Source organism: Pseudomonas sp. SMSB3, assembly GCF_052041965.1.
Classification (GTDB): domain Bacteria; phylum Pseudomonadota; class Gammaproteobacteria; order Pseudomonadales; family Pseudomonadaceae; genus Aquipseudomonas.
Map to the genome: position 1 here is coordinate 1 of NZ_JBKGGV010000006.1, position 112489 is coordinate 112489.

General features: G+C 62.8%; 106 protein-coding genes, 4 pseudogenes and 2 riboswitches (1 of these 112 cut by a window edge). Of the genes and pseudogenes, 54 read left to right on the forward strand and 56 right to left on the reverse strand.

Translation table 11 applies throughout. The features are described from left to right. Nucleotides 1-322 precede the first annotated feature (322 nt). Nucleotides 323-530, forward strand: a riboswitch (cobalamin riboswitch). A 99-nt stretch (nt 531-629) separates the two neighbouring features. Genes cobW through ACLEJW_RS11765 form a run of 4 tightly spaced genes read left to right on the forward strand, consistent with a single transcriptional unit; the run spans nt 630 to nt 7136 of the window. After that, a complete protein-coding gene (gene cobW, locus ACLEJW_RS11750) occupies nt 630-1697 on the forward strand; it encodes a cobalamin biosynthesis protein CobW (RefSeq protein ID WP_145193026.1) in 1068 nt (355 codons plus the stop codon). Between the two features lie 3 nt (nt 1698-1700). After that, a complete protein-coding gene (cobN, locus tag ACLEJW_RS11755) occupies nt 1701-5462 on the forward strand; it encodes a cobaltochelatase subunit CobN (protein WP_440777581.1) in 3762 nt (1253 codons plus the stop codon). 1 nt (nt 5463) lies between these two features. Further along, entirely contained in the window at nt 5464-6468 is a 1005-nt protein-coding gene (locus ACLEJW_RS11760; protein ID WP_145193021.1) for an ATP-binding protein, read from the forward strand. A gap of 35 nt (nt 6469-6503) precedes the next feature. Continuing rightward, nucleotides 6504-7136 carry a vWA domain-containing protein gene (locus ACLEJW_RS11765; protein WP_145193019.1) on the forward strand — a complete coding sequence of 211 codons (633 nt, stop codon included), beginning with the start codon at nt 6504-6506 and terminating at the stop codon, nt 7134-7136. Between the two features lie 109 nt (nt 7137-7245). On the opposite strand, the gene ACLEJW_RS11770 is transcribed toward ACLEJW_RS11765, so the two are convergent. Then, nucleotides 7246-7512, reverse strand: a complete 267-nt coding sequence (locus tag ACLEJW_RS11770; protein ID WP_145193017.1) for a hypothetical protein — start codon at nt 7510-7512, stop codon at nt 7246-7248. 346 nt (nt 7513-7858) lie between these two features. Between ACLEJW_RS11770 and ACLEJW_RS11775 the strand changes: the two genes are divergently transcribed. Further along, a complete protein-coding gene (locus ACLEJW_RS11775) occupies nt 7859-9184 on the forward strand; it encodes a sigma 54-interacting transcriptional regulator (RefSeq protein ID WP_440777582.1) in 1326 nt (441 codons plus the stop codon). Here the strand turns inward: ACLEJW_RS11775 and ACLEJW_RS11780 are convergent, their stop codons facing one another. The 11 genes and pseudogenes from ACLEJW_RS11780 to ACLEJW_RS11830 form a co-directional block, all read right to left on the reverse strand. Further along, nucleotides 9185-11386, reverse strand: a complete 2202-nt coding sequence (locus tag ACLEJW_RS11780) for an LTA synthase family protein (protein WP_440777583.1) — start codon at nt 11384-11386, stop codon at nt 9185-9187. A 123-nt stretch (nt 11387-11509) separates the two neighbouring features. After that, entirely contained in the window at nt 11510-12808 is a 1299-nt protein-coding gene (locus tag ACLEJW_RS11785; RefSeq protein ID WP_440777584.1) for a hypothetical protein, read from the reverse strand. A 47-nt stretch (nt 12809-12855) separates the two neighbouring features. Then, complete coding sequence (locus tag ACLEJW_RS11790) at nt 12856-13605, reverse strand: hypothetical protein (RefSeq protein ID WP_440777585.1); 750 nt, start codon at nt 13603-13605, stop codon at nt 12856-12858. Between the two features lie 32 nt (nt 13606-13637). Beyond that, entirely contained in the window at nt 13638-14318 is a 681-nt protein-coding gene (locus ACLEJW_RS11795; protein ID WP_145193008.1) for a C39 family peptidase, read from the reverse strand. A 69-nt stretch (nt 14319-14387) separates the two neighbouring features. Further along, nucleotides 14388-15869 carry a heme utilization protein gene (locus ACLEJW_RS11800; protein ID WP_145193006.1) on the reverse strand — a complete coding sequence of 494 codons (1482 nt, stop codon included), beginning with the start codon at nt 15867-15869 and terminating at the stop codon, nt 14388-14390. Between the two features lie 47 nt (nt 15870-15916). Then, nucleotides 15917-16495 (reverse strand): adhesin, encoded by a 579-nt coding sequence (locus ACLEJW_RS11805; RefSeq protein WP_440777586.1) that lies wholly within the window; start codon nt 16493-16495, stop codon nt 15917-15919. Between the two features lies 1 nt (nt 16496). Continuing rightward, on the reverse strand, nt 16497-16928 hold the full coding sequence (locus ACLEJW_RS11810; protein ID WP_145193002.1) for a hypothetical protein: 432 nt from the start codon (nt 16926-16928) through the stop codon (nt 16497-16499). Between the two features lie 296 nt (nt 16929-17224). Then, on the reverse strand, nt 17225-17776 hold the full coding sequence (locus ACLEJW_RS11815; protein WP_313646061.1) for an AAA family ATPase: 552 nt from the start codon (nt 17774-17776) through the stop codon (nt 17225-17227). Then, nucleotides 17773-18339: a nicotinamide riboside transporter PnuC gene (gene pnuC / locus ACLEJW_RS11820; RefSeq protein ID WP_145192999.1), complete on the reverse strand. Its 567-nt coding sequence runs from the start codon at nt 18337-18339 to the stop codon at nt 17773-17775. Before pnuC ends, ACLEJW_RS11815 begins: the two co-directional genes overlap by 4 nt. A 119-nt stretch (nt 18340-18458) precedes the next feature. Further along, nucleotides 18459-19193 (reverse strand): methyl-accepting chemotaxis protein, encoded by a 735-nt coding sequence (locus ACLEJW_RS11825; RefSeq protein WP_440777695.1) that lies wholly within the window; start codon nt 19191-19193, stop codon nt 18459-18461. 138 nt (nt 19194-19331) lie between these two features. Beyond that, nucleotides 19332-20132: pseudogene (locus tag ACLEJW_RS11830) on the reverse strand (cache domain-containing protein); the annotation flags it as partial. Nucleotides 20133-20392: 260 nt separating this feature from the next. Between ACLEJW_RS11830 and ACLEJW_RS11835 the strand changes: the two are divergent. From ACLEJW_RS11835 to ACLEJW_RS11855, 5 genes are all read left to right on the forward strand, one after another. Beyond that, entirely contained in the window at nt 20393-21223 is an 831-nt protein-coding gene (locus tag ACLEJW_RS11835) for an undecaprenyl-diphosphate phosphatase (RefSeq protein ID WP_145192994.1), read from the forward strand. A gap of 1 nt (nt 21224) precedes the next feature. After that, nucleotides 21225-21662, forward strand: coding sequence for a DUF1294 domain-containing protein (locus ACLEJW_RS11840; RefSeq protein WP_440777587.1), 438 nt, complete (start codon nt 21225-21227; stop codon nt 21660-21662). A gap of 114 nt (nt 21663-21776) precedes the next feature. Beyond that, nucleotides 21777-22730, forward strand: coding sequence for a LysR substrate-binding domain-containing protein (locus tag ACLEJW_RS11845; RefSeq protein ID WP_313301660.1), 954 nt, complete (start codon nt 21777-21779; stop codon nt 22728-22730). Between the two features lie 134 nt (nt 22731-22864). Beyond that, the gene (locus tag ACLEJW_RS11850) at nt 22865-23476 is read left to right on the forward strand and encodes an FMN-dependent NADH-azoreductase (RefSeq protein ID WP_313301658.1); all 612 of its coding nucleotides are present in this window, start codon (nt 22865-22867) and stop codon (nt 23474-23476) included. A 132-nt stretch (nt 23477-23608) separates the two neighbouring features. Then, nucleotides 23609-24652 (forward strand): alpha/beta hydrolase family protein, encoded by a 1044-nt coding sequence (locus ACLEJW_RS11855; protein ID WP_313301655.1) that lies wholly within the window; start codon nt 23609-23611, stop codon nt 24650-24652. Here ACLEJW_RS11855 and ACLEJW_RS11860 read toward each other — a convergent pair. Together ACLEJW_RS11860 and ACLEJW_RS11865 are read right to left on the reverse strand one after the other, a co-directional pair. Beyond that, entirely contained in the window at nt 24614-25807 is a 1194-nt protein-coding gene (locus tag ACLEJW_RS11860) for an MFS transporter (RefSeq protein ID WP_145192984.1), read from the reverse strand. The two genes, ACLEJW_RS11855 and ACLEJW_RS11860, sit on opposite strands and share 39 nt — an antisense overlap. Nucleotides 25808-25969: 162 nt before the next feature. Further along, on the reverse strand, nt 25970-27556 hold the full coding sequence (locus ACLEJW_RS11865; protein WP_145192982.1) for an ABC-F family ATPase: 1587 nt from the start codon (nt 27554-27556) through the stop codon (nt 25970-25972). A 370-nt stretch (nt 27557-27926) separates the two neighbouring features. Between ACLEJW_RS11865 and ACLEJW_RS11870 the strand changes: the two genes are divergently transcribed. Further along, complete coding sequence (locus tag ACLEJW_RS11870) at nt 27927-28208, forward strand: hypothetical protein (RefSeq protein ID WP_440777588.1); 282 nt, start codon at nt 27927-27929, stop codon at nt 28206-28208. A gap of 41 nt (nt 28209-28249) precedes the next feature. On the opposite strand, the gene ACLEJW_RS11875 is transcribed toward ACLEJW_RS11870, so the two are convergent. Then, nucleotides 28250-28873 (reverse strand): nucleotidyltransferase family protein, encoded by a 624-nt coding sequence (locus tag ACLEJW_RS11875; RefSeq protein WP_440777589.1) that lies wholly within the window; start codon nt 28871-28873, stop codon nt 28250-28252. Between the two features lie 240 nt (nt 28874-29113). Then, nucleotides 29114-29635 (reverse strand): GrpB family protein, encoded by a 522-nt coding sequence (locus tag ACLEJW_RS11880; RefSeq protein WP_145192980.1) that lies wholly within the window; start codon nt 29633-29635, stop codon nt 29114-29116. A gap of 393 nt (nt 29636-30028) precedes the next feature. Here ACLEJW_RS11880 and ACLEJW_RS11885 point away from each other — a divergent pair, with 393 nt between their 5' ends. After that, entirely contained in the window at nt 30029-31021 is a 993-nt protein-coding gene (locus ACLEJW_RS11885; protein WP_440777590.1) for a hypothetical protein, read from the forward strand. A gap of 266 nt (nt 31022-31287) precedes the next feature. Here ACLEJW_RS11885 and ACLEJW_RS11890 read toward each other — a convergent pair whose 3' ends face one another. Both ACLEJW_RS11890 and ACLEJW_RS11895 read right to left on the reverse strand, forming a co-directional pair. Further along, nucleotides 31288-31644, reverse strand: coding sequence for a cupin domain-containing protein (locus ACLEJW_RS11890; protein WP_440777591.1), 357 nt, complete (start codon nt 31642-31644; stop codon nt 31288-31290). A 9-nt stretch (nt 31645-31653) separates the two neighbouring features. Beyond that, nucleotides 31654-32235, reverse strand: a complete 582-nt coding sequence (locus ACLEJW_RS11895) for an N-acetyltransferase family protein (RefSeq protein ID WP_440777592.1) — start codon at nt 32233-32235, stop codon at nt 31654-31656. A 214-nt stretch (nt 32236-32449) separates the two neighbouring features. Between ACLEJW_RS11895 and ACLEJW_RS11900 the strand changes: the two genes are divergently transcribed. From ACLEJW_RS11900 to ACLEJW_RS11920, 5 genes are all read left to right on the forward strand, one after another. Next, nucleotides 32450-32965 carry a sigma-70 family RNA polymerase sigma factor gene (locus ACLEJW_RS11900; protein WP_145192970.1) on the forward strand — a complete coding sequence of 172 codons (516 nt, stop codon included), beginning with the start codon at nt 32450-32452 and terminating at the stop codon, nt 32963-32965. Continuing rightward, nucleotides 32962-33885, forward strand: coding sequence for a FecR domain-containing protein (locus ACLEJW_RS11905; protein ID WP_313457263.1), 924 nt, complete (start codon nt 32962-32964; stop codon nt 33883-33885). Before ACLEJW_RS11900 ends, ACLEJW_RS11905 begins: the two co-directional genes overlap by 4 nt. A 105-nt stretch (nt 33886-33990) precedes the next feature. Beyond that, nucleotides 33991-36414, forward strand: a complete 2424-nt coding sequence (locus ACLEJW_RS11910; RefSeq protein ID WP_440777593.1) for a TonB-dependent siderophore receptor — start codon at nt 33991-33993, stop codon at nt 36412-36414. 114 nt (nt 36415-36528) lie between these two features. Next, entirely contained in the window at nt 36529-37101 is a 573-nt protein-coding gene (locus ACLEJW_RS11915) for a TetR/AcrR family transcriptional regulator (RefSeq protein ID WP_440777594.1), read from the forward strand. 72 nt (nt 37102-37173) lie between these two features. After that, nucleotides 37174-37650, forward strand: a complete 477-nt coding sequence (locus ACLEJW_RS11920; protein ID WP_145192962.1) for a nuclear transport factor 2 family protein — start codon at nt 37174-37176, stop codon at nt 37648-37650. A gap of 104 nt (nt 37651-37754) precedes the next feature. Here ACLEJW_RS11920 and ACLEJW_RS11925 read toward each other — a convergent pair whose 3' ends face one another. The 3 genes from ACLEJW_RS11925 to ACLEJW_RS11935 form a co-directional block, all read right to left on the reverse strand. Continuing rightward, on the reverse strand, nt 37755-38372 hold the full coding sequence (locus ACLEJW_RS11925) for a polysaccharide lyase family 7 protein (protein ID WP_440777595.1): 618 nt from the start codon (nt 38370-38372) through the stop codon (nt 37755-37757). Nucleotides 38373-38463: 91 nt separating this feature from the next. Beyond that, nucleotides 38464-38784, reverse strand: a complete 321-nt coding sequence (locus ACLEJW_RS11930) for a hypothetical protein (protein WP_145192957.1) — start codon at nt 38782-38784, stop codon at nt 38464-38466. Nucleotides 38785-38812: 28 nt separating this feature from the next. Then, nucleotides 38813-39532 carry an SOS response-associated peptidase gene (locus tag ACLEJW_RS11935; protein ID WP_145192955.1) on the reverse strand — a complete coding sequence of 240 codons (720 nt, stop codon included), beginning with the start codon at nt 39530-39532 and terminating at the stop codon, nt 38813-38815. 102 nt (nt 39533-39634) lie between these two features. Between ACLEJW_RS11935 and ACLEJW_RS11940 the strand changes: the two genes are divergently transcribed. Together ACLEJW_RS11940 and umuC are read left to right on the forward strand one after the other, a co-directional pair. After that, on the forward strand, nt 39635-40063 hold the full coding sequence (locus ACLEJW_RS11940; protein ID WP_145192952.1) for a LexA family protein: 429 nt from the start codon (nt 39635-39637) through the stop codon (nt 40061-40063). After that, nucleotides 40053-41327 carry a translesion error-prone DNA polymerase V subunit UmuC gene (gene umuC / locus ACLEJW_RS11945; RefSeq protein ID WP_313302333.1) on the forward strand — a complete coding sequence of 425 codons (1275 nt, stop codon included), beginning with the start codon at nt 40053-40055 and terminating at the stop codon, nt 41325-41327. Before ACLEJW_RS11940 ends, umuC begins: the two co-directional genes overlap by 11 nt. Nucleotides 41328-41334: 7 nt before the next feature. Here the strand turns inward: umuC and ACLEJW_RS11950 are convergent, their stop codons facing one another. Beyond that, on the reverse strand, nt 41335-41571 hold the full coding sequence (locus ACLEJW_RS11950; protein ID WP_145192948.1) for a hypothetical protein: 237 nt from the start codon (nt 41569-41571) through the stop codon (nt 41335-41337). Nucleotides 41572-41843: 272 nt separating this feature from the next. Next, nucleotides 41844-42191, reverse strand: a complete 348-nt coding sequence (locus ACLEJW_RS11955) for a hypothetical protein (protein ID WP_313645667.1) — start codon at nt 42189-42191, stop codon at nt 41844-41846. 147 nt (nt 42192-42338) lie between these two features. Here ACLEJW_RS11955 and ACLEJW_RS11960 point away from each other — a divergent pair, with 147 nt between their 5' ends. Next, the gene (locus ACLEJW_RS11960; RefSeq protein ID WP_313302335.1) at nt 42339-42668 is read left to right on the forward strand and encodes a hypothetical protein; all 330 of its coding nucleotides are present in this window, start codon (nt 42339-42341) and stop codon (nt 42666-42668) included. A 60-nt stretch (nt 42669-42728) separates the two neighbouring features. On the opposite strand, the gene ACLEJW_RS11965 is transcribed toward ACLEJW_RS11960, so the two are convergent. Next, entirely contained in the window at nt 42729-42881 is a 153-nt protein-coding gene (locus ACLEJW_RS11965; protein WP_178108386.1) for a hypothetical protein, read from the reverse strand. A gap of 192 nt (nt 42882-43073) precedes the next feature. Between ACLEJW_RS11965 and ACLEJW_RS11970 the strand changes: the two genes are divergently transcribed. Beyond that, the gene (locus ACLEJW_RS11970; RefSeq protein WP_313302314.1) at nt 43074-43574 is read left to right on the forward strand and encodes a methylated-DNA--[protein]-cysteine S-methyltransferase; all 501 of its coding nucleotides are present in this window, start codon (nt 43074-43076) and stop codon (nt 43572-43574) included. 8 nt (nt 43575-43582) lie between these two features. On the opposite strand, the gene ACLEJW_RS11975 is transcribed toward ACLEJW_RS11970, so the two are convergent. Next, on the reverse strand, nt 43583-43825 hold the full coding sequence (locus ACLEJW_RS11975; RefSeq protein ID WP_145192944.1) for a hypothetical protein: 243 nt from the start codon (nt 43823-43825) through the stop codon (nt 43583-43585). Between the two features lie 179 nt (nt 43826-44004). Here ACLEJW_RS11975 and ACLEJW_RS11980 point away from each other — a divergent pair, with 179 nt between their 5' ends. Further along, nucleotides 44005-44730, forward strand: coding sequence for a metallophosphoesterase (locus tag ACLEJW_RS11980; RefSeq protein WP_313457276.1), 726 nt, complete (start codon nt 44005-44007; stop codon nt 44728-44730). On the opposite strand, the gene ACLEJW_RS11985 is transcribed toward ACLEJW_RS11980, so the two are convergent. The 11 genes and pseudogenes from ACLEJW_RS11985 to ACLEJW_RS12035 all read right to left on the reverse strand — a co-directional run bounded on the left by ACLEJW_RS11985 (nt 44678) and on the right by ACLEJW_RS12035 (nt 56010). Continuing rightward, nucleotides 44678-45292, reverse strand: coding sequence for a LysE family translocator (locus tag ACLEJW_RS11985; protein ID WP_313302321.1), 615 nt, complete (start codon nt 45290-45292; stop codon nt 44678-44680). The genes ACLEJW_RS11980 and ACLEJW_RS11985 overlap by 53 nt on opposite strands. A gap of 61 nt (nt 45293-45353) precedes the next feature. Then, on the reverse strand, nt 45354-46172 hold the full coding sequence (locus ACLEJW_RS11990; protein WP_313302324.1) for an AraC family transcriptional regulator: 819 nt from the start codon (nt 46170-46172) through the stop codon (nt 45354-45356). Between the two features lie 78 nt (nt 46173-46250). Next, a pseudogene (locus ACLEJW_RS11995) lies at nt 46251-48656 on the reverse strand (autotransporter outer membrane beta-barrel domain-containing protein). Between the two features lie 135 nt (nt 48657-48791). Then, nucleotides 48792-49067, reverse strand: a complete 276-nt coding sequence (locus tag ACLEJW_RS12000; protein ID WP_008095636.1) for a peptidylprolyl isomerase — start codon at nt 49065-49067, stop codon at nt 48792-48794. A 91-nt stretch (nt 49068-49158) separates the two neighbouring features. Continuing rightward, nucleotides 49159-49635, reverse strand: a complete 477-nt coding sequence (eco, locus tag ACLEJW_RS12005) for a serine protease inhibitor ecotin (protein WP_145192934.1) — start codon at nt 49633-49635, stop codon at nt 49159-49161. Between the two features lie 54 nt (nt 49636-49689). Beyond that, nucleotides 49690-50460, reverse strand: coding sequence for a 3-hydroxybutyrate dehydrogenase (hbdH, locus tag ACLEJW_RS12010; protein ID WP_313457289.1), 771 nt, complete (start codon nt 50458-50460; stop codon nt 49690-49692). A gap of 84 nt (nt 50461-50544) precedes the next feature. Continuing rightward, complete coding sequence (locus ACLEJW_RS12015) at nt 50545-51561, reverse strand: ABC transporter permease (RefSeq protein WP_313294634.1); 1017 nt, start codon at nt 51559-51561, stop codon at nt 50545-50547. Beyond that, nucleotides 51561-52619, reverse strand: coding sequence for a microcin C ABC transporter permease YejB (locus ACLEJW_RS12020; RefSeq protein ID WP_440777596.1), 1059 nt, complete (start codon nt 52617-52619; stop codon nt 51561-51563). The genes ACLEJW_RS12015 and ACLEJW_RS12020 overlap by 1 nt, the downstream gene beginning before the upstream one ends. Then, nucleotides 52616-54550 carry an extracellular solute-binding protein gene (locus tag ACLEJW_RS12025; RefSeq protein ID WP_440777696.1) on the reverse strand — a complete coding sequence of 645 codons (1935 nt, stop codon included), beginning with the start codon at nt 54548-54550 and terminating at the stop codon, nt 52616-52618. Before ACLEJW_RS12025 ends, ACLEJW_RS12020 begins: the two co-directional genes overlap by 4 nt. 33 nt (nt 54551-54583) lie before the next feature. Further along, nucleotides 54584-54865 (reverse strand): peptidylprolyl isomerase, encoded by a 282-nt coding sequence (locus tag ACLEJW_RS12030; protein WP_054899523.1) that lies wholly within the window; start codon nt 54863-54865, stop codon nt 54584-54586. 83 nt (nt 54866-54948) lie between these two features. Next, the gene (locus tag ACLEJW_RS12035; protein WP_440777597.1) at nt 54949-56010 is read right to left on the reverse strand and encodes a 3-deoxy-7-phosphoheptulonate synthase; all 1062 of its coding nucleotides are present in this window, start codon (nt 56008-56010) and stop codon (nt 54949-54951) included. 615 nt (nt 56011-56625) lie between these two features. On the opposite strand from ACLEJW_RS12035, the gene ACLEJW_RS12040 reads away from it, so the two are divergent. From ACLEJW_RS12040 to aldA, 4 genes are all read left to right on the forward strand, one after another. Continuing rightward, a complete protein-coding gene (locus ACLEJW_RS12040) occupies nt 56626-57705 on the forward strand; it encodes a metal-dependent hydrolase (RefSeq protein ID WP_313644250.1) in 1080 nt (359 codons plus the stop codon). A gap of 3 nt (nt 57706-57708) precedes the next feature. After that, entirely contained in the window at nt 57709-58383 is a 675-nt protein-coding gene (locus ACLEJW_RS12045; protein WP_440777598.1) for a TraX family protein, read from the forward strand. 212 nt (nt 58384-58595) lie between these two features. Further along, on the forward strand, nt 58596-60764 hold the full coding sequence (locus ACLEJW_RS12050; RefSeq protein ID WP_313294646.1) for a PQQ-dependent dehydrogenase, methanol/ethanol family: 2169 nt from the start codon (nt 58596-58598) through the stop codon (nt 60762-60764). 7 nt (nt 60765-60771) lie between these two features. Beyond that, complete coding sequence (aldA, locus tag ACLEJW_RS12055) at nt 60772-62205, forward strand: aldehyde dehydrogenase (RefSeq protein ID WP_440777599.1); 1434 nt, start codon at nt 60772-60774, stop codon at nt 62203-62205. Between the two features lie 78 nt (nt 62206-62283). Here the strand turns inward: aldA and ACLEJW_RS12060 are convergent, their stop codons facing one another. The 3 genes from ACLEJW_RS12060 to ACLEJW_RS12070 form a co-directional block, all read right to left on the reverse strand. Continuing rightward, on the reverse strand, nt 62284-64185 hold the full coding sequence (locus tag ACLEJW_RS12060) for a sigma-54-dependent Fis family transcriptional regulator (protein WP_440777600.1): 1902 nt from the start codon (nt 64183-64185) through the stop codon (nt 62284-62286). A gap of 61 nt (nt 64186-64246) precedes the next feature. Then, on the reverse strand, nt 64247-65767 hold the full coding sequence (locus tag ACLEJW_RS12065) for an FAD-dependent oxidoreductase (protein WP_440777601.1): 1521 nt from the start codon (nt 65765-65767) through the stop codon (nt 64247-64249). A gap of 137 nt (nt 65768-65904) precedes the next feature. After that, on the reverse strand, nt 65905-67233 hold the full coding sequence (locus tag ACLEJW_RS12070; protein WP_440777602.1) for an MFS transporter: 1329 nt from the start codon (nt 67231-67233) through the stop codon (nt 65905-65907). 164 nt (nt 67234-67397) lie between these two features. Here ACLEJW_RS12070 and ACLEJW_RS12075 point away from each other — a divergent pair, with 164 nt between their 5' ends. From ACLEJW_RS12075 to asnB, 9 genes are all read left to right on the forward strand, one after another. Then, nucleotides 67398-68495, forward strand: coding sequence for a sugar diacid recognition domain-containing protein (locus tag ACLEJW_RS12075; protein ID WP_440777603.1), 1098 nt, complete (start codon nt 67398-67400; stop codon nt 68493-68495). A 109-nt stretch (nt 68496-68604) separates the two neighbouring features. Further along, entirely contained in the window at nt 68605-69747 is a 1143-nt protein-coding gene (locus tag ACLEJW_RS12080; protein ID WP_440777604.1) for a glycerate kinase, read from the forward strand. A 248-nt stretch (nt 69748-69995) separates the two neighbouring features. Beyond that, nucleotides 69996-71312, forward strand: a complete 1317-nt coding sequence (locus tag ACLEJW_RS12085) for an AMP-binding protein (protein WP_440777605.1) — start codon at nt 69996-69998, stop codon at nt 71310-71312. Then, entirely contained in the window at nt 71309-73024 is a 1716-nt protein-coding gene (locus tag ACLEJW_RS12090; RefSeq protein WP_440777606.1) for a prenyltransferase/squalene oxidase repeat-containing protein, read from the forward strand. The genes ACLEJW_RS12085 and ACLEJW_RS12090 overlap by 4 nt, the downstream gene beginning before the upstream one ends. A 9-nt stretch (nt 73025-73033) precedes the next feature. Continuing rightward, nucleotides 73034-73441, forward strand: coding sequence for a hypothetical protein (locus tag ACLEJW_RS12095; RefSeq protein ID WP_440777607.1), 408 nt, complete (start codon nt 73034-73036; stop codon nt 73439-73441). After that, nucleotides 73438-73722: an acyl carrier protein gene (locus ACLEJW_RS12100; RefSeq protein WP_145192898.1), complete on the forward strand. Its 285-nt coding sequence runs from the start codon at nt 73438-73440 to the stop codon at nt 73720-73722. The genes ACLEJW_RS12095 and ACLEJW_RS12100 overlap by 4 nt, the downstream gene beginning before the upstream one ends. Beyond that, entirely contained in the window at nt 73719-74714 is a 996-nt protein-coding gene (locus ACLEJW_RS12105) for an AMP-binding protein (protein ID WP_440777608.1), read from the forward strand. The genes ACLEJW_RS12100 and ACLEJW_RS12105 overlap by 4 nt, the downstream gene beginning before the upstream one ends. Further along, on the forward strand, nt 74701-76086 hold the full coding sequence (locus tag ACLEJW_RS12110; RefSeq protein WP_440777609.1) for an amidase family protein: 1386 nt from the start codon (nt 74701-74703) through the stop codon (nt 76084-76086). The genes ACLEJW_RS12105 and ACLEJW_RS12110 overlap by 14 nt, the downstream gene beginning before the upstream one ends. Before the next feature lie 10 nt (nt 76087-76096). After that, complete coding sequence (asnB, locus tag ACLEJW_RS12115) at nt 76097-77932, forward strand: asparagine synthase (glutamine-hydrolyzing) (protein ID WP_440777610.1); 1836 nt, start codon at nt 76097-76099, stop codon at nt 77930-77932. A gap of 6 nt (nt 77933-77938) precedes the next feature. Here asnB and ACLEJW_RS12120 read toward each other — a convergent pair whose 3' ends face one another. Beyond that, complete coding sequence (locus tag ACLEJW_RS12120; RefSeq protein ID WP_145192889.1) at nt 77939-78892, reverse strand: LysR substrate-binding domain-containing protein; 954 nt, start codon at nt 78890-78892, stop codon at nt 77939-77941. A 135-nt stretch (nt 78893-79027) separates the two neighbouring features. On the opposite strand from ACLEJW_RS12120, the pseudogene ACLEJW_RS12125 reads away from it, so the two are divergent. Continuing rightward, nucleotides 79028-79636: pseudogene (locus ACLEJW_RS12125) on the forward strand (SDR family NAD(P)-dependent oxidoreductase); the annotation flags it as partial. A gap of 6 nt (nt 79637-79642) precedes the next feature. Continuing rightward, nucleotides 79643-80752 (forward strand): SMP-30/gluconolactonase/LRE family protein, encoded by a 1110-nt coding sequence (locus tag ACLEJW_RS12130; protein WP_313294801.1) that lies wholly within the window; start codon nt 79643-79645, stop codon nt 80750-80752. Here ACLEJW_RS12130 and ACLEJW_RS12135 read toward each other — a convergent pair. Next, a complete protein-coding gene (locus ACLEJW_RS12135) occupies nt 80742-83069 on the reverse strand; it encodes a putative bifunctional diguanylate cyclase/phosphodiesterase (RefSeq protein WP_313294671.1) in 2328 nt (775 codons plus the stop codon). The genes ACLEJW_RS12130 and ACLEJW_RS12135 overlap by 11 nt on opposite strands. 170 nt (nt 83070-83239) lie before the next feature. After that, a riboswitch (TPP riboswitch) is annotated at nt 83240-83354 on the forward strand. Nucleotides 83355-83434: 80 nt separating this feature from the next. Here ACLEJW_RS12135 and ACLEJW_RS12140 point away from each other — a divergent pair. The 3 genes from ACLEJW_RS12140 to ACLEJW_RS12150 all read left to right on the forward strand — a co-directional run bounded on the left by ACLEJW_RS12140 (nt 83435) and on the right by ACLEJW_RS12150 (nt 85025). Next, on the forward strand, nt 83435-84082 hold the full coding sequence (locus ACLEJW_RS12140; protein ID WP_440777611.1) for a TenA family protein: 648 nt from the start codon (nt 83435-83437) through the stop codon (nt 84080-84082). Between the two features lie 3 nt (nt 84083-84085). Further along, nucleotides 84086-84763: a thiaminase II gene (tenA, locus tag ACLEJW_RS12145; protein WP_313457327.1), complete on the forward strand. Its 678-nt coding sequence runs from the start codon at nt 84086-84088 to the stop codon at nt 84761-84763. Between the two features lie 91 nt (nt 84764-84854). Next, nucleotides 84855-85025, forward strand: a complete 171-nt coding sequence (locus ACLEJW_RS12150) for a DUF6021 family protein (protein WP_313457329.1) — start codon at nt 84855-84857, stop codon at nt 85023-85025. A gap of 45 nt (nt 85026-85070) precedes the next feature. Here ACLEJW_RS12150 and ACLEJW_RS12155 read toward each other — a convergent pair whose 3' ends face one another. Next, nucleotides 85071-85334: a hypothetical protein gene (locus tag ACLEJW_RS12155; RefSeq protein WP_145192878.1), complete on the reverse strand. Its 264-nt coding sequence runs from the start codon at nt 85332-85334 to the stop codon at nt 85071-85073. Between the two features lie 24 nt (nt 85335-85358). Continuing rightward, nucleotides 85359-85859: a DUF4142 domain-containing protein gene (locus tag ACLEJW_RS12160; protein WP_145192876.1), complete on the reverse strand. Its 501-nt coding sequence runs from the start codon at nt 85857-85859 to the stop codon at nt 85359-85361. A gap of 159 nt (nt 85860-86018) precedes the next feature. Between ACLEJW_RS12160 and ACLEJW_RS12165 the strand changes: the two genes are divergently transcribed. After that, a complete protein-coding gene (locus ACLEJW_RS12165) occupies nt 86019-87584 on the forward strand; it encodes a sensor domain-containing diguanylate cyclase (RefSeq protein ID WP_440777612.1) in 1566 nt (521 codons plus the stop codon). Between the two features lie 9 nt (nt 87585-87593). Here ACLEJW_RS12165 and ACLEJW_RS12170 read toward each other — a convergent pair whose 3' ends face one another. After that, on the reverse strand, nt 87594-88307 hold the full coding sequence (locus ACLEJW_RS12170; protein WP_145192873.1) for an MgtC/SapB family protein: 714 nt from the start codon (nt 88305-88307) through the stop codon (nt 87594-87596). Between the two features lie 381 nt (nt 88308-88688). Between ACLEJW_RS12170 and ACLEJW_RS12175 the strand changes: the two genes are divergently transcribed. The 10 genes and pseudogenes from ACLEJW_RS12175 (at nt 88689) to ku (ending at nt 96923) form a co-directional block, all read left to right on the forward strand. After that, nucleotides 88689-89156, forward strand: coding sequence for a sterol desaturase family protein (locus ACLEJW_RS12175; protein ID WP_313457335.1), 468 nt, complete (start codon nt 88689-88691; stop codon nt 89154-89156). A gap of 68 nt (nt 89157-89224) precedes the next feature. After that, nucleotides 89225-90106: a Dyp-type peroxidase gene (locus ACLEJW_RS12180; protein WP_313294683.1), complete on the forward strand. Its 882-nt coding sequence runs from the start codon at nt 89225-89227 to the stop codon at nt 90104-90106. Between the two features lie 92 nt (nt 90107-90198). Beyond that, complete coding sequence (locus ACLEJW_RS12185) at nt 90199-91122, forward strand: aldo/keto reductase (RefSeq protein ID WP_440777613.1); 924 nt, start codon at nt 90199-90201, stop codon at nt 91120-91122. A 3-nt stretch (nt 91123-91125) separates the two neighbouring features. Next, nucleotides 91126-92430, forward strand: coding sequence for an NTP/NDP exchange transporter (locus ACLEJW_RS12190; RefSeq protein ID WP_440777614.1), 1305 nt, complete (start codon nt 91126-91128; stop codon nt 92428-92430). Nucleotides 92431-92589: 159 nt separating this feature from the next. Next, nucleotides 92590-92712, forward strand: a pseudogene (locus tag ACLEJW_RS12195) (general stress protein); the annotation flags it as partial. A gap of 62 nt (nt 92713-92774) precedes the next feature. Further along, on the forward strand, nt 92775-92972 hold the full coding sequence (locus ACLEJW_RS12200) for a hypothetical protein (RefSeq protein WP_145192861.1): 198 nt from the start codon (nt 92775-92777) through the stop codon (nt 92970-92972). A gap of 18 nt (nt 92973-92990) precedes the next feature. Further along, complete coding sequence (locus ACLEJW_RS12205; RefSeq protein ID WP_440777615.1) at nt 92991-94310, forward strand: iron-containing redox enzyme family protein; 1320 nt, start codon at nt 92991-92993, stop codon at nt 94308-94310. Continuing rightward, a complete protein-coding gene (locus ACLEJW_RS12210; RefSeq protein WP_440777616.1) occupies nt 94310-95263 on the forward strand; it encodes a methyltransferase in 954 nt (317 codons plus the stop codon). Before ACLEJW_RS12205 ends, ACLEJW_RS12210 begins: the two co-directional genes overlap by 1 nt. A gap of 100 nt (nt 95264-95363) precedes the next feature. Next, the gene (locus tag ACLEJW_RS12215) at nt 95364-95954 is read left to right on the forward strand and encodes a 5'-methylthioadenosine/S-adenosylhomocysteine nucleosidase family protein (protein ID WP_440777617.1); all 591 of its coding nucleotides are present in this window, start codon (nt 95364-95366) and stop codon (nt 95952-95954) included. 102 nt (nt 95955-96056) lie between these two features. Further along, nucleotides 96057-96923 carry a non-homologous end joining protein Ku gene (gene ku / locus ACLEJW_RS12220; RefSeq protein ID WP_440777618.1) on the forward strand — a complete coding sequence of 289 codons (867 nt, stop codon included), beginning with the start codon at nt 96057-96059 and terminating at the stop codon, nt 96921-96923. A 58-nt stretch (nt 96924-96981) separates the two neighbouring features. On the opposite strand, the gene ACLEJW_RS12225 is transcribed toward ku, so the two are convergent. The 5 genes from ACLEJW_RS12225 to ligD are packed head-to-tail and all read right to left on the reverse strand — an operon-like array spanning nt 96982 to nt 102533. Further along, nucleotides 96982-97632: a glycosyltransferase gene (locus ACLEJW_RS12225; protein WP_440777697.1), complete on the reverse strand. Its 651-nt coding sequence runs from the start codon at nt 97630-97632 to the stop codon at nt 96982-96984. Next, the gene (locus ACLEJW_RS12230) at nt 97629-98228 is read right to left on the reverse strand and encodes a class I SAM-dependent methyltransferase (RefSeq protein WP_440777619.1); all 600 of its coding nucleotides are present in this window, start codon (nt 98226-98228) and stop codon (nt 97629-97631) included. The genes ACLEJW_RS12225 and ACLEJW_RS12230 overlap by 4 nt, the downstream gene beginning before the upstream one ends. Nucleotides 98229-98239: 11 nt before the next feature. After that, nucleotides 98240-98995, reverse strand: coding sequence for a PIG-L deacetylase family protein (locus tag ACLEJW_RS12235; protein WP_440777620.1), 756 nt, complete (start codon nt 98993-98995; stop codon nt 98240-98242). Further along, nucleotides 98992-100035, reverse strand: coding sequence for an acyl-CoA dehydrogenase (locus tag ACLEJW_RS12240; protein ID WP_440777621.1), 1044 nt, complete (start codon nt 100033-100035; stop codon nt 98992-98994). The genes ACLEJW_RS12235 and ACLEJW_RS12240 overlap by 4 nt, the downstream gene beginning before the upstream one ends. Next, nucleotides 100032-102533 (reverse strand): DNA ligase D, encoded by a 2502-nt coding sequence (gene ligD, locus ACLEJW_RS12245; RefSeq protein ID WP_440777622.1) that lies wholly within the window; start codon nt 102531-102533, stop codon nt 100032-100034. The genes ACLEJW_RS12240 and ligD overlap by 4 nt, the downstream gene beginning before the upstream one ends. Nucleotides 102534-102662: 129 nt before the next feature. Here ligD and ACLEJW_RS12250 point away from each other — a divergent pair, with 129 nt between their 5' ends. Together ACLEJW_RS12250 and ACLEJW_RS12255 are read left to right on the forward strand one after the other, a co-directional pair. Further along, a complete protein-coding gene (locus ACLEJW_RS12250) occupies nt 102663-103130 on the forward strand; it encodes a phosphotransferase system, HPr-related protein (RefSeq protein WP_313294705.1) in 468 nt (155 codons plus the stop codon). Further along, entirely contained in the window at nt 103127-103357 is a 231-nt protein-coding gene (locus tag ACLEJW_RS12255) for a metallothionein (protein WP_145192839.1), read from the forward strand. The genes ACLEJW_RS12250 and ACLEJW_RS12255 overlap by 4 nt, the downstream gene beginning before the upstream one ends. 47 nt (nt 103358-103404) lie before the next feature. Here ACLEJW_RS12255 and ACLEJW_RS12260 read toward each other — a convergent pair whose 3' ends face one another. The 5 genes from ACLEJW_RS12260 to ACLEJW_RS12280 are packed head-to-tail and all read right to left on the reverse strand — an operon-like array spanning nt 103405 to nt 107713. After that, a complete protein-coding gene (locus ACLEJW_RS12260) occupies nt 103405-103833 on the reverse strand; it encodes a hypothetical protein (protein ID WP_440777623.1) in 429 nt (142 codons plus the stop codon). Nucleotides 103834-103867: 34 nt separating this feature from the next. After that, a complete protein-coding gene (locus tag ACLEJW_RS12265; RefSeq protein WP_440777624.1) occupies nt 103868-104815 on the reverse strand; it encodes a lysylphosphatidylglycerol synthase domain-containing protein in 948 nt (315 codons plus the stop codon). Then, nucleotides 104815-106017 (reverse strand): cardiolipin synthase ClsB, encoded by a 1203-nt coding sequence (gene clsB, locus ACLEJW_RS12270; RefSeq protein ID WP_313294714.1) that lies wholly within the window; start codon nt 106015-106017, stop codon nt 104815-104817. Before clsB ends, ACLEJW_RS12265 begins: the two co-directional genes overlap by 1 nt. Beyond that, nucleotides 106014-106799 (reverse strand): endonuclease/exonuclease/phosphatase family protein, encoded by a 786-nt coding sequence (locus ACLEJW_RS12275; RefSeq protein ID WP_440777625.1) that lies wholly within the window; start codon nt 106797-106799, stop codon nt 106014-106016. The genes clsB and ACLEJW_RS12275 overlap by 4 nt, the downstream gene beginning before the upstream one ends. After that, the gene (locus ACLEJW_RS12280; protein WP_145192829.1) at nt 106796-107713 is read right to left on the reverse strand and encodes a DUF72 domain-containing protein; all 918 of its coding nucleotides are present in this window, start codon (nt 107711-107713) and stop codon (nt 106796-106798) included. Before ACLEJW_RS12280 ends, ACLEJW_RS12275 begins: the two co-directional genes overlap by 4 nt. Before the next feature lie 219 nt (nt 107714-107932). Here ACLEJW_RS12280 and ACLEJW_RS12285 point away from each other — a divergent pair, with 219 nt between their 5' ends. After that, nucleotides 107933-108484, forward strand: coding sequence for an ATP-dependent Clp protease proteolytic subunit (locus ACLEJW_RS12285; RefSeq protein WP_145192827.1), 552 nt, complete (start codon nt 107933-107935; stop codon nt 108482-108484). 40 nt (nt 108485-108524) lie between these two features. Here ACLEJW_RS12285 and ACLEJW_RS12290 read toward each other — a convergent pair whose 3' ends face one another. Both ACLEJW_RS12290 and ACLEJW_RS12295 read right to left on the reverse strand, forming a co-directional pair. Next, nucleotides 108525-108923: an NUDIX hydrolase gene (locus ACLEJW_RS12290; protein ID WP_313457370.1), complete on the reverse strand. Its 399-nt coding sequence runs from the start codon at nt 108921-108923 to the stop codon at nt 108525-108527. A 92-nt stretch (nt 108924-109015) separates the two neighbouring features. After that, nucleotides 109016-112489: the 3' portion of a CheR family methyltransferase gene (locus ACLEJW_RS12295; protein WP_440777626.1), read on the reverse strand. 297 nt of this gene lie beyond the right edge of the window; 3474 of the gene's 3771 nt are visible here — the last part of the coding sequence; its start codon lies beyond the right edge, outside the window; it ends in the stop codon at nt 109016-109018.

The window sequence follows — 112489 nt, forward strand, 5'->3', positions numbered from 1 at the left end:
TCCCTCGCTTCGGCGTCTTGCGGGCCCGGCGCGGCCACAACTTGCTTCGCAAGTCGTACAGCTCGCGTCCTCCGGCTACGCCGTCGGGGGTGCTACGCACCCTGGGCCCTCCAGACGCCTACGCTCGGCCTCCTGAGGTCGCAATTTGCGTTGCCTGAACTATCGCGCGCTTAGAAGCAACAGCAAAAGCAAAGCAAAAGCACACAGCAACAGCAAAGCAACAGCAAAGCAACAGCAAAGCAACAGCAACAGCAACAGCAACAGCAAACCGCAACCGCACCGCTGCGCGTTGCGCAACGGTTGACCACCTGCCGGGCCACGCGTAGCCTTGCCGCTTCGAGGTTCTTCGGCCAGGCCGAAGCTAAGACGGGAACGCGGTACAAGCCGCGGCTGCCCCCGCAACTGTAAGCACCGCTAACGGATCGACACAGCCACTGCGCCCTACCCGCGGGAAGGCGTCATCCTACCGGCCGGTTGACACCGGCCGGAACGCTGCAAGCCAGGAGACCTGCCTCGTCACGATTTCGACTTTCAACCGGGCGGGGTGATCCGGTGGCGAACGAGCCCGGCTGGCCTTGCTGCGGCTTTCGTCTCCTGTGCCCGCGCCATCCTGCACAGGGCACCGCGACATGAAAACACTGGCCAAGCTTCCCGTCACCATCGTTACCGGCTTTCTCGGCTCCGGCAAGACCACCTTGCTGCGCCACATGCTCGACAACGCCCAAGGCCGCCGCATTGCCGTGATCGTCAACGAATTCGGCGAATTGGGCATCGATGGCGAAATCCTCAAGCAGTGCAGCATCGGCTGCACCGAAGAAGAGGCCAACGGTCGCGTCTATGAACTGGCCAACGGCTGCCTGTGCTGCACCGTGCAGGAAGAGTTCTTCCCAGTGATGCGCGAACTGGTCGCACGCCGCGCGGACCTGGACCACATCCTCATCGAAACCAGCGGCCTGGCACTGCCCAAGCCCCTGGTACAAGCCTTCCAGTGGCCCGAGATCCGCAACGCCTGCACCGTCGACGCCGTCATCACCGTTGTCGACAGCCCTGCAGTCGCTGCCGGCACCTTCGCCGCCTACCCCGATCAAGTCGATGCCCAGCGCAAGCTCGACCCCAACCTGGACCACGAATCACCGCTGCATGAACTGTTCGCCGACCAACTGGCCAGCGCCGATCTGGTGGTGCTGAACAAAGCCGACCTGATCGACGCCCAAGGCCTGGCCAAGGTTCGCGCCGAAGTCGCCGAAGAACTGCCGCCTGCAGTCAAGGTCATCGAGGCCAGCAGCGGCCGCCTGCCGCTGGACGTGCTGCTGGGCGTCGAAGCGCAGTCCGAGGCACACATCGACAGCCGTCGTACCCACCATGATTCGCACCATGACGGCGACGATCACGATGATCACGACCACGATGCCTTCGACTCGATTTCCATCGACCTGCCTGAAGCCGATGAGCGCCTGCTGCTCGAGGCCCTCAACCAGCTGGTGGTGGAGTTCGGCATCCTGCGCGCCAAAGGGTTCGCCGCGATTCCCGGCAAACCCATGCGCCTGCTCGTGCAGGGCGTCGGCACCCGCTTCGACAAGCACTTCGACCGCGCCTGGCGCGCCGACGAGCCGCGCCTCACCCGCTTGGTGCTGATTGGCCAGGATCTTGATGCCGCACTCCTGGAAAGCCGCCTGCGCCAGGCCCTGGGCGCCTGATCCATGCACCTGCTGCGCACTCAGCCAGGCGGTTTCGTACCCGATGACAGCATCGCCGACCTCGGGCAGACACCTGCTGAGCTGGTGATCCTGTGCAGCGGTGATTCGCACCTGGCGCTGTTGGCCGATACCGCCGAGCATCTGCCTGCCGATTTCCCAAGCCTGCGCCTGGCCAACCCGATGCAGGTACAGAACCATGCCTCGGTCGATCTCTACATCGACCAGGTCTTGCGCCATGCCAAGGTGATTCTGGTGTCGCTGCACGGTGGGGTCGGCTATTGGCGCTATGGCGTCGAGCAGCTGGTGGAACTGGCGGCGCAGGGGGTGGAGCTGATTCTGGTGCCCGGTGATGACCGCCCCGACCCCGAGCTGACGGGGCTGGGGAGCGTCACCGGCGAGGCGGCAGAACGACTTTGGCATTACTTGCGCCAAGGCGGGCACGGCAATGCGCTGAACCTGTTCAACTGCCTGGCCACCCAGTGGCTGGGGCGCGACTACCGCTGGGATGAGCCGAAGCCGTTGCCGCGCACGTCGGTGTATCACCCGCAAAAGCCTGCCGCGCAGCTTGAGGATTGGTATGGCCAGTGGAATCCACAGCATCCGGTGGCGCCCCTGCTGTTCTACCGCTCGCACCTGCAGGCCGCCAATACCGCGTTCATCGACGTGTTCTGCCAACGCCTGCAAGCCGCAGGGCTCAACCCGCTGCCCATCGCCGTGGCCAGCCTGAAGGAAAGCGCCTGCCTGGAGCAGGTCGAGGCGTGGCTCGATGAGGTAGAAGCCGAGGTGGTGATCAACACTACAGGCTTCGCCATGTCGAGCCCAGAGCGGCCCAATCTGCGGCCGCTGCGCCGCGACATTCCGGTACTGCAGGCCATCTGTGCGCAGGACAACCAGCCTGGCTGGGAGGCCAGCGAGCAGGGCCTGGGCGCGCGCGACCTGGCCATGCACATTGCCTTGCCGGAACTGGACGGGCGCATCATCACGCGCCCGGTGAGTTTCAAGGACATGGCCTGGCGCAGCGAGCGCAGCCAGTCCGACGTGGTGTGCTACCGCGCCCACCCCGAGCGCATGGACTTCGTCGCCGAGCTGGCGCGGCGCTGGGTGGCGCTGGCGCGCGTGCCCAACCAACAGAAACGCGTGGCCCTGGTGCTTGCCAACTACCCGACCCGCGACGGGCGCATCGGCAATGGCGTCGGGCTGGACACCCCGGCGGCCGCGCTCAATATCCTCCAGGCCATGCAGGCGGCGGGTTATCCAGTGGCGGACTTGCCCAGCAGCGGCACGCAGCTGATCCATCGTCTGCTGGGTGGCGTGACCAATGACCTCGACCATCTCGACCAGCGCCCTTGCGCGCAGAGCCTGAGCCTCGATGACTACCATGCCGCGTTCGCGCGCTTGCCTGAGGCCAACCGCCAGGCTGTACTCGAGCGGTGGGGCGCGCCTGAGCAGGATCCAATGTTCCGCGCTGGGCGGCTGATGGTGGCGGGCCTGCGCTTCGGGCAGACGTTCGTTGGCATCCAGCCGGCACGCGGTTATCAGCTCGATCCAAGCGCGGTCTATCACGACCCCGACCTGGTGCCGCCCCACGGTTATCTGGCCTTTCACTTCTGGTTGCGCCACGCCTATGCGGCCGATGCGGTGATTCATGTCGGCAAGCACGGCAATCTGGAGTGGCTACCAGGCAAAGGCGTCGGCTTGTCCGCGCAGTGTTGGCCGGACGCACTGCTCGGCCCACTGCCCAACATCTATCCGTTCATCGTCAACGATCCAGGCGAAGGCGCGCAGGCCAAACGCCGTACCCAGGCGGTGATCATCGACCATTTGATGCCGCCGCTGACGCGTGCCGAAACCTACGGCCCGCTGCGCGACCTGGAACAGCTGGCCGACGAATTCTACGAAGCTCAGTTGCTCGACCCGCGGCGTGCCCGTGAATTGCAGGGCGATATTCTGGCGCTCGTCAAAGCCAACCACATCGACCGCGAATTACAGATCGAAGGCCAGCTGGACGATGCGGCGCTGTGGCTGCCGCGCCTGGACACCTACCTGTGCGACCTTAAGGAATCGCAGATTCGCGATGGCCTGCACATTTTCGGCCAGTCACCCCAGGATCGACTACGCCTGGACACCTTGCTGGCATTGCTGCGCGTCGAGCGCGGCGACGGTCGAGGTGGCAATGCCAGCTTGCTGCGCACGTTGGCCAAGGCGTTGGCATTGGGCATCGACCCGCTGGACTGCGACCTGGGCCAGGCTTGGTCTGGCCCGTCGCCGGCGTTGTTGCAGGCAGTCAGCGATGACGCTTGGCGCACCCAGGGTGACACCCGCGAGCGCCTCGAGCTGCTGGCCCTGCAGTTGATCGAGCAGGCGCTTGCGGGCCATGTGCAGTTGCCAGAGCAGGCGCAGTGGCAGCCCGTGCAAGACGTACTCGATGCCCTGTGCACGCAGGTCGCGCCCAGTCTGGACGCCTGCGGCGCTGCCGAAACAGCTGGGCTGCTGGCTGCGCTGGCCGGGCGATTCGTCTGCGCAGGGCCCAGTGGCGCACCCAGCCGTGGGCGCCTGGACGTGCTGCCGACCGGGCGCAACTTCTTTACCGTGGATGTGCGCAACCTGCCGACCACCACCGCCTGGCGCCTGGGTTTCGCCTCAGCCAACCTGATCCTGGAACGGCACCTGCAGGAACACGGCGATCATCTGCGTCAATTGGGCTTGTCGGTGTGGGGTACCGCGACCATGCGCACCGGTGGCGACGACATCGCCCAGGCCATGGCCTTGATGGGCGTGCGGCCGGTGTGGGCGCAGGGCAGCCAACGCGTCGATGACTTCGAGATTCTGCCGCTGGGCGTACTCGACCGTCCGCGGGTAGACGTGACGCTGCGGGTTTCAGGGTTCTTCCGGGATGCCTTCGCCAACCTCATTCGCTTGTTCGATGCCGCCGTTCAGGCGGTGGCGGCACTCGATGAGCCCGATGCGCTCAACCCTTTGGCTGCGCGCGTGCGCAGCGAGCGCGCCAGCCTTCAGGCGCAGGGTGTGGCGCCAGAGCAGGCCGCGCGGCAAGCCGGCTGGCGGGTATTCGGGGCCAAACCTGGCGCCTACGGCGCTGGGGTGCAGAACGCCATCGACGGGCGCCTGTGGCAGAGCCGCGACGACCTCGCGCAGGTGTATCTCAACCACGGCAGCTACGCCTACGGCGCCAGCGACGAGGGCACTCCGGCGCGGGCCCAGTTCGCCACGCGCCTGGGGCAGGTGCAGGCGGTGGTGCAGAACCAGGACAATCACGAGCACGACCTGCTTGATTCCAATGATTACTATCAGTTCCAGGGCGGCATGCTGGCGGCCGCCGAGAGCCTGTCCGGCGCAGCGGTGGCCAGCTATCACGGCGACCATAGCCAGGCCGACCGGCCGCGCATCCGCACCTTGAAAGAAGAACTCAACCGCGTCATTCGCGCCCGCGCGCTCAATCCGAAGTGGATCGACGGCGCCAAGCGGCATGGCTATAAAGGTGCCTTCGAGCTGGCCGCGACGGTGGACAACCTGTTCGCCTTCGATGCCACCACCCACTTGATCGATGATCATCATTATCAGTCGCTGGCCGATGCCTATGTGCTCGACCCGGCGACCCGCGACTTCATGCGCGAGCACAACCCCGAAGCCCTGCGCGACCTCACCGAACGCCTGCTCGAAGCCCAGCAACGCGGGCTGTGGCAGTCGCCTGGTGACTATCGCGAGGCGCTCGAGGAACAGCTGCTCGATGGCGAGGAACAGGCTTGAAATGAGTGACCCCATACAGTTTCCGCTGGCTGCCGTAGTGGGCGCCGAAGACCTCAAGCTTGCGCTGTGCCTGACCGCCATCGACCCGAAGATCGGCGGCGTGCTGATCGAAGGCCCGCGCGGCATGGCCAAGAGTACCCTGGCCCGCGGCCTGGCCGACCTGCTCGGCGAGGGGCCGTTCGTGACGCTGCCGCTGGGCGCCAGCGAAGAACGGCTGGTCGGCACCCTGGACCTGGACGCTGCGCTCGGGCAAGGCAAGGCGCAGTTCAGCCCGGGTGTTCTGGCCCAGGCCGATGGCGGCGTGTTGTATGTCGATGAGGTCAACCTGCTGCCCGATACCTTGGTCGACCTGCTCCTCGACGTGGCTGCCAGCGGTACCAACCGGGTCGAGCGGGACGGTATCTCCCACCGGCACGCTGCGCGTTTCGTGTTGATCGGCACCATGAATCCCGAAGAAGGTGAACTGCGCCCGCAACTGCTCGACCGCTTCGGCCTGAACATTGCCCTCGAAGGCCTGCCGCCACCCCAGGCGCGGCAACAGATCATCCGCCGCCGGCTGGCGTTCGACGCCGATCCACAGGGGTTCTGCGCACACTGGGCCGAGGCCCAGGCCCAGTTGCGCCAGCGTTGCCAGGCTGCACGCCAGCGCCTGGAGGCGATCGCACTGGATGACCAGGCCCTGAGCTGGATCACCGAGCGCTGCTTTGCTGCTGGTGTCGACGGCCTGCGTGCCGATCTGGTCTGGTTGCGCGCCGCCCGTGCCCATTGCGCCTGGCGCGCGGGGCAGGCGATCGCGCAGAGCGATGTCGAAGCGGTGGCCGAATTTGCACTGCGGCATCGCCGCCGCACACCCCCTGAGGCACCGCAGTCTGCCACCCCACCTGGGGCCACTGGTACTCAGGGCAGGCACGATGACGGCGGCCAGGGCAATGACGGCGCCTTGCCCGCGCAGCCAGTCGCCAGCGGGGCGCGGCGTGAGGTGCCGAACTGGGCAAAAAAGCCCTGAGCATCCGTCAACCTTCCCTTGAGTTGGCGGATGCCATGCCCAGCCCCGGCAAGCTGGCCGGCACTGCCCGCGGCCGCGCCCGTGCGGCCTCCCGCGGGCGGGTGGCATGGCTGGCAACGTTGCTCAAGGGGCGTCCGAAATCACGTCAGGATTTGTGCTGGCAGCAGCGTCATGCGCAGGCCACCGAGGTCTGGCTGGTCATCGTCGACGCCTCGGCATCCACCCGGCGGCACCAGGCCCTGGCCCAGTGCAAAGGCTTGTTGGCTCAGCTATTCGACCAGGCCTATCGGCAACGCGCGCGCTTGGCGTTGCTGACGGCCAGCGGCGCAGAGCCGCGCTGGCAGCGCCATGGGCTGAAGGCCTCGGCCAGCCTGCAGCCTTGGTTGCAGGCATTGGGGGCAGGGGGTGGGACGCCCTTGATCGCATCGCTTGAGCAAGCACGGCGCTGGCTCGAAGCCTGGCAAAAATCCCATCCCGATCAAGTGCAACGTTGCCTGGTGTTCACCGATGGCAGATTGCAGCGCTGGAAAGCGGTGCAGCCCATGCCCTGTGCCACACTGCTGGTAGACATCGAATTGGCGCCAGTGCGCCTGGGACGTGCCCGACAACTGGCAGCCGAACTACACGCTGACTATCAGCATCTGCAGCACTTCAAAGTCCTGGAATGACCGTTTCGCAGCGTCGCAAGTTATAAGCTTCAAAGTTGCTGGCTACAAGAAAGAGCGTGGCATTCGTGATGGCTCTTTCTTGCAGCGGGCAGCGTGCAACTTGGCGCTGCTACTTGGGCATGGACCAAGGTTGCAGGTCATAACCTTTCTGGCAAAGCTCGGCGCGTACTTCTTCGATCAGGCTCGCCCACTGGGCGAGGTCGGAGTAGATGCGCGAAGACACCTGCTTGCTGCCGATCCGGGTGTTGGTCCGGTCGATCACCGCCAGGCTCAGCTCGCCAGTGCCGTTGGGCGCGTCCCAGGCTACGCACTGGAAAGGTTCGAAGGCGTGGTCGGCAATCAGCAAGGCTTCGTTGACACGGAGCGGGGCATTCATGGTTCGGTCTCTCTTTGGTCCCAAACAGCGAAATGAGGTCCGCTTGACTGCTCTGTCGCATGAATAGATTGAGCGATCTGCAGCGCGGGGTTATTTGTACTGATGCTCCAAGTTGGGGGTGGAGTCACACAGCGGCGGTAAAATTTATTGCTGGACGGCGGATTAAATTTTTCACGCGCCGCCTGTGACGTTTTTCAATTTGAAAAATTCCCGAAGCACTTTCTACATCCCGTCATCGGCAGACAGACGGTCGTGGGCAGCGTCAAGTTCGTTGCTACTGTTAACTGGGCGCCGCAACTTGCTGTTTTAGCGAAAAAAACCCAACAATTGGCGCCAAGGAACGGTCATGCCCGATACTGCCGCGCTTCGCCGTCTATTGATCGTCGACCCCTGTGAGGATTGTCACCGTCTGCTGCCGGGCTTGGCGGGTGCCGGATGGGAGGTGCATTCCTGTGGCCTGGACCTGGCGCTGGAGCATCCATGCGACATCGGCCTGCTGCGTCTGCAGGAAGCGCACCTACGCCATCCGGACGCGGTCAAGGACATGATCAAGCGCAGCAATACCGAATGGATTGCCGTGCTCGATGCCGAGCAACTGCGCCTGCAGAATGTTGGCGACTTCGTCTGCGAATGGTTCTTCGACTTTCACACTCTGCCGTTCGACTACTCCCGCGTGCTGGTCACCCTGGGCCGCGCCTTTGGCATGGCCCGCCTGCGCGGCAAGGGCAGCGTCACCGTCGACGAGCAGGCGCATGAACTGCTGGGTGATAGCCGGCCAATCCTCGAGCTGCGCAAATTGCTCAGCAAACTGGCGCCTACCGAGTCGCCGGTGCTGATCCGTGGCGAAAGCGGCACGGGCAAGGAATTGGTAGCGCGGACCCTGCACCGGCAATCACAGCGCCGCGAGATGCCGTTCGTGGCCATCAATTGCGGGGCGATTCCCGATAACCTGATTCAGTCCGAACTGTTCGGCCACGAGAAGGGCGCGTTCACCGGGGCGCACCAGCGCAAGGTCGGGCGCATCGAAGCGGCGCATGGCGGCACTTTGTTTCTCGATGAAATTGGCGACCTGCCGCTGGAGTTGCAAGCCAATCTGCTGCGCTTTCTACAAGAAAAGCACATCGAGCGGGTCGGTGGCAGCCAGCCGCTGGCAGTCGATGTACGGGTGTTGGCGGCAACCCATGTCGACCTGGAAAGAGCCATCGAACAAGGGCGCTTTCGCGAAGATCTGTATTACCGGCTCAACGTGCTGCAAGTGGTGACAGCGCCGCTGCGTGACCGGCACGGGGACCTGTCGATGCTCGCCAACCACTTTGCGCATTTCTACAGCGTGGAAACCGGCCGCCGTCCCCGGTCCTTCAGCGACAATGCCCTGGCGGCCATGGGCAAGCACACGTGGCCAGGCAATGTCCGTGAGCTGGCTAACCGTGTCAGGCGCGGGCTGGTGCTGGCCGAAGGGCGCCAGATCGAGGCGCAAGACCTGGGTTTGCAGGTGCAGGAGCCAGTCGATCAACCCCTGGGAACGCTGGAGGACTACAAGCACCGGGCCGAGCGCCAGGCATTGTGCGACGTGCTCGATCGACACAGCAACAACATGAGCATCGCGGCCAAGGCGCTGGGAATTTCACGGCCGACGTTCTACCGCCTGCTGCACAAGCATCAGATCCGCTGATCAACTCGACTGGGCGATGTGCCCGTCGGAAAAGTCCTCGACCGGGTCTTCACTGTCGGGCTCGCCCGTGATTACGCTGAAGTCGCTGATTTCCACCTCGCCGCCGCCATAACCGAGCAGGTGAAAGGAAAACGCCTTGCGTTGGGTCGGGTTGGCGAAGCTGAATTCCATGTCGAGCGGGCTATCGGCCGTGACGGCCATTTCCGGCGGCAGGCCCAATGGTACGTCCTGTTCGAATTCCTTGGCCTTGAGCTGGATATAAGCCGTGTGGTTTGCATCCAGCGCGCGAACCTTCACCCTTACTCGGGTTAACGAGCCTTCTGGCATCTCGAGGTACTGCGCGCCGATCAGGTTATCCGCCCAATCGTCATCGACCTGGGGCCGAAGCGCGATGGCAGCAGGGCTGCCGAATTGATAGCGCAGGTTCAGTGGCGTTTGCAGCAGCGATTGATCGAGCACACCGGCCAGAGCGCCGATCTGCGCACCGACGCCAGCCTCGGCCAGGCCCAGGTACCTGGCCTGGGAGGCTATGAAGCCCGGGCTTTCATAGCGGCGGCAGCGCTGCTGAAAATCGCACTCGGTGAGCACGCCCTTGCCGTCGTGATAGCGCAGCATACCGTTGGTATAGGCGATCATCTCGCGACCGCTGTCGTAGTCGCGAAACAGCGAGCGTCCGCCAAGCGCGAGCGGTATGGGCAGGGCGAAGTAGTCCAGCAGGGAGGCGGCCAGATCGACGTGGCCGTAGGTGCCCGGCTTGATACGCGGCAGTTGCGCCTGCTCAGGCGTCAGGGTCAGGTTGAAGCCCCACGACGAAGCCAGGCGCACGCCGTCTATGCCATGTGATTCATCCGAGGTAATGACGACCAGGGTGTCTTCGAGCACGCCCTGGCGTTCAAGGCCTTCCAAGAATGCCCCGAGGGCGTCATCGAGGTAAGCCACGGCCGCCTGCTTGGCGGTAGCGAAACGCTGCAGGTAGGCCTCGGGCGCCGAATAGGGCTGGTGGGTCCCGACTGTCAGCAGGGTGAGCATCCAAGGGCGCTGCTGGTGGCGCAGCTGGCTTACGTAGTCCAATGCCCCTTCGAAAAACGCCCTGTCGTCCTTGCCCCAGGGAAAGTCCAGGTAGTTGGCGTTGCCGAACCATTCCTGGCCATGCACCGAGTCGAAGCCGACGTGGGGCATGATGCGGTCCTTGGCCATGAAGCGCAGGCCGGCACCTTGCAGGTAATGGGTGGCGAAACCGGCCTGGCGCAACTGGTTCGGCAAGCAGGCTTGGTTGCGCACCTGCTGGGTCAACAACTCGACGCCTTTGGGCGTGCCGTTGGCCAGCTTGTCGTAGTCGCCGCACAACATCGCATACAAGCCGCGAATGGTCTGGTGGGTGTGCAGCACGTAGTCTGGGGTGTTCATGCCGCGCTCTGCCCAGCGGCTGAGATTGGGCATGAGGTTTTCCTCGAAGCGGCTGCCCACGGCCTGGCGATTGCCGGCAATGTAGGCGCCGGGAATGCCTTCGAGGGTGATCACCAACAGATTGCGCGCACGCCCCGGAGCGCCCAGCAGCTTCTGGCCGCTCAGGTCATGCTGCGTCAGCCCAGTACTGGGTAATGGCGTAAGCACAGGCGCCTGGCCAGCCCACTGCTCGACGCGCCGTTGGGCATCGCCCACCGCAGCGGACATCAGCTGATGCGGCAGGTTGAACTGGCGCCACTGATCGGCGTCGCTGGGAAGCAGGTGTTGTCCCGCCCAGTGCGTGGCCAGCAGGGCTGTCGCAAGCGCGTAGCTGCTTGCGTTGAAGGGACGCCCCGGCTGTTGGCGGCTACGCCACGCGCTGCACAGCCAGATGGCCAGCGCTGCGGCCAGCAAGGGCACCAACCAGGGATGGGCGAGGCCGCCGCCGGTGGAGTTTTCCATGAACTGCGGGTCGAACAGATAGGTCAGGTCCGCAGCGTTGGGCAGCCTGCCGACGGCACTGACCAGTTCCGCCGAGGCCACCCATAGCGCGGCCCAGGCCACGAGTACCGGCAAGGCCAGCCACCACGGGCGGCGCTGCAACAGCAGCACAAGCACGCTGCCCAGCGCGAGGTCCGACAGGTAACCGAACGGATTGGACCAGCCAAGCAAGGTGCGCACCCCCATGGGGATGATCAGCACCAAGGTCACCAGGGCCAGCAACCGGATCCGAGCGGGGCCAAGCAGGTTTTTCACGCACACTTTCCTTATTGACATGAAATCGTCACACATATGTGCGCGATGATAACAGGCCGGTTTCAGGAAAGCCGTGGTCTACAAGGTTGGTAACCAATTGCGGGGCGCAGCGCGCCCCGGTCATCAGAAGTAGTACGGGAATTTCAGGCTGAAGGAGAAGTCCGGCGCGTCATCGGTCAAGCCGATGGACAGGTTCGGCACGATGGTCAGGTTATTGCTGGCAGCGAAGGTCATGCCGATGTTGAAGTTGGCGGCGTTGTAGTCACTGTTGCTCACTGACTGCCAATCGCCGCCGTCTGGCTTGATCTTGCTCTTGCGCGAGAACTGGTCGGTGACCGAGAACGACATGCTCATTTTCTCGTTCAAGGCGAAGGCGATACCGCCGCCCACCTGCCAGGAGTCGCCGAGCTTGACGTCGCCTGGCACCTTGGTGTTGACCTGCGGGCTGATGTCGCTGAACGAGTCCTGCATGTTGTAGGTGTACTGCACGCTGGCGAACAGCACAGCCGGGTCGAAGGTCTTGACCAGCGACAGGCCCGGCGAGATCGACCAGACGCCGTTGCCGGTCGGCAGGTCTTCCGGCACCGCCAGGTTGTCGTTGCCAGGGCTCTGGATCAGCTTGATGCCGTAAGGGTCCTTGCCGGTGGGGGCCTTGACCCGCAGCGTGGCAACGGCATCCGGCCAGGTGTCGTCTTCGTCGAGGAACTTGTAGGCGACGCCGACGTTGACGTCGCCGATCGCCGGGTCACGGGTTACCGATTCGTCGTTGGTGATCCCGGCAGCACCCCCGGCGCCCCCGGAAGAGTAGGTGGACTGGCGGTAGACGATCGGCACGTTTATGTCGAACTGCCAGCGCTGATCGACGTTGTAGCGTGCGGTCAGGTCCAGCGTCCAGTTGTCGGCCTTGATGCGGTCGATGTTGATGTTGCCGAGGAAGATCGAATCCAGCGCCAGGAAGCCGTTGAGGGTCAGGGCGCGGGTGTCGTAGTGGGTGTAGGTGACGCCGGTCTCGACGCTGAACTTGCCGCCGCCGAAGAAGCCGCTGGCTTCGTCATACAGGTTGGACACGCTTTGCGCAGGCTCGGAATTGTCCTGCAGCGATTGCCCATAGGAGCTGCCGCTGGCGCCGCCGGTGGTGCCCGGCGCGCCAGAGGCCACGGTCTGGCCGCCCCTGACGCCTTCGGCCGGGGACTTGGTCAAGCGCTTCGGTGCCGGCTGTGCGGGGGCTTCCTCGACCTGGCGCAGCCGTTGTTCGAGCACCATAAGTGCGTTCTGTTGCGCTTCATAACGCTGCTTGAGCGCGAGCAATTCCTGTTTGAGTGCCTCGACCTGGGGGTCGGTCGCCGCCTGAAGCAGCGTGGCCGGGGCCAGTGTTGTTGTAGTTATGCAAACGATAGCTCTGAACGTCAACAAACGGTGCATGGATTCGTCGTCCCTTCTGACTGCATACGATGAGACTTGAGCGTAGATCAGTATCCGAGATTGCGAAGCCCTTTGAGTTGATCCAGATTGGCGCTGACGCCACCGCTTGCCGCTGGGCTGTCGCGCAGTACCACATTGAGCGAGGTGAGGTTGCTGACACGGTTGCTGGAGCCTAGCAACGTGGTGTTCTGCATCAGCCCACCCTGGCCCAGGCGTTGCAGGCTGCTGCCCTGGTTGGCGCTGGCGACGATGTTCATCTGCACGCCTGCGCTGCCGGCCGAGACGCTCATTGTCCCGGCGCCGTTGGCGCCCACCAGGGTGCCGCCCGCCGCCAACGCCTGGCCCTGCGGCTGGGTGGCCGGCGCCTGGTCGCCCTTGCTGACGTTGATGTCGACATTGTTGTGGGCCATGTTGAAATCGCCGGCGGCGCGCACCACCTGGGTCACCCCCTCGGTGGTGTTCAGGCCGCTGCCGCCGGTGACCGTCCCGGTGCCCGGGGCCCCCGAGGCGTTAGCGACGCCAGCGCCATGTTCATCGATCATCGACACGTAGAACTGCGGGGTGATGGTCGATTGCTGAACCTGCATGGTCGACGTCGCACCGATCACCTGACCATTGGCGTTCTGCCAGGTACTGGTCATGACGATGCCGAAGCTGACGATGCGTCCGGGCATCACGTAGCGCCCGCGCAAGCCGGCCAGCTCCTGATCTTTCAATTCGATCGGTTTGAATGTCTCTGCCTGGGTTGGCAGGCTGGCGGCCAGGCACACGGCTGCCAGCCACAGGGAAGTCTTCATGAGGTGCTCCTGAAGCGTCATGCCCTACAGCGTTAGAAGAAGTCGCTCTGGATGAACCCGAAGTCCATCAGCTCTGCGTCCTGTACCGGTTTGAAGTTGCTGACCTGGCCCTTGGCGCTCAGGGGCAAGGGTGGATCGAGCAGGACGTTCTGCTTGTCGTAGCCTTGGCCGATCACGGCGAAGATGATGCCGTTCCAGCCCTTGACGAAATCATCGAGCTTGAAGCGTTTGTGGCCCAGTACCGGGTCGCCGATGTAGACCCAGCCACGGTCGACTTTCTGCATGACCACGAAGTGCTTGTAGCCACGAATGTCCATCAGCACCACCACCGGGATGCGGATGCTGTGCAGGGTGTCGGGTGCCACTTTGTAGCCACGTGCGCGCATGCCCAGGCTTTCGACGTATTTCTTCATGTCGAGCATCGAGAAACCCTGGGTGCGGACCAGGTCCTGGTTGGCGTGGGCCAACATGCCCTCGATCACCTGGTGCTCATCGACATCGAGCCAGTAGGCCTGACGCAGAATGGTCGCCAGCGACGCTGCACCGCAGCTGAAATCGGTCTTTTGCTGAACCAGGTCGACGAACTTGCGTTCGCGGATGCTCTGGATCGGTTTGTAGATCACTGCACCGCCTGGCAGCACGGACAACGGCATTTGCGAGGCTTCGCCGGTAGCGGCAAGGCTCAGCAACAATGCCAAGGCGAAAATACGCATGCTCCACGCCCCCCTGTCTTTTTCTTGTTAGACAGAGGCTCCCCGTAGGGAGCCTCTGGACCGGCGCTGTTACATCGAGGTGTTGGAGATGGCCAGCGAGTTGCTCTGCTGGTTGCCCACACCGGCTGCCACGTTGACGCCCAGGTTGCCACTGCCGCCATTGACCGAACCGCTGAGGGTTGCGGTATTGGTGACTGGGTTGGCCCAGCCGGTAGGGGTCAGCACCTGGAACGACACGGTGTTGCTCAGGGCAAACTCGCTAGACTCGCTGAAGCTCTTGGAGATGCTGTCCGAAGACTGCGAGGCCGTTTCGCCAGCTTTGTCGTAGGCCGACTCGTTGGCTTTGTCCCATGCCGAGGCGTTGGCTTTCTCGTAGGAGGTATCACGCGCCTTGTCGTAGGACGAGTCGCGGCTACGGTCATACGAAGAATCGTAGGCACGGTCGAAAGAGGCGCTCAGCGACTTGTCGAACGACGAATTGCTCGCCGACTCATGCGACTTGTCGACAGACGCGTCCAAGGATGCGCTGAGCGAGTTGTCGAAGTCCGAGTTTTGCGAGCGGGTGAAGTTGCCGAAGGTCTGCGACGACGAAGCACTGCCGTTGGCGCTGGCATCGAGCGAGGCGCTGAGGGTAGTGTTGGACGACGAACTGTGGTCGCTGCTGGCAGAGCCGTTGGCTGCCCAGTTGTTCGAGCCGCTGGCGCTGGCGCTGTTGCTGCCGCTTGCGCTGCTGCTGTTCGAGCCACTGGCGGTCAGGCTGGTAGAGCCGCTGGAGCTGCTGTTGTGCGAGCCGCTGGCGCTGCTGCTGTTGCTGCCCGAGGCGCTGTAACTGGCGCTGGCGTTCTTGTCGACGCTGGCATCGTACGAGCCGCTGCGCGAAGCCGAGCCGCTGGAGGAGGTGGTGAAGGTCAGCGTGTCGACGGTGTAGGTGCGGTCGGCAGCGTTGTTCACTTCCAGGCCAGGCCCAGTCTGGTTGGCCGAAGCGGTAGCAGTGGAATTGCCGATGGCCGCCGAGTTGTTGGCGATCGCCATGCTGTTTTTCTGCTGGTTGAGGTCGCCGCCGGCGATGTTGATCCCCACGTTACCACTGCTGCCTTCAGCAGAGCCGCTCATGACGGCCGAGCTTTGCGTACCCCAGTTGTTGACCTTGTTGCCATTGCTGCGCTGGGTGATTTCGGCAGTGGCATTGGAGGTGCCGAACACGAAGCTGTTGTCGATGGCTGCGTTGTCGGAGGCAGTATTGGCAATGGCCGAGGCGTTGGCCTGCTGGTTGCCATTACCGGCCGCGACGTTGACGCCGACGTTGCCACTGGCACCGGTGCCGGAGCTGCTCATTTCGGCTTCGTTGATGGTGCCCTGGTTATTGATGGTGTTACCGGTGCTGCGCTGCCCGTCATTGGCGTTGGCCGTGGCATCGGTCAGCACTGCACGGGCGGGTGGGGTGTAGTTGTAGCCATTGCCACGACGATCGTTCTGGCCCGCTTGTGCAGCAACAGCCATGACCGCAGCAATTGCGAAAACCAGAGGCTTGAGTGCCATCGAAGGTTTCATGGTGTCTCTCCGTGTGTAGGTTAAGTGTTGTTCTTTACCTGTTCGGGTCAGTTCGCGACCCTTACGCTCAGGGTGTTTGCCGTCTGGTTGCCCACCCCAGCGCTCTGATTCAGCTGAATGACCCCACGGCTACCGGTGAACGCCTGATCACCGGTGGTGACCTGGCGATAGCCGGGCGAGGTATCAGCTGGATCGGAGTTGTTGACCAGCGCCACGTTCTGCTGCAGAAGGACGCTGTCGTCGATGCTTTGCGGTTGTGTACTGATGCTGATGCGCAGGGCGTTGGCCTGTTGGGTCGCGGCGCCGGCGCTCTGGTTCACGCCCAAGGCACCACTACCGTTGCTGAAGGCGTCGCCTTGGATGCTGGCGCGCGCGCCCATGTTGGGGTCGACGATGGCCTGCTGGCGCTGTTGAAGCTGTGTGGTCGCGCGTGCTGCATCACCGCTGGACAGGGCGCGGGCGTTGGCCTGTTGCTGTTGATCGCCGGCAGCCTGGTTGACGCTGAAGTTGCCCTGGTAGCGGGCACCGGAATTGTCGATGGTGGCGTCGTTGATCTGCGGGACTGGCGATTGCGCCAGCGCCGAGGCGCTGCCCAGCAGGGTCAGCACAAGCAGCGTGATCCTCATCTCATTTGCCTCCGGTGAGGATCTGCAACGGGGCCAGGCCGCGTTGCACGCTGGAATTGACCATGTTGGCAATGCCATTGCCGCCGCCCGTGCCACGCCCAGCGGCCATGTTTGGCAATTGCGTCTGGTTGCCAATGTTGCCGCCGAGGTTGTTGGTCTGCTGGGTGATCAACGAGGAGATGCCGGTGCCGCTGGTGATGTTGGCGAAGTCGCCGTCACTGAGCTCGTTGGTCTGCTTGACCACATACGTCACGGGATTGGCATTGGCGGTGGTAGGGTAGGGGTCGGGCGCCAGCGGTGCGCGCACGGCCATGCGCGGCTGCACATCGCGGGTGATGGTGATGATGCCGTTGTCAGCCAATGCCGGCAGCACCGCTGCCCATCCACATCCGACCAGCAGCAGGCCAGCGATGCCTTTATCCAGTTTCCCCATGGCGGCTACTCCTTCCTCGAGCGCTGGTCTGTTCAGCGTTGCGAGGGAGTAGAGCGAAATGTGTGCCGCTTTTGTTTATTGCATGTGAATCAAGCGGTTGCAGCACCTAGCTGACTTCACCGAGGGTTTTCCTGTATCAGCGCTGAGACACCTTTCCTGACCGATGGCGTTTTGCCTCGCAGGCGCCTGACATCCCGGAGATTTTCACGAATGTTTCACACGCTTGACACTTGTGCAGGCCAGGCGCATTGCACATTGAATACAGAGGGTTAGCGTGGGGCATGTGTGTCACCGCATTAACACTCCGTAGGACAAACCGGTAATTTGCCGTGCAACAAGTGCTGTATCGCCTGCAGGGCCGTTGCACTGCGCTGCGGCCAGCCGCCTTCGATGACCTGAAAGTTTTGCCCGTGGCCTATCAGCCATCGACGGCTGGCTTCAAAAAAAGCCTGGCGGTCCGCAAGGGCTGGCTGGCTGCGCTGGCCGTCGTCGACCCAGCCCACCCCCTGCGGGCTCAGCAGCAGGTGCAAGTGATAATGGCGGGCGAGCAGGGCCTGTTCCAGCCAGATGGGGCAGTCGCCGAACAACGCCTGGCTCCAGAGCATGTTGCTCAGCAAGTGGGTATCGAGAATCAGCAGCTCGGGCGCTTGCTGGCGGGCATGGTCTTCCCATGCCAATTGCCCCTGAGCGATGCTCGGGATGTCGGCGTAGCACGTGTCACGACCTTGCTCGTCGATGAAGTGGCGCACGTATTCAGGCACCACGACGCCGCCGAAATGGCCTTGGATTTCGCCGCTGAGCCAGCTTTTGCCGCTCGACTCCGGGCCGCACAGCACCACCACTTTCATCCGTGCACCAGGGCCGGGTCACGGCGCCATTCCAGCCAGCCGCGCACCGCGATGACGGTCAGTACGACGAAGAAGCCTGCAGTGAAATACAACCCCTGGTGCAGGTACTGCCCGACGTAGGCGACATCGATCAGCATCCACAGGGGCCAGCATTGCAGGCGCTTTTGCGCCATCCACAACTGCGCCACCAGGCTGAACCCGGTCAACGTCGCGTCCAGCCACGGCAGGGCGGCATCGGTCCACGTCGACATGCCCGCGCCAAGCGCCACGCTCAGCACCAGCCCACCGAGCAAACCCAATGCCAGCGCCGCTGCCGGCAAGCGCGACACGCGTCGGGCGTCCTCGACGCGGCCGGGGCGCTTCCATTGCCACCAGCCATACAGCTGCAACAATGCATAGGCGCCTTGCAGCAACATGCCGGAATACAGCTTCACCTCGAAGAATAACTCGGCATAGATCAGCACCGCAGCCAGGCCGATCGGCCAGCACCAGGCGTTCTGTTTGACGGTGAGCCAGACGGCAGTGATGCCGAGCACGGCGGCGATGAGTTCAAGGCCGGACATCGGCGATCCTTGGCGGGGGGAGGGCGGCGATTGTAGCCTGTGCTGGCCGGCAGGTGTAGGCGCGTGCGGCTTTGGCCCGCGCGCCAGCCGTTGGCGTCGCGGGCCGTTGCCGCCGCGCGTCAGACGCGGAACTGGCGCAGCAGCTGTTCCAGCTGGTCGTTCAGGCGTCCCAGCGCCACCCCTGCATCGCTGGACTGTCGCGCCGCTTCGGCCGCCTGTTGCGAGATACCGGCTGTGTCTAGAACGTTGCGGTTGATTTCCTCGACCACATGAGCCTGCTCTGAGGTCGCGCTGGCGATCGAGGCGTTGAGCGTGGTGAGGTTGTGCAGTGACTGGCTGATGGCTTCGAGGCTGCTGCCGGCTTCACGGGCTTGCTGGACGGTCTGGTGCGATGCTTCACTGCTGGTGTGGATGGCCTTGACGGCGGCATCCGACTGGCTTTGCAGGTGCTCGATCATGGTGTGGATCTCGGCGGTCGATTGCGCCGTGCGCTGGGCCAGCAAACGCACCTCGTCGGCCACCACCGCAAAGCCTCGGCCTTGCTCGCCGGCGCGGGCGGCTTCGATGGCGGCGTTCAGCGCCAGCAGATTGGTCTGCTCGGCGATGGCGCGGATCACCTCGAGCACACCGCCAATCCGGGTGCTGTGCCCGGCCAGCTCACGGATCACCTGCACCGCCTGCTCGATGGTTGCCGACAGGCGATCGATCTGCTGCAAGCTGCCGTGGATCGCCTCCTGCCCATGCTCAACCTGCTGCTGCGCAGCACGCATTTCACCAGCGGCCTGCTTGGCTGTTTCAGCCACATCGTGCACGGCGTAGGTGACCTCGTTCACCGCCGTGGCCACCTGATCCATCTGCAGCGATTGCTGGGCACTGTGCTGCTGCGCCGCGCTGGCGCTGTCCCCGACGTGACCGGCTGACTGCGCCAGGGCCTGCGCGGCATCTTGTAGTTGGCCGACCACGCCTTGCAGCTTGCCGTTGAACTGATTGAAGTGCTGGCCCAAGTGACTGATCTCGTCGCGGCCCTGGGTGTCCAGGCGCCGGGTAAGGTCGCTTTCGCCGCTGGCAATGTTGCCCATGGCCTGCACGGCAGCTTGCAGCGGACGGGCGATGCTGCGCGCGATCAGCATGACGACCAAGGCCATCAGCAGGGCGATGCCCAGGCCGAGCAGCGAGGCGTCGCGCAACTGGCGGGCGAATTCGGCCTGGACATCGTCGACATATACGCCGGAGCCGATGATCCAGCCCCAGGGTTGGAACAGCTGGATATACGAGGTCTTGGCGACCGGATGGCTAGCGCCCGGTTTGGGCCAGCGGTAGTCGACCGGGCCTGCGCCTTGTGCACGGGCCAGGGCGACCATTTCGTTGAACACGGCAAACCCGTCCGGGTCGCGAATCGCCGAAAGGTCCTGGCCATCGAGCTTGGGATTGGCCGCGTGCATGACCATTCGCGGGGTCAGGTCGTTGATCCAGAAATAGTCGTTCTGGTCATAACGCAGCGCCCGCACCACCTGCAAGGCCTGCTGCTGGGCCAACTCGCGAGTGAGCGTGCCTGCCGCCTCCAGGCCCTGGTAGTAAGCCAATACGCCCGCTGCCGTCTGCACGACATGACGGGTCTTTTCCGCCTTGGCCTGGTACAGGTCGCCGTGAATCTGGCGCAGCATCAACAGCCCCAGCACCAGCAACATGCCTACCGCCACCACCAGGATCAGCCACAAACGACGGCTGATCGACATCGACCTCAATGCCCTCATCGAATCCACTCCTGCCTTGTTCTTGTTATTCAGGTACATGCAAGCATGCTTTGTCGGCGCCAGGCACCCGACTAATGGCTAAGTGCTAGTAACTGGCAACTTTGTCACCGGGCGTGCGGGTGTTTACCGTACCGCTTTGCTAGGATCTCGGCCGCGCAAGATGAAACCTTTAGCCGCAGTGAACTTTTCCCCTGGCATCGGTCCCAGGAGTCGCTGTAAAAAGGCGCGCCCGGCGTGGCAATCACCAGCACATCAAAAAATAAGGGGCCTGCAACGAGCAGCGCTCCATCGGGGGAATGATGGATTTTTGGACCGCCTTTCAGGCAATCATCTTGGGCGTGGTCGAAGGGCTGACGGAGTTCTTGCCGATTTCCAGCACCGGCCACCAGATCATCGTCGCCGACCTGATCGACTTCAGCGGTGAACGGGCGATCGCTTTCAACATCATCATTCAGCTGGCGGCGATCCTGGCGGTGGTGTGGGAGTTTCGCGCCAAGATCCTCGACGTGGTGTTCGGCCTGACCAGCCAGCCCAAGGCACGGCGTTTCACGGGCAACCTGCTGATCGCGTTCATGCCGGCCGTGGTGCTGGGCGTGTTGTTCGCCGATCTGATCCATGAGTACCTGTTCAACCCGATCACCGTGGCTGCAGCGCTGGTGGTGGGCGGGGTGATCATGCTCTGGGCCGAGCGCCGCGAGCACCAGGTGGCGGTCGAGCACGTCGATGAAATGCGCTGGAGCCACGCCTTGAAAATCGGTTTCGTGCAGTGCCTGGCGATGATTCCTGGCACTTCGCGCTCCGGGTCCACCATCATCGGTGGCCTGCTGTTTGGCCTGTCACGCAAGGCGGCCACCGAGTTCTCGTTCTTCCTGGCCATGCCCACCATGGTGGGTGCCGCGGTGTACTCGGGCTACAAGTACCGCGACCTGTTCCAGCCCGGGGATCTGCCAGTGTTCGCCATCGGCTTTGTCACCTCGTTCATCTTCGCCATGATCGCCGTGCGCGCCTTGCTCAAGTTCATCGCCAATCATAGCTATGCGGCGTTTGCCTGGTATCGCATCGTCTTTGGGCTGTTGATCCTGGCGACCTGGCAGTTTGGCTGGGTCGACTGGTCGACGGCGCACGGCTGACATGGCCCGCTCTGAGACGACGGCGCCGCGCAACGGCGCCAAGCGGGCAGACGGTGGTGGGCGCCATGGCCGCTGGAAACTGTTGGTGTTGGCGCTGCTGTGCCTGCTGCCGGGCCTCGGCGCGCTGAAGATGGGACTGGACGGGCACACCTGGGTGCCGCTGGCGCTGTACCCACTGGCCAGCCTGATCAGCGCGCTGCTGTACTGGCAGGACAAGCGCCAGGCCCTGCACGGCGCCTGGCGCACGCCGGAAAAAGTGCTGCACGCCAGCGAGCTGTTGGGCGGCTGGCCCGGCGCGCTGGTGGCCCAGCAGCTGCTTCGACACAAGACCCGCAAGCTGTCTTATCAACTGGTGTTTTGGGCGATTGTGCTGGTGCATCAAACGGTATGGGTCGACTATCTGTTCCTGGGCAGTCGTTTTCCGCCGTTCGTTGCTTGAAGCCAAGGCCCGCCACACGAGTGAACGGCCAGGCATCCTGAAGCTCGCAAGCGTCAGGACATGCCTGAGCTTCCCTGCGATAATGCCGCACGTCCCCAGCCAGCGGATCGCCCCGTGTTTGACTTCAACGAACTGTACTATTTCGCCCAGGTGGTCGAGCACAAAGGCTTCGCTGCTGCTGCGCGCGCCATTGGTATCCCCAAGTCCAAGCTGAGCCGCCGGGTCCTGGCGCTCGAGGAGCGGCTTGGCGTGCGGCTCATACAACGCTCGACACGCAAGTTCACCGTCACCGAAATTGGCCAGGACTATTATCGCCACTGCGTCGCCATGCTCATCGAGGCGGATGCTGCCGAGAAGGTCATCGAGCAGTCCCGGTCCGAGCCCCACGGCCTGATTCGCGTGAGCTGTCCACCAGCGCTGGGCGCCATGGGTGTGAGCGATGCCATGGCGAAGTTCATGGTCGCTCACCCCAAGGTGCAGATTCAGGTAGAGAGCACCAATCGGCGCGTCGATGTGCTCGGCGAGGGCTTTGACATCGCACTGCGCGTGCGTTTTCCGCCGCTGCAGGATGAAAACCTGTTCCTCAAAGTGTTCGGCGAAAGCTATCAGAAACTGGTAGCCAAGCCTTCGCTGGTCGAGGGCCTTGGCCTGGACGTACCTGGCGATCTGGTCGGGCTGCCGAGCATGGACCTGGCGCCGGCCAATCGCGACCACCGCTGGGCCTTTATCGGGCCTACAGGTGATCGGGTGGAGGTGCCTCACTCGCCGCGCTTGGTCACGGCCGACCTGGACGCCTTGCACCGTGCTGCGCTTCAGGGGGTAGGCGTAGTACAGATGCCGGAGGTCATGGTCCGGCGAGATCTGGAGGCTGGGCTGCTGGTCGAGGTATTGCCGGCTTATCGACCTCCTAGCGGGCTCATCCATGCGGTTTACCCGTCGAAACGCGGTTTGCTGCCCTCGGTGCGGGGGTTGATCGATCTGTTGGCTGAGGAGCTTGGCGCGAATGCCGAAGCCGATCGCAAGGCGTGCATGGCGGCAGGCAAACTCCCGCCGGCAACCGCTCGCTGAGCGGCCTTCCGGCATTGTTCCATTAATGGGACGAACTAACGCGTTTTCAGCAGCTTTTCAGTCATTCGTCATCTCGGTAGGATTCTCGCCATCGTAACCGCCCACCGCTGCGGTCTTCATTACAGGAGCGTCCCATGAAATTGCTGCACATCGATTCGAGCATCCTTGGCGATAATTCCGCCTCTCGCCAGCTGAGCCGTGACGTGGTCGAGGCCTGGAAAGCCGCCGACCCAAGCGTCGAGGTGGTTTATCGTGACCTGGCCGTCGACGCCATCGCGCATTTTTCCTCCGCGACCTTGATGGCGGCCGGCACCCCGGAAGAAGCGCGCGATGCCGCCCAGGCATTCGAAGCCAAACTGAGCGCCGAAACCCTTGAAGAATTCCTCGCTGCCGATGCCGTGGTGATCGGTGCGCCGATGTACAACTTCAGCGTGCCGACCCAGCTCAAGGCCTGGATCGACCGCGTCGCCGTCGCCGGCAAGACGTTCCGCTACACCGAAGCTGGTCCTCAGGGCCTGTGCGGTGACAAGAAAGTGGTGCTGGTTTCGACCGCAGGTGGCTTGCATGCCGGCCAGCCGACCGGTGTTGGTCATGAGGACTTCCTCAAAGTGTTCCTCGGTTTCATCGGCATCACCGACCTGCAGATCGTCCGCGCCCATGGCCTGGCCTACGGCCCGGAGCAACGCACCCAGGCGCTCGACGCCGCGCAAGCGCAAATCGCAGGTGAGCTGTTCGCAGCGGCCTGATCATGCGTTGCTAGACCCGCCGGCTGATGCGCCTAGCGCCAGCCGGTTTTTTTCATGCACTTTTCATCTGCCAGCGGCAAGCCAGCTCTATGCTGACGCTAACCTCATGCTCGTCGTGGAATGCACTGGCCGATGAATACCTTGCGCTGCATGCTGGCGGTGCTATTGAGCGGGCTGATCGCCCAGGCCGAGGCCGCGCCTTGGGTCGCTGGCCTTCACCAGATGATCCTGGATGACCCAGTCGATGCCCGGCCCATGCAGGCCCTGGCGTTCTATCCGGCCCACGGCACGCCGCGCACTGCGCGCATCGACGGTTACTCGCTCGACGTAGTGCGGGAAGCGCCAGTGGCCCGGGGGCAATTCCCGCTGCTGATGCTGTCCCACGGCAACACCGGCAGTCCGCTTGCGCTGCACTACCTGGCGACCAGCCTGGCGCGCCAGGGCTTCGTGGTGGTCGCGGTCATCCACCCCGGCGACAATGCCCGCGACCCCAGCCGCCTGGGTACCCTGAGCAACCTCTACGGCCGGCCTCTGCAAGTCAGCGAGGCGATCAGCGCCGCCCGCGAGGACACCTTGCTGGGCCCTGCCCTGAACGACGGCAAGGTGGGGGTGATCGGCTATTCGGCAGGGGGTGAAACTGCGTTGATCCTATCCGGCGCGCAGCCAGATCTGCAGCGGCTGCGCACCTATTGCCTGGAGCGCCCCAGCGACGCCGACGCCTGCAAAACCCACGGCGTGCTGATTGCCGACCGCAGCGAGCTGGCGCCCAAGGCCGATGCGCGGGTCGGCGCCTTGATGCTGATGGCGCCGCTGAGCCTGATGTTCGGCCGCCATGCCCTGGCCGGTGTGCACGTGCCGGCGCTGATCTACAGCGGCGACGGCGATCAGCTGGTCGCGGTCGACCGCAATGCAGAGGCTCTGGCGCGCAAGCTGCCGATCACGCCTGACTACCATTTGCTGGCAGGCGCCGGACACTTCGTGTTCATGGCCGGTTGCGATGCGCCGCAGCGCGCACGCATGCCGGCGCTCTGCAAGGACGCCGAGGGCGTCGATCGCAGGCATATTCATCGCTCGCTGCAGCGTGATACGGCCGCCTTTTTTTCTCAAGCCTTGGGCGCAGCAGCGTCGATCGAAGCCTCAGCGGCGCTGGCCGCGCCGCGCCAAGGCCAGCGTTAAGCCAACGCCTGCCAGGGCAAGCAGGGCGGCCACGCCGAAGATCGAGGCGTAACCCAGGTGCACCGCCACTGCGCCCATCAATGGCCCGGCAATCGCCAGCGCCATGTCGAAGAATACGGCGTAGGCGCCCAGCCCGGCGCCGCGGCTGCTGCTCGGTACCTGCTTGATCGCTTCGACGCCCAGCGCCGGGTACACCAGCGACAGACCAAAGCCCGTCAGCCCGGCGCCTACCAGCGACCACGCCGGCGACGGTGCAAGCCACAGCAGCGCCAGCCCCAGCACTTCAGTCGCCATGCAGGCCACGGCCACGTTGTAGCCGCCAAAGCGGTTCACCGCATTGACGAACAGCAACCGTGAAACGATGAAGCACAGGCCGAAGGCGCTCAGGCACCAGGCTGCACCTACCCAGCCGCGTTCCAGGTAGTACAGGGTCACGAACGTGGTCAGTGTGCCGTAGCCGATCGAGGCCAGGGTCAAGCCCAACCCGCAGGGTGCCACACGCGCGAATGCCGACCAGAACGGCAGGCGCTCGCCGCGCGTCACCGGCATGTCGGGGCGCTTGCGCAGGACCCATAGTGCCAACCCTGAGAGCAGCAGCAGCGCAGGGCCGAGCACGCTGAAATCCAGGCCAGCCACTGCCAGCACGCCCAGCGGCGCACCGATGGCGATGGCGCCGTACGAGGCGATGCCGTTCCAGGAAATCACTCGCGCCGTGTGCTGCGAGCCGACCTGATTGATGCCCCAACTCAGGGTGGCCACGCCGATCAGCCCTTGCGCCAACCCCAGTAGCACGCGACCGCCGAGCAGCAGCCCCAGGCTCAGAACAGGCACACTCAACGTCCAGGCCGACAACAGCGTCAACACGCCGCAGCCGGCGATGCCGAGCAAGCCAAAGCGGATTGCCCGTTTGCCACCCAGGGTGTCGGCCACGCGCCCGGCAAACGGACGGCTGAGCAGGGTAGCCAGGTATTGCAAGCCAATGGTTACCCCGGCGATCACCGCGCCAAAGCCGAGCTGGTCATGCACGTAGCTGGGCAGCACCGCGATCGGCAGGCCGATGCAGAGAAAAGCGATGAAGGTATAGAAAACGATCGAGAGGATCTGCAGGGTGACGCTGAAGGTGCTGCTGGCGGGGGCGTGTTGTGGCGCGGTCATGGGCTCGTTCGCGGGCGGGCGGTTGGGCGTGCCGTAACTATGGCCGCTACGCGAAGAAAATGAAAGCAGGCTAACGAATGAGTCGACAGGACGTCACGTTGCCGCGGTAAGCAATTGAGCAAGCAATCGGCCTGGCCACTTTCGAGCGGCCAGGCCGTTACATCAGACCACGACGCCCTGGCTGCGCAGGTAATCGTCGTAGGTGCCGCTGAAGTCGACCACGCCGTCGGCGCTCAGCTCGATGATGCGGGTCGCCAGCGAGGACACGAACTCACGGTCGTGGCTGACGAACAGCAGCGTGCCCGGGTAGTTCTCCAGCGCCAGGTTCAGCGCTTCGATCGACTCCATGTCCAGGTGGTTGGTCGGTTCGTCCATCACCAGCACGTTAGGCTTTTGCAGGATCAGCTTGCCGAACAGCATGCGACCTTGCTCGCCACCGGAAATCACCTTCACCGACTTGAGGATCTCGTCGTTGGAGAACAGCATGCGCCCGAGGGTGCCACGAATGACCTGCTCACCGCTGGTCCACTGGCCCATCCAGTCGAACAGGGTCATGTCGTCTTCGAAATCGTGGGCATGGTCCTGGGCGTAGTAGCCCACTTCAGCGCTGTCGGTCCACTTCACCGAGCCGGCATCCGGGGTCATTTCGCCGACCAGGGTGCGCAGCAGGGTGGTTTTGCCGATACCGTTGGGGCCGATGATCGCCACGCGCTCGCCCGCTTCGACGGTGATATCAAAGTTCTTGAACAGCACTTTGTCGTCGAATGCCTTGGCCATTTTCTCGACGACCACCGCCTGGCGGTGCAGCTTCTTGGTCTGCTCGAAGCGAATGAACGGGCTGACGCGGCTGGACGGCTTGACCTCGGCCAGCTGGATCTTGTCGATCTGCTTGGCCCGCGAGGTGGCCTGCTTGGCTTTCGAGGCGTTGGCCGAGAAGCGGCTGACGAAGGTCTGCAGTTCGGCGATCTGCGCTTTCTTCTTGGCGTTGTCCGACAGCAGCTGCTCGCGCGACTGGGTGGCGGCGGTCATGTACTCGTCGTAGTTGCCCGGGAACAGGCGCAGCTCGCCGTAGTCCAGGTCGGCCATGTGGGTACAGACGCTGTTGAGGAAGTGACGGTCGTGGGAAATGATGATCATGGTGCTGTTACGCGCCGTGAGAACCGTTTCCAGCCAGCGGATGGTATTGATGTCCAGGTGGTTGGTCGGCTCGTCGAGCAGCAGCACGTCCGGGTCGGAGAACAGGGCCTGGGCCAGCAGCACGCGCAGCTTCCAGCCCGGCGCCACTTCGCTCATCGGGCCGAAGTGCTGCTCCAGGGGAATACCCAGGCCCAGCAGCAGTTCACCGGCACGCGACTCGGCGGTATAGCCGTCCATTTCGGCGAATTCGGTTTCCAGCTCGGCCACGGCCATGCCGTCGTCCTCGGTCATTTCCGGCAGCGAGTAGATGCGGTCGCGCTCGGCCTTGACCTTCCACAGTTGGCCATGGCCCATGATCACGGTGTCGATCACGGTGAATTCTTCATAGGCGAACTGGTCCTGGCGCAGCTTGCCCAGGCGAGTGTTCGGCTCGAGCATGACCTGGCCACCGGAAGGCTCCAGGTCGCCGCCGAGGATCTTCATGAAGGTCGATTTGCCACAACCGTTGGCGCCGATCAGGCCATAGCGGTTGCCGTTGTTGAATTTGACCGAAACGTTTTCGAACAGCGGCTTGGAGCCGAACTGCATGGTGATGTTGGCGGTAGAGATCAAGTGCTTGTCCTGCGGGGGTTCCAGAGGTGTATTTAGGCCCTCTCGTCAGTTCTGGGCCAATTTTGGGCCAATTCGACTCGGGGCGGCAGCTTCTCCAGCTCCCTCCAATCCGAGGAGGAGCTGATCCATTTCGCGTAGGTCGAAAGCAACATCTCGACGCTGTGGCCTAGCTGGTTCGCAATGAACGCAGGGTTCATCCCAGACATGAGGCACATGGTTGCGTAGGTGTGGCGGGTGTCGTACTGACGGCGTTCACGGATGTTCAGCGCCTTGAGCGCTGATTTGAAGTGGCGGATTGTAACACTTGGCTCGTTGATCCACAGCCTACCTTTGCTCGGTTGGAACACAAAAGGGCTCACAGGATGCGCCGATGTGTAGGCTATGCGCCGAAGCGTCGCCTTCCACTGGCCTGGGCAATGGCGTCGAGCGCGCGCTCGTTGAGCAGCACCGCTCGGTGATGCGTGGTCTTCGTGGGCTTTTCCGGCGCCAGGTTGACGATGATCCGGCGAATCGTTGCCGATCGCTGAGCGATGTCGACATCTTTCTACTTCAGGCCCATGGCTTCGCCAGGACCCACCCGGGTGAAGAAGCAGAACTCGAAGAACGCAGCGTAGTTCTTGGCGTCGTTGCGAAGCGTGGAATAGAGATGTGAGGTGGTTATTTCGGCCTCCGCCCGGGTGTAGGGGGCGAGCCTTAATGGTTCTCTCCTAAAATATGCGCGTGCGCCCAAGTTATTTTTTCGGAACGGATGGGATGTCCCGCGACGGTCGCAAGCCTGAGCTTCGGCCAGGTTTTCATCCAGTTTTTGGACGTGAGGCGGCTTTGAAAAACCGCAGTTTTCTCTGTAGCGAACTTTCCTGCTGGCCTGATAACCAAGTCAAATAGATCATCAAGCCCCAACGGTGCCGCGATCTCGAGTGAGCCTCTCTCTCGCAGTGCCACCGCTACCGCCGTTGCGGTTTCCGGCCAGTAGCGCATTGCGTCCGTCGCTGAAAGATATGGCTTATCGCCGTTCTGTGCATGCATTCTCGCTTGATTTTTCACAGACCACGATACGTTCGGCTCTAGATCTCCAAGGACTGCTTCCAATACTTCATCTTGCTCCGGTGTGCAGCGCTGCGCATCAAACCAGATGACATCGACGTCTGTTAAGATCGGGGATGCATCGCGCCCGTGCAGATAATCCCAAACTGCGTTACGTACAAAGCCTGCTCCGATCCAGCAGTCTGGCAGTCCCAAGGAGCGCACTATTGCGAGTAGCCGGAAACGAGTGGGATCATCTGAAATAATCGCTTCGAGTCTCGAAATATTGTCCACTCAACCATCACCTTGTTGCAGCTGGGCTTTACCCACTGATGTTGCAGCAGTCGCCCGATCTTACTGGCTTGCTGCGCCGGCAAGCGCGTCAGCACTGTTCCCATGCGGTTTCGGATTCAGTGGGCGTGTGATATCGGTGAGTGACTGCCGCCTATAATGGTTACTAGCTTAGATACTTCGGGCGGTATGTCCGCATACATGTCTCAACGGCTGTATGGCTCAATCCCTGCGCAGCCGCTTTCAGGTGTTGGGTTTCTGAACGCCGTTTAGGCCCGATAAAGCGTCGATGATAAACGGCGCTTTTTTCTTCAAGTATTCAGCCATCCCACCTGTGTTGCTAGCCTCGAGTCTGAGCTTCAGCTCCTCATACTGGCGACGCATTAGGGCGTTGGATCTGAGCAAGTCCCTGAATTTCAGCATCTGAGCAACCGCAAGATGGCCACGGGTACAAACGTGAAGCTTGTGCGTGCGAACTCCATTCACGTTGCGTCGGTAGAAATGATGGTCCGTCGTCAGATCAGTTCCTCGAAGGTAACCCAAACCCATCAACAGCTGGTCCCGCGCCTGAGCATTTTTGTGATCGAGGACCTCGACGAGCACATCGATCTCAGGCTTCGCTGCGAGTTCAGGAACGGATGTGCTTCCAACATGGTGTATCTCGATCAGCTCATCGCCAAAAGCCGAGGCAATGATCGATTTATCTGCCTGAAACTGCGCGGGCCAGATGGGGTTGTAACAAGCGATGTTGCTGGTCAGTGCCATTGCCATTCCCTGGTCGATAATGCTTGTATGCGCTAAATTCTCGCCCAAGACTTGTGCGTTGGCCAGTGGGAGATGACGGACTCCCGGCAGTGCAGCAGTCGCTGGGTGATTGGCAAGTCAGCTCACAACAACTAATGGCGTTGTCGAGCTAACATCCCTGGCGGCTGTGATCCCCCGTGGCGGACACCGAACGATCAGAGCCGGTGCTTGGCAGTGGTCCTTTCAAAATGACGCTTGCCGTGTATAGGCAAATGATCACCTTGAGGATGCTCGAGATCTTGAGAGGGGAAGTGGTTGACGACTGCAGCACGTAGAGCGCCAGGATCGGGCTTGGGGCACCACTGCCCACTGGTTTATCCTGCAACGTCGATAGAAGGCCTCACAAGGACGTCCATGATTCCCGTCGATCTGCCGGTCATGTTGCTCGGCTACATGATCTACATTTTTTCCGAGGTTTTTCTTTGGCTCTTCATCGCCGGCCTGATAGCCCTCCTGATTCCGCGAAGTCGTCGTTATATGCTGGCGCGGCGCTGGAAGTCCGGCTTGTTGCTGATGTTGCTGGCAGCCGGCAGCTTGCCTTACATCGAGTCCACCCACAGGCTCTGGCAGGATTGGCGTTCGCACAATCCCCGACTCGAACACGAGGAAGTGCTTGGGGATCTAGTGCTTCCGGCGGGTACCCGGGTCCATCTGCGCAACCTGGAGCCTTTCAACGACCTGTCCGGCGATCCAGTGCCCTATGGCATGCAGAGCCTGGATCAGGCTGATTTCGATCGCACACCAGGTCACATCATGGGTATGCCTGTGCGTCGTCTGAAACTGGCGCAGGGCCACGGTTTCGCGACGGTCGAGACCCTGTCCGCTCATGACTTGGCAGGATGGAACTGTGAGCCTGGGGAAGTAGAGTTCCGCTTTCCATTCGGTGCTCATTTCACGTTTTCCGAGTGGAAGATGCACCGGTGCACACTGGCGCGAGGTACCGAGCTAGGGGGTATCGTCTGGCCTGGCCCGGTAGAGGTGTTCTCAAGTACCACGGGTTGGGAGGCTAGGTCCGAGGAGAGCCCGGCCACGCTATTGGGAATCGAACTGCGCTCACTGAACATGATTCTGGATCGCCCATATGGCGATGCGCACTGGTGGCGAGGCTACGCAAACCAACCCTTCGACTTCGGCGCTATTCACTATCCGGCCGATATCCAGGTCAGCTGTGATCAGGGCCAGATGCACTTTAGCCTGCCACCGGGCGTGCAAGCCCTGGATCAACGCAGCAAAACGTTCATAGAGGGCGGGCAGACGGTGGTGCAGAGCTTGGCCGGCGAGGTGCTGGGAGTTCGAACCAACGGTTCCATGGGGGTTTATTTTCCTGATGAACTCATAGTGCGCTGAGGCTGAATGAATTCAGGCGGGTTGCACAAGTGCCCCCGTTTTATGCAGCACTCACCTGAGTTATCAGCCGCGCCGCCGTCCATTTTGCGAAGATAGAACGCAACATCTCGACGCTGTAGCCAAGCTGATTCGCGATGAGCGCAGGGCTGATTCCAGTCATGAGCCCACCCTTGCGTGCTTTGAGCACAAAAGTACTGACCAGGTGGGCCGATGAAAACGCGATGCAACGAGGTGTCGTCAGCAGGCAAGCCAACAAAGGCGGATGCCTAGCTCGCAGGCAGGAGAATCACGAAGTTTTTCTTCATGTCTTCGAGCACGGTCCATTTACCCTTAGCGCCCGGTTCGATGATGAATGTGTCACCTGCGGCCAGGATGACCGCAGCGCGACCTTCCAGCTCGATGACGCAGCGCCCGCTCAAGACATGGCAGAACTCCCAGACTTTGTAGTCGATGCGCCACGCCCCGACACTCGCTTCCCATTCCCCGCAAATACGACCTTGCTGTTCATCGTGGTAGTACTTGGAGGTCAGCGTATGCGGGTCGCCTTCCATGACTTCTTCAAAGAAGGGAAGGTCGCGCACCGGTTGGATATCCAGTTCGCGGAATACGGTCAGGTTGTTCATGGTGTTCTCTCAGGTACGTGTATGAGTGGGGCGATGCATCAAGTACGCTTCACCGGTTACGTTCAGCATCGGGTGCGCAACGATCTGGCAGGTCTTGACGACCTGAAACCCGTGACGTTCGTAGAAGCGGCGTGCGCCGTGGTTGTCTGCGTAATCGATCAGGCACAGGCCCTCCAGGCCGGCGTCGTCAGCACGTTGCTGGGCCTGGCGAAGAAACTGCTCGCCCAACCCTTGGTTGCGCCAGGCCTCATCCAGGGCCAGGCTGGAGATGTACAGCGTGTTGGGTATCTCCATGTCGGCGTAAGGCGCCAGGACCGGGTCCATTTCTGCCGGACTGTCGCCGCGTTCACCCAAGGCGTAACTGTGCATCATGCCGATGACGCGTCCGTCGAACGTGGCCATCAAACAGTTTTTGTAGGAGAAGTCGCCTTGCTCCCTGGCATAACGAGACGCGCCGACATCCAGCAACGCCTGCCCAGGTGCGGCGAGCGTGCTCCATATGTAATCGGCCATGCCCTCCGATGTCAGTTGAAAGAAGCGCGCGATATCGCGCGCATCCGACACGTGTGCGGGTCTGAAGTCGATAGACATGAACAGGGTTCCCATTGGATCGGGTGGTTAGTCATCAAGGATTGCGCCTTCGGCAGGGGCTTAGGGTAGGGGGGTTGTACCGTTGCCATCTTGCTCTGGGCGAACATTGACGACACGAGGCGCGACGCGGACCCACGCTCTCACTTCCCAGTGAGCCTCAACACCCCTACAATCGCGATACATTCCTATTCGCGTTTCGGGTCGAGTGAAGAAGATGTCCAGATCGGACACCCAAGCCACGGTCAACCAACACCTGCATGCCCTGTACCGCGACCACAACGGCTGGTTGCGCGGTTGGTTGCGTGAGCGTCTGAACAGTTCAGCCGATGCGGCTGACCTTGCCCAGGACACGTTCATTCGTGTGATGCTCGCGCGCACGGCTGATGCTTTACACAAGCCGCGGCCGTACCTGGCGACCATCGCTCGCGGTCTGGTCATCGATCTCTATCGCCGTCGCAGCCTGGAGCAGGCCTACCTCGAGGTATTGGCCTCCAGGCCGGAAGTCCACGCGCCGTCTGCAGAAACCCGTGCAATCATTCTGGAAAACCTGGTGGCCATCGATCGCATGCTTGACGGCCTGGGCCAGCGCACGCGGCAGATCTTTCTCGCCGTGCAGCTGGACGGGCTTACCTACGAAAAAACCGCGCAGCGTTTTGCGGTGTCGGTGAGCACGGTGCGCAAGCACTTGGCCAAAGGCATGCTGCACTGCCTGTTGATGGATGAAGAATGACGCAGGCACTCGCCCAGGCAGTCGAATGGTATGTGCGCCTGCATGACAGCGGCGCCACGCCGGCCACTCGGGCTCAATGGCAAGCCTGGCTTGACGCTGACCCGTTGCATGCCAAGGCATGGGCTCGCGTTGAGAAGTTGCAACAGCGCATGAGCCTGGCACCTCCTGGCTTTGCCGTCGCAACGCTTGAGGAGGCTCGGCAGCACAGGCGTGCAGCGGTAAAGACGATTGGCCTTCTACTTGGCGTTGGCGTGCTGGGCTGGGGCGGCTACCGGGTTTCAGTACCCGACGCCGACTACAGGACCAGCGTCGGGCAACGCAAGCAGATCACGCTGTCTGATGGCAGCCTTTTGATGCTGGACGCCGACACCCGCGTCGATGTGCGATTCAGCACCCAACAGCGGCTGATTATCCTGCGCCAGGGCACCATCCTCGTCGAAACTGCCAAAGACTCCCGGGCACTGAGCGTGCAAAGCGCTGAAGGGCAGATCAAGGCGCTGGGTACCCGCTTCACGGTACGCCAAGGCGATGGCATCACTCGGGTTGCCGTTGAAGCCCACGCGGTAGAGGTTTGCCCACGATCGGCTCCTGGCCAGGCGTTGCGCGTCGCGGCGGGACAGGCCGTGAGCTTCAGCGCGGTCGGTACCGGGCCGTTGCAGCCGGCTGCAGAGCAAGGCTCGGCGTGGACGCGCGGCATGCTCGTCGCGCTGGACTGGCGACTGGACGAGCTACTGGTCGAGCTATCCCGCTACCGCCATGGTTTTCTTACGTGCTCGTCAGATGTCGCCGGGTTGCGGCTCACTGGCACATTTCTGCTCGATGATCTCGAAGGCGCTCTCGCCAATCTGCAAGACTCACTCCCCGTGCGGGTACGTCGTCTGACACGCTACTGGGTGAGAATCGAACGTCGGACGGCGTGAAGCAATTCTTTGCATGGGTGGGTAACAGATTTTCATTCCTGTTTCGGCTCTACCTGCATGTGCGCATCAGACGCACACATTGCCAACGTTGACAGGAACGCTTTCATGCAAGTACGCATCACCTTCTTTTCCCGCTGCGCTCAACGGACTGCACTGGCCCTGTGTATCGCCGGATCGATACTTCGGGTGGAGCCTGCTCTGGCGAAACCCCTCGACTATGACATTCGCAGCGGCACCCTGGCGGGAGCGCTCAGCGAGTTCGCCGCTGTGAGCGGGGTAATGATCACCTTTAGCTCGGAACAGACCGCAGGTTTGCGTTCGCCAGGACTGCAAGGCCGCTTCGAACTGGATCAGGGCTTCGCCCGTGTGCTTCAGGGCAGCGGCTTGCGGGTAGTACAGGTCGGCGAGAAACGGTTCGTACTGGCCAAGACCGAAAACGGCGCGACCCTGGAGCTGGGTGCCACCAGCATCAATGCCGCTGATCTGGGGGCTACTACAGAAGGTACCGGCTCCTACACGACCGGGTCCACCAACACGGCCACCAAACTCGCACTCTCGCTGCGCGAAACACCGCAAACGGTCAGCGTGATGACGCGCCAGCGTATCGAGGACCAGCAGTTGAATACGCTGAGCGATGTGCTCAAGCAGACGCCTGGGCTCTCCGTACAAAACATCGACAGTGAGCGGGTAAACATCTATTCGCGGGGTTACGCGATCGAAAGTTACCAGTTCGATGGCATCCCCACGTCGTTGATCGTGCAGACGAGCGCGAGCCCGCAGAGCATGACCGATACCGCGATCTATGACCGGGTGGAGATCGTCCGCGGGGCCACCGGGCTGATGACCGGGGCTGGCGACCCATCGGGCAGCATCAACCTGATTCGCAAGCGGCCTACGGTGCAATTCCAGGGCTCGGTGAGCGCCGGCGCCGGCTCGTGGGACACCTACCGCACCGAGGTGGATATGTCCGGCCCACTGACTGACGATGCACGCCTGCGTGGGCGGGCCGTCATGGCCTATCAGCAGGGCAACAGCTACATCGATCACTACCAACAGGAAAAGCAGACCTACTACGGCATTCTTGAGGCAGACCTCACAGACAGCACCCTGCTGACCCTGGGTTTCGACTACCAGAAGAACGATCCACGTGGCGTGTCGTTCGCCAGCTTTCCGCTGTTCTACAGTGACGGCCAGCAGACCGATTTCCCACGCTCCACCAACGCTGGCGCACGCTGGAGCTATCGTCGGCAAAACACCCTGAACACCTTCGCGTCCCTGGAGCAGGGCCTGGTCAATGACTGGAAGCTGAAAGTGGCTGTCAACAACATGTACAGCGCCCGTGACTATTCGCTGGCATCGCTCAGCGGCGGCACGCCGGATCGTGAAACCGGCGAGGGTGCCTACTTGTATGGTGGGGACGGCTACGGCTCCCAGCGTCAGCTCGGAATCGATGCCATGGCCCAGGGGCCGTTCGAGCTTTTCGGCCGCGAGCATGAGCTGGTGTTCGGCTTGAGCGCCTCGGAGTTCCACGACTACAGCGATCCGGACGACGACGACCTGGAAATGCGCCCCGACAATATCTACCAGTGGGACAACGACACCGCCCGCCCGATTTCGGTAGGCAAGCTGATGAATGACGATACGACGATACGGCAGGACGCCGCTTATCTGGTGGCCCGGTTCAAGCCTGCTGACGACTTGTCACTGATTGTCGGTGCGCGCGTCGGTAACTACAGCTACAAGAAGAAGGCGATCTACAACCCACCCTATACCCGCTCTTCCAATTCTGCCGAAACGCGCGAAAGCGGCTTCGTCACGCCCTATGCTGGCGTGGTCTACGACCTCAACGACATCCACTCGGTCTATGCCAGCTACACCAAGATCTACAAGCCACAGGCGATTCGTGACCAAAGCGGCAGAACGCTGGAGCCGCGCGAGGGTGACAACTACGAGATCGGCCTGAAAAGCGAGTTCCTCGATGGCCGGGTCAACACGGCCTTGGCATTGTATGCGATCAAGCAGGACAACCTCGGCGTGGCCACTGGCGAGACGGTCGAGGGCACTGTGCGTGAATCAGCCTATCGAGCTGTGGCTGGCGCCAAGACACGCGGTATCGACATGGAGATCTATGGCGAGGTCCTGACCGATTGGAATGTCAGCGCAAGTTACAGCCACAGCATCACCAAGGATGCCGATCACGAGCGCATCAGAACCGAAGCCCCGGCTAACCTGGTCAAGCTCTGGACTACCTATCGCCTACCGGGGGAGCTGAACCGCCTGACCGTCGGCGGCGGCATGAACTGGCAAAGCGGCCTGAGCCTGACCACCAGCGAGGGTAAGGCCACTCAGCAGCAGTACGCGGTGTTCAATTTGCTGGCGCGTTACGACGTTACTCCGGCCCTGAGCGCAAGCGTCAATGTGAACAACGTGTTCGATAAAAAGTACTTCAGCGCGCTGGATCCTACTTTCTTTACGGGTTACTACGGGGAGCCACGTAATGTGATGTTTAGTACGCGCTATGCCTTTTAGGAGGCTTCGACGGTGGCGGGGGCTATTTTAGGTGCCGTTGAGCCTTACGCCCGGAGCGGGTAAATAGGGTAAAACTCGCTTGACCGTGGAGAACGATCGTTCTACTCTGCATCCATGGACAAGCAAATGACCGATACCCGCGAAAAGATTCTGGCCACGGCTGAAAGGCTTATTTACGAAAATGGCATCCATGCTACTGGCATGGACTTGCTGGTAAAAACCTCGGGCGTTGCCCGCAAGAGTATTTATCGTCATTTCGCCAATAAAGACGACGTCGCTGCAGCGGCGCTCAACGCACGCGATGTCCGCTGGATGCAGTGGTTTCGTAGCGAATGCGAAAAGGCCCGTTCACCTCAGGATCGATTACTGGGCATGTTCGATGTGCTCAGCAGTTGGTTTGCATCTGACGGTTTTCGAGGGTGCGCGTTCATCAACACGGCAGGGGAGGTCGGTGATGCCGAGGACCCTGTCCGGCAGATCGCCAAGCTGCATAAACAAAAGCTGCTGGATTACACCGTGGAGCTGACGAATCAACTGGGCGTGAAGGATCCGCTCGCGTTAGCCCGGCAGTTCTTCCTGCTGATAGAAGGCACGATCACCGTCGCTCGGGTGATGGGCGACTTTACCGCCCTCGACAGCGCCAGAGAAATAGCCAAGTTGCTGCTCACCCACGCCGAGCGACCATAAGGTTTGACCGTCACAACCTGATTCAACCACTGCGCAACGTCTTGCTTCATCCACTCACCTGGAGGTACCCCCATGTCCAATGAACAAGCTCGTCCGCCACTGCCGCCTTTCACTCGCGAGTCGGCAATTGAGAAAGTCCGACTCGCTGAAGATGGTTGGAATACGCGCAACCCAGAAAAGATCGCCCTGGCGTATACGCTGAACACCCAATGGCGTAACCGAGCCGAATTTGCAAACAATCGCGAAGAGGCACAGGCTTTTCTGACCCGCAAGTGGAAAAAAGAGTTGGACTACCGCCTGATCAAGGAACTGTGGGCCTTCACCGACAACCGGATCGCCGTGCGTTATGCCTATGAGTGGCACGATGATTCAGGTAACTGGTTCCGCTCCTACGGCAACGAGAATTGGGAGTTCGAAGCCGATGGCTTGATGCACCGTCGCTTCGCCTGCATCAATGACATGCCCATCCAGGAGAGCGAGCGTAAATTCCATTGGCCTCTGGGACGCCGCCCGGATGATCATCCGGGCCTGACCGAGCTGGGTCTGTAAGTCACTGCAACCAGATCCTTTGTTTAAAAGGGTCAGGTTGCGGACATTAACCTCTCATTCGTATGGCTAGGTAAGCGCTGGCTCTACTCGAAAGCTGCAGTCGGTCAACCGACGACCTCAAATCCCTCATAAACCACCCAACCTCCCTCCGATGCCTTCCCTTTGTTATCAATCACATACGCACCCGCTTTGAAGTAGAACTGAAACTTTTTCCAGCCCGAACCCACGGCCATATTGGTGCTCAGCTCATCGAGCGAAACGCTGAGCTCTCCACCCTCATCGACCTGCACGCTGTACTCGAAGGTCTGCGCCAATGCTACGGGCTTCTCCAACAACGTGCGGGCAAGCCCAAGCGGCGAGCTGCGTGACTCGATGCGTACCGAGCCGCTCCACCAGGTCACCATGAGAAACGGGTTGGGCGCGTTGACTGCGTGAATCTGCCCGATGATGACCTTGCCGCTGGATGGAGCGCTTTGCACGCGCACGCGGCCGGCCATCGCGTGCCTGCCGCTGCCCGGTGTCCAGTTGAACGATTCGCTGGAGCCTGGCAGCGTCTGCCGGCCCTCGGTGCGCGGATATCGAGAAGTGCCCGCCGCATCGTCCTGAACCGAACACCAATAATGCACATGCTGGTTCTCGTCGACCCACAGGCGGTCTGCGGGGGGTAGGGCGGGGTATAGATAAATCTTGCCGTTAGCGGTTACGTTACCAAAAGACTGCATGGTCGCTTCCTTGTCGTAGAGTTCCGATTCCTTCGGCGGGTGCCACGCACGTCCATAGGGTTGGCTGGCCCGCAGCCAACCCTATGGACGTTCAGAGCTTGTACAAAATGGTGTAGGAGGCATCGGTCCTCGGCTCGATCGTCATGGGCATGCCAAACAGCTTGCCCTGGCACTCACTGACGATGCAGCGGTAGACCGTGCCCTGGCGAAGTTGCGCCCATAGCCCCTCGTCATGAATGACGATACGCACGACGCGGTTTTCCTGATCGTCTCTGGCGTGCGCAACATGATGGTCCAGGTCGCATCCGAACTGCTCCGGGGTCAGCTCCGGATCGAAACCGATCACCACCCCATGGCGCATCAGGTCGGCCCGGATACGCTCAATCACATCGTCTGCTTCTTGTTTTAGCATGATGGGTATCTCACGGTGCGGGTACACATTAAAACTCTAGCTGACCTTGAGCATTTTGGTCAGTTATCGGATCAATCAACGTCTCGTTGTCGTTACGCACGTTGCCGACCGCCTTGTCCACCGGGTACCAGTGAAACTCTGCCGCCGGCCTGCAGCCCTGCTGCACGATGGCTGCCGCACGCTCGGCCGTGGTGGCCGGGTCCAGCCATTCGCGCGCGGTGTCGGCCGCCAGCACCAGGGGCTTGCGGTCATGAATGTCGAGCAAACCTTGGTCGGCAGCGGCGGTGATGATCACGAAGCCATCGCGCGGATCAGCTTCGAGCCCCGGGTGTGCCTGGGCCAATGCGGCGAAATACAGCGGCAAACCGTCGGCGCTGGTGATGTAGTAAGGTTGCTTGCGCTTGGGTTCGGTAGGATCAGGCAGCCACTCGTACCAGCCATTGGCCGGCGCCAAGGCTCTCCCGGCCGGCCACAGCTCACTGAAGAACTTGCCGGTCATGACCGTCTCGGCCCTGGCATTGATCGGGTCGGGGCGTTTGCCCTTGGCCCAGAACGGCGACCAGCCCCACCGCAGCGGGTCCACACGCACGCCGTCTTCAACCTGGCGCAGCAGCGGTACCTGCGTCGATGGCGCGACGTTGTAGCGGCTGATCGGTTCCGCGTCATAGCCGTTGATCACCACCAGATCCAGCGACAATTGCCGCAAGTAATGATCCATCGACTCGTACATCGAGTACCGTCCGCACATGATTAACCTCTCGTCCGTCAGAATTATCGCGAGCCAGGATTGACCCGGCGGCCAATGCTGGATTTACTGTATATGCATACAGTTTGCATCGGACCTTCCACCATGACCATCACCTACCTGGGTACGCCAGCCGGCAGTACTGAACCTCTTCCGCTCTATGCATTTCGCGTTCCTGCCGGTTTTCCCTCGCCTGCAGCGGACCACCTGGAAGGCCATATCTCCCTTGACGAACTCTTTGACCTGCGTGCGCCCCATATGTATCTGGTGAAAGTCGAAGGCGACAGCATGCAAGGGGCGGGTATCTACTCAGGCGACATTGTCATCGTGGATCGCAGCCGTGAGGCCGAGCATGGCGACGTGGTGATAGCTGCGGTCAATTGCGAGCCCGTGTGCAAGCGCCTGTATCGCCGTGATGGCGTAGTGATGCTGAAGTCGGAAAATCCCGCCTATCCGCCGCGGCATATCCTCGAAGGCGATGAGCTGCTGCTCTGGGGCGTGGTGCGCTACAGCGTGCGTGACCATGCGCAATGAGCCGGTGTTCGCGCTGATCGACTGCAACTCGTTCTATGCGAGCTGCGAACGCGTGTTCCGCCCGGACCTCGCCAAGACGCCAATCGTGGTGCTGAGCAACAACGATGGCTGCGTGATCGCCAGGTCCTACGACGCCAAGCCGTACGTCAAGATGGGCGAGCCGTATTTTCAAGCCAGGGACAAGCTGCGCCGCCATGGCGTCGTGGCTTTCAGCAGCAATTACGCGCTTTACGGCGACATGAGCGAGCGGGTGATGTCGTTGATCGAGTCGATGGTGCCGGCGACCGAGGTGTACAGCATCGACGAATGTTTCGCCGACCTCTCAGGCATCCAGGGTGACCTGACTCATTTCGGCCGGCAGGTGCGCGCGAAGATCTTCCAATGCACCGGCATACCGGTGGGGGTCGGCATCGCCACGACCAAGACCCTGGCCAAGCTGGCCAACCACACCGCCAAGCGCCTGCTGGCCCAGACCGGCGGGGTGGTGGACATTACCGAGCCATTCAAGCGTGATTGGGTGTTGCGCAACACCGAGGTCAAAGAGGTCTGGGGCGTCGGCCGGCGCATGAGCGCGCACTTGGAGGCGATGGGCATTCACACGGCAATGGATCTGGCCAAAGCCGACGCCTGGACGCTGCGAGAGAAATTCAGCGTGGTGATCGAGAAGACCGCTCGCGAGCTGGCTGGCACCTCGTGCCTTGAGCTGGATGAGGCCGAGCCGCCGAAGCAGGAAATCTGCTGCAGTCGCATGTTCGGCAGGCGCCTGAGCGAACTCGCACCCATCAAACAGGCGGTCGCCACCTACGTCGGCCGTGCGGCGGAGAAACTGCGCGCCCAGGGCTCGGTGTGCAAGCGCATGCGCATCAGCATTCGCACCGGCATGCTCAACCCCGACGAGGTGCACCATGCCCAGGGCGCCTTGGTCGAGCTGCCGTACCCGACCTGCGACACCTTGCTGATGACCCGCCTGGCGACCGACGCGGTGTCGCGCATCTTTCGCCCCGGCATGCGCTACAGCAAGGCCGAGGTGCTGTTGATGGATCTACGGCAACCGGGCGAATTCTCCCAGGACCTGTTCGCGCTCGAGCAGTCACCGGACTGTGCCCGGCTGATGCAGGTGATGGACGATATCAACCAGCGCTGGGGCAGGGGTACCTTGCGCACCGCGAGCGTGCCGGCTGCGCCGGATTGGGCAATGCGAAGGGAGCTGTTGAGCCAGTCCTATACCACGCGGCTCGATCAGTTGTGGACGGTCAAATGCTGAGCGCCTGTCAGCCCTCAGGCGGCGTCACGCCACAGATGAAGTCGTTCGAGCCAAGTCGATGCGAGCCAAACTCGACGACATAATCTTCACCACGACGGCGCGCTTCAGCCTGAGCAGTGCTCTGGTCTGCATAGATATCGACGAAATGCCACGGATGAAGATCGCGCAGCACACCCCAGCCCAATACCCAGCCTTCTCGAGCGGGGTCAGCCGGCAGGTTTTTAGCCAGGCTACGAATACTCATCAAGTCTCTCCTAGGCATGCGACGAAGGTTGAAATTCGGCTGAACTTCCGCGCCAGGCGTCGGCTCTGAGCGATACGCCGAAACACGCAGAGGTGCGGCGAACATTGGTCTGTTGTCTGCCTGGGGAAGTTCTAACTATGTTTGCGGAAGATTTTTACGGCGTCTACCTGGTGGTCGAGGTCGTGTTGGTGGTGGCGGTATTGACCATTGCCTATCACTGGAACCAAGGGGCCTGATCTCTAATCCCTGAGCGGCCGATCGATAAGCCGGCCTCAGGCTTCGTCGAACAAGCGCCCAGGGCTGAAGAAGAACGAGGCAACCAGTACGGCGGTGATCACGCCCAAGGCGTCAGCCAGCAGCAGCACGAATTCGCTGCCATTGCCAAGCAAGGGTTGGTTGCCCATCACGAAGCTGACCCCATGGGGGAATGCGGCAATGCTCAACAGTGCGGCTGCCAGCGCCGCCGACAACACTTTTGTGTAGCCTCTGCCAAATGCCAGGGTGTAGGCCCAGAAGACGAAGATGCTCGACACGGCAAGGCCCGTGGAAGTCACGAATTGGGCGAGGATTTCCAGCCACCACACCATGGGATTCTCCTGAACAGTGCGCTTGATACGCATGAGAATCATGGCCGTATGAAATCGTTCCGCTCACCTAAAGAAATAACCCATTGGCGCCTTAACCCTGGCGCGAGGGCAAGGTTCGACAATACCGCTCAAGCGATAACCGAGCTAGAATGCGCCATGTTCCAGATGGGTCAAATGCAAATGCCTATGTTTCGTATTGTATTGAGTGGCGCCGTGGCGTTGAGTCTGGTGGGTTGCGCCAATCCCGGTAAGCCCACGGCGAGCAAACTGACAGCCAAGTCGCCGTCGGAATATACCGCCTGCGTACTGCCGAAGTGGCAGGCGCTGTCACCACAGACAACAAAGAAGTCGATCAATCACGGCTACCGTATTACCGCACCGAGTGCCATCGCTTCTGATGAAGTATTGGAAGTTATCGAATCGAAAGAGGGCAGTCGAGCAACTTTCTATAAAGGCAGCTTCTTGTCGACCAACAAGTTACGGGTTGCCGCGCGGGAGTGCCTTGACTGAACGACTGCATTGGCATGGGTGCATGAGGGCCGGGGAGGCCGGCCCTCATACAGCATGCACTTAGCGGTTTGCGCGGCGTTGCTCGACGTTGCAGATCCAGCGATGGCCAACCCGATACGGCGCGCGGATGAATGTCAGGTCAGCCACTCGTTTGGCACCCTGGGCTTTGAGGGCCTGGGTCAGTTCAGCGAGAGTTTCTGCTTCGATGGTCATGTTTCACCTCGTCAGACTTACTGCATTCATAATTCTTGACCTGCGCGGCAATGCAGCGATTCATTTATTTTCAAATTAATTGCAAGGCATCACTGCTAATTGCTGCTCAATTGATTAACGCGCAAGAAACCGAGTGTGATGGCAAGGCAGCCGTATTAAGGTGAGCGCACGTATCTTCAACAGGATTGTGTAATGTCCAATGCATTCACCTACCTGCCGTCTCCCGTCGGCACGCTCACGCTCGTTGCGCGCGGCGAGCGACTGGCAGCAGTACTGTGGGAAGTCGAGCGGGATAACCGGGTACGACTCGGCGCGCTGCACCGCGATGACCAGCATCCGCTATTGCGCGAGACCGCGCGGCAGTTGCAAGCGTACTTCGCCGGGTCCTGTCGACGGTTCGACCTGCCGCTGGATTTTGCCGGCACTGCATTCCAACGCCAGGTGTGGACGGCACTGCTGACGATCCCATTTGGCGAGACGCGCAGCTACAGCGACATTGCCAGGCAAATCGGCAGCCCCCTTGCCGTACGTGCGGTGGGGGCAGCCAATGGGCGCAATCCGATTTCCATCATCGCGCCCTGCCACCGGGTCATAGGTGCGTCAGGCAGCCTGACCGGCTTCGCTGGCGGCCTGGCGGCCAAGCAGTACTTGCTGGCACTGGAAGGGCGCAAGAGCCTGGCTCTGGATTTCTGACGCCAAGCTCAGCTCAGCCAGCTCAGCAGCAGGCATACGATCAGGGCCGTCACCGCTCCGGCACCCAACGTATAGCGCCGACGTGCCCGGCGCGCATGGGCTTGCACCTCGCGCAGGTACTCCCCAGGCGTCGGCGCGTCGGGCCGATGACGCAGACCTTCGGCGATGTCAGTCATGTGGCCCTGGATCAACAGGCCGACCACATAGTAAGTAACGCCAAAGCTGAACAGTGTCGCGAGCAGGAATTTCATAAGCCACGCAAAGCGGCGCAGAGTTTCATGGTGAGTCCATTCCCCCAATGAGCGAAGTGCCGAGCATACTACTGGCCCATCCACCTGCACCAGCACGGCAGGTGCCATCATCGCCTGCCGCTTGGGATCGCACTGTGCCATGCTGAGGGCAGACAGCGCCAAGCGCACAGGAGTACGTGATGAGCCGTTTTCGGCGGGTAGCCGCCAATAGCAAAGGGCGTGATTTGGCTGTGGGCGATATCCATGGGCATTTCCAACGCTTGCAGCAGTGCTTGGATGCGGTAGATTTCGATCCGGCCGTCGACCGGCTATTCAGCGTCGGCGATCTGGTCGATCGCGGACCGCACAGCGAACAGTGCCTGGATTGGCTGGCCCAGCCTTGGTTTCATGCGGTGCAGGGTAACCATGAGGCGCTGGCGATCAGCTGCTTCCACGGCGGCAGGCTCGACCTGCAGATGTACCGTGCTGCCGGGGGTGGCTGGTTCATCGACAGCCCCAGGGAGCGGCAGGCGGTGTTCGTCGAGCAGTTTTTGCAGCTGCCGATCGCCCTGGAACTGCAGACGCCCACTGGCCTGGTAGGGCTGCTGCACGCCGACAGCCCCTTCGACGATTGGCCGGCGCTGCGTGACAGCCTGCTGTTCGACGATGACGCGCAGGTGCGCGAAGTGTGCCAATGGTCGCGCCGACGCCTGAAAAGCGCCAACGGCACACCGGTACGAGGCGTGCAGGCGCTGGTGGTGGGCCACACGCCGGTGTTGCAGGCCAAGCGGCTAGGCAATGTCTGGCATCTGGATACCGCAGGCTGGGCCAGTGGCCATTTCAGCCTGATGGACCTGCACCGCCTGCGCCTGCTTAACCCCGCGCCAAATGGAACACCAGGGCCACGGCCAACGCCATCAGCATAAGCCCGCACGCACGTTCCAGCCATGGCAGCGCACGCACGAAACGCCGCAACAACAGCGGGTTGCCGATGGCCAGCGCCACCAGCAGGTCCCACACCAGCACGACGCCGAACATCCAGAAGCTGTAGGCCCACTTCCAGCCAACGCTAGCGCTGGCGAGCATGCCAGCGAGGCTTGCATAGAACAGGGCGTTCTTGGGGTTGAGCAACGCTGACAGAAAACCCGTGCCCAAGCTGCGCCACCAGCTGTGAACTCGCGTATTGGCAGCCACCGAGGCCAATCCACTGCGCCCAGCATGGCGCACAAACAACGACCCGATGTACAGCAGGTAGCCCGCGCCGGCCAGTTGCAGGGCGATGAACAGCGCACTGCCTTCACGCAGGATGGCCAACCCAGCGAAGGCCGTGGCGATGAACAGGGCATTGGCCAGGGCGATGCCCAGGCAGACCCCGCTGGCCAGGCGCCAACCTGCGGCAATGGACGTGCGCGCTACCAGGAAAAAGTCCGGGCCAGGCGACAGCAGTGCAAGAAAATGGGCGCAGGCGATGATCAGGAATTGTTGCATGGGCGGCCTCTGGTCAGCAAAGCCGCAGTTTGCGATCAGCTACCCAGGCGGGTATTGAAGATTATTGCGCCTGGCGGTACTGGCCGGGGGTGACGCCGACATGGGCCTTGAACACCCGCTGGAAATGACTTTGGTCGGCAAAGCCTAGTTGGTAGGCGACATCGGCCAGGTGCAGACCATCGAGCAGCAGTTGCCGTGCGCGGTTGACCCGTGCGTTGAGCAGATAGGCATGCGGCGTCAAACCCGTCGCCGCGCGGAAGGCGCGGATCAGTTGATAACGGCCGAGTCCGGCCTGCTGCGCAAGTGCCTGGAGGTTCAGCTGAGCCGGGCCCTGGGTCTGGATGTATTCGATCAGCGCAGCCAAGGCAGCGCTACCCAGTACCGGAGCCGGGGCGGCCTGCGCTGCAGGCTGCGCGGCAAAATCATGGTCGCCGAGAAATGCCACCAGCGCAGCTTCCTTCTCGCCAGTGCTTGCACTGGAAAACAACAAATCGTTCAGTGCGCAAAAGGCTTGGTACAGCACCGCTTGCCGGCTGATGCGTGCCGGCGCACCGGGCCCGACGGCAGCGAGGCCCGACTCCAGGCGCAGGCGGGTCAACCAGCCGGCGTCCACGTGCAGCATCTGGTAGCTCCAGGCCCGACCTGGATCAGGGTTGCAAGCATGGACTCGCTGCGCCGGTACCAGCACCAGCGTGCCAGGGGTCAGCCGCTCGCGCCCGTCACTGGCGCCGGTGAACCAGCTGTAGCCTGCATCCACGGCACCGATCGACAGGGTGGGGTGACTGTGCGCCTGGTAACAGGCACGGCTATGACAGGCGCGGCGACTTTCCACCCAGGGCAGCGCTGGGTCGCGCCAGAGTTGCAGGCGGGCAGTGGGCATGGCAGATCCTTGATTGGCAATGCAGGATGACAGCACCATGCATGCTACAGCATCGATCAGGCTGCTGGCCGCGCGCCGCTAGAATTGCCAGCGCAGTCCCAAGTTGATACCGCTGGCCTGTTGCTGGCGACTGTCGAGGTTGCTGGAGTATTGCACGCTGCCGTGCACGCTCAGGGCATCGCTGATCGGTGCTACCAGGCCGGTTTCGACCTGAATCGAGGTGTAGCGGTAGTCGGTCTTGACGGTGTCGAGCTTGTCGAAGGTCAAGGTGTCGCGACCGCCATCGCCATGCCACAGGTTGAGCTGCGCATAGGGCTGCAACGAACGCCCACTGGCGCTGCCTAACGCGCCTTCGAGGCGCACGCCAAGGCGGGCGCTCAGCTCCAGTTGTGCGTCATGGCTGACCCGCGAAACGCTGTCGTTGGCGCTGTCGATCGCGATCTTCTGGGCAATCAGCTGGGCCTGAGGTTCCAGGCTCCAGCGCTCGGACAGGCGGATCGGGTAACCCGATTCAAGCGAAGCCGTTCAGGCATGGCCGTCCATGTCGAGCTTGTCGCCGCGCGTGGAACGGGCGCGGCCGTCGAGCGTGGTGTACTGCAACACGCCGTCGAGGTACCAGGCGTGGGGGCCAACCAAGGTCCAGTAAGCGCCGACACTGTCGCCATCGAGCTTCAGATCACCGACATCACGATTTTCCATGGCCAGCGCGAAGCCCTGGACGTCTGCATCCAGGCGGCCATGACTGACATACACGCCCAGGTGCTGGCGGTAGCCGCTGTCGCTGAGCCGGGCATAGACGTCCTGGCCCACCTTGAAGCCGTACAACCTGCCGTCCAGGCGCGGGCTCACGCTGCCGCTCCACTGTTGCCGCACGTCAGCGCCGTAGGCTTGCCCCCAACTGGCCGGCAGGCCGCCCTTACCCTTGAGCAGGCGCTGGTCGCCTTGGCGTTGGTGGAAGGTGCCCAGTGCCTGGCGGGCAATGAGCGCGGCGCCTCTGGACGCTGCGGCATAGACCGGCACTTCAGGGCGATAAAGGGGCAGGCTTTGACCGGGCAGCGCAGCTGGCAGGTCGGGCTGGCCAGGCGCTGGGGCCGCGACCGGAGGCGACACCGCTGGGGCAGGAACCGCAGGCTCGGAGGGCGCGCCCGGCTCGGTAGGCTGTCCTGGTTGCTCAGGTTGCTCAGGTTGCTCGGGCTGTCCCGGTTGTTCAGGCTGCTCAGGTGGCGTCTCGATTGGCGGCACGGGTTGCGGGGCAGGCGCTGCGACCAAGGTCGAGCGCAAGTACCAGCTGTTTTCGCTGCCCGCCGTGACACCGCCCTTGAACAACCTGTAGTCGTACGCGCCAACCGACAGCGTCTGGGTCTGCACGAAGGCGTTGGAGCTGCTGGTAGCACCGTCACGCGCCTCGACCACGGTAATACCGTTTTGCGCGGTAGCAGCGCCAAGGCCGCCAAGATGGGTGACGCTCAAGCGGGTACTGCCGCTGATTGCGCCGCGGCTGACGATCAAGCGGTCAGACGGCGAGTCGTCACCGGCCAGCACGCTGTTGACGCGCAACTGGCCATCGTTGCCCTGGTAATCGCCGTTGATCGTCAGCCGCCCCAGGGCGTCGTTACCGCGGCGCAGGTCGAGGGTGCCACTATTGCTCAAGGTGGCTAACTGCCCACTGTCAAAAGGCGAGATCGAGCCCTGGCGTGACGTCAGCGTGCTGTTGACGTCAAGCGCGAGGCGGCCGGTACCGGTGTCGGCGTCGCCGAGTGTCAGGGGATCGTTAAGCGTCAATCGACTGCCGAGCAGCTCGATGGACTCGAAATTCAAGTAACGGGCGCCGCCTGGGATCTCGCTGGCACTGAACTGCAGGCTGTCGATGCCGCTGCCGCCATCGATATCGACCGTCAAGGCCTGCGCGTTGAGGCCACTGATATGGGCCATGTCGTCGCCGATACCCAGATCTACCCGGCCACCGATGCTGCCACCGGACCAGGTGAAGACATCGTTGCCAGCGCTGGCCAGCACATTGCCCTGCAGGGTGCCGCCGCTGATCGTGATGAGGTCGACGCCGCCACTGGTGCTGATGTTGCCACCGATGGTGCCGCCGCGAAGGATGATGGTGTCGTTGCCGAAACCGCTGACCAGGTTGCCATCGATGCGGGTTTCGACCGCCGTATCCTGGGACATCTCGAAATAGTTGTCGGCCAGTTTAAGGTCCACCCGGCCGATCCGACCGCCTTTGAACAGGGCCGAATCACCGTCCTCGAAAGCCCCGACGATTCGTCCCCCGGTCATTTCGAAGGTGTCGTAGCCTTGCCCTTGATTGAGCGATTGCACGGTTCCACCTGACATGAAGAAATCGTCGATGGCAGGTGTCTGGCTGACCGCTCCAAGGTCGTCGCCCGGGCCGACGACCAGTGATTCGGCGGGGGCGAGCAGCGGCAAGACGAGCAAGGGCAGTGCAACGGGCGCAAGCAGGCGAGGGCAGCGCATGGGCAGGTCTCCGTGGCCATTGAACGGACCACTACCAGCGGCAGCGCAGCGTGCGCCACCTCGGCCCTGCCGATGTTTGTAGGTGATGCGAGGCGAAACGGGCAACTGGCAGAAATGCTAGGTGGCCCGTGGCCATTAATCGCGGTAGAAGGTTTGCACCAGGTGATAACCGAACTTGCTCTTGATCGGGCCATGCACCACGCGCAGCGGCTTCTTGAAGATCACCTGGTCAATCGCGCCAACCAACTGACCCGGACGGACCTCACCAAGGTCGCCGCCACGCTTACCTGACGGGCAGGTGGAGAACTTCTTCGCCAACACGTCGAAGGCCTCGCCATTGGCGATGCGCTGCTTGAGCTTTTCGGCTTCGTCAGCGGTCTTGACCAGAATATGACGGGCTTGCGCTTTCATCGAACACCTGTGCTTCGCAGAGCAAAAAAGGGCGCCATTATGCCTGATCGTGGGGCTTCGTCCAGTCGCCGGCGCGCAGCCCCGCGAAAGACTACTCCACGTGGGCAGTGCGCACCTCAGGCGATGCCGACCAGAAGCGATAACGCACTTGCACGCCTTCAGGTGCGTACACCACCACCGGCAATTTGCTGTTATAGCGCAGCATGAAGCCATCGCCCACCACGGGCACGAAGGCGTCGGTCTTGCTCTGGTCGGGGCAGGCCATCAGCGTGCTGGCCGGGCCACTGACCTTGTCCAGACGGTAGTAGCTGTAGCCCCAGCCTTCGAGCGTGTGCGCTTGTAAACTACCGCCCAGGTGCTGACGATTGCAGTCGACCGGCAACGTCTTGCCCGCCAGAATCTCCAGCTTGTACTCGGACTCATCGTCTTGTGCGGGCAGGTGGATGACCTGGCGGGTAAAACCGGCCTCGGCTTCGGGGTAGGGCGCAACGTCCTTGAGGCTGGCCGCCAGCAGCGGAGTAGCCGCCAGGCTCAGGGATGCAAGCGCGATGAAGGTGAAAGGGCGCATAAGGCCTCCTTGCAGATGAACAGGTGCGAAACGCGGCCAGGCCTGCTTGGCCTCTTATTGAGCCAACCAGCCACCATCGACGTTCCAGGCGGCCCCGCGAACCTGGCTACCGGCTTCGCTGCACAGAAAGAGTACCAGTTCGCCCAAGTGCTCGGGCGTGACGAACGCCAGGGAGGGCTGTTTCTCGGCCAGCAGGTCATGCTGCGCCTGCTGCGGATCGACCCCTTTGGCGGCGCGGTCGTCAATTTGCTGCTGCACCAATGGCGTCAATACCCAACCTGGACAGATGGCATTGCAGGTCACATTGCTGCTGGCGGTTTCCAGCCCGACCACCTTGGTCAGGCCGACCACACCGTGCTTGGCTGCGACATAAGCCGCCTTGCCGGTCGAACCCACCAGCCCATGTACCGAAGCGATATTGATGATCCGGCCCCAATTGCGTTGACGCATGCCGGGCAAGGCAAGCCGCGTGCCGTGGAACACCGCCGACAGGTTCAGGGCGATGATCTTGTCCCAACTGGCGACCGGGAATTGTTCGACCGGTGCCACGTGCTGAATGCCGGCGTTGTTGAGCAGAATGTCGACGCCCCCGAACGCCTGCTCGGCCGAATCGAACAAGGCCTCGATCTGCGCGACATCCGAAAGGTCGGCTGGGTGATGGATCACCTTGACTCCATGCCGGGCAATTTCGGCCATGGCCGCAGACGGCTCGCCAAAGCCATTGAGCACAATATTCGCCCCCGCGCGGGCCAACACCTGGGCGATGCCCAGGCCGATGCCACTGGTTGAGCCGGTCACGAGTGCGGTTTTGCCAGTCAGGGTCATGCGCTGCTCCTCCAATGTTCCAGATTGAGTGCGCCAGAGTAGTACGCACTGGCGGCGCTTGTCGCCTGCCGCCCACCGATGAGCTCAACGCCGCGGATCGAACGCCTCGCGCAGGGCATCGCCGATGAACACCAGCAGCGAGAGAATCAAGGCCAGGGCGAAAAACGCGGTAAAGCCAAGCCAAGGCGCCTCCAGGTGCTGTTTGCCCTGGGTCACCAGCTCGCCCAGCGAAGCGCTGCCTGCTGGCATGCCGAAACCAAGGAAGTCCAGCGCGGTGAGCGTGGTGATCGCACCGGTAAGCATGAATGGCACATAAGTCAGCGTGGCATTCATGGCATTGGGCAAGACATGGCGCAGCATCACTTGGGTGTCAGACAGACCCAAGGCGCGGGCCGCCTTGACGTATTCCAGGTTGCGCCCGCGCAGAAACTCGGCGCGCACTACATCGACCAGGGTCAGCCAGGAGAACAGCGCCATGATCCCGAGCAGCCACCAGAAGTTCGGTTCGACGAAGCCACTGAGAATGATCAGCAGGTACAGCACGGGCAGCCCTGACCACACCTCCAGCAGGCGCTGGCCGAGCAAGTCGACCCAGCCGCCGTGATAACCCTGCAGCGCACCTGCCGCAAGGCCGATCAGCACGCTGACCACGGTCAGCGCAAAGGCGAACAACAGCGAGGTGCGCGTGCCGTACAACACCCTTGCCAATACATCGCGGCCCTGATCGTCAGTACCCAGCCAATTGCTCAGGCTCGGCGCACTGGGGGTTGGCACTTGCAGGTCGTAGTTGGGTGTATCGGCGCTGAACGGGATGGGCGCGAACAGCATCCAGCCACCCTGGCTGTCGATCAACTGGCGCACGTAGGCGCTGCGATAATCAGGCTGGAACGGCAATTGCCCACCGAACTGCTGCTCGGTGTAGCGCTTGAGCGCCGGGACATACAGCTCGCCCTTGTAGCCGAGCAGCAAGGGTTTGTCGTTGGCGACCAGCTCGGCGCACAGACTGAGCAGCAGCAGGCCGCCGAACAGCCACAGCGACACCCAGCCCAGGCGATTGCGGCGAAAACGCTGCAGGCGCCGCCGTGATACGGGTGAAAGCATCAGTGCGCCCTCGTCTCGAAATCGATACGCGGGTCCAGCACGGTGAACGCCAGGTCACCGATCAGGCGAAACAGCAGGCCGGCCAAGGTAAAGATGAACAGCGTGCCGAAGACTACTGGGTAGTCGCGTGCCACGGCGGCCTCGTAACTCATGCGTCCAATGCCGTCGAGCGAGAAAATCACCTCGATCAGCAAGGAACCAGCGAAAAATACCGTGATCAGTGCCTGTGGCAGGCCGGCCAGCACCAGCAGCATGGCATTGCGCAGCACGTGACCGTAGAGCACCTGCCGTTCACTGAGCCCCTTGGCGCGGGCGGTGACCACGTACTGGCGGGCGATCTCGTCGAGAAAGGCGTTCTTGGTCAGCAAGGTCAAGGTGGCGAAGCCGCCGATCACCAGGGCGCCGACGGGAAGCACCAAGTGCCAGAAGTAATCGGCGAGCTTGCCCAGCAGGCTGAGCTGCTCGAAGTCGTCCGAGACCAGGCCGCGCACCGGGAACCAATTGAGCGATGTGTCGCCGGCGAACACGACGATCAGCAGAAGCGCGAACAGAAACGACGGCAGGGCGTAACCCACCACGATCAACGCGCTGCTCCAGGCGTCGAAACGACTGCCGTGCCTGACCGCCTTGCGGATACCAAGCGGGATCGAGACCAGGTACGTGATCAGCGTGGCCCAAAAGCCCAGCGACAAGGTGACTGGTAACTTGTCGAGGATGAGGTCGGTGACCTTGGCCCCTCGGAAGAAGCTCTGCCCGAAGTCCAGCCGAGCATACTGGCCCAGCATCAGCCACAGACGTTCAGCGGGGGACTTGTCGAAACCGTACTGGCGCTTGATGGTTTCGATCAGCTGCGGGTCGAGGCCTCGCGAGGCGCGCGACTCGCCCGCTGCCACCTCCACTCGCGCGCCGGCACCGCCGCCGCCCAGCCCCTGCAAACGCGCTACCGCCTGCTCGACCGGGCCACCGGGCGCTGCTTGAACGATGGCGAAGTTCACCAGCAGGATGGCCAGCAGCGTCGGGATGATCAACAGCAAGCGGCGCAGGATGTAGGCGGTCATGGCTGGGTCTTCTGTCGGTCGGCCATCTGGGCATTGCTCAGCGCCGCCGGGCTGACTTCCCACCAGCTGTCCAGGCCTTCGTCATAAGCGGGCTGGGTGCGCGGCAGGCCGAAGCGGTTCCACCATACGGTCGAGGTTCCGGGCGGGTAGTAGTTGGGAATCCAGTAGTAGTTCCATTGCAGCACCCGGTCCAGGGCTCGGGCATGGCGCAACATGTCGGCTTGTGTGTCGGCGCGCACCAGGCCGTCGATCAGTCGGTCCACCGCGGGATCCTTGAGCACCATCAGGTTGTTGGAGCCAGGGTCGTTGGCCGCGGCGGAGCCAAAGTAGTTGTACAGCTCGGCGCCGGGCGAGAGCGTTACCGGATAGCCGGTGACGATCATGTCGTAGTCGCGGGCCATCAGGCGATTGACGTATTGCGCGGCGTCGACATTGCGGATGTTCAAGGTGACGCCGATCTGCGCCAGATTGCGCTTCCATGGCAGCAGCAGGCGCTCCATGCCCGACTGACCGTTGAGGAAGGTGAATGCCAGCGGCTCGCCTTGGGCATTGACCAGGCGGTCGCCATCGGGCTGCCACCCGGCTTGCTGCAACAAGGTGAGCGCCTGCAGCTGCTGCGTACGAATGATGCCTGAGCCATCGGTGACTGGCGCGCTGTACACGTGCTCGAATACCTCGTGCGGAATCTGCCCGCGGAGCGGTTCGAGCAGCTTCAACTCACCTGCGTCCGGCAACTGCCGCGCCGCCAGCGGCGTGTTGGAAAATACGCTTTGCTGGCGGATGTACAGGTTGCGCATCATCTGCCGGTTGCTCCACTCGAAGTCCCACAGCATGGCCAGGGCCTGGCGCACGCGGCGATCCTTGAACGTGGCTTTGTCCAGGTTGAACACGAAGCCCTGCGCCGCCTGCGGCTTGGCCGGCGCCAGGTGCGCGCGTTGCAGGCGCCCGTCGTCCAGCGGGGCGCCGTTGTAGCCGAGGGTATAAGCGGTGGCCGAGAATTCCCGGTTGTAGTCATAACCGCCACCCTTGAGCACCTGGCGTGCCACTTCCGTGTCGCCAAAATATTCGATGCGGATGCGTTCGAAGTTATAGCGCCCGCGATTGACCGGCAGGTCCTTGGCCCACCAGTTCGGGTCGCGCTCGAAGGTGACGCTGCGCCCGTTGTCGATGCGCCCGATGCGGTAGGGGCCGCTGCCGACCGGCTGCTCGAAGCCGCCCCCGTTGGTGAAGTCGCGACGGGCCCAATCGTGCTCGGGCAGTACTGGCAGGCTGGCCAAGTCCAGGGCCAAGGTTCGGCCGTGGGGCTGCTTGAAGTCGAAACGCACGTGTCGCGGGCCCTCGACGGTGACGGCGGCAACATCGGCGAACTGGGTACGGTACTTGAGGCTGCCTTCGGCCATCAGCTTGTCGAAGGTGAACCGTACATCCTCGGCGCGCACTGGCTGACCATCGGCGAAGGTCGCCCTGGGGTCGATCTCGAAGCGCAGCCAGGCGTCATCCGGCCCGCGCTCCATGCGCCGGGCAATCAGGCCGTAGACGGTATAGGGCTCGTCGAAAGAGCGCTGCGCCAGGGGCGCGTACAACCAGCCATCGACCTGACTGACGCCGATACCTTTGTCGATGTAGGGCAACACGTGGTCGAACTGGCCTATTTCGATGGCCGAGCGCCGCAGCAGGCCGCCCTTGGGGGCCAGGGGGTTGACGTAGTCGAAATGCTGGAATGCCTCGCTGTAGCGAGGCGCTTCACCATAGACGGTGAGGGCGTGGGTAGGTGCAGCGTGGCTGGTCAAGCACAGGCATGACAGCGCCAGTGCTGAAAGCCAGCGTGGGAGCGACGGTACGACGGCCGGCACCGCCTGTTCATGGATCGGCTCAGGCAAGCGGGTGGCCTGGGCGCACCGTTTGGTGAGCCGGCCACGGCGCAACAGCATCGCTCCCACGCAAAGGGCCATCAAGGCGATGACTTAGTCCTGGCGGCTGGTGACTTCCAGCAGGTGATAACCGAATTGGGTCTTGACCGGACCTTGCACGGTGTTGACCGGGGCGCTGAACACCACAGTGTCGAATTCCTTGACCATCTGGCCTGGGCCAAAGGAACCCAGGTCGCCGCCTTGACGGCTGGATGGGCAGGTGGAGTTGGCCTTGGCGATTTCAGCGAAGTCGGCGCCGGCTTCGATCTGGGCCTTGAGCTCGTTGCACTTTTCTTCCGAGTTGACGAGGATGTGGCGGGCGGTGGCGCGTGCCATGGGTACTACTCCTTGGGGGGGTAAAGACGGCAAGCCTAGCGCACTTGATCGGGTCGTGTCTCGCCAGGCTTGCTGCATCGGCCTTACAGCCGCATCGCCGCCTGGCGCAACAGGGTTTCGGTGGCGCTCCAGCCCAGGCAGCCATCGGTGATCGACACGCCGTACTTGAGCGTGCCCTTGCCCAGGGTCTGGCAGCCGTCGAACAGGTGGCCCTCGAGCATCACCCCGACCAGCGAACGGTCACCGGCCAGGCGCTGGGCCAGCACGTCGTCGAAAACGGCAGGCTGACGGGCAGGGTCCTTGCCACTGTTGGCATGGCTGCAGTCGACCATGATGCGGGCTTGCAAACCGGCCTTGGCCAACCCTTGGCGGGCCTGGGCGACGCTCCTGGCATCGAAGTTGGGGCCTTGGTGGCCGCCGCGCAGCACCAGGTGGGTGTCTGGGTTGCCCAGGGTTTCGATGATCGCCGGATAGCCCTGGGCATCCATGCCGAAGTGGCGGTGCGACGCGGCCGCGCTGCGCATGGCATCGCAGGCGATGCCGATACCGCCGTCGGTGCCATTCTTGAACCCGACCGGCAACGCCAGGCCGCTGACCAGTTCCCGGTGAATCTGCGACTCGGTGGTGCGCGCGCCAATCGCCGCCCAACCGAGCACGTCGTCGAAGTAGCCCGCCGCCATGGGTTGCAGCAACTCGGTGGCGACCGGCAGGCCACGCTCGATCATGTTCAGCATCAAGCCACGGGACAGGGCAAGGCCGGCGTGCATGTCATCGCTGCCATCGAGGTGCGGATCGTAGGCCAGGCCCTTCCAGCCCACCGTGGTGCGCGGTTTTTCCACGTAGGCGCGCATGACCAGCAGCAGTTTGTCGTCGACCTCACGGCTCAGGTTCGCCAGGCGATCGGCGTATTCCAAGGCGGAGCGGGGATCGTGGATCGAGCAAGGCCCGACGACCACGAGCAGGCGCTCGTCGCGGCCTTCGAGAATGGCGCGAATGGCTTGGCGGTGGCTGTGCACCTGCTGGGCGAGGTCACTGGGCAATGGCATCTGCTGCTTGAGCAGGTGCGGGCTGGGCAGGCGCTGGCTGACGGTGGTGTTGGCCGCGTGTGGTTGGCTCAGGGGCAGGGCGAGGTTCGAAGCGTGCATGGCGTGATTCCTTGGGCGGACGGCGGGTTCTGGCCCGCGCAGTCGGCCCTATCGAGGTGTTCGACTGATCGATGAGTGATGGTCTGCAGCATTGCCACCGGGGATGGACCGAACGGAGGCGGCAGGCTGGCCCGAACGGAATTGGCTAAATCGCCAGGCGTAGGTGCTTGCATAGTGATAAGTGGCGTAAGTCATGGAGCTGTCCTCGATGTGAATCGTTGAAAGTGCAAAGCCTGAAAAAGCAAAACCCCCGATCGGGGAGCCGACCGGGGGTTTGAGTATTCTCATGTTCGGCGGCCCCTCGAAGGTGGGCGCCGTGTGGGTATCGGCGCCTAGTGGCTAAACCAATACCCAAAATAGGAACGCGCGGCGGCCTGGCAGTCAGCAACGGCCAGCACACGGCGCAGGCTGCGGCCGGTGTGGTTGGCATGATTGCGGGTGTGCTTGGGCATGTGCGGCTCCAGTGAATGAACCCGAGCTTACTGCACGGGTGGGCACTGTTCAATGGATAAATGCTATCGCCGTAATATCTGGACAAGCCTGGAGTGCTCAGGCATTTGCACGGTGTGCTGCCAGAGGGTTAGTTTCCTACCGTTGCCCTCAGGAAGCTTTGCCGTGGACTCGATAACCCAAGCCGTACTCGGCGCCGCCCTGCAGGGTACGGTGCTAGGCCGCATTCAGGGCCGCCGCTCGCTGATCTACGGGGCGCTGCTGGGCAGCGTGCCGGATTTGGACGTGGTGATACGCTACGCCGATCCGGTCTCGCAAATGACCTATCACCGCGGTTTCTCCCATTCGATTTTCGTGCTGACAGGCCTCGCCCTGTTGCTCGCCTGGTTGGTCCATCAGCTTGCCCGCAAGCGCTGGCCCGACAAGGGTTACAGCCTGGGCAGGCTGTTCCTGGCGTTCTGGCTGGTGCTGGTCACGCATCCGTTGCTCGATGCCTTCACCGTCTACGGCACGCAACTGTTCTGGCCGTTGCCCTTCACGCCACTGAGCTGGGCGGCGGTGTTCATCATCGATCCGCTGTACACCGTGCCTTTGCTGGTGGCGGTGATCTACAGCGCCTGGGTCGGTTTCAACGGCAGGGCGGTGCGCTGCCTGAGCCTGGCGTTGCTCCTGAGCACAGCCTATCTGGGCCTGGGCCTGGCCGGACGCATGGCCGCCGAACAGCGCCTGCAGACTGCCCTCGATGCCCAAGGCATCGAAACCAGCGAGGTACGGGCAATGCCGCTGGCCTTCAACAGCCTGCTCTGGCGCGTGTTGGCCAAGACCCCTGACGGTCATTACTACGAAGGCATCAGCAGCACCTTCGACCATGCGCCGCCAGAGATGCAGCGCCTGTCGCTCAACCTTGGCCTCGCCGCGCAGTTGAAAGACGCGCCGTTGCTCGAGCGCCTGCGCTGGTTCACCGACGACTGGCTGCGCTACGACCAGGTCGGTGACGCGCTGGTGGTCAGCGATCTGCGCATGGGTATCCCCGGCGACTACACCTTCCGCTTCAAGATGGCCCACCGCGGTGATGGAGGCCAATGGGTGGCCGAGCGCCCAAGTGTATGGAAGGGCAGCGGGCCGAGGTTCGACCGTGCTGCGTTGGTACTGATCTGGCAGCGCATCTTCGCGCAACGCCCACCGTTGCCGCTGGCGACCTGGACCGAGAAGCAGCTGGGGCAGGGCCGCGAGCCTGGGCCTTAGGACGTGCGCTCGGCAGGCCTGGACCTGGTCAAATGGGTGGCGATGGCGACCATGGTCGTCGATCATCTGCGCTACCTGTGGCCGCAGGCGCATGGCTTATTCATCGTCGGGCGTTTGGCGTTCCCGTTGTTCTGCCTGGCGGTGGCGGTCAACGTGGCGCGCGCCAGCGCTTTGAAGCCGCATTATCTGGGTTGGATGATTGCCTTCGCCGTGCTGTCCGAAGCCCCCTATCGCTGGCTGGACGCTGACTCGCAGACCTTCAACATCATGCCGACACTCGCCTTGGGGCTGCTGGTCGCCTGGGGCGTGCGATACCGTGGGGGCTGGATGCACCTGGCCGGCCTTGGCGCAGTCGCTCTGGCGGCGCTGTACCACCAGCGGCTGATGTATGGCCTGCCCGGTGTACTGCTGCCCGCCGCTTGCCTGTTGGCCCTGCAGCGGGGTGGACCGGCCTGGCTTTTGCCGTGCGTACTGGCGATAGGTGGCAACCTGACCAACAGTTGGCTGCGCGACCATCTGCTGGCGCCGATCAGCCTGATCACCCTGAGTGCGGCGGCGCTGGCCATTGGCGTCGGCCGCCTGCTGCTGCGCGTCGAGCATAGCCCACTGCCGGCAGTGCGGCGCTGGGGCTACCTGTTCTACCCGGCCCACCTGGGGCTGATCGCCCTGTTCGCCTAGCCCGTCAATTGCACAGTGGCACAGGTGTGTCATGGGCACGCCCAGCTGTGTCATCGCTGCCGCACTGCCAGGGGCGGCAAGGGTTGCCCACTGTCTGACCGCAAGCTCTAGCACGTGGCCTACACGGGTGACCGTCAGGGCTGGCACGGGCGTTGCTCTGTAGCTTGCAGACGTCCACTGCAGCGTCGCCATAACAAGAACGGAGAATCAGCATGAACCGATCCGGCCCGCACCGCCTTGCCTCACGCTGCCTGGCCTTGGCCCTGGTGTGCAGTGCGCCTGCTTTCGCCGCGCAGGTCGACGGCCAGCGCATCATCGACGCCGACAAGGAACCCGGCAACTGGATGAGCCATGGCCGCACCTATGACGAACAACGCTTCAGCCCCCTCAAAGCCATCGATCAAAACAACGTCAATCAGCTGGGGCTGGCCTGGAGCTACAAGCTCGACCTCGACCGTGGCGTCGAAGCCACGCCCATCGTGGTCGATGGCGTGATGTACACCACCGGGCCATTCTCGGTGGTGTATGCCCTGGATGCGCGCAACGGCAAGTTGCTGTGGAAATACGACCCGCAATCGGACCGCAACCGCGCCGGTGAGGCGTGCTGCGACGCGGTCAATCGCGGGGTCGCCGTGTGGCAGGGCAAGGTCTACGTCGGCGTGCTGGATGGGCGGCTGGAAGCCGTGGACGCCAAGACCGGTCAGCGCGTCTGGTCAGTCGATACCCGCGATGACCACAACCGCAGCTACACCATCACCGGGGCCCCGCGGGTGGTCAACGGCAAGGTGATCATCGGCAACGGCGGTGCCGAGTTCGGTGTGAGGGGCTATGTCACCGCCTATGACGCCGAAACCGGCAAGCAGGCCTGGCGCTTCTTCACCGTGCCGGGCGATCCGAAGTTGCCGCCCGAAGACAAGGCCATGGCGATTGCCAGCAAGACCTGGCACGGCGATGCCTACGTGCAGTGGGGCGGCGGCGGCACCGCGTGGGACTCGTTCGCCTATGACCCGGACCTGAACCTGCTGTACATCGGCGTCGGCAACGGTTCGATGTGGGACCCCAAATGGCGCAGCCAGGCCAAGGGCGACAACCTGTTCCTGTCGTCGATCGTTGCGGTGAATGCCGACACCGGCGAGTACGCCTGGCATTACCAGACCACCCCCGGCGACGCCTGGGACTTCACCGCCACCCAGCACATGATCCTCGCCGAACTGCCCATCGACGGCAAACCGCGCAAGGTATTGATGCAGGCGCCCAAGAACGGCTTTTTCTATGTGCTCGACCGCGCCACCGGCGAGTTGCTGTCGGCCAAGAACATCGTTCCGGTGAACTGGGCCAAGGGCATCGACATGAAGACCGGCCGGCCCATCGTCGACGACGAAGCGGCGGCCTACTGGAAAGACGGCAAGCGCAAGTTGGTGACCCCGGCATTCTGGGGCTCGCACGATTGGCATCCAATGTCCTACAACCCGCAGACGGGACTGGTGTACATCCCGGCGCACATCATGTCGGCCTACTACGAGCACATCCCCGAGGCGCCCAAGCGCAATCCGTTCAAGAGCGTTTACCAATTGGGCCTGCGCACCGGGATGATGCCCGAAGGGCCCGATGGCTTGCTGGAAATGGCCAAGACCTGGTCGGGCAAGCTGATTGCCTGGGACCCGGTCAAACAGGCGCCGGCCTGGGAAGTGCCGTACATCACGATTTTCAATGGCGGCACCTTGAGCACCGCCGGCAACCTGGTGTTCGAGGGCAGCGCCGACGGCCGGGTGATCGCCTATGCCGCCGACTCGGGCAAGAAGCTATGGGAGTCGCCGGCGGCCAGCGGCGTGATGGCGGCGCCGATTACCTATTCGGTCGATGGCGAACAGTACGTGACCTTCATGGCCGGTTGGGGCGGGGCGTTTTCCACCTTCGCCGGGGCACTGTCGCTGCGCGCGGGGGTGCAGCCGTTCTCCCAGGTACTGACCTACAAGCTTGGCGGCACCGCTACCTTGCGTGAGCCGGCGCCTGCAGCCGGTGCCCCCGAGCCGCCGCCGCTCACTGCCGATGCGCAGACCGTCGCCGCCGGCGCCGAGCTGTACGACGGTAACTGCGCCCAATGCCATGGTATCCATGCGGTCAGCGGCGGTGTGTTGCCAGATCTGCGCAAACTCAGTGCGGACAAGCACCAGATGTTCCTCGGCATCCTGTATGGCGGTCGTGTCCCGGACGGCATGCCGTCGTTCGCCGACAATCTCAAGCCTGAGCAGGTCGAGCAGGTGCACCAGTACCTGATCAAGCGTGCCCACGACCTCAAGCGTGAGGGTGCGATCTGGCAGCAGTTCAGCGCCAAGCCCGCCATGCAGCCGCCATTGGCAGACAATCAGCCACAGGAGTGAAATGATCATGACCGATTCGGTATACCAGAACTTCATCGACAGCACCTTCGTCGCCAGTGAATCGCTGATCGAGGTGTACAACCCTGCCAATGGTCGGTTGCTCGGTCGTGTCCCGGAGTCGCCAGCCGAGCAAGTGGAGCGGGCCATCGATGCCGCTCGCCGGGCACAAAAGCGCTGGGCGGGCACACCTGCCATCGAACGTGCAGGCTACCTGCGGCAAATCGCGCTGAAGATCCGGGCCAATGCCGAGCGCCTGGCGCGCATCATCACGCAGGAAGGCGGCAAGGTGCCGGCCTTGGCCCAGGTGGAGGTCAACTTCACCGCCGACTACCTGGACTACATGGCCGAGTGGGCACGGCGCCTTGAGGGTGAGGTGCTGACCAGTGATCGCGCCGCCGAGCACATCTTCCTGATGCGCAAGCCGTTGGGCGTGGTGGCCGGGATCCTGCCGTGGAATTTCCCGTTCTTCCTGATCGCGCGCAAGATGGCGCCGGCGCTGCTGACCGGCAACACCATCGTGATCAAGCCCAGCGAAGAGACGCCGCTCAACTGCTATGAGTTCGCCAGGCTGGTGGCCGAAACCGACCTGCCCGCGGGGGTGTTCAACGTGCTCGGCGGTAAGGGGGCAAGCGTCGGTCATGGCCTGTCGAGCCATGCGGGGGTGGATCTGGTGAGTTTCACCGGGAGTGTTGGCACTGGCGCGCGGATCATGGCTGCGGCGGCGCCGAACATCACCAAGCTCAACCTCGAATTGGGCGGCAAGGCACCGGCGATCGTCCTGGCAGACGCTGACCTGGAGCTTGCGGTCAAGGCCATCGTCGCCTCGCGGGTCATCAACACTGGGCAGGTGTGCAACTGTGCCGAACGCGTCTACGTGCAGCGCGCGGTGGCCGACGCCTTCGTCGACAAGGTCGCCCAGGCCATGGCGGCGACCCGCTACGGCGACCCCTCGCTACACGCTGACCTGGACATGGGGCCGCTGATCAACCAGGCAGGTTTGGACAAAGTAGCGCAGATGGTGCGCACGGCAGTGGGTCAAGGTGCGCAAGTGGTGACTGGCGGCCAGGTCGCCGACCTGGGGGCAGGCTTTCATTACCAGCCCACGGTGCTGGCCGGCTGCAAGACCGACATGGAGATCATGCGCAAGGAGATTTTCGGGCCGGTATTGCCGATCCAGGTGGTGGAGGATCTGGATGAGGCCATTGACCTGGCCAATGACAGCGAATACGGGCTGACGTCTTCGCTGTACACCCGCGACCTGAACGCCGCCCTCAAAGCCTGTCGCGAGATCGACTTCGGCGAAACCTACATCAACCGGGAGAATTTCGAGGCCATGCAGGGCTTCCACGCCGGCGCACGCAAGTCCGGCGTCGGCGGCGCGGATGGCAAGCATGGCCTGTACGAGTACACCCGCACGCAGGTGGTTTACATACAAGGCTGAATGTCGCGAGAAACCTCATAAGGCTGTGGTGAAAGCACAGAAAGCAGGTGGGGGCTTCGCCCCCATTTCGCGACGCAATCAACCCAGTAAATTCGGCTGAACGATCCCGTAGCGCTTCATCTTGCGGTACAAGGTCGAGCGTGAAATGCCGGCGGCCTCGGCAGCTGCGCTCATGTTCCAACGTTGACGCTGCAAGACTGCCAGCAAATGCTGCGCTTCTGTGTGTTCGACCTGCTGCTCCAGCGCCTGAGTCCTGGCGGCGGGCGCTGGTTGCAGCAGCTCCTCGGGCAGATCGGCCACCCCGATTTCATCCCCCTCGGCCAACGCCACCGCTTGACGCAACGCATTAAGCAACTGGCGCACGTTGCCCGGCCATGAATAACCCAGCAAGCGGTCGCGTGCTTCACTGCTCAGGCGCAGGGTGGGGGCGAGGCTCGCCAGCAGCTCCTCGACCAACTGGCGCTGGTCGCTGCGCTCGCGCAGGGCCGGCAAGTGCATGCGCAGGCCGCACAGGCGATAGTACAGGTCTTCGCGAAAACGCTTCTCGACGATCATTGTCGGCAGATCCTGATGGGTCGCCGAGATCACTTGAATATCCAGCGCCACCGGCGTTGCCGCCCCCAGGGGTAGCAGCTCGCGCTCGGCCAGTACGCGCAACAAGCGGGTTTGCAGATGCGCCGGCATGTCGCCGATTTCGTCGAGGAACAGGGTGCCGCCGTTGGCCTGCTCCAACTTGCCCTTCATGCCCTTGCGGTCGGCCCCGGTGAAGCTGCCTGGGCGATAGCCGAACAGTTCGCTCTCGATCAACGATTCGGGGATCGCGGCGCAATTGAGCGCCACGAAAGGCTTGGCGTGACGCTGGCTGGCCTGGTGCAAGGCGCGGGCGAACGCTTCCTTGCCGGTGCCGGTTTCGCCGCTGAGCAAAATGGCAATGTCCTTGTCGAGCACCTTGCGCAGGCGCTGCACGCCGTTCAGCAACTGCTCATCCTGGCCGGCCAGCTGTTGCAGCGCGGGGTGGTTGCTGCGCGCAGGTGCAGGCCGCAGCGCGGCGCTGGATCGATAGCCGCCCGGTACGCGCAGGCCCACCTCGAGCAATTGAGCGGCGTGCGGGCTGCGCAGTTGCACGCCCTGCGCGCCGCCACGGGTGAGATTGAGCAGGCGGTCGATATCGGCCGCCAGCAGCTGATCGATGTGTAGGCCCAGCAGCGGGCGCCCAGGGTAGGCAAGAAACGCGGCCCGATTGGCTCCGATCACCCGACCTGCTTCATCCAGCGCCAACAACTGCTCGGCAGCCAGGTCAGCAAAGTCGTCGCGGGGTTTCAACGCCAGCGTCAGGCGGTCGCGATAGCGCTGGCGGAAGTGGCTGTTTTCAATCAGCCGTGCATACAGGATCACCAGTTGCAGGGTGAGGTGCTGCGCCTGCTTGGGACCGTCGTTGTACAGGCAGGTCGCATTCAGGCAACCGAGCAACTGGTTATGGGCATCGAAAATCGGTGAGACCGAGCAGCTCAAGCGGGCATTGCTGGCGAGAAAATGCTCCTGGCGGTGGATGGTCAGCGCTTGTTGCGATGCCAGGGCGGTGCCGATGCCATTGGTGCCGGCGATGGACTCGTCCCAGCGCGCGCCGACGATCAGCCCGGAGCGGGTGTAACGCTGGGCATCGGCGGGCAGTCTGGCCTCCAGGGTAACGCCGTCAGCGTCACTGAGCAGCACGGCGAAGCCGGCATCGAGTACCCGGCGCGCCAGGCCACTCACGCCCTGACTGGCCGTTGCCAGGTAGGCCTCGTGCTGCGCCTGATGCTGGCGAAGCTCGGCCGCGCTCAGCACGTTATCGACAGGGCCGAGGTCTGGGCTCAGGTGATGCTGCTTGATGCTGCGAAACCATGATTCGGCGATCACCGTTTCCGGCATCAGCCCGCGATGGGCGAAGTGGCTGTCGACGAAGGCGGCCAGTTCACTGGCGCGAAGTGCGGCGGGCATGGGCGCTCCCGATGCTTGTTATTGATCTGGGAAAACCATAGCCGGTTTTTCTGCACCTTGGCTAACCAATCAACGCAAGCGCCTCATCCACCGACAATGGCCGTTTCAGGCGTTGCGACAGCACCGCCATGGCATCGGAGTAACCCATGGCGACCACAGCGCTGACCTGCGTGCCTGTGCATTGCACGGCGATGAAGTCGCCCTGTTCGGGCTCGCCGATGAACGCGATGCGGTCCCAGGCCTGCGCATGCCCCAGCACCTTGTAGGTTCGCCCATGCTGATAGGTCCAGAAGAACGGCACATCGTCATAGCGGCGCTGTTGGCCGAGCATGTTGGCGGCCGCGATCACCCCTTGCTGCTGGGCCAAGCGCCAGTGTTCGATACGTGTCGTCTGCCCGGCGTGAGGGAAACTGGCCAGATCACCGGCAGCCCAAAGCCCTGGGGCGGCCTGCATCTGGGCGTCGACTGGCACCGACTGGTCATCGGTCAGCGGCAGACCTTGAACGCAGGCCGTGGCAGGTTTCACGCCAGTGCCGAGCAGCACCAACGCGGTTGGCAATCGCTCACCGTTGGCCAGCAACACGCCTTCGACCTGACGATCACCCAGAATGCGCGCTACCTCGGTCGGGCCGTGCAGATGCACCCCCTTGCGCTCATGCAGGGTACGGATGCAGCGGGCGATGCGTTCGCCCAGTTGCTTGGCCAGAGGTAGCGGGTGTCGCGTCACCACATGCACCTTGGCGCCGTACTCATGCAGGGCCGAGGCCGCCTCAAGAGCAATGAATCCATCCCCGACGATGACCACCGGTTGCCCAGGCTCGGCCGCATCGAGCAGGCGCGCTGCGTCGTCACGTGAACGCAAGGTGAAGACGCCGGGCAAGTCCACGCCAGGCAATGGCGGTCGCAATGCCTTGCTGCCGGTGGCCAGTAGAGCCGCGTCATAGTCGATCCGCTGGCCGTCTGACAGGGTGATCTGGCGCTTCTTCACATCCAGGGTGCGCACCTTGCCGAGCTTGCGCTCGAGCCGCCCCTTGCGCAACTGCTCGGCCTCCAGCAAAGCCGGCACTTCATCAGGCGGCATGTGCCCAGCGATCACGAATTTACTGAGCGAGGTACGGTCGTAGGCCGGCTGTCGCTCCTGATCGAGCCAGATCAGCCGGCCACCGAAGCCGTCATCGAGCAGGGTTGCCACAGCAGCAGAACCGGCAGCGCCGGCACCGACCACCACGAACGTGCGGGCGTCGCTGTGGCGTGGCGGCTCACTGCGCGGCAATGGCCGGTCATCGACCCACACCTGCGCATCCTTGACCCAGGCCCGGTACCGGCGCAGGTCGATGAGCGCCGGAGGTTCGCACACGGCGCCCTCGTCGATGGCGAATGCCGCCTTGTGCCACGGGCAGACCAGCAAGCCGCTACACACAACACCTTCTTCCAGCGGTGCTCCGGCATGCGGGCAGTTGGCCTGGAAGGCGTGCACCAACTGGCCTTGGCGCACCAGGATCATTTCTTCATTGCCAGCCTGCACCCGTAGCGGGCGGTGCGGATCGAGTTGGTCGAGACGGGCCACGGCGTATTCGGTCACAGGGCTTCTCCACAGGGGGCCTTTGCAACCTTTGATGGCGGGACAACGCGAGGGGTGCGTCGAGCTGACGATCGGTGCCAGCGCGGCGAGGGCGCTCGCCGACAAGCCCGCGTCCAGGGGCTTGCCGACGACTCGGCTTAGTGACTGTGCGCGTTGCGCAGCGCACCTGAGCGGGTAGCGCGCAGCGCCACCAGACTGCCGACCACGATCAACGCGGCCAGGGCATAGAGCGCGGCATCTGTAGACCCGGTCTGGTCCTTGATGAACCCGACCAGGTACGGGCTGAGGAAGCCAGCCATCTGGCCTACCGAGTTGATCAGTGCCAGGCCTGCCACCGCTGCGCTGGCGCTGAGCAAGGCGGTCGGCATGGGCCAGAACATCGGCAGGCCGGTGAGCGCGCCCATGGTGGCAATCGACAGCCCGACAATGGCGACACTCGGCGTGGCGGCGAAGTTGACGGCGATCAGCAAGCCCACCGCGCCCATCAGCATGGGCACCACCAGGTGCCAGCGGCGTTCGTTGCGCAGGTCGGCCGAGCGCCCGCAAAGGATCATGAACACCCCGGCCAGCAGGTAGGGAATAGCGCTCAACCAACCGATCAACAGCGGATTGTCGAAGCCCATGTTCTTGATGATCGACGGCAACCAGAAGTTGATTGCGTAAACGCCGCTCTGGATACAGAAGTAGATGAAGCCGAACGTCCAGATCAGCGGATTGCGCAGCACCGCCAGCACGCTGTCACCGCGGGTCACCGGTTTGCTCGCTGCATCGGCTTGCAGGTCGGCAGCGATCACCTGCCGCTCGGCGGGGCTGAGGAAGGTTGCGGTCTGGTACCCGTCGCTGAGCAGCTTGATCGCCAGTACGCCCAGGGCCACGGTGGGCAGGCCTTGGATGAGGAACATCCATTGCCAGCCGGCCAGGCCATGTTGGCCAGCGGCGAAATGCTCGAGGATCCAGCCGGAGAACGGCCCACCCAGCAGCCCGGAAACCGGAATGGCCGACATGAACAGGGCCATGATGCGACCGCGGCGGTCGGAAGGGAACCAGCGCGAGAGGTACAGCACCACACCAGGGAAGAACCCGGCCTCGGCCGCGCCGGTCAGCAGGCGCAGGGTGTAGAACTCGGTCGGCGTGGTAACGAACAGCAGGCAGGTCGACAGGCTACCCCAGGCGATCATCATCGCCGCGATCCAGCGTCGCGGGCCGAAACGGTTGAGCGCCAGGTTGCTTGGCAGGCCGCAGAGCACGTAGCCGATGAAGAAGATACCGGCACCGAGCCCATATACGGTTTCGCTGAACTGCAATGCATCGAGCATCTGCAGCTTGGCAAAGCCCACGTTGACGCGGTCCAGGTAGTTGAACAGGTAGCAGATGAAAATGAACGGAATCAGCCGCAGGGTGACGCGCCGGTACAGCGCGTTGCGGGTGCTATCGGTGCCTTGGTCAGGGGCAGGGCTGTGTGCCATGATCGAGATCTCTTTTGTTATGGTTGTCACCGCGTCGCCTGTGCCGGCGCTCGCCCTGTTGAGTCTCGGGGAGTGCGACGCGCCTGTCTTTGTGCTTTTGCACAGCGTATCGTGCATGGCGCTGTGCTGCAGTACAAACCCCGCCCCGCATTAAGGATCGTCGTATGTTCGAACTGGACCATGACCTGGCACAGGAAATCGTCGCGCGGGCCATGGCCATTCTGCCCTGCAACGTCAACGTCATGGACAGCCAGGGGTTGATTCTGGGCAGTGGCGAGCCGGAGCGCATCAATACCCGTCATGAGGGCGCGCAGTTGGTCCTGGCCAATGGCCGGGTCGTGGAGCTGGACGTCGAGGCCGCCAAGTGCCTGAAGGGCGTGCAACCCGGCGTCAACCTGCCGCTGATGCTCGACGGGCGACTGTTGGGCGTGCTCGGCTTGACCGGCGATCCGCAGCAGCTGCGCACCTACGGCGAACTGCTGCGCATGACGGCGGAAATGCTCTTGGCGCAGCGCCATCTGCAAGTCGAACAGCAATGGCGGCGCCAGCGCTGCGATGACCTGCTGGCCTTGCTGCTGGGCGGCAGCGGCGATTCCCTGCGCTTGCTGGACGAAGCTCGGCAACTGGGCTTGAAACCACACCTGCCGCGGGTGCCCTGCTTGTTCGAGCTGCGCCCCGGGCCGCCGGCCGATGCCCTGTCGGCCTGGCTGCTGAGCCGCTACCCCGACAGCTGGTGCGTGAGCCCGGCGCGCGAGTCGTTGCTCTGGTGTCGACCGGCGGCGGTGGCGGTCGACGAGGCGCGCCTGATCGAACGTCTGCAACGCCACGGCTGGGCAGTCGAGCGTTTGGCGTCGGGACGAGTGGCGCAGAACCTTGAGCAATTGCGCAAGGGCTACCGCCGCGTACGCGACTTGCTCGCTTACGGCCGCGAGGTGCTGCCCGCACAGCAACTGCTCAGCCTCGAACGCTACCGTTTGCCGGCGTTGCTCTGGCGCCATCGCAACGATGACGCGCTGGACGAGCTGCTCGAACCGCTGCAGCGTATCCGCAGCAAAGACGCCAGCGGCCAGCTGCTCACGACGCTGCGCACCTGGTGCGCCCACGACGGTCAGAGCCAGGCATGCGCCGATGCGTTGGGCATCCATCGCAACAGCTTGCGTTATCGCCTGGAGCGCATCGCCGAGTTGAGCGAAGTCGATCCGTTGCGCCTGGAAGGCCTGCTCAGTCTGTACCTGGGCTTGCAACTGCTGCCGGCCGAGTAGACGCGGCACAGGCGTTTGCCCAAACAACGCCAGGGGCCTGTTGTGCATCCGACCGAGGTCGCTAGGCCTGGCAGCTGTCAGCATGCTGCCATCAGGACAGGAGAAGCCCATGAAAATCGTGATTGCCCCCGACTCGTTCAAGGACAGCCTCGACGCTGCAGGCGTGGCCCGCGCCATCGCGTCGGGCGTGGGTCAGGTCTGGCCTGCCGCGCAGACGCTCGAGTGCCCCATGGCCGATGGGGGTGAAGGCACCCTGCAGGCCATCGTCGCGGCCAGCCACGGCGAGCTGCGCTGGCAAACCGTGCGCGGGCCGTTGGGGCAGGGTGTCCAAGCTGCCTGGGGATGGCTGGCCAGCAGCCGCACTGCGGTGATCGAAATGGCCCAGGCCAGTGGCATCCAGCTGCTGCCTCAGGCCCAGCGCGACGCCTGTCGCAGCAGCACCTGGGGCACCGGGGAACTGATCGCCTCGGCCCTGGCTGCCGGTGCCCAGCGCATCGTCCTGGCAATCGGCGGCAGCGCCACCAACGACGGCGGCAGCGGCATGCTGCGCGCCCTGGGCCTGCGCTTGCTGGACGCCGACGGCCAGCCGCTGGAGGAGGGTGGTCTGGCCCTGGCAGCACTGGCCCACCTGGATGCCAGCGACCTGGATCCACGCTTGGCCGAAGTGCAGGTGGAAGTGGCCGCCGATGTCGATAACCCGCTGTGCGGTGCCAATGGCGCCTCGGCGGTATTCGGTCCGCAGAAGGGCGCCAGCGCCGAGCAGGTGCTGGCGCTGGACCAGGCGCTGGGCCATTTTGCCGATCACTGCGCCCGCTGCCTGGGCGAGGACTGGCGTGACCTGCCCGGCTGCGGGGCTGCCGGCGGCATGGGCTTTGCGGCCAAGGCGTTCATGTCGGCGCGTTTTCGCCCAGGTGTTGAGGTGGTCGCGGAATTGGCTGGTCTCGACGCGCTGGTGCAGGGCGCCGACCTGGTAATCACCGGCGAAGGCCGTTTCGACGCCCAGACCCTGCGCGGCAAGACGCCCCTGGGGGTCGCGCGCGTGGCCAAGCGACACGGGGTACCGGTAATCGTCCTCGCCGGCACGCTAGGCGAAGGGTATCAACAGCTGTATGCACAGGGTATCGATGCTGCTTTTGCCGTAGTCAGCGGGCCCATGACCCTGGAATTGGCCTGCGCCAACGCCTCCCAGCTATTACAGGACCGTGCAGCAGATATCGCCCGGCTTTGGCAATGCGCGATGGCAAAACCTTGATGGCTATTGGCTGTTATTCGCCAGCCGCCTCGGGCTCGGTGGGAAAATTCCTTCAATTGGCATGCGCGACCGCATTACGCGAGTTTGTCGCTATCTGCAAGGCAGAACGTCTCACTACACAATCCGTTTAGGCCTCTATACGTAGCGAATAATACCTTGGAGCTATCACGGGCCCTCTGAAATAAGTATTTTACCGGGCCCGACCGTCTCGCCACTCTTCTGCGCTGTCTAAACAAGAGGGCGGGGCGATGTTAATTCACGGCGACAAGGATTTCGGCCTGCTGAAGGCTGCCGAGCAGGAACTTCAGCAGCAGGCGGGGCTCATCCCCGACGCCGACTTTTACCAACGCAAGTTGCAAGCAGTGTGGAACCGGGCGCAGCACAGTTGCCACTATGCAGGCATCGGCCACTACAGCTTCGATGCGTTTCAAAACCTGGCAATCACGCCGAAGGCCGTCCTGAAGAGCCAGCCGCTGGCGTTCTGTACGGCGGCATTGGACGAAGCTGCCAGGTACTACGCCACCACTGGCACCACCGGCGTACCCACGCCGACGCCGCGCTTGAAGCAGGACATCATCTGGAACGTCGTCAGTGTCGCCGGCCATTGGCAGGCGGTGCTGCGTCCTGGCGCGCGGGTAGCCAACCTGATGCCTTCGGATATCGTTCCCGTCGGCGACCTCATCGCCAATGTCTGCGATTATCTGGATGTCTCCCATGTCCGGGCCTATCCGTTCACCACCGGTATCAGCGACTGGGAGCGGCTGTGCAACCTGTTCGAGACCTATCGACCCAGCGTGCTGTTCATCGCCCCTGGGGTCCTGGTGCAACTGACGCGCTACCTCAAGCAACGCGACGTGCTGCAGCGCTACGCAGGCTCGGTGCAGGCAATCATGTTGCTGGGGGAGGTCAATACCCAGCCGCTGCGCCAACGCCTGGCCCAGTGGTGGCAGTGCGACGTGTTCGACGCCAGCTATGGCAGCACCGAAACCGGTACGCTGGCGGCGACCGGTGAGGACCGGCAGATGCGCCTTGCCACAGCCACGAATTACTTCGAACTGTTGTTGCCCGACGGCCGCTTGGTCACGCCGACCGAGGGCTTGACTGGCCGGCTGGTGGTCACGCCGCTGAACCTCTACGCCCGGCCGCTGTTGCGCCTGGACACCGGCGACAGCGTGAGCATTACCGGCCCGTGGCAGCCAGGTGCGCTCAGCCCGACCGTGTCGGTCAACGGCCGGGACAGCGACAGTGTGCAGGTCGCCGGGATCGAACTGGAAATCCGCGCGGTCGAGGATGTGGTGTACGGCGCGTGCGATGCCACCGGCTACGTCATCGAAGTGGACCGCGAGCGTGACAGCGCCTCGTTGATCCTGGAACGCGATGTGATCTGGGATACCGACCAGGAAGCGCAGTTGCAACAACAGCTGCTGGCGCGGTGCGAGCAGTCGATGGGGCTGCGCCTGGCGCGCATCGTGTTCGTCAACAACCTCTCCGCGCTGAACAAGAGCGGCGCCTCGCAAAAAAGCTGGAAGAAGACCAACCTGCGCTTTGTCGGTGGCCAGTCATGATCGTCCCGCGCTTCCCGCAGGGTCAAGGCCTGGGTAATGCTCAGCCGGACCTCTGGTGCACGTACGCCGCGATCCGCACCTTGGCATGGCTCGAACGCCTCGACACGGCCGACGTCGCTGGCGTGCAGGGTTACATCCAGTCGCGGCGCAACCGCGACGGTGGCTTCGCCTGGAGCAAGGGCATGGCCTCCGATGCCTGGGCTACCTTTTATTGCACGCAAACCCTCGCCGACCTTGGCATCGAACTGATGCAGCCAGAGCGGACCGCCGAGTGGCTGCATACCCTGTTCGACGGTGACGCCTATGCCATGTGCCCTGGACAAGCCGCCGATGCCTGGGCCAGCCACTATGCGCTGCGCACCTTGATCGAGGTGTGCAATGGCCAGGTGCGCGAACATGCCCCGTTGTACGCCTGGCTTGAAGGCTTGCAGTGCGCCAATGGCGGGCTCAGCTGGTCGGCCGACTTTGCCTTGCGCAACGTGGCCGACACGCGCGCCTGTTTCTATGGCGTGATGGCCGCGCGGGCGCTGGTACGTCAGGGCCTGCCAGCACCGCGCTGGGACCAGGCGCGCTTGATCGCCTGGTTGCAAGCGCAGCAGTCGAGCGAGGGCGGCTTTCATTTCAGCGAGGTAGCGCAGGTACCCTGCCTGTGGGCCACCTACCGCGCCACGGCAAGCCTGGCGGCCTTGCAGGCAGGGCCTCGCGAACCTGAGCAATGTGCGAGATGGGTCGATAGCTTGCGGGGGCCAAGCGGTGCCTATGTGCGCTGGGCCGGGTATGACGGCGAGGATGTCTGGGCGGCCTTCTGTGCAGTGGGCACGCTCAAGGCCCTGGGCGAGTCGGTGACCCGCGTGGCTGAACCGGTGGCGGCCTTTCTCGGCAGCCTGGCGATGCCACAGGGGGGCTACAGCTATCGCCAGGTGGCGACCGCCGCCGATGTACTGACCACAGCCGCTGCGCTGCTGGGCGACGAGTTGGCCGAGCCACAGCGCGCGGCTGCCTTGCGCTGGATCGAGGGCTGCCAGATGCCCAACGAACCGGGAATCATGTACATGCCCGGCCGCGGTGCCGAAGTGCGCTGCACCAACTGGGGCTTGGCGGCGGGCGCATTCACCGAGCAGGCGGCGCCGCGCGCGGCGATCGGCCAGTGGCTGGCCACGCTGCAAAATCCTGACGGTGGTTTTGGCTTCTGGGAGGGGCGCGGGTCGGACATGGTGTCCACGGCCTCGGCGGTATCGATCGTGCGTCAGCTCGGGGTCGAGACGCGTGTCGACATGGCCGCCATCGAGGCATTCATCGACAGGTGCCGGCAAGGCCGGCAACACGCCTCGTATCCAGGTGGCGAACCCTCACTGCGCGCGGGGCTGCAGGCCCTGGGCTGTCTGGCCCACTTGGGGCACACGGTGAACCAGGCGGCGACCGAGCTACTGGCCGCGCACCAGGTGCGCCAGGGTGGTTTTGCCAACCAGGGGCAGCGCATTCCCGATCTGCTCAGTACCTACCAGGCGGTGGCCCTGGCGGTGCAGCTCGGCCTGCCGGTCGACGCTGCGCGCCTGCGGTTTTTCCTCGACAAGGTCCGTGGGCCGGCCGGCTATGCCTGGTCGCCGCTGTTCCTGCAGGGGCTGGACCCCCTGTCCACGTGCCTGGGCCGGCTGCTCCAGGCCTATGTCGATGGCCAGCGCGACAGCCTGCCCAATTTGCACCTTTCCTGAGAATTCGCCATGCCCAGACTCAACATCACCTGTGCACCATTGCCTGCACTGCAGCGCAAGCAACTGGCGCTGGATTTCACCCGTGAACTCAAAGCCATCGGCGCCGACGCCGGCCACTGCCTGGTGTTCTTCAAGGACCTGGCCGAAAGCTGCGCCTTTCGTGCCGGTATGCCGCTGCCGATCCTCGACCGCGACGCGCAGCCCGCGCACTTTCACCTGCACCTCACGGTGTCGGCGCAGCGCCCGCAGGCGGTGCTCGACGCACTGGCGACAAGCCTGCGCGAGTGCCTGTACCGGCGCTACCCGAACGCGTTCATCTACCTGGAATTCGATCCGATTCAGCCGGTGCACGTGTACTACGGCGCCGGAGCGCAATTCACCAACGCTGGATATTCACAAGGAACGTCGCGCCCATGAACGAGCTCAGCATCGAACACCGTATTCGCCAAACCCTCGGGCAACTGCTTGGGGAGGAGGTAGAGAGCATCGCCGCCGACGCGAGCTTTCGCGATTTTCTCGGTGAGCGCTTCGACAGCCTCATGGCCGTGGAAGTGATCACCGTCATCGAAGGGCAGTTCGGCTTCGAGGTCGATTACCTGAGCGACGACGTGCGCTACTGGTTCGAAACCCTGGCGCGCATGCAGCAGTTCGTGGCGCAGAAGCTGGAAGACCAACTGAGCTTGCAGGCCATCGGATGACCCACGAGCATTGCTTCACCACCTCCGGCTCGACCGGTGCGCCACGCCAGTGGCTGCGCAGCATGGAGCAGATGCAACGCGAGGCGGCGCTGATCCTCGGCCGCTGGGCGCCTGGCGCCGAGCAGATCTTCGCCTTCGCGCCCAGCAACCATTGCTACGGCATGATCCTCGGCACGGTCGGTGCCCAGGTGATGCAGGCGACGCTGCACAGTTGCTCGCTGGAACGCCAGCAACTGCCGGAGCTCAGCGGTCACGGGCCGTGCGTGATCCTTGCCATTGCCAGCACCTGGCGCCTGCTGCCTTCACTGCTGGCCCGACTGGCAGGGCAGCGCCCGGTGCTGGTGCTGCACAGCGCCTCGATCCTGCCCGAGCACGCCCTGGCCACGGTGCAGCGCTTCGCCGGGCCGCAGGTGCGCTTCGTCGAGGTGCTGGGTGCGACCGAAACCGGCGCCATGGCCTACCGCGAGCTCGATCGCGACAGCCAGCCCGAGCAGCCGTGGACCCTGTTCGACGATGTCACCTTGCTCAGCCCGCTGGGGCAGCCAGCGGCGCTGGAAGTGGCCAGTGCGCGCATCGCTCGCGAGCAAGGTCAGGCAACTGCGGCGCCGAGCTATCGCTGCGATGACCAGATCCTGGCGTTGGATGCCAGGCGCTTTCAATGGCTGGGCCGGGCCAGCAGCCTGATCAAGGTCAATGGTGTGCGCCTGGATCTGGCGCGCCTGACCAGCCTGCTTGGCCAGCGTCTGGCCTGCCCGACACTGGCCTGCGTGGCGGTGCGCGATGCCCTGCGCGGCGAGGCCTACGAAGTGCTGTTCAGTTCCGCCACGCTCAACGAAGCGGCGGTGCTGCAGGCGCTGCAGCAGCTGCCGGCTGAATACCCGCGCGCCATTGCCGTGCGCCGTGTCGCCGACCTGCCTTTATCACCCACCGGCAAGCCCCAACCGTGGGCGGCCGCCCTTACTGTCAAGGATTACACCCATGAGCCTCGCTAGTACCCAGGACACCATCAGCCGCTATCTGAGCAACTGCGGCGCCGACGCCAGCAGCGGCCGGGAACAGCCTGAATACCTTGCTTTGAGCCTGCGCAAGCGCCATGCGCTACTGCAGCGGCAGCCGGACCTGGCTGCCGAATGGGCGATGCAGTACAGCCAATGGCAGGTGCACGCCGACAGCACCTACCGCTGCCTGACCAGTACCCGCGAGGCGTTGGCGCCTTGGTATCGCCTAGGCGTAAAAGACACCGTGGATGTCGCCGGCCTGCCCACTCGGCTGGGCCTGCGCGCCTATCGGCACTACCCACAGCACAGCGCTGCAGCCCTGACTGGGCTCGATCCTCGGATTGCCTTGACCTGCAAGGTCGCCACCACGGAACTGAACATCGCCTTTGGCGCAGGCTGCGTGAATCCGCATTTCCCCAGCATCGACCCCTCCGGCTCCAGTACCGGCTCGGCAGTGTCGGTCGCCGCAGGGTTGTGCGACATCTCGCTGGGCACCGACGTGCTTGGCTCGGTGCGCTGGCCCGCTTCCCACTGCGGCATGGTCGGGCTGCGCATGACCCAGAAAGCGCAGAACCTGGGCGGCGTGTTCCCGCTGTCGCCGCGCATGGACGCGCTGGGTTGGGTCACCCGCAGTGCCGATGACCTCGAGTGGCTGTGGCCGCTGCTGGGGCTCGATCCCTTGCTCGGCCAACAGCGAGTGCGCAAGCCGCACTACCGCGTGGCGCTCCTCGAGCAGGCGCTGGACCCGGCCCTGACCAGTCCGGCGATGCTCGACATGCTTGGCCAGGCACGCACTGCGCTGGCAGAGCTCGGCATGCCGGCACAGGCGGTTGGCATGGCGCAGCTGTGGGCGTGTCGTGGCGATGCCTGGCAGCTGTGCGCACGCGATGCCTGGCTGGCCTCGGCGGCCTGGATGCGCCGTTTCGACTGCGAACTGCACTGGTCGACGCTAAGCGCGCTGCAGGTGGGCGAGGGCGTCAGCGATGCTGAGTACCGGCGTATCCAGCAGCGCATGGACCAACTGCGTGCAGGGATTGACGCCTGGTTCGACAGCGCAGGGCTGGATTTCGTGGTGTTCCCCATGGACCCCAACCGGCCCTTTGACCGGCGCAATCCGCAGCCGGGCGATTCGACCATTCCGTCGCCGGCCGACGCCGACTACGCGCAGAAGATCAGTTTCACCCCGTTGGCCAGCTTCAGCGGTCTGCCGGCGATCACCGTGCCGATTTGCCTGTCCAGCGATGGCAAGGCGCCGTTGGCGCTGCAGATCATGGGGCGCCGTGACAGCGAGTGGCAGTTGCTGGACATCGCCACGCGGCTGCAGGGCCTTATCGGCTTGCTACCGACCCGTCGGCTTCAGGTGTAAGGAGCGCAGCATGTGTGGAATCACAGGTTGGGTGGACTACACCCGCGACTTGACCCAACACCCCGGTGTGCTGGCCGGCATGAGTCAGACGCTGGCCTTGCGTGGGCCGGATGCCAGCGGTAGCTGGCTGCATCGGCATGCCCTGCTGGGCCATCGGCGCCTGGCCATTCTCGACCTGGCAGGCGGTGTGCAGCCGATGACCTATCGCCGCCCGGGAGGCGCAGAGGTCACGCTGGTCTATACCGGCGAGGTCTACAATCACCCTGAGCTGCGTGAACGCCTGCGCGCCTGCGGCCACCAATTCCAGACCCGCAGCGACACCGAAGTGGTGCTGCATGCGTACCTGGAGTGGGGCGAGCAGTGCGCGGACCACCTCACCGGCATGTTCGCCTTCGCCGTATTCGATAGCCGCGATGGGCATTTTCTGCTGGTGCGCGACCGCCTTGGGGTCAAGCCGCTGTATTACGCAAGGCTCGGACAGGGGCTGTTGTTCGGCTCGGAGATCAAGGCGATCCTGGCGCACCCGGATTTCACCGCGCAGCTCGATGAAGTCGGCCTGGTGGATGCCTTGAGCCTCTCGCGCGGCACCTCGCGCACCGCTCTGCGCGGCATCGACGAGCTAGCGCCAGGCCATCGCCTGTCCTGGCGCCCCAATGGGCTGGCGAAGCTCGACCGTTACTGGCAGTTGCAGCGGCGCGAGCACCGCGACGCTGCGCCAGGCACCGTGGCGCAGACCCGCGAGCTACTCGCCAAGGCTCTCGGCGAGCAGCTGCACGCCGATGTGCCGGTGTGCTCGCTGCTGTCCGGTGGGCTCGATTCGACCATTCTCACGGCCATGGCCCAGCAGCGTCTGCAGGCGCAACAGGGCGGCCGGGTTAATTCATTTTCCGTGGATTTCGTCGGTCAGGCCGAGCAGTTTCAAAGCGATGCGTTTCGACCCGAACGCGATCAGCCTTATGCCCTGGCCGCCGCCGAGCATATCGGCAGCCGGCACCAGACCATCCTCATCGACAATGCCGAGTTGATCGATGAGGCAGCGCGGCGCGCGGTGTACCGTGCCAACGATTCGGCGGCGACCTTCGGCGACGTCGACACCTCGCTCTATCTGCTGTTCAAGGCCATCCGTGCGCATTCGACGGTGGCCATCTCCGGGGAGGCCGCCGATGAAGTGTTTGGCGGCTACGCCTGGTTCCGCGATCCCCAGGCCATCGCCGCGCAGCAATTTCCCTGGTTGTCGCGCATGCAGCTGCTGCAGCCGGAATTGATCAACCCCGACTTCAACCGCCTGTGCGATTTCGCCAGCTACCAGCAAAGCTGCTACCAGCAAGCCGTGTCCCAGGTCGAGCACTTGCCAGGCGACAGCCCGCACGAACGGCGCATGCGTGAGCTGTGCCACCTGCACCTGGCGCACTGGTTGCCGATTCTGCTCGAGCGCAAGGACCGCCTGAGCATGGCGGCCAGTCTCGAGGTGCGAGTACCGTTCACCGACCATGACCTGGTCGAATACGTCTACAACGTGCCGTGGGCGATCAAGGGCAAGGACGGTGAGGAGAAGTGGCTGCTCAAGCAAGCTTGCACCGACCTGCTCCCGCAGGCCGTGCTGCAACGGCGCAAGAGTCCGTACCCAACGTCGGCCAACCAGGCTTACGAGCTTTTTTTGCGCGAGCGGGCAGGGCTGCTGCTCAGCGATACCAGCAACCGGGTGTTCCAGATCATCGATCACGGGCGCCTGGCCGCAGAGTTGCGGCAACCTTCGGGGTATTTCAATTCGCAACTGCGGCGCAACAATCTGGAGACAGCGCTCGCGCTCGATGCCTGGTTACGCGACTACCGCTTGAGCCTCTAGTGCCACCTAGGCGATGCCATCCAGGCTGATCGGGTTGTGGATGGTATCGGCGAAGCGCCGCGGCGTGCCGTGGTCGAGCATGGCGATGAAACTGCCCAGGGCCGGTGAGGCGTTCTGGGCATTCCAGTTCATGTACAGGCCCATGGTCGGGGTCGGCTGACCCTTGATGGGGCGGATCGGCCGGAACTGCACGCGGTCGCGCAGGGTGGAGTAGGCGATCGACTCGGGGACCAACGCCACGCCGAAACCACAGGCCACCAGCCCGATAAGCGTATGGATCTGCGACGCCTCCTGCACGATTCGTGGGTAGAAACCGGCCGACTCGCACAAGGCGATCAGTTGGCTGTGGTAGCCGCTGCCCAATGCTTGCGGGGTGAACACGAAGTCTTCTTCGGCAAAGTCGCGCAAGTCCACCAGTTGCTGCTGCGCGCGGTGGTGGTTGGCCGGCAAGGCCATGAGGATCTGCTCGCTGAGCAACAGCCGCGATTCGATGGCGTCGGGCGACATCGGCAGCTTGCGCATGAAACCGATGTCAGCCTCGCCGGCCAGTAACGCCTTGGCCTGGGAGGCCGAAGGCATTTCGCGGATGGTCAGGCGCACATTGGGATAGACCTCGCGAAACTTCTTCAAGGTGGTGAGCAACGACTCGTAGTAGGCGATGGAAATCGCCGTGATGGTCAGTTTGCCGCAAACCCCTTCGGAGACATTGCGCGCGTACTCGATGCCCTGTTCGAGCTCCTTGAGCGTGCGGTAGGCGGTTTCCAGGAAGGCCATGCCGGCAGCGGTGAGCTTGACCGCGCGTTTGTTGCGCAGGAACAGGCTGAAGCCGAGCTTTTCTTCCAGGCGGCTGATCGCCTGGCTCAACGGCGGTTGCGCCATGTGCAGGCGCAGCGCGGCTTTATGAAAGTGCAGCTCCTCGGCGACGGCGATGAACTGCCTGAGCAAACGTGTCTCGATCATTGCATGTTCCTTCATCGAGTCGAACGGGAGCTGGTGGCGGTGATATCTCGGAGATATCAAATTTGCATGCTTTTAATATTAAGTCATTGATTTTTTTATTGTTATCGTAAAAAGGAGAATCGCAAGGGCTCTACAATGCCAATTACAGACCCGTTCACCGGTAAAGTCGCCATCGTCACCGGCGCCGCTCAAGGCCTAGGCCTGGATTACGCCGCCGCACTGGCCGCCCGCGGCGCCCGTGTGGTCATCAGCGACCTGGGTACCGACCGCTCAGGCCAGGGGCAGAACCCCGAGGCCATCGACACCGCGCTCAAGGCCTTGCAGAGCAAAGGCTATGAAGTGATCGGGCATGTCGGTCAGCTCGATCACGAGGCGCAATGTCAGGCACTGGTGGAGCTGGCGATCGCCCACTTCGGTGCCGTGGACATCCTCATCCACAACGCCGGCTGGGTGGACTACCAGGGCATCGAGAGCCAAGAGCACGCCTTTCTCGAGCGCGCGCTGGGTATCAGCGTGCACGCCCCGGTGTGGCTGGCCAAGCATGCCTGGAAATACCTGAAACACTCAACGGCGCCGCGCATCGTGCTGACCACGTCCGACCGCGCCATGTATCAGCGCTATGCGCAGCCGGGGCTGGTCGCCTACGCCGCCGGCAAAATGGCTCAGGTCGGCATCATGAATGCCTTGAGCATGGAGGGCCTGGAGCACGGCATCCTGGTCAACGCGATTTCTCCGGTGGCCAAGACGCGCATGTGGGGTATCGACCAGGCACCCGATGAGCTCAAGCCCGAGTGGGTGACCCCCGGGGTGCTCTACCTGGCCAGCGCCCTGTGCCACGACACTGGGTATATCCTGCGCGCCAGTAACGGTCAGTTCACCGCTACGCGCTTCTGCGAGAACAGCGGCGTCAGTTATCCACGCGATCTGGCGCGGGTCGAGGCGGCGAGTCTGGCCGAGGTCGCTGCGCGTTGGAGTCGCATCAAGGAGTGTCACTACGTGCCGGTCAAGGTGGCCGACACCCGCGCCGATCTCGGCGAGAGCCCGGTGTGGGATGCCCGCAGCCGCTCGCTGTACTTCGTCGACATCACCGGCGGGCGCATTCTGCGCCTACTGCCCGATGGCCAGGTCGAACGGCTGTATGAGTCGGCAGCGCGCATTGGCGCACTGGCCCTGACCGATCGCGGCAACCTGATCTTCACCGAAGACGCCAGCGCCGTGCTGCTCGATCTCGACACCGGACGCATTCGCCAGTATTCGGTACCGGTGCACCCGCGCTCGAGCTACCGCTTCAATGACGGCGCGTGCGATCCGCAAGGACGCTTCGTCACCGGCCTGATGGACGAGGCGCCCAGCGGCAAGACCGGGGCGCTGTTCCGCTTCGATGCCGAGCTCAATGACGACGTGATTCATGACGGCCTGGCCTTGCCCAACGGTTTGGCCTGGTCGGCCGATGGGCGCAGCTTGTTCTTCGTCGACTCGGTCGAGCGGCGCATCTACCGCGCCGAATACCCGGCAGATGGTCGCCTGGAGCAGATCAGCCTGTTTGCCGAGACCCCAGCCGAACTGGGCCGGCCAGACGGCATCGCGCTCGATCGCGAAGGCGGGCTGTGGGTCTGTCAGTTCAATGGCAGCTGCGTGCTGCACTACGACTGCAATGGCCACCTGACCGACCAGGTGGTGATGCCGGTACCGCGCCCAACCAGCTGCTGCTTCGGCGGCGACGGCCTGGGCACCTTGTACATCACCACCGCGCGCGTTGGCATGTCGCCCGAGCAGCTGCGCCACTACCCGGATGCTGGCGATCTTTACGCGATTCGACCGGAAGTCGGTGGCATCGCCCGCTTCAACTTCAAAGAGTGAGCGCCTGCTGCTCGACGCCGTGAAACGGCGGGTACTCGCGCAGTTGCGCCGGCGACAATGGCCGGCTGAAGTGGTAGCCCTGGGCGATGTCGCATCCTGCGAGCTTCAGGCATACCACCTGCTCGCGGGTTTCGACACCTTCGGCGACCACTTCCAGGCCCAGGCGCTTGGCCAGGATGATGGTCGAGGAGACGATCGGGCTGTCGTCGTAGCTGTTGGACAGTGGCGCGATCAGCGAGCGGTCGATTTTCAGTTTGCTCAGCGGCAGCGACTGCAAATGCGCAAAGCCTGCGTAGCCGCGGCCGAAGTCGTCCAGGCTGATGCCCAGCCCCGCGTCACGCAGACGATGCAGGTGATCCAGCGCCGTACCCTCGGGATCGAGAATGGTGGTTTCGGTGATCTCCAGTTCCAATCGCCGGGCATCGATGCCGCGCACTTGCAGCTCGGCCAACAGCCGGGTGCTGAAATCCGTCTGACGCAACTGCAGGGCTGAAACATTGACCGCCAGACGCGCCGCGCGGCCTTGCTGTTGCCAGCGGGCCAGCTCCTCGCAAGCCAGGCGCAAGACCTCCCAGCCCAGCTCGATGATGAAGCCGCTGCGCTCGGCCAGGCCGATGAAGCGATCAGGGTAGAGCAAGCCGAACTCCGGATGCTGCCAGCGCACCAGCGCCTCGTACCCTAGGACACGCTGGGTATCCAGGCGAATCTGCGGCTGGTAGTGCAGCTCGAACTGGCGTTCGGTCAGCGCCGTGCCGAAGGCTTGCTCGAGGGTGAAGGCCTGGATATCCGGAAGGTTCAGCGACTGATCGAAGAAACGGTACTGGGCACGCCCAGCTTGCTTGGCCGAGTACATCGCGGCATCGGCGCAGCGGATCAGGCTGTCGATGTCCTGGCCATCGCGTGGACAGATGCTCACCCCGACGCTTGGGCTGGTATTGACCTCCTGGCCATCCAGGGCATAAGTGGCCGAGAGTTTCTGCACCAGCGTGCGCACCCAGGTATCGATCTGTTCTTCGCTGCGCTCGCCGGCCAGCAGCACGACAAACTCATCTCCGCCAAAGCGCGAGGCCTCGTCGCCGGGTTCGAGCAGGCGCTGAATGCGCCCGGCCACTGCTTGCAGCAGCAGGTCGCCGACCTTGTGCCCGAGCGAGTCGTTGATCGATTTGAAGCGGTCCATGTCGATGAACAACATTGCCAGCAAGCGGCGCTTGCCGCGCTGCTGGGTCAGGGCCTGGCCGGCGACCTCGACGAACTGGCGACGATTGTGCAGCCCGCTGAGGTGGTCAGTGGCGGCGGCCTGGCTGCTGCGTCGGTGCTCATCTTCCAGGCGTCCGATCAGTTGCTGATTGACCTGCTGCGCCTGTTCCAGGGCGGTGAAGGCCTCCTGACGTTTGCGCAGCAGCCGCAGGGTCCAGGCGAGGCTGGCGAGGATCATCAGGGTCATGCTCAGGTTCAGCCAGAACTGCCGCGTGTAGACCGTGGACGAGGGGCCGAGGATCTCGTCCTGGCGCTGGCTCACCACCACACTGAAACCACGGTCTGGTACCTGCCGGAAAAGACTCTGGTAGGGCGCGCCAGCAAGGTATTGCGTCGCCTGCGCGGTAGGCGTGGCGCCTTGGCCCAGGCTCGGCGTCATTGCCTGCTCGGGCGCCGCCGCGCCATCCGCAGTAAGGCGCAGACGTTCTTCACCATCCTTCTGCAGCACCCGCAGCATGCCGCTGCCGCCCAGATCCACGGATTGCACCCAGGCCGCCAGGTCTTCGGTGTTCAGTTGCACGCACAAAACAGCCCCGATCTCACGCCCGGCGGCGTCAGGCAAAGGCAGCAGGAACACCAACCCCGCTGCGGCTGTGGGCGTTGCCACCGAGTGCGGCACGACGTTTGCCAGCAGAGGCTTGAAGCCATGATCAGCAACGTGCAGTTGCAGCTGTTTGAGCCACTCACTCGGCAATGACCCTCGGCGACTGGCTGGATTCGCCGCAAGCGGGCGCCCTTGGCGATCATAGAGACTCGCGGCGCTGAATAAGGGGTCATTGAGCAACAGCTGGGCAACCCGGGGTCGCTCAGGCGAGGGCAGTTGCCAAGCGCGGTGCAGGGCGCTCGCACGCTGCTGCGCGTGGTCGATCAGCTGGCGCAGGCTCTGCGCGACGATGCTCGCAAGGTTGAGTTGCTCGGCGGCCTTGGCCTTCAGCGCCCCGTCGCGGGCAGCCGCGCTCTGGGTGAGCTGCAAGCCCCAGAGAAAGGTCAAGGTGGCGGCGCAGAGCATCATGATGAGTAGACGCAAGAGGCCTGTCGATGAGAGGGAGCGGCGGATCACAGCAGGTATTCCTGACCCTGGGAGGTGCCTGAAAATACGACAGGGAGGTGACAGCGTGATGACTGGTGGCAAAACGCCGTTAGCCAGGCCGTTGAGCCCACCACCTCATATCTCGCAGTCGGCGTATTCATCGGTACTGGTGACAATTGCCCCTCAGCGCTGTATACCTGAGCCCTACCAAGGGGAGCCCGGCAACGGGCTGAGATACCGCTGGCCTGCGCAGCGCGGTGACCCTTCGAACCTGATCCGGATAATGCCGGCGAAGGGATGGGATATTGACCTGCCTTCCTGCCGGCCTCACTGCGAGGCCATCCACTGCCCAGCCGCACTGGCCTCGCTGTCTTGCCCAAAAAGGGGACAGCTGCATGACCGAACGCTTCAGTGAAACGCTCAAACGCCAAAACCAATCAGCCTGGACCGCTGCGGTGAGCCACCGCTTCGTCACCGAGTTGTGTGCCGGTAGCCTGGCCGACCCGGTCATGGTTCGTTACCTGGTGCAGGATCACCGTTTTCTCGACAGCTTCCTGACCCTGCTGGGCGCGGCCATCGCCAGCGCCGACACCTTTGCCGCACGCCTGTGCCTGGGCCGTTTCGCCGGCATGATCAGCAGCGAGGAAAACACCTACTTCCTGCGCGCATTCGAAGCATTGGGCGTAAGCCCTGAGCAGCGCGCCACGCCTGCCGACACGCCGCCTACCGCGGGGTTCAAGGCGATCATGCAGGAAGCGGCGGCGACGCGATCCTACGCCGCAGCCCTGGCGGTGCTGAATGTCGCCGAAGGCTTGTACCTGGACTGGGCGAGCGCTGCGCCCAAGCCGTTGCCCGACAACTTCGTGCACGCTGAATGGATCACCCTGCATGACAACCCGGCATTCTGCGATTTCGTAGCGTTTCTGCAGGCCGAGCTCGATCGCGTCGGCCCGCAACACGCGGCGCTCGCCAGCGATTTCTATCGCCGCAGCGTGGCGCTGGAGCTGGCGTTCTTCGATGCCGTGTACGCCGAGGAGGGTTAAGCCGTGGATATTTTCGAGCGCCTCAAAACGGCTAGCCATGAGCAATGGAGCATCTATGTGGATCATGACTTCGTCCGTCAGATGGGCGAGGGCACATTGCCTGAGGCTGCATTTCGCACCTACCTGATCCAGGACTACCTGTTTCTGATTCAATTCGCTCGGGCGTGGGCACTGGCTGCCTACAAAAGTCGCCTGCCCGCCGATATCCGCGCCGCGCAGGCGGGCTTGGCGGCCATTCTCGATGAAACCGAACTGCACCTGCGCCTCTGTGCCCGCTGGGGACTGTCGCAAGCCGATATCGAGGCGGCGCCGGAGCACCAGGCTACCGTGGCCTACACCCGTTACGTGCTCGACTGCGGCGCAGCAGGCGATCTGTTGGAGCTGCATGCGGCGCTGGCTCCGTGCGTGATCGGCTATGCCGAGATCGGCCGTAGCCTGGCGCAGCGCATTGGCAATCTGAACGACCACCCGTATCGAGAATGGATTGGCGAGTACGCCGGTGATGCTTATCAGGGCGTCGCCGCTGCTGCGCGGCGGCACTTGGATGAATTGGCGGCGCGCAGCATGACCGAGCAGCGCTTCGCCGATCTGGCGCATATTTTTGGCCAGGCCTCACGGCTCGAAGCGGACTTTTGGCAGATGGGATTGGACGGCGCAGGCATCGGACACGCGCCACGCTGAAAGACAGGTGTTGGCAGCAGGCTTGCTGCAATCAGATCAAACTTCGCTGCCCGGGTGGGTTCTCTAATAGACATTCATCGGAGAGCGACGCATGAACAACACCGAGCAGCAACCTAAGGGGCCACATTCCTCGGAGCACGCCGAGGACGCAGATGAGCTGGGCTTCGATCCTGACTCGCCTGATCTCGACGACCCACAGGTAGACCCGCAAGGTCCAGCGAAACCGCCCAGGGATGTGGAGAAGGGCAACACGGATAAATGAACGGGCTCACCCATCGCCGGCTGTCCGGCGATGGGTGAGGGGGCATCAGCCCTCGACTTGCCCCTCGACTTGCTTGGCTGCCTCGACACCTGCCGAGGACAGTTTGATCGGATAATGCACGCTGATCTCGTGCGCATCATCGACCGCCACGGCGCCATCCTGGATGAGGCCGCCCTCTTGCAACGTCTTGAGCATGCCGGCCACGGCTTTCTCTCCGCGATAGTTGTCCAGCAGCTCCTTGCCGAGCCCATGGGGATGGGCGTGTAGCAAACGGGTCAGGATTTCGCTTCGCAGTGCATCGTTACTCATCTGTGGCCTCAATTCGTCAGTCAGTTATTTACCGTGGGTAGTCTGCAGGGCCTTGGCTTTTTGCAGGTGGGCTTCCAGGGTCGGCAGCGTTTTCGCAGCGAAGGCTTTCAGCTCGGCTTTATCCGAGGAGGCGGCTTCTTTCTTGTACAACTCGACGGCCTTTTCGTGGGCATCGACCTGGTTGTTCACGTACGACTTGTCGAACGACTCGTCACGCCATTCCAGGATGACCTTTTTTACTTTGTCGGTCAGCGCTGCTTCATCTGGCACGCTGATGTCCAGCTTACGGGCGATGTCAGCCAACTCTTGGTTGGCCTTGGTATGATCGGTGACCATCATGTCAGCGAAGCCCTTGATCTCGGCATTCTGGCTTTTTTCCTGTGCCAGCTTGCCGGTGACCACTTCGGCGATGCCTGCTTCGGTGGCGGCTTCGACGAAATCATCGGAGGTGGCGGCCATTGCGTGCAGCGACGCCATGCCCAGTACCAGCGACAACCCAGCGCGTTTAATGAACAGATTGCTCATGCCTGACTCCTTCTAACCGTTGGCGCGACCTCAGTGTCGCAGACTGTTGAGCCCTGTCGCGCAGCAAAGGTTTCGTTTTTCTTGCCCTCGTTCGATGCAGAAGGCACCTGCGCGGCGGTTCAGGGTCAGACCAGGCATGGGCTTGAAGGCAGGAATTTGATGAACACGGCGAAAAAACCGGATGAGGAGGGGCAACTGACGCCAGGCGGCGAAGGGCGTGCTGCGGCTCTGTTCCGCCTGGTGCTGTCGTTCATGGCCGTGGTCATGCTGACGTTCGTGGTCGTCGAGGGCTGGCGCACCTGGCGCGATTACCGGCAGGCGTTCAGCAATGCACAGAACATGGTCACCAACCTCGCCAGAGCCACCAGCCAGCATGCCGAGGATGCCATTCGCCAGGTCGACGCCATCACTGCGGCGCTGGCCGAGCGGCTGGAGGGCGATGGCTTTGCCCGCATCGATCGGCAACGGCTGCATGCGCTGTTGTCGCAGCAAATGGCGATCATGCCGCAACTGCATGGGTTGTTCGTCTATGGCCCGGACGGACGCTGGATCGTGACCGACCGGTCGGCCACGCCGGCCAACGCCAATAACGCCGATCGCGAGTATTTCATCTACCACCGCACCCACACCGATCGCCGCGTGCACATCGGTGCAGTCGTGCGTAGCCGTGCCACGGGCGACCTGATCATCCCGATCTCGCGCCGCCTGGATAACCCCGATGGCAGCTTCGCCGGCGTGTTGCTCGGCACCATCAAGGTCGACTGGTTCGTGCGCTACTACGGTGATTTCAAGATCGATGAGCTCGGCGCGCTGGTGCTGGCCAAGCGCGACGGCACCATCCTGGTGCGGCGCCCGTTCGTGGACCAGGTCGTAGGGCGCAGCCTCGCCGACAGCGAGGTGTTTCGCAATCATCTGCCTTACGCCGATGAGGGACTGGTCGAGACCATAGCGGTAGTGGACGGCACCGCGCGGCTGTATGCGTATCGGGCCTTGTCCAGTTATCCACTGGTGGTGGAGGCGGGGTTGTCACGCGAATCGATCATCGCGCCGTGGCGGCGTGATGTATTGAAATCTGTGGCGGTACTGCTATTGCTGCTGGCAGGTCTGGCGGCATTCGGCTGGATCGTGCTGCGCCAGTTGCGCGAGCGCATCGCCATCGAGCGTGCCTTGCATCAGGCACACCAGACCCTGAAATCCTTGGCCTTGACCGACAGCCTGACGGGCCTGGGCAACCGGCGACGCCTTGATGCTGTGTTCGAAGCCGAGCTGAAACGGGCGCGACGCCAGGGCTATCCGGTCGCCCTGGTGATGCTGGACCTGGACTACTTCAAGCGCTACAACGACCGCTATGGCCATCCGGCAGGCGATCAATGCCTCAAGCGCTTTGCCGAGGTGCTGCAAACGGCCCTGAAACGCCCGGCGGACCTGGCCGTGCGCTATGGCGGCGAGGAGTTCACGCTGTTGTTGCCAGCCACGGATGTGCCCGGCGCGGAGCTGGTCGTCGACGAGATCATGCAGGCGCTACGTCGACAGGCCATCGTGCATGCCGGCAGCCCTGTGGGCTGGGTGTCGGCCAGTGCCGGCATTGCCGTTGCCGAGCCTGCGCAGGGCGAGTGCTCTGCCGAGCGCTTGATGGCCGCCGCCGATGCGGCGCTGTACGAAGCCAAGCGCCGCGGGCGTGACGGTTATACAGTGGCAGTGCCGTTCAGTGCAGACACACAATGAAACCGAGCATCAATCAGCCGAGAGGGTCTGTGGGCGGAGCTGCCAACGAACCGAGCTGACGCCTTTTTCCAGGCTCACGCGGCTGACCAGGCGTTCGAGCTGCGTCGGTGCCTGCGGATCGCCAAGCACTTCTGCGCGCACTTCCAGCCGTGCAGGGTCGCTCAAGTCCTCGCTGTGCAGCGATTGCAGGCGCAACTGCGGATCACACAGGCTGTGCAGCATGAGGCTGCGCACCTGGATTTCATCCTCGGCGCGGCAAACCACGCGCACCTCGTAGTGCTGTTCGACCTCACTGGCCGGCAGCATCTCCTGGCGATCGATGCGTTGGGCGATCTCGCGCAACAAAATGTTAGCGCATAGCACCACCAGGCTACCCAGCGCTGCCTCGAGCAGCAGCCCCAGGCTGCACAGTACGCCCACGGCGGCCGTGCACCACAAGGTTGCTGCAGTGTTCAGGCCGCGGACATTGAAACCGTCGCGCATGATCACGCCACCGCCGAGAAACCCGATACCGGAAACCACGTAAGCGGCCACGCGCGAGGCATCGGTCGGCGCCATGCCAGGCACCGCCTGGGTCATCAGCACGAACAGACAGGCACCGGTACTGACCAGGGCGTTGGTGCGCAGCCCCGTAAGGCGTTGGCGCAGCTGACGCTCGGCACCGATCATGGCGCCCAGCAGCAAGGCGACCGCAACGCGCAGCAGAAAGACTTTCCAATCCATAGCAAACCTCTTCCACGGGCACATGCCCGCATCATTGACCAAGCAGGTAATGCGCAGGACCACGGATGGAAAAGGGGGGAGGCAGCCGTTGAGGGCTGAGGGCTCCACCACCTGGCCAATGGCAAGGCAGCGGCGAAAGGTGCCGAACTAGCTCGCCGAGTGGACCTGTCGCAAGCGACTGGGACTACTGTCCAAAAGCGGGGCTCCTGTTCGGGGATGCAAAATTGCGTCGCGGAACTTACGCCGCCGAGTTCAAGGGGTCAAGGGCAAAATCATGACAGTACGTTCATCAGGAATCGTCCTACAGCCGGTCAAGGCTGCGTGGAAAAAAACCCGGCTAATCGTTACCCTTGCGCCATTCTTTTTCGCCGCGGACCTCACATGCTGTTCAATCTCGCCGTGCTGCTTGGCACCTTGGTGGCCATGGAAGGTGTCGGTACGCTGGCCCACAAGTACATCATGCATGGCTGGGGCTGGTGGCTGCACCGCTCACACCATGAGCCGCAGCTGGGCATGCTGGAAACCAATGACGTTTATCTGCTGGCGCTCGGCGTGATCGCCGCGACGCTGATCGCCCTCGGCAAGGCCGGGCATGCGCCGCTGCAATGGGTGGGTGGCGGAGTGGCCGGCTATGGATTGCTGTATGTCGTGGCCCATGACGGCCTGTTTCACCGGCATTGGCCGCGCACGTTGCGGCCGATCAACCGATACCTGAAACGTCTGCACCGTGCCCACCGCCTGCACCATGCCGTCAAAGGACGCACGGGCAGCGTCTCTTTCGGCTTCTTCTACGCCCCACCGCTGCAGGAGCTCAAGCGCCAGCTGCGCCAGCGTCAAAGCAGGCCTTGAGCGCAACTGCATTGCGGCATGCAGCACGGCGCAGTAGCATTCGCGCTTTTCCCGAGGATTCCCCTGTCATGCCGTTCCAGCAAGGTCTGGTTGCTACCCCGGTGCCGGTGCACGCACGTCACCTGTTTTTCGCCCTGCAGACGCCCGAAGCGCTGCCCGCCGTACTCGACGCCTTGCTGCCGCAGGTGGACGGCCAGCGCTTGATCCTGGGCATCGGTGCGCCGCTGGTCAAGGCGCTGGGGCGGAGCATCGCAGGGCTGCGCGCCTTCCCGCAGCTTGACGCCGCCGTGGAAAATCCGAGCACTCAGCATGCCCTGTGGCTGTGGTTGCGCGGTGATGAGCGTGGCGATCTGGTTTTGATCGCGCAGGACCTGGAGCAGTTGCTGGCGCCCGCACTGCGCCTGGCGGACAGCGTCGATGGCTTTCTGCACCGCGGCGGGTATGACTTGACCGGCTACGAGGACGGCACGGAGAACCCGAGAGACGAGCAAGCCATCGAGGCAGCCATCTACCGTGGCACGCAGCCGGGTCTTGCAGGCTCGAGCTTCGCCGCCTTCCAGCTGTGGAAGCATGACCTGCAGCATTTCAAATCGTTGCCCCAGGCCGATCAGGACCACATCATCGGCCGGCGCATGAGCGACAACGAGGAGTTGGACGACGCCCCAGAGTCCGCCCATGTCAAACGCACGGCCCAGGAAAGCTACGCGCCTGAGGCCTTCATGGTGCGTCGTTCGGTGTCCTGGTCCGATCACCGGGGCATGGGCCTGGCATTCGTCGCCCTGGGTCATAGCCTCGATGCCTTCGAGGCCCAACTGCGACGCATGAGTGGCCTTGAGGACGGGATCACCGACGCGTTGTACCGCTTCAGCCGACCGCTGAGTGGCGGTTACTACTGGTGCCCACCGATGGAAGGGACAAGACTGGATCTCAGTGCATTGCTCGCAGGCTGACTTCAAAAAAATATCCAGATACAGAATCACCGGCGTCCAGCGACACCAGCAGCTAGCCTTGAAAGTTTCCGATCGATGACGGGAGCTTTGCCATGTACAACCGACGCGATGTCCTACGTGTAGGTGCGGTGCTGGGGCTTGCCAGTGCCAGCCCTTGGTTGTATGCCGCGCCTTCCACGTCGGTGGCCGACGGTGGGCTGCTCACCCGCAAGATACCGTCAACCGGCGAGGCATTGCCGGTGATCGGGGCCGGCACCTCGGGCAGTTTTGAAGTCGAGCCCGGCTCTGCTGCCTACGTGCAGCTCAAGGCGGTGCTCGCAGCGTTCTTCGCAGGCGGCGGCAAGGTGATCGACACCTCGCCCAACTATGGCGGCGCCGACGCAATTCTGGGCCAATTGCTGGAGGAGGGCGGTTGGCACCAACAGTGCTTCATCGCCACCAAGATCGCCGCCAACAGCCAAGCGGACGCCCAGGACCAATGGGCCGGCAGCCTCAGGAGCCTGCGCACCGACAAGGTCGACTTGCTGCAGATCCACAATCTGCGCGACTGGCAAAGGCAATTGCCCTATGCTCGGGAGCTCAAGCAACAAGGTAGAACCCGCTATGTGGGTATCACTCATTATCTGAACAGCGGCCACGATGAGGTTGCACGTATCGTGCGCAGCGAGCCGTTGGATTTCGTACAGATCAACTATTCGGTCAACGCCCCGCAGGCGGCACGCGAACTGCTGCCTCTGTGCCAGGACAAAGGGATCGCAGTACTGATCAACCGCACCTTCGACGATGGCCGGTTGTTCGCCAAAGTCAAGCAGCAGCCGCTGCCAGCCTGGGCCGCCGAAGCAGGCGTGGGTAGCTGGGCGCAGCTGTTTCTCAAGTTCGCCATCAGCCATCGCGCGGTGACCGCAGTGATCCCGGCCACCGGTCGCCCGGATCGCCAGCTCGATCAGCTCAAGGCCGGACATGAGCCATTGCTCACCCAAGCGCAGCAGCAAGCGTTGATCAAGCAGTTCGCCTGAGCCATGCGCACCTGGCGCAGGCGTCTGGATCAGGCGCTGACCCTCCAGCCCGGGGAGGGCCCTGCGGTGATTGCCGGGCTGTCATTGTTCTACCTGTTGTTCACCGGCTACTTCATGCTCCGCCCCGTGCGCGAAACCATGGGGGTAGCAGGGGGGATCGACAATCTGCAATGGCTGTTCACTGGCACGTTCATCGCCACCTTGGTGTGCTTGCCTTTGTTCGGCTGGCTAGTCAGCAAGGTGCGGCGACGGTATATCCTGCCGTGGACCTATGGGTTTTTCGCCAGCAACCTGATGCTGTTCGCGGTGTTGTTCGCCGCCCAGCCGGATGACCTATGGACAGCGCGGGCATTCTATATCTGGCTGTCGGTGTTCAACCTGCTGAGCATATCCCTGGCCTGGAGCGTGCTGGCCGATGTTTTCACCACCGAACAAGGCAAGCGGCTGTTCGGGTTGCTGGCGGCAGGCGCGAGCTGCGGTGGCTTGAGCGGGCCGATACTCGGCACGCTGCTGGTTGCGCCGCTTGGCCACGCCGGGCTGGTAGTGGTGGCCGCTGCCTGCTTGCTCGGCAGTGTCGCGGCGTGTGCCTATCTGCAACGCTGGCGTGAACGCCGGCCATTGCCGGCGGCCGTTGCCCATCCGACTTCTCGCCCGCTGGGCGGCAATCCTTTCGCTGGCGCGACTGCCGTGCTGCGCTCGCCTTATTTGCTGGGCATCGCTCTGTTCGTGGTACTGCTGGCCAGCGTCAGTACCTTTCTGTACTTCGAGCAGGCGCGAATCGTCAGCGAGGCCTTTACCGACCGCACACGCCAGACTCAGGTGTTCGGCTTGATCGACACCGTGGTGCAGGCCTTGGCGATTCTCACCCAGGTGTTCTTCACCGGTCGACTGGCCAGGCGCATGGGCGTGGGTATCTTGCTGGTGGCAGTACCGCTGGTGATGGCGGTCGGCTTCATCGGGCTGGCACTGGCGCCGGTACTTGGGCTGTTCGTGGTGGTGATGGTGGTGCGCCGGGCTGGCGAGTATGCGCTGGTACGGCCAGGACGCGAGATGCTGTTTACCGTGCTGCCGGCAGAAGACAAGTACAAGGCCAAGAGTTTCATCGATACCGTGGTCTACCGTGCAGGCGACGCCTTGAGTGGTTGGCTCAAACGGGGCCTGGACTTGCTGGCAGATCATCCACAACTGGCGATGTCGATGGGCGCGGTGCTGGCGCTTGCCTGGGCTATCGTCGGCACCTGGCTCGGCCGTCGCCAGCAAGCAGAAGAATCCACTGGCGCGCAAAATAAACTGCCACCGCCTATTTAATGCCGTCGGTCAGAACGCGCCGCAATAAACCGAATCCCTCGCTATCGCCGAACTCCGAGCTTATGTACGGCACGGCGCCGTGCACTTTCGAATCCCACATCGAGGTTAGAGACCATGGCCAACAAAGAGAACAGCCGCAGCGGCAGCCAAGGTGGTACCAAGAACCCTGGCAATTTCGCCAATGACCGCGAGAAAGCGTCCGAAGCCGGCCGCAAAGGCGGTCAGCAATCGGGTGGTGGCCGCACCAGCGGCGATTCGGGCCGCAAAGGCGGCCGTTCGTAAGTGACCTGACGCAGTGCCGGGGGAACCTGGCACTGCGATTTGACCAAACGTGGGAGGTCGATATGCCACGCGCGCTCCTGATTGCCCTCATGGGCTCCCTGATACTGCTCGGTGGCTGTTTTGACAGGGACAACAATCATCCTGGCAAGGACAGTGATCCAAGCAAACCTTCGGTCCAGATGCAGCAACACGATGATAAGCCCGCACCGCAACCGGCCCCAGATCCGGAACCGATGCCAAGGGAAAACCAGAAACCATGATTGCATGAGGAGCCTGGCATGACGGTCATGACATCCGCTTTTGCCGCAACTGCCACTTCCGAAGGCTTGCTCGACCGCTACCGGGCCATGCTCGACGGCCACCAGGCCAACGCTGCCCAGTGGCTTGAAACGCAACTCTCGCGTGCTGACCAGTTACCCGATGATTTGCCCGACACGCTTGCGCAGCTTGGCCAGTGGAGCGTGCGCCACTCGGCGGACGTTGCGCGCGACTACGCGGCTTATCTGAAACAGCGCCAGCAAGGCGCTCCACGGCGTTACTTCAGCAACCGCTCGCAAGCGATCTGGTTCCTGCAGCAGGTGGCTCCGACCAAGGCGGTCGACGGCGCGTGGTTGCAAGGTACGCTCAAGCACTGGGCGGACCCCCGTTATCACGATCTGATCCGCACCTATCTTGAGGAGCTGGGCAACGGCGACCCTCGTTGTAACCATGTGCTCATCTACCAACGTCTGCTTAGCCGTCTGGGTTGCCAGGAGCCTGTGCTCAGCGATGAGCGCTATCTGCAGGGCTCGCTGCAATTGGCGCTGGGCCAGCACAGTGATCGTTTTCTGCCTGAGGTGATTGGTTACAACCTGGGCTATGAACAGCCTCCTCTGCACCTGTTGATCACCACTTATGAGCTCGCCGAGCTGGGCATCGACGGCTATTACTTTCAGCTGCACATCACCATCGACAATGCCGCCAGCGGCCATGCGCAGAAATCCATACAAGCGTTGCAGCAGCTCTGCCCGCGTGGCGAGGAAGCCGAATTCTACGCCCGCGTACGTCGCGGCTATCGCCTGAACGATCTAGGCGTCGATACACCCAGCCTGATCGCCAGTTTCAACCTGGATGAAGAACTTTTTACGGCGCTCGAGCAGAAGAGCCTGTTCGGCCAGTTCATGCACGCCGACCGTTGCCGCCTGCAAAAGCGCACCATCAACCAATGGCTGTCCGAGCCGGGGGCCATGCCCGATTTTGTGGCGGCGATGGAGCAGCAGGAATGGATCAGGCGCGGTGAAGACCCCGCTAACAGCCGCTGGTGGAAACTGATCGAAGGCCCTACCGCGCCCATGTTCGGGGTCTTCACTCCCTATGAAAAGCAGCTCTGGCACGATTGGATCGCCGCCGACTGGCAGGCGCCGGTCCGCCGTGTGCTGCCCGGCGCCTGGGAGGGTGAGCTGGCGCTGGAGGTGCCGCGGCTGCAGAGCGCTGGCGACCCAGACGTGGGGGACCTGATCGAGCGCATGCTCGGCAATCGCCACGCCACGCCGGATGGCTTGCTGGCAACCCGCAATTATCTGCTCGCAACCGGTCTCGCTCAGGAGGAGCCCCGCTGATGATGCTCGACCCGCACCAAGTCAAGGCCGATCAGGCCCTGCTGCAACTAGGTCAACGGTTGCGTGCCGACGGCTATCGGTTCACTTGTGTGACGCCGGCTACCCATGCGCGTAATAACGCACGGCCCGAGGCTCAACGCGCCCATTCGCTGCGCGATGTGTTTGGCTGGAGCCGATCGTTCGCGCCTGCGCTGCTGTCTACAGACGAGTTACGACCGCTGCAAGCGGCCGGCCTGTTGAGCGAGGATGGCGAGCTATTGCGCAGTCAGGTGCGGTTTTCCAACCTGGACGAACTGCTGCTGGTCCACTCGGCCTATCCCACCGAAGCGAGCGATGCGGTATTTTTCGGCCCAGACAGCTATCGCTTCGCTCAGGCAATCCAAGACCATCTTCAGCATCGCCATACGCGTGTACAGCATGCTGTGGACATCGGATGCGGGAGCGGTATCGGGGCGCTGCTGATTGCCCGCGCGGCGGCGCACGCGCAGGTTACGGCGGTCGATATCAATCCGTTAGCCTTGCGTTATACCGCCGTCAATGCAGCGTTGGCTGGGGTCAGTAACCTTTCGGTCGAGCCCAGTAACCTCCTGGACGGCATCACGGGTACGTTCGATCTGATCGTGGCCAATCCGCCCTACATGCTCGATGTCGGCGAGCGCACTTATCGCCACGGTGGCGGCTCACTCGGGGCCGACTTGTCCTTGCGCATCGTCGAGCAAGCTCAACAACGCTTGGCCGCGCATGGGTCGCTGCTGCTGTACACGGGCGTTGCCATCGTCGAAGGACGCGACGCGCTGCTTGAAGCGGCACGAGAGCGCCTGGCCGGACCTCAATGGTCCTGGAGCTATCGCGAACTCGACCCGGATGTGTTCGGCGAACAACTGGACGAGCCAGGCTACGAAGAAGTCGAGCGCATCGCCGCTGTCGCCCTGACGTTGACCCGTAACGATTGAGGCCATGGCGGCCCTCGGTAATTTGGGATGCCGCATCGACTTGCATTGAGCGGGCTTTGCCCGACAATGGCGGGTATTTCCCAGCCGTATGGATTGCCCGATGACGTTTCCTGCCGTACTTCACGATGTATCGCTCGCCGACACTCTATTCGTGTTCGCCCTTGAGGCGGAGGCGGGCGACTTTTTCACAGGGTGCAACGTGCTGTTCACCGGCATCGGCAAGGTCAACGCTGCCATCGCCTTGACCCAGGCGATTCAGCGCCAGCGTCCGCGGTTGATCGTCAACCTTGGCTCGGCAGGTAGTCAGCGTCACGCCAAGGGACAGGTAATCTGCTGCAACCGCTTCGTGCAGCGTGACATGGACGTCACGCCGTTGGGCTTTGCGCGTTATGAAACGCCGCTGGCCGATGTCCCGGTTGTGCTTGAACATGGCCTCGTTCATCCAGGACTTGCACTTGGCGTCTGTGGCAGCGGTGACAGTTTCGAGACGGGGCATGTTGAAGCGCCTTACGATGTAGTGGACATGGAGGCCTATGTGCTGGCCCTGATTGCCAGCCAGGAGCGCATACCGTTGTTGTGCCTGAAGTACATCTCCGACGACGCAGGCAGCGATGCCGCAGGCGATTGGGCGCAGCAGGTTCACCTCGCCGGGCAAGCCTTCAAGCAGGTGCTTTGCAACCCACTGCGCTGAACGCGCCGCACGGCATGTTGAAGTAAACCTTGGCGGCACCAGGGGGTCAGTTGAGTCATGGGCCCGCGACACTGCAAGCCCGTTCAACCATAGGAGCTGCTCATGGCCAGGGCTATCTGGAAGGGTGCAATCAGCTTCGGCCTGGTGCACATTCCCGTTTCACTCAATACCGCGGTGCGCACCGAGCGGGTCGACTTCGACTGGCTGGACAAGCGCAGCATGGACCCGGTGGGCTACAAGCGAATCAACAAGGTCACCGGCAAGGAAATCGACAAGGAGAACATCGTCAAGGGGGTAGAGTACGAGAAAGGTCGTTACGTGGTCATCAGCGAAGAAGAAATCCGCAAGGCCCGCCCTGAAGCGACGCAGACCATCGACATATTCTCCTTCGTCGATGCTTCGGAGATTCCCCTCCAGCATTTCGACACGCCGTACTACCTGAGCCCTGACAAGCGCGGCGGCAAGGTCTATGCGTTGCTGCGCGAAACCCTTGAGGGTACCGGCAAGGTGGCGTTGGCGACGGTGGTGCTGCACACCCGCCAGCACCTCGCGCTGATCCGACCGCTGGATGAGGCGCTGGTGATGATCACCTTGCGCTGGCCGGAGGAAGTACGTGGCCTGGATACGCTCGAGTTGGACAAGAGCGTCACCGACACCAAGCTTGACAAGCGCGAACTGCAAATGGCCAAGCGCCTGGTAGAGGACATGAGCGGCCCCTGGGAGCCTGACGAATACCACGACGCGTTTCGCCAGACGATCATGGACCTGGTCGAAGAAAAGGCCAGCAAAGGCAAGATTGCGGTTGTGGAGAAAGGCGAAGGCGGCGCTGCAGAGAAGAGCGCCGATATCATTGACCTTACCGAACTGCTCAAGCGCAGCCTGGGTGGCAAAGCGCCGAAAAAATCGGCCGCCGAGAAGAAGCCCGCCGCCGAGAAGAAGACCACCAAGCGTCCTCGCAAAGCGTCCTGAAGGTTGGCGCAACCTGACAAGGCATCGACACGTGGTGCCTTGTCAGGCCACTGGGCCGTTAGGCGAGGCTAGCCAGGTAATCACCGAAGCCTTCTCGTGCCCGGCTGTCGATTCTGCTGCTAGTCGCGACGCTGTGCTTGGCGGTCCAGACAATGTGCGCACCGTCCGCTTCCAGATCACGCACCAATTGCACGTCTTCATGCGCCGCGAGGGGCTGAAACCCACCCACGCGCGCATAGGCGCGTGCACAAATCCCGAGGTTGGCGCCGTGAATGTGCCGGTGCCCCTCCCGGGCCTCGTAGCGGCTCAGGTAGAGTTGGCGCAATGCACCCCGTTGCCACGGCTGCCAGCGGGCAACATGCACCGTGCCGCATACCACATCTGCCGTGCAGGCGAGCTGCGATAACAGCCAATGCGCAGGCACCTGGCTATCGGCGTCGGTGCAAGCGATCCATTGTGCCCCGCGCTCGAGCATGACTTGCGCACCTATGCGCCGTGCCATGCCGACACTGCCAGCCTCTACCGCAATAGTTTCGACCCCATGACGCGCGCACACCTGGGCACTGCCGTCGACACAGCGGTCCAGCACCGCCAGCACAGCCACAGCCTGGCCGGCCTGCTCGGCCAAGGCGGCCGCTGCGGCCATGGCCTTGAGACAGCGCCCCAGGCGCCGGGCTTCGTTATGGGCGGGAATCACCACGCCGATCATGAGCATGTCTCGTCGAGGTCGACCACGCTAGGCTGGCACGACCAGTACTCGAGTATGAAGTCGGCCTCATCGTGGCGGAATACCGAATAAAGCGGCAGGTGCTTGGCCAGCATCTGATGCACCTCGCGCCCATCCTGAGGGCATCCGGCAATCGGGTGCTTCCAGTGACAGGCCAGTAGCCCGCCGTCGTAAGCCAGACTGGCAACCGATTGTTCGAGGACCTGCAGCCAGTCGGTTGGATCGAGGTAATAGCCCACCTCGCTCAGCACGATCAGATCGAACTGGCCGCCTGGCCAATCACCCGGCAGCCGGGCCTGTTCGACCGATGCGTTACTGACCTCGGCCAAGCGTGCACGCGTCAGGGTGACAGCAGTGGGGTCCAGGTCCTGGCACAGCAGCTCGGCGCAGCGCTCGGCCAGCTGTGCGCTCAACTCGCCGTTGGCACACGCCGGCTCGAAAACCCGTTGGTAGCATTGGCGGGGCAGGCTGGCCATCACCAGGTCGCGCTTGCGCTTTTCGTACCAGCGGGTGCGAAATGCCCACGGATCTTCGGTCGTGGCATACAGGTCGGCAAAATACTGGGCATCGAGGCTCATGACTACTCCGTTCACAAGAACACCAGTTCAAAAGGTTGTAACAGGCAGTCCAGCAGCGTGGCGGGCAATACCGGGGCACGAGGACCATCAGGTTCCAGCTGGCTGACGTGGGCGGTCAGTGCCTTGCGCTTGCGCGCCAGGTTGGCCTCGTCCAGTGTCAGGCGGTGCGCACGCGGCCAGGGCAGGCGCGGGTCATCCGGCTGGGCCCAGTGCCAGGCCCACACCGGGACCTCGACCAATTGCGCCTTGCGTGCCAAGGCAGCCTGCGCCGCAGCACGGCCAACGGCCTCATGGTCACAATGGCCGTCACACCGCCAGGTGGCCATGAGCACATCATCAGGGCGCAAGGCCTGGGTCAGGTGGTTGACCAGAAACGCTTCTTCGCGCGGCAGGCTGCCATCTTTGAGATTGAGCCGGCGCCAATCGAGGTTGTTGAGATCCAGATCCAGCTGCGTCAGCGCCTGACGGCTTTCCAGTGGGCGCTGCCTGCGCAAGCGATGCTCAGTCCAGTGGGTCGAGTCCGGGTGGCTGCCTTCGCCATCGGTGGCAGAGATGATTAGCAGTTCGTGTTCGCGGCCGCGAAATTGCGTCAACAGTCCGCCTGCCATGAGAATTTCGTCGTCCGGGTGCGGCGCGATCAGCACCAGGCGGCGGCCCGGCGGGCACAGCTGCTCAGGAGGCATCCAGCTGGCGCGGGCCAGGTGCGCAGAGTGCTGCCACGCCGACCAGGGCACGCCAGCGCTGGCTTGAATCAGATTTTCGCTCATAGCTGCCATGCTCCTGCGGGCTGCTCGGTCACCTGCTGGCCCAGCGCGGCGAGGTCTCGCTCGGCATGGCTTTGGCGCACGAATACGGGAAGGTCGGCCATGAGCCTGGCGAAGTGACTGTCGCGGCAGAACGGCGTGGCGCCCAAAGCCCGGCCGACGTGGCGAATCACCAGCTCAACGGCCTGTTCGACCTGGGCACGCACTCGGCGCACGGGCAGGCTGGCGTCCAGGTCGGGGTGCTGGTCGATCCATTTCGCGCAGTCGCGCAAGGTTGTGCGCGCCGCATTCAGCGCTGTGTCGACCGTGCCCAGATGTGCCAACGCGTGAGGATCGGCGTGGGGGCGGCGACACTGGGCGCGAAGGTGCTCAGCAAGTGCCTGAGCAGCGCCGTACCAACACGCGGCGATACCAGCGCCCCCTTGCCAGAAGCCGGGGCGGGACAGGTACTGTCCAGGCCTGCCGACGGCAATGCCCGGCGCATCATTGAAGGTCAGTTCAATGCTGGCGGTGGTCGCCATGCCCACGGCTTGCCAGTTGTCGACATCCAGGCCTTGATTGGCATGCGACAGCGCGATGGCGACAAGCTGTGGCTGATCGTCGTCTGCCCAAGCGGTAATCAAGGCATTGTCGATCTGCAGGGCACCTGAACACCACGCCTTGCTGCCGGCAAGCCATACCTTGTCGCCTTCGCGGGCAACGATACGCGCCCGAGCCGTCGGCGGCTCAGCAGCCCAGACGCCCCAGATGCCGTCACCCGACAGATGCGGCGCAGCACATTCGGCCAGGATGGCCAAAGCGTCGGTGTGGCCCTCGTAAAGCTTGGCCAGCGCCAGATCACAGCCGGCCACCTTAGCCAGGAACTGCCAGCGCGCCAAGGTATCGCCCCGGCCGGGCAGTGGAAGCCGATCGAAGTGGCCGGCCTGCAGTGCGCGTATGAGCTGGGCCAGATCGGGATCTACGCTCAGTGCTTGCCGGCGCTCGGCAAAGCTTCGCAGCAGCTGCGTTAACGCGCCCAGGTCGTGAAGGGTGTCGATGCTCATGCCAGCCCCATTTTCTTGCGCATACCCGCGGTGATGCTTTGGCGCACTTTACTCATCTCGGCCCACGGGTCGTCGACCTCGGCCAAGCGCTCGCGGACATTGCCGATGTGCCATTGGTTGGCGCCTTTGAGCTGGGTCAGTTCCTCACGCCAGATAGGTACTGACACAGCCAGGCCTTCACGTGCGCGCAGGGAGTAGGCGCATACCGTGGTAGCGCCTTTACCGTTGCGCAGGTAGTCGATGAAGATCTTGCCCACGCGGTTTTTCGGGCCAGACACCGCACTTAGGCGATCTGGGAACAGCTTGGCCAGGTAATTGACGATCGCGTGGCTGAAGTCCTTGACCTCATCCCAGCCGGCGCGGCGCGTCAGCGGCACGACCAGATGCAGGCCTTTGCCGCCGCTGGTTTTGAGGAATACCTTGAGGCCCAGCTCATCAAGCAGGGTCAGGGTCAGCTGAGTCGCCTCCAACATGGCTTTCCAGGGCAGCGCGGGATCCGGGTCCAGATCGAGCACAAAACGATCAGGCTTCTCAAAGTCTTTGTCGGTGGCATTCCAGGTATGCATTTCCAGCATGTTCATCTGCACCGCGCCCAGCAGGGTGTCTGGCCGATTGATGACCATCGCGGCCTGTCCGGCGGTGGCCTTGTCGTACGTCAGCACATTGGCAATATGCAATTGACCGGCGTTTTTCTGAAAGAACAGCTCGCCCCCTAAGCCATCCGGTGCGCGTACCAGTGCAACCGGGCGGTCTTTGAGCTGCGGCAGGATCCACTGGCTGACATCAGCGTAGTACTCGGCGATCTGTCGCTTATCGGCACCGATGCTGGCATCGATGACGCGATCAGGATGGGTCAGGCGCAATTCGCCCAAGTCGTCCGGCATGGCGGCACGCTGGCGTTTGGGCACGGTCTTGGCGGGCATGGCACGCTCCAGGTCGATGGCGGTGGCCGGTTTGTCATCGCGCAACCCGTGAAATACCGAGTGCCGCACGACACCGTCGCGCGTCATCTGTGCATAGGCAACCTCGGCCAGCAGGTGCGGCTTGAGCCAGTGCACGCCACGGGCTTCGGCGCCGGTAGGCGGCTTTGCCAGGGCAGGCTTGTCGACCTCAAGGGGCTTGAGCCGCGCATGAATGCTGTGCAATGTGGTGGCGCTGAAGCCTGTACCGACCTTGCCGGCGTAGCGCAGCTCGCCACTGTCATCGTCGTGCAGGGCTAGCAACAGGGCCCCGAAACCGGAGCGGCTGCCTTTGGGGTCGGTGAATCCGACGATCACGAATTCCTGGCGCTTCTTGCACTTCAGCTTGACCCAGTCGGCGCTGCGCCGGCCGACATACGGGCTATCGACGCGCTTGCCGATCAAACCTTCGAGGTCCAGCCGGCAGGCGCTGTCGAGCAGGGATTCCACGGGCTGGTCAAAATCCTCGGAGAACAGCAAGGTGTCAGACTCGCTTCGCTCGAGTAGCTGACGCAGCGCTTGGCGGCGATCCTGCAGTGGCAGTTGGCGAAGGTCGCGGCCACCGAGAAACGGCAGGTCGAACAGGTAGTAGCGAATCTGCTCGTCACGCTCGGTATCGAAAGCGTTCTGCAACGCCTGGAAGTCGGCCTTGCCGTCTTCATCGTTGACCACCATTTCGCCGTCCAGCCATGCGGAGTCGACGCCTAGGGCGCGCAGCGCCGCGACTTGACCGGGCATCTTGGCGCTCCAGTCATGGCCGTTGCGGGTGAACAGGCGTACATCATCGCCTTCGATGCGCGCCATGATCCGGTAGCCGTCGAACTTCACCTCATATCGCCAATCCCCCTCGGGTGGGGAGTCCACCAGCGTTGCCAGCTGCGGGTGCAGCTCATCCGGCAGCTGAGCTTTCACGCCGGCCTTAGTGCGCTTGCGCGGGGCTTTGGCCGGCTTGGCGGAGGCAACTGGCTGCTTGCGCTTGGGCATTAGCGTACGGTCACTGAGCACGCTGTCCGGCAACGCTTCAACGATGCTGTACTCAGCTTCGCTGCGCGCTTGCCCGTCGTTGGACTTGACCAGCATCCATTGTTCTTTCTTGCCCGCCAGATGGGTGCGAAACAGGTTCCACACGCCGTTGAGCTTTTCCCCCTGCAGGCGAAAGCGCAGTTTCCCTTTGGCATAGCCCTGTTTGGCGTCGCCTTCTGGCTCCCATACACCGCGGTCCCAGACGATCACATCGCCGGCGCCGTAGTGGCCTTCGGGTATGTGGCCTTCGAAATCCGCGTAATCGAGGGGGTGGTCCTCAACGTGCACGGCCAGCCGACGCACCTTGGGATCGAGCGACGGCCCCTTGGGAATCGCCCAGCTCTTTAGGGTGCCATCGAGCTCCAGGCGGAAGTCGTAGTGCAGATGACTGGCATCATGCTTCTGGATGCAGAACTGCAGGGCATGGGCGCGCCGGGCCTTGCCACCTGCGCCGCTGGGCTCGGGGGTGGCGTTGAAATCGCGCTTGCGCTCGTACTCCTCGAGGGACTTGGCCATCGCTGGCTCCGCATGATCCACTGTCTATGGTTGGGAGGTGGCCAATCGCCCGGTAGTTCAAAAAAACTCTGAATCATCCGTGGCTTGCCGGAGTCGATCATTGGGTAATCCCACAGACGGAGAGCCGAGATGTCTCGACCAGACGAACCGAAGCCCTATACCCCCACGGAAATCGACACCACCGAAGACCGCATGGGCAGCGTGCACGAACTTGACTTCAGCGAGCGCAACGATGAACGCCGAGGCCGAGTAGGAGACGAGCGACCGGCCCAGGAAGTCGAAGACGAATTTCCCGCCAGCCGCGTGGCCGAAAGTGGCATGACCGGCGGCGAAGCGCTGACCGAGAGCGTGCATGAAGACAATGTGACCTACGACGACCTGAGTCCGGAAACCCTGCTGGATGAAACCGGCGCGCGTGATCCCCATGAGCCTGGCGGTAACGGCGGCCCGGCTGACCTGGACCTGCGCGAGGTCGATGCCGAAGAAATCGGCGGCGGTTTTGGTCTGGATGAAGCCGAGCTCGCCCGTTCAGCGCCATTAGACGGTGAACCCTGGACTGATGACGTCATCGACGAAGAAGAGGGAAAAATCCAATGAGCGAATTACGATGCGCATGTAACCATTGCAGTTGTACGATCGATGCCAATGCCGCGCAGCAGGGCACCAAGGCCTACTGCTGCGAGGCCTGCGCCAGTGGCCATCGCAACGGTGAACACTGCCGCATGCCTGACTGCGATTGCGCAGGCGCGGTGCAGCCGAACGAAACCAGTGTCGACAATGCGCTGGATGAAACCTTCCCGGCCAGCGACCCGATTTCGCCCTGAGCCGCTCGCTGCAGGCCGCGCCCGTCAAGGCGCGGCCCCGGCACGAGTCAGTGGGTTTGCCAGATCCCTTCGCTGCGCTCGCAATCACTTCGCGCCTGACCCAGACTGGGAGCATCGTAATAGTAGGTCACCACGCGTGCATCCTTGGGCAGGGCAGGCTTGGTAGAGGGCTCGGTGCGCCCCGTGGATTTTGGATTGGCCAGCGCCTCCTGCGTCAGCGGCGCGATGCAACTGCCCAGGCTGTGGCCCGGGCACTCTGCGACTTTCTGTTTTTCGGTGCTGAGCATGTCCTTGCTCTCATTGCTGCAGGACCAATTGATCGCGGCGTCCGGCATCTTGCTGTAGCTATAACAGGAGTGCCGTTCGACGGCCTTGACTGCCTCGCTGGACGAACGTGTCCTGACGTCGCAAGCTGCGGCCAGCAGATCGCCGCTGACCAGGCTGCCGAGTAACAGTGCCAACACAGGAACACGCATCATCCACCTCCCGGGCGCCCGCCCGACTATGGCTCTAAGCAGGATTGTCGCGCTGGCGCATGGCCTTGGCCCGCTTCTCCAGTACCAGGTATGTCAGCACGGCCGCTACCAGCGGAATCAGGTAGTAAAGGGTGCGGTAGCCAAGCAGCGCGGCGACCAAGGTCCCTTGATTGACCTGGCCATGCAGCAGCGCCAGGAACACGGTTTCAAGCACACCCAGCCCGGCTGGAATGTGCGCAACCACACCGGCCACGCAACTGATCAGCAAAATGCCGAGAATCGCGGGATAGAACACCTCACTCGGAAGCAGCCAGTAGATCAACAGCGCCATCATTGCCCAGTTGCTCGCGCCCAGTGCCACCTGGCACAAGGCAAGGCGCAGCGAGGGCAGGGTGACCTCGTGCTCGCGCCAACGCCAGGTACGCTTTTTAGCCAGGCCGCAGGCCAGTAGATAACCTACCGCAATGGCCAGCAGCAGCACGCCGATCATACGCAAGCCGGTCGCCCCGACCGCCCAGTTCTCTGGGAGGTCGACGAACCCCAGCGCGAATACCGTGCCGGCCAGCGCCATGTAGCCCATCCAGTTGGTCAGCAGTGCCAGGGTGAGAATGCGGGTGATGGTCGACGTGTCCAGCCCGAGCCGGCCATACAGTCGATAGCGCAGGGCAACGCCGCCCACCCAGGTGGTGAAGTTGAGGTTGAAGGCATAGCACACGAAGGCGACCGGCAGTACCTGCCTGGCCGGCAAGTCGTGACCGGTGTAGGCCTTTGCCAGCAAGTCGTAGCTGGCGAAGATCAGGTAACTGCACATCGCCAACAGCAAGCCTATGACCAACGTACTGGGTTTGTACGCCAGTAGCGATTCCCGTACCTCGTTCCAGTCCAGATTGCGGGCCAGGAAGTACAGCAACACAGGGATCAGAATGAGGAACGCCACGGTGAATAACCGCTTGCCCCAGACCTGCCAGGATTTCTGCGCCATCAGGTATTGCCCTCGTTCAGATCGCCCTGGGGCTGAACCTCTGGCTGCAAGGAGCGCAGGCGTTGCCGGTGGGCTGGCAACCACCCTGCAATACGGGGGAACTGCCGGATGAGGTGGAAGCAGGCGAAGATCAGCGGCGCGCGCCACCAATAGCCTCGGATCATCCGCTCCAGCGTCACTGGCTTGCATTTTTCGCTGGAAAGCGAGCTGAGGTGCTCGTACAGATGTTGATTGAAGGACCGGTCACGAATGAACAGGTTGGCTTCAAGGTTGAGCGACAGGCTTAGCGGATCCAGGTTACTCGACCCGACCGTGCACCATTCATCGTCGACCAGCGCGACCTTGCCATGCAGCGGGCGCTGGCAGTATTCGTGAATGCGAACGCCATCGCGCAGCAGGTAGTTATAAAGCAGGCGCGACAGGGCCCGCACCCACCACATGTCTGGCTGGCCCTGCAGAATCAGCGTTACTTCAACGCCACGGCGGGCGGCGTTGCGCAATTCGCGCAGCAGCCGGTAGCCCGGGAAGAAGTAGGCGTTGGCAACGATGATGCGGTGCTTGGCCGAACGCAGGGCCTCCAGGTACTGCACCTCGATGTCGGTACTGTGCATGCGGTTGTCACGCTCGACCAACACGGCAGTGGTGTTGCCGGTTGGTTCGGTGACCGGGCGCAGCTCGCTAGGAGGTTCCAGCACGGGCGACATCAGCCGGCGGCTGGCGGCATGTACCTGGGCCACCACTGGGCCGGTGACCTCGACAGCGTAATCCTGTTTGGCCATGGGGCCATAGTCGCCCAAGTGATCGCCGCTGTAGTTGATGCCGCCAATGAAGGCCCGCTCGGCATCGATGACGACAATCTTGCGGTGCAGTCGACGGAACAGATTGGTGCGCATGCCGATCAACCGAGGCTGCGGATCGAACGCGTGAAAATTAACACCGGCGTCGGTCATCGCGGCGACGAAGGCGTCGGGCAGGTCGCCTGTACCGTAGCCATCGACTGCGACCTCGACGCGAACACCACGTTGCGCCGCCTCGATCAGCGTCTGTTGCAGTTGTTTGCCGACTTTGTCGTCCCAGATGATGAAGGTTTCCAGCAGAATCTCAGCTCGAGCCTGGCTCATCGCCTCGAATACCCGTGGATAGTATTCTTCGCCGTTGATCAGCAGCTCGACGTTATTACCGTCTACCCAGGGTCGTTTCACAGGTTGATCTCCGCTACCAGTGGTGCATGGTCCGACAGGTGTGACCAGGGATACATGGATAACACTTGCGCCTTGGTCGGCATCGCGTTACGTAGATAGATGCGGTCCAGGCGCAGCATCGGCCAGCGTGCCGGGAAGCTACGCGCCGGGCTGCCAAACCGCTCGCCGAAGGCTTCAACCAGGTGTTCGCTCAATACGGCATCAGCTCTCAAGCGCCAATCGTTGAAGTCGCCGGCAATGATCACCGGCGCGTCGCTAGGCAGGCGCTCGAGCAGTTCGAGCAGCAGCTTCACCTGGCTCTGGCGATGCGCTTCACGCAGCCCCAGATGCACGCACACCGCGTGCACCTGAGCATGCCCCGGTACCTCCAGTTGACAATGCAACAAGCCCCGCTGTTCGTTGCCTTCGACTGAAACATCAAGGTTTTCGTGGCGCGCGATCGGGAATTTGGACAAGAGCGCGTTGCCATGGTCGCCATGGGGGTAAATCGCGTTGCGGCCGTAGGCGAACTGCGGCCACATGCTGTCGGCGAGAAATTCGTATTGCGGGGTATCAGGCCAGGCTGAATGGGCGATGGCATGCTGCTTGTGGCTACCATGGACTTCTTGCAGAAACACCAGGTCAGCACCCGTGGCCCGAACTGCCTCACGCAGTTCTGGCAGGATGAAGCGGCGATTGAAGAAGGTGAAGCCTTTGTGCACGTTGATCGTCAGCACAATGAGCTGACGAACTGCCGTTACCTTGTCGATAATCGCGTGCGGAGCGGGCTGGGTAGGGTTCACAGTGCCACCTCTGGCACTACGCCGGGCTCGGTCAGCAGGTGGAAATCCAAATGCAGTTTCTCCAGTAATCTGCGCGCGTCATAGGGAGCATGGACCTTCTGGTCGTTATCGAAGTAGCAATACACGTCCCGCGACTTGCGACGGCGCGGGGCGGCATCGAGGATCAGCTTGGCATCCTCGACCTGTCCGCCAGTGCTCCAGGCCTGGATCCGTCGTTTCCAGTGGCGCAGGGCGCGGGCGGTGTAGCCGCTGCTGTAGAGTTCGACATCGCCGTGCAGCCGCATATAGACGAAATCAGCGGTGACATCTTCGTACTGCGGCCACTTGCCGGCACTGTCGGCCACCACCAAGGCAACGTTGTGCTTGCGCAGCAACTTGATGAAGTCTTCGCAGATAAAGCTTTCGTGGCGTATCTCCACGGCATGGCGCAGCTTGGCGTTGCCTTTGATCGCTATACCGCCGTTGCCCTGCAGGCGTTCGGCGCAGTGCCGAGCACAGTCGCGCGCGCTTTTGCGATCCCTGGGCAAGCGCTCGAAAAATTCAGCGAAGCGCGCCTGATCGAATTTCATGTTCGGTGGGAACTGCCACAGAAACGGGCCGAGCTTGTCGCCGAGCAATAGCGGTCCGGAGGCGAAGAAGTTGGCAATCGCTTCGTCGATCTCCTTGAGCCTGCGCACGTGGGTGATATAGCGCGGCCCCTTGACCGAGAAGACGAAGTCGTCCGGCGTCTCGTCTCGCCAGCTCACGTAGCGCTCAGGGGTTTGCAGGCTGTAGAACGAGCCATTGATCTCGATGCTGTTGACCGCGCGCGAGGCGAAGGCCAACTCGCTGTCCTGGCGTAGCCCTTTGGGGTAGAAGTCCTTGCGCCAGGGGCCATAGCGCCATCCGGATATACCGATGCGGATATCGCTCACGCTGCTGTCCTCATCACCTTGGTCCTCTGTCCTTCACTCTGAATAAACGACAGGCAGGAAGGGGTCAGGGTTCAGCGCAATCCACCTAAGCGACAGCAGTCCGGATGAGTTGAACTTTAGGTGCTGCGGCTTTTCCACCGCATAGCAAAGCCGGGCTGCAGTGACCCCGTCGCAGCGCCCTGGATTCCTGGAACGGACCTGCCAATTCTGGAGGCACGCATGGCCAGACACATTATCCATTTTACCGGGCCGATCAACTCCTCGACCTGCGGCAACCTCATCGCCACCTGCTCCAAGGTCGTGCAACAAGGGGCAGAAATCCTGCAGCTCAACATCGCCACCATGGGCGGGGAGTGCAGCTACGGCTTCACGCTGTATAACTTTCTGCGCGCCCTGCCGGTACCCGTGCACACCCACAACCTGGGCACCGTGGAATCGATGGGCAATATCCTGTTCCTGGCGGGTGAGCACCGAACGGCCTGTGCCCACAGCAAATTCCTGTTTCATCCCTTCCACTGGACATTGCATGGGTCGGTGGACCATTCGCGCATGGCCGAGTACGCCATGAGCCTGGATTACGATTTGCGCCTGTACGCGCAGATCGTCGCCGAGCGCACGGAAGGAAGCGATGAGGTGCTCGACATCCCCCGTTACCTGATGGCATATCCGCGTATCCTCGGCCCCCGCGAAGCGCTGGCAAGCGGAATGATTCATGCCATTGACGAGATGGCCATCGAGACAGGTGTGTGCCAGTGGAGCGTGCATGCTTGATTCACGCAGCCTTGGCGCCTGATCGGCGCCAAGGGCGGGGCTAGCGCAGGGAAGAGGCGATGCTCTTGTCGCACGCCAGCAAAGATTCGATCAACGTCTTCATCTCTTGTTTGAGGGACGACACGTTGTCGATATGGGCGAAGCGCAGCGCATCTATTTCGTGCAGAGGGACAGGTTGGGGCGGCTCGGCGAATTCGGCTTCGAAAACGAAGTGCGTACGCTCCGGCGTTTCATGCCGCATGAGCAGGGTCAGGCTCTGCGCCTCGAGGCCGGTTTCTTCGAGCAACTCGCGGCGCGCTGCTTCAACGGGGCTTTCGCCGGGTTCGATCTTGCCGCCCGGCAATGTCCACGGCGCATCCGGTTTACGTACCCACAGCCACCTGTCCGGCTTCTTGCCGTGATGGCAGATGATCGAGGCGCGTGGTTTGACCAACTTCATGCAGTCTCCCGGTAATTCCAGTTCCTATTGAAGCTTAGTCTGCCGGGCTGCCTGAAAAGTTGGGTCGAAGCTGCAATTATCGTTAGCGGTGGTCAATAGCGCTCGGAACCAATCAGTGTCTCGATTGCCTCGATCAGGTCATCGTAGCCTACCGGCTTGTTCAAATGCCGGTCGAAACCAGCCTGGCGCGAGCGATGTTGGTCGACACTGGCGCCGTAGCCCGTCAGTGCGATGGCGGGGGTGTGCTGCAGATGCGGTAAAGCGCGCAGTACTTTGATCAACTCATTGCCGTCCATTTCGGGCATGCCGATATCGGAGAGGATCACATCGAATGACTGATCGGCACAGGCTGACAACGCCTGACGCGGGTCGCTGAAGGCCGATACCTGCGCGCTTTCCATTTGCAGCAACTCCTGCATCACGCTCAGTACCTGGGGTGAATCATCGACCAGCAGTACATGCAGCCCCTGCAGGCGCCCTTCATCTGGCAATGCGGGAGCGTGCACGGCTTGCAGCGAACCGACGTTGGACAGCGGCAATATCACGGTAAAGGTACAGCCCTGGCCCAACCCGTCCGAATGCGCGGTCACCGTTCCACCGTGAGCCTCGACCAACTGGCGCACCAGCGACAGGCCGATGCCGAGTCCGTCGCGGGCATGGGGTTGATGGGGCGTAGCCTGGGCGAACAGATCGAAGATGTGCAGCAGGCTGCTCGGTTCGAGCCCCTGGCCCTGGTCGATCACCTGCAGGCGAACTGTGCCGGCATCATGGCTGAGCACCAAACGAATCAAGGTGCCCGCCGGACTGAATTTCAGCGCGTTGTTGAGCAAATTCCAAATGATCTGCTCCAGGCGGGTACTGTCGCCGTCGATGAGCAGCACCTGATCGTCGAGCGGAAGTTCGAGATGGACCGTGCAAGGTGGATTATTGCTCAGCACCACGGCGTGAACGCTACGCAGAATCGCTGCAAGGTCGACTGGCTCGATCTTCAACTTGAGCTTGCCGGTGCGGATGCGGGCCACATCGAGCAGGTCATCGATGATCCTGGCCTGACTCACCACCGCATCACGAATCGCGCCCACGGCTTTGTTGGCAGCAGGTAGGGTCGTCACCGCAGGCAGCCTGCGCAGGATTTCGGCATTGAGTTGAATGAGATTGAGCGGATGCTTCAATTCGTGTGACATCACCGCGAAGAACTCATCCTTCATATGGCTGGAGCTTCGCGATTCAGCCAGCTGTTGGCTCAGGCGTTCTTCGCCCAGCCGCACGCGTTCTTCGGCCGCGTGGTTCTTGCTGATGTCGATGAAGGTCAACACGGTGCCATCGATTTTGCGTTCACTTGAACGGTAGGGCAGCAGTCGGGCCAGATACCAATGGTCGTCCTGGGCGCCAATTTCGCGTTCGATGATGGTTTCACCCTGAGCCACGGCGCGGGCGTCGTCGGCCAGTGCCGGGTAGTCGAGGCGGTGGGTGATGTCCAGCAGCGAACGGCCGGTATCGACCGGCAACATGTTGAACAGGTCGGTGGCCCGAGGCGTGAACCAGCGGATATGCAGGTTGCGGTCAACGAATACCGTGGCGATGTCGGTGGAGGCGATCAGGTTGCTCAGGTAGTCGTTGACCTTGTCGGTTTCTTCGACCTTGTTCTTGAGCTCGTAGTTGACCGTGAGCAACTCCTCGTTGATCGACTGTAGCTCCTCCTTGCTGGTTTCCAGTTCTTCGCTGGCCGAGCGCAGCTCTTCGTTGACCGCCTGCATTTCCTCGTTGGAGGCAGTCAGCTCCTCACTGGAGATCTCCGACTGTTCGATGATTTCCTGCAGTTGCAGCCGCGTGCGCTGGAGCTCGCGTTCAAGGTTCTGCAGCACCATGCTGTCGGTTTGCCGAATGACCCCTGGGATTGGCAGCGTGGTATCCGGCGTACGGGCGTCGAAGACGACCAGCAGGCACTCGCCGGTACTCTGTTCGTCCTTGAAGGGTTGCACGGTAATTTCCACCTGCTGGTACTGCTCGCCCTCGCCGAAGTCGACCGGCCGCGAGGTCACCGCTTCAGTGCCCTGGCGGGCCTGGAACAGCGTAGTGCGCAATGCCAGGCGCAGGCTGGGCAGTACCAGGTTGATCAGATTGCGGCTCGGCTCGCCGCCTGCCAGTGTGAGGTAGTGGCCGATCCCCTCGCTCATGTGCAAGATATTGCCGTCACCGTCGATGATCAGGCTCGGCGGTGTGCGCCGTGCCAGCGCACGGTGATGCATCTCGGCATAGGACGGCTTGCGACTGGGCTTGGCCTGGGCTTGTCGGTGCTGGGTCACGCTGGCAACGCTGGCCCCGGGCAATTGCCGCCCGGAGCCGCGCCCGACCGGACTGACGTCGCGCGCACGGTAGATACGGTTGCGCTTGTCCACCGGCACGAACAGTTCGCTGGCAACATCCGCGGATTCCGATGAGCCCAGGAACAGGAACCCACCACTGCGCAGCGCGAAGTGGAACATCTGCAGGATGTCACGCTGTACTTCGCGGTCCAGGTAGATCAGCAGGTTGCGGCAGACCACCAGGTCGATTTGCGAGAACGGCGGGTCGGCGAGCAGATTGTGGCGGGCGAACAAGACCTTCTCGCGGATTTCCTTGCGGATCCGGTAGTGCTGGTCTTCCTTGACGAAAAACTGGCGTAAACGGCTGGGCGGCACATCGGTGACGATGGCTTCCGTGTACATGCCGGTGCGCGCCACACTGATCGCGCGCTGATCAAGATCGGTGGCGAAGACTTGAACTTTGGCCGAACGCTGTTCCACTGCCAACTGCTCGGATAGCAACATGGCCAAGCTGTAAGCTTCTTCTCCGGTCGAACAGCCCGCCGACCAGGCGCGAATTTCACTGCCATCTTCAATACTTGCGACCAACTGCGGCAGTACGTGACGTTCCAGCCCTTCGAAGGCTTCGCGGTCGCGGAAAAAATTGGTCACCCCGATCAGCAGATCGTCCAGCAAAGCAGGGGCTTCGTCGTCGTGTTGTTCCAGGTAACGCAGGTAACCGGTTAGATCAGTCTGACCGGTGACGTGCAAGCGGCGCTCGATGCGTCGCAATACGGTCGCGCGCTTGTAATGCTGGAAATCGTGGCCGGTCGCGCTGCGCAACTGCAGCAGAATCTCTTCAAGCAGCGGCTCTGCGGCTAGCGGGTCGCCTGCGCGGCTGCCCAAGGGCGGCGGCAAGGATTCGTCCTCGATCTCGGGCAGTTTCACATGGCGGGCGGTACGCCAAAGTTCGAGCAACCGTTGCGGCATCTCGGCGGCGGGCAGTACCACGTCGACCATGCCCGTTTCAATTGCTGCCCGTGGCATGCTGTCGTACTGAGCGTCGTCCGGTGTTTGTACCAGCGTCACGCCGCCCTGTTCCTTGATGCGCGACAAGCCCACTGCGCCGTCGGCGCCGGTGCCGGACAACACCACGCAAAAAGCATGGTCCTTGTGCACCTCGGCGAGGTCGCGGAAAAACAGGTCGATCGCTACATGGTCGCCACGGCGGCGGTTGGCCGGCGTCACGCGCAAGTAGCCGTCATTGGTGGATAAACGGTT

Bases quoted from the DNA above. Each gene is read 5' to 3' on its own strand.
- ACLEJW_RS11940 (WP_145192952.1), top strand. From the start codon at position 39,635: ATGACCATCACCTACCTGGGTACGCCAGCCGGCAGTACTGAACCTCTT.
- ACLEJW_RS12215 (WP_440777617.1), top strand. From the start codon at position 95,364: ATGACGTTTCCTGCCGTACTTCACGATGTATCGCTCGCCGACACTCTA.
- ACLEJW_RS12075 (WP_440777603.1), top strand. From the start codon at position 67,398: ATGTTCGAACTGGACCATGACCTGGCACAGGAAATCGTCGCGCGGGCC.
- ACLEJW_RS12025 (WP_440777696.1), bottom strand. From the start codon at position 54,550: ATGCTGTTGCGCCGTGGCCGGCTCACCAAACGGTGCGCCCAGGCCACC.
- ACLEJW_RS11805 (WP_440777586.1), bottom strand. From the start codon at position 16,495: ATGAGGATCACGCTGCTTGTGCTGACCCTGCTGGGCAGCGCCTCGGCG.
- ACLEJW_RS11825 (WP_440777695.1), bottom strand. From the start codon at position 19,193: ATGGATCAGGTGGCCACGGCGGTGAACGAGGTCACCTACGCCGTGCAC.
- ACLEJW_RS12230 (WP_440777619.1), bottom strand. From the start codon at position 98,228: ATGAGCCTCGATGCCCAGTATTTTGCCGACCTGTATGCCACGACCGAA.
- ACLEJW_RS12165 (WP_440777612.1), top strand. From the start codon at position 86,019: ATGAACACGGCGAAAAAACCGGATGAGGAGGGGCAACTGACGCCAGGC.
- ACLEJW_RS11855 (WP_313301655.1), top strand. From the start codon at position 23,609: ATGAATACCTTGCGCTGCATGCTGGCGGTGCTATTGAGCGGGCTGATC.
- ACLEJW_RS11840 (WP_440777587.1), top strand. From the start codon at position 21,225: ATGGCCCGCTCTGAGACGACGGCGCCGCGCAACGGCGCCAAGCGGGCA.
- ACLEJW_RS12250 (WP_313294705.1), top strand. From the start codon at position 102,663: ATGTCTCGACCAGACGAACCGAAGCCCTATACCCCCACGGAAATCGAC.
- ACLEJW_RS11835 (WP_145192994.1), top strand. From the start codon at position 20,393: ATGGATTTTTGGACCGCCTTTCAGGCAATCATCTTGGGCGTGGTCGAA.
- ACLEJW_RS11965 (WP_178108386.1), bottom strand. From the start codon at position 42,881: ATGACCATCGAAGCAGAAACTCTCGCTGAACTGACCCAGGCCCTCAAA.
- ACLEJW_RS11980 (WP_313457276.1), top strand. From the start codon at position 44,005: ATGAGCCGTTTTCGGCGGGTAGCCGCCAATAGCAAAGGGCGTGATTTG.
- ACLEJW_RS11990 (WP_313302324.1), bottom strand. From the start codon at position 46,172: ATGCCCACTGCCCGCCTGCAACTCTGGCGCGACCCAGCGCTGCCCTGG.
- ACLEJW_RS12100 (WP_145192898.1), top strand. From the start codon at position 73,438: ATGAACGAGCTCAGCATCGAACACCGTATTCGCCAAACCCTCGGGCAA.
- ACLEJW_RS11905 (WP_313457263.1), top strand. From the start codon at position 32,962: ATGACGCAGGCACTCGCCCAGGCAGTCGAATGGTATGTGCGCCTGCAT.
- ACLEJW_RS11950 (WP_145192948.1), bottom strand. From the start codon at position 41,571: ATGAGTATTCGTAGCCTGGCTAAAAACCTGCCGGCTGACCCCGCTCGA.
- ACLEJW_RS12020 (WP_440777596.1), bottom strand. From the start codon at position 52,619: ATGACCGCCTACATCCTGCGCCGCTTGCTGTTGATCATCCCGACGCTG.
- ACLEJW_RS11870 (WP_440777588.1), top strand. From the start codon at position 27,927: ATGTGTAGGCTATGCGCCGAAGCGTCGCCTTCCACTGGCCTGGGCAAT.
- ACLEJW_RS11850 (WP_313301658.1), top strand. From the start codon at position 22,865: ATGAAATTGCTGCACATCGATTCGAGCATCCTTGGCGATAATTCCGCC.
- ACLEJW_RS11790 (WP_440777585.1), bottom strand. From the start codon at position 13,605: ATGAAGACTTCCCTGTGGCTGGCAGCCGTGTGCCTGGCCGCCAGCCTG.
- ACLEJW_RS12200 (WP_145192861.1), top strand. From the start codon at position 92,775: ATGCCACGCGCGCTCCTGATTGCCCTCATGGGCTCCCTGATACTGCTC.
- ACLEJW_RS12175 (WP_313457335.1), top strand. From the start codon at position 88,689: ATGCTGTTCAATCTCGCCGTGCTGCTTGGCACCTTGGTGGCCATGGAA.
- ACLEJW_RS11860 (WP_145192984.1), bottom strand. From the start codon at position 25,807: ATGACCGCGCCACAACACGCCCCCGCCAGCAGCACCTTCAGCGTCACC.
- ACLEJW_RS12080 (WP_440777604.1), top strand. From the start codon at position 68,605: ATGAAAATCGTGATTGCCCCCGACTCGTTCAAGGACAGCCTCGACGCT.
- ACLEJW_RS12140 (WP_440777611.1), top strand. From the start codon at position 83,435: ATGACCGAACGCTTCAGTGAAACGCTCAAACGCCAAAACCAATCAGCC.
- cobN (WP_440777581.1), top strand. From the start codon at position 1,701: ATGCACCTGCTGCGCACTCAGCCAGGCGGTTTCGTACCCGATGACAGC.
- ACLEJW_RS11955 (WP_313645667.1), bottom strand. From the start codon at position 42,191: ATGCGTATCAAGCGCACTGTTCAGGAGAATCCCATGGTGTGGTGGCTG.
- ACLEJW_RS11900 (WP_145192970.1), top strand. From the start codon at position 32,450: ATGTCCAGATCGGACACCCAAGCCACGGTCAACCAACACCTGCATGCC.
- ACLEJW_RS11880 (WP_145192980.1), bottom strand. From the start codon at position 29,635: ATGGCACTGACCAGCAACATCGCTTGTTACAACCCCATCTGGCCCGCG.
- ACLEJW_RS12085 (WP_440777605.1), top strand. From the start codon at position 69,996: ATGTTAATTCACGGCGACAAGGATTTCGGCCTGCTGAAGGCTGCCGAG.
- ACLEJW_RS11800 (WP_145193006.1), bottom strand. From the start codon at position 15,869: ATGAAACCTTCGATGGCACTCAAGCCTCTGGTTTTCGCAATTGCTGCG.
- ACLEJW_RS12170 (WP_145192873.1), bottom strand. From the start codon at position 88,307: ATGGATTGGAAAGTCTTTCTGCTGCGCGTTGCGGTCGCCTTGCTGCTG.
- ACLEJW_RS12110 (WP_440777609.1), top strand. From the start codon at position 74,701: ATGAGCCTCGCTAGTACCCAGGACACCATCAGCCGCTATCTGAGCAAC.
- ACLEJW_RS12000 (WP_008095636.1), bottom strand. From the start codon at position 49,067: ATGAAAGCGCAAGCCCGTCATATTCTGGTCAAGACCGCTGACGAAGCC.
- ACLEJW_RS12155 (WP_145192878.1), bottom strand. From the start codon at position 85,334: ATGAGTAACGATGCACTGCGAAGCGAAATCCTGACCCGTTTGCTACAC.
- ACLEJW_RS12015 (WP_313294634.1), bottom strand. From the start codon at position 51,561: ATGCTTTCACCCGTATCACGGCGGCGCCTGCAGCGTTTTCGCCGCAAT.
- ACLEJW_RS11975 (WP_145192944.1), bottom strand. From the start codon at position 43,825: ATGAAATTCCTGCTCGCGACACTGTTCAGCTTTGGCGTTACTTACTAT.
- ACLEJW_RS11915 (WP_440777594.1), top strand. From the start codon at position 36,529: ATGGACAAGCAAATGACCGATACCCGCGAAAAGATTCTGGCCACGGCT.
- ACLEJW_RS11885 (WP_440777590.1), top strand. From the start codon at position 30,029: ATGATTCCCGTCGATCTGCCGGTCATGTTGCTCGGCTACATGATCTAC.
- ACLEJW_RS11970 (WP_313302314.1), top strand. From the start codon at position 43,074: ATGTCCAATGCATTCACCTACCTGCCGTCTCCCGTCGGCACGCTCACG.
- ACLEJW_RS12210 (WP_440777616.1), top strand. From the start codon at position 94,310: ATGATGCTCGACCCGCACCAAGTCAAGGCCGATCAGGCCCTGCTGCAA.
- ACLEJW_RS12290 (WP_313457370.1), bottom strand. From the start codon at position 108,923: ATGAAGTTGGTCAAACCACGCGCCTCGATCATCTGCCATCACGGCAAG.
- ACLEJW_RS12050 (WP_313294646.1), top strand. From the start codon at position 58,596: ATGAACCGATCCGGCCCGCACCGCCTTGCCTCACGCTGCCTGGCCTTG.
- ACLEJW_RS11925 (WP_440777595.1), bottom strand. From the start codon at position 38,372: ATGCAGTCTTTTGGTAACGTAACCGCTAACGGCAAGATTTATCTATAC.
- ACLEJW_RS11785 (WP_440777584.1), bottom strand. From the start codon at position 12,808: ATGCACCGTTTGTTGACGTTCAGAGCTATCGTTTGCATAACTACAACA.
- ligD (WP_440777622.1), bottom strand. From the start codon at position 102,533: ATGGCCAAGTCCCTCGAGGAGTACGAGCGCAAGCGCGATTTCAACGCC.
- ACLEJW_RS12095 (WP_440777607.1), top strand. From the start codon at position 73,034: ATGCCCAGACTCAACATCACCTGTGCACCATTGCCTGCACTGCAGCGC.
- ACLEJW_RS12205 (WP_440777615.1), top strand. From the start codon at position 92,991: ATGACGGTCATGACATCCGCTTTTGCCGCAACTGCCACTTCCGAAGGC.
- ACLEJW_RS11775 (WP_440777582.1), top strand. From the start codon at position 7,859: ATGCCCGATACTGCCGCGCTTCGCCGTCTATTGATCGTCGACCCCTGT.
- ACLEJW_RS12070 (WP_440777602.1), bottom strand. From the start codon at position 67,233: ATGGCACACAGCCCTGCCCCTGACCAAGGCACCGATAGCACCCGCAAC.
- ACLEJW_RS11985 (WP_313302321.1), bottom strand. From the start codon at position 45,292: ATGCAACAATTCCTGATCATCGCCTGCGCCCATTTTCTTGCACTGCTG.
- cobW (WP_145193026.1), top strand. From the start codon at position 630: ATGAAAACACTGGCCAAGCTTCCCGTCACCATCGTTACCGGCTTTCTC.
- ACLEJW_RS12105 (WP_440777608.1), top strand. From the start codon at position 73,719: ATGACCCACGAGCATTGCTTCACCACCTCCGGCTCGACCGGTGCGCCA.
- ACLEJW_RS11760 (WP_145193021.1), top strand. From the start codon at position 5,464: ATGAGTGACCCCATACAGTTTCCGCTGGCTGCCGTAGTGGGCGCCGAA.
- ACLEJW_RS12255 (WP_145192839.1), top strand. From the start codon at position 103,127: ATGAGCGAATTACGATGCGCATGTAACCATTGCAGTTGTACGATCGAT.
- ACLEJW_RS12130 (WP_313294801.1), top strand. From the start codon at position 79,643: ATGTGGGGTATCGACCAGGCACCCGATGAGCTCAAGCCCGAGTGGGTG.
- ACLEJW_RS11930 (WP_145192957.1), bottom strand. From the start codon at position 38,784: ATGCTAAAACAAGAAGCAGACGATGTGATTGAGCGTATCCGGGCCGAC.
- ACLEJW_RS11770 (WP_145193017.1), bottom strand. From the start codon at position 7,512: ATGAATGCCCCGCTCCGTGTCAACGAAGCCTTGCTGATTGCCGACCAC.
- ACLEJW_RS11765 (WP_145193019.1), top strand. From the start codon at position 6,504: ATGCCCAGCCCCGGCAAGCTGGCCGGCACTGCCCGCGGCCGCGCCCGT.
- ACLEJW_RS11895 (WP_440777592.1), bottom strand. From the start codon at position 32,235: ATGTCTATCGACTTCAGACCCGCACACGTGTCGGATGCGCGCGATATC.
- ACLEJW_RS11890 (WP_440777591.1), bottom strand. From the start codon at position 31,644: ATGAACAACCTGACCGTATTCCGCGAACTGGATATCCAACCGGTGCGC.
- ACLEJW_RS12190 (WP_440777614.1), top strand. From the start codon at position 91,126: ATGCGCACCTGGCGCAGGCGTCTGGATCAGGCGCTGACCCTCCAGCCC.
- ACLEJW_RS12090 (WP_440777606.1), top strand. From the start codon at position 71,309: ATGATCGTCCCGCGCTTCCCGCAGGGTCAAGGCCTGGGTAATGCTCAG.
- ACLEJW_RS12180 (WP_313294683.1), top strand. From the start codon at position 89,225: ATGCCGTTCCAGCAAGGTCTGGTTGCTACCCCGGTGCCGGTGCACGCA.
- hbdH (WP_313457289.1), bottom strand. From the start codon at position 50,460: ATGACCCTGACTGGCAAAACCGCACTCGTGACCGGCTCAACCAGTGGC.
- aldA (WP_440777599.1), top strand. From the start codon at position 60,772: ATGACCGATTCGGTATACCAGAACTTCATCGACAGCACCTTCGTCGCC.
- ACLEJW_RS12265 (WP_440777624.1), bottom strand. From the start codon at position 104,815: ATGGCGCAGAAATCCTGGCAGGTCTGGGGCAAGCGGTTATTCACCGTG.
- ACLEJW_RS12285 (WP_145192827.1), top strand. From the start codon at position 107,933: ATGGCCAGACACATTATCCATTTTACCGGGCCGATCAACTCCTCGACC.
- ACLEJW_RS11935 (WP_145192955.1), bottom strand. From the start codon at position 39,532: ATGTGCGGACGGTACTCGATGTACGAGTCGATGGATCATTACTTGCGG.
- ACLEJW_RS12260 (WP_440777623.1), bottom strand. From the start codon at position 103,833: ATGCGTGTTCCTGTGTTGGCACTGTTACTCGGCAGCCTGGTCAGCGGC.
- ACLEJW_RS11920 (WP_145192962.1), top strand. From the start codon at position 37,174: ATGTCCAATGAACAAGCTCGTCCGCCACTGCCGCCTTTCACTCGCGAG.
- ACLEJW_RS12235 (WP_440777620.1), bottom strand. From the start codon at position 98,995: ATGAGCGAAAATCTGATTCAAGCCAGCGCTGGCGTGCCCTGGTCGGCG.
- ACLEJW_RS11910 (WP_440777593.1), top strand. From the start codon at position 33,991: ATGCAAGTACGCATCACCTTCTTTTCCCGCTGCGCTCAACGGACTGCA.
- ACLEJW_RS11815 (WP_313646061.1), bottom strand. From the start codon at position 17,776: ATGAAAGTGGTGGTGCTGTGCGGCCCGGAGTCGAGCGGCAAAAGCTGG.
- ACLEJW_RS12185 (WP_440777613.1), top strand. From the start codon at position 90,199: ATGTACAACCGACGCGATGTCCTACGTGTAGGTGCGGTGCTGGGGCTT.
- ACLEJW_RS11960 (WP_313302335.1), top strand. From the start codon at position 42,339: ATGCCTATGTTTCGTATTGTATTGAGTGGCGCCGTGGCGTTGAGTCTG.
- ACLEJW_RS12120 (WP_145192889.1), bottom strand. From the start codon at position 78,892: ATGATCGAGACACGTTTGCTCAGGCAGTTCATCGCCGTCGCCGAGGAG.
- ACLEJW_RS12160 (WP_145192876.1), bottom strand. From the start codon at position 85,859: ATGAGCAATCTGTTCATTAAACGCGCTGGGTTGTCGCTGGTACTGGGC.
- ACLEJW_RS11795 (WP_145193008.1), bottom strand. From the start codon at position 14,318: ATGCGTATTTTCGCCTTGGCATTGTTGCTGAGCCTTGCCGCTACCGGC.
- ACLEJW_RS11810 (WP_145193002.1), bottom strand. From the start codon at position 16,928: ATGGGGAAACTGGATAAAGGCATCGCTGGCCTGCTGCTGGTCGGATGT.
- ACLEJW_RS12035 (WP_440777597.1), bottom strand. From the start codon at position 56,010: ATGCACGCTTCGAACCTCGCCCTGCCCCTGAGCCAACCACACGCGGCC.
- ACLEJW_RS12060 (WP_440777600.1), bottom strand. From the start codon at position 64,185: ATGCCCGCCGCACTTCGCGCCAGTGAACTGGCCGCCTTCGTCGACAGC.
- pnuC (WP_145192999.1), bottom strand. From the start codon at position 18,339: ATGTCCGGCCTTGAACTCATCGCCGCCGTGCTCGGCATCACTGCCGTC.
- eco (WP_145192934.1), bottom strand. From the start codon at position 49,635: ATGCGCCCTTTCACCTTCATCGCGCTTGCATCCCTGAGCCTGGCGGCT.
- asnB (WP_440777610.1), top strand. From the start codon at position 76,097: ATGTGTGGAATCACAGGTTGGGTGGACTACACCCGCGACTTGACCCAA.
- ACLEJW_RS12030 (WP_054899523.1), bottom strand. From the start codon at position 54,865: ATGGCACGCGCCACCGCCCGCCACATCCTCGTCAACTCGGAAGAAAAG.
- ACLEJW_RS12225 (WP_440777697.1), bottom strand. From the start codon at position 97,632: ATGATCGGCGTGGTGATTCCCGCCCATAACGAAGCCCGGCGCCTGGGG.
- ACLEJW_RS12240 (WP_440777621.1), bottom strand. From the start codon at position 100,035: ATGAGCATCGACACCCTTCACGACCTGGGCGCGTTAACGCAGCTGCTG.
- ku (WP_440777618.1), top strand. From the start codon at position 96,057: ATGGCCAGGGCTATCTGGAAGGGTGCAATCAGCTTCGGCCTGGTGCAC.
- umuC (WP_313302333.1), top strand. From the start codon at position 40,053: ATGCGCAATGAGCCGGTGTTCGCGCTGATCGACTGCAACTCGTTCTAT.
- ACLEJW_RS12150 (WP_313457329.1), top strand. From the start codon at position 84,855: ATGAACAACACCGAGCAGCAACCTAAGGGGCCACATTCCTCGGAGCAC.